The organism is Streptomyces sp. NPDC006798, from assembly GCF_040635975.1.
Taxonomy (GTDB): Bacteria; Actinomycetota; Actinomycetes; order Streptomycetales; family Streptomycetaceae; genus Streptomyces.
The window spans coordinates 115,343-226,358 of sequence record NZ_JBEYIS010000005.1 but is presented as its reverse complement, the minus strand read 5'-3'; the positions used below and the strand labels follow the sequence as shown (position 1 = coordinate 226,358).

Here is a 111,016-nt window from a genome sequence, read left to right as displayed (position 1 = left end):
GCCCCCACCCGCGCCGCCAGGCGCAGGGGGCCGTAGGCGACCGACGACAACGCGGCGAGGCGCGGTGCCAGGGCACGCGAGCCCAGCAAGATCCGTCAGACACGCCCTAGCCGCCTCCCGCTGCGGGGTTCCCGGCGCCGGAGGGCGCACGCTCGGGTCGTCCTTCGACCGCGCGCCGTCCGTGGCTGGTCGCGCAGTTCCCCGCGCCCCTAGGTTGCCCTCCTGACCGCCCCTTCCAAAAGGCGGGCTCTTCAAGGCCGGGAACCCTTTCAGGACCGTGCGGGGGAGAGCATTGAGGGGCGCGGGGAACTGCGCGACCAGCCACAGACCGCGCGCGGTTGCCCGACAACACCCGCTCGGCTGGGCGGGCGGCGTGGGCCTCACCCGGAGGGCCGAGGCGCTGGGGGTCCCCCCATCGCCGAAGGCACAGGGGGCGGAACTGCGCGACCAGCCAGCCACGGCCGCGGGCCGCGAACAAGAATCAGCCGCCGGACGGAGCCCGGGTCGTGGCGCTCACCCGGAGGGCCGAGGCGCTGGAGCGGACGTCGACAACCGCAGACGGGCCGCAGGCCGCGGCGGCGTCCCCTTTCCGAGGGGCCTCGGGGTGCGCGGCCCCGGGAAGGGATCCCGCGGCGGGAGGCGACCCCGTAAGAATGGGGGTATGCCGATCAGCGTCATGCCCAACTCCCGTACGAATCCCGATGGATCCGCCGTCGTTCGCGTCCTCAGCTACAACGTGCGGTCCCTCCGGGACGACGAGGACGCTCTCGCCCGCGTCATCCGCGCCTGCGCCCCCGACCTGGTGTTCGTCCAGGAGGCGCCGCGGTTCTTCCGGTGGCGTAAGCATGCCGCGCGGCTCGCGGCGAAGACGGATCTCGTGGTGCTGTCGGGCGGGGCGACCGCCGCGGGTCCGCTGCTGCTGTGCTCGTTGCGGGCGACCGTCGACCGTACGGAGGACGTCCTGCTGCCGCTCACCCGCGGCCAGCACCGCCGTGGTTTCGCGACCGCCGTCGTCCGGTTCGGGGGCTCGGTGCCGCTGGGGGCGGTCAGCTGTCATCTGAGTCTGCATCCGAGGGAGCGGTTCGCCCAGGCGGGGATGTTGCTGGACCGGGTCGCCGGGCTCGGGACCCCGTACGCCGTCGCCGCCGGGGACGTCAACGAGGAGCCCGGCCGGCCGGGGTTCGCCCGGCTCGCGGCGGGCCTCCGGGACGGCTGGGCCACGGCCCCCTGGGGAGGTGAGCACACCTTCCCGGCGACCGGGCCCCGTAAGCGGATCGACGCGATCTTCGCGACCCGGGGTGTGGAGGTGCTGGCCTGCGGGGTGCCGACGGGGCTGCCGGGGGTGTCGGCCGCGGATCTGGGCGCGGCCACGGACCATCTGCCGGTCCTGGCCGCGCTCTCGCTGCCCGCCGCCGGTACCGCGTAAGCGCGCGGTCAGACGACGGCGCCGCGCCCCGGGTCCGGGTCCTCGTCGTCGTCGCCGTCCGACATCCGGGCCACGAGGGTCGCGAAGCCGCCGAGGAAGCCGCCGACGCAGACGGTGGTCAGCCACCAGGACATGTCCCAGCGGAGGATGACGGCGATCAGCATCAGGACCGGTCCGCCGATCACCCCCAGCCAGGCGAATTTGGCGGTGGTGTCGGCTTCCGGCAGCGGCGGCGGCTCGGGCGGGACGAAGTGGCCCTCGTCGGTCTCGCCGAGGTCGTCGTCCTTGGCCTCGGCGGGCGAGTAGTCCCGGGGTCCGGCGCCGCCGACTCCGGGGGCGAAGGTGATGGAGCTGCCGAGCCGGGGCGGGTCGGCGGGCCCGGCGGTGTCACCGCCGGATTCGGGCTCGGGCTCGGGCTTGCCCGGCTTCTCGTCGGCGATCGCTTCGAGCCGGGCCAGGTCCTCCACCGATTTGAACGGCTTGGCGCCGGGCGGGTCGGCCGGTTCCGTACCGTATCCGGCGACGATCGCCGCCCAGGCGGCTTCCTCGTCGATGGGCTGCGGCTCGCGGTCCGCGTCGTGTTGTTCAGTCACCGGTCGGGCTCCCCTTCGTCTGCGCGCGCGGAGCGAGCCGGTTGATGAACGCGTGGCTTCGGTCGAAGATCTGCTCCGCGTCATGGTCCAACGTCGCGACGTGGTAACTCTGTTCCAGCACGACCTCGGTGACATCCGTCGAGGAGACCCGGGCGAGGATCCGCGCCGAGTCCGCCGGGTTCACGACATGGTCGGTGGCGCTGTGCATCAACAGCAGCGGCTGCGTGACCTGCGGCAGCTCGCCGTCGACGAGCCGGGTGAACTGCCGGAGCGAGTACGCGGCCCGGACCGGCACCTGCTCGTACCCCACCTCCACGACGCCCGGCTTGGCGATATCGCTGGCGATCCCGGGGGACGAGGGCACCAGATGCCGCAGGACGGGCAGCAGCCGGGGCGCCAGTCCGTGCAGCCGGTTCAACGGGTTGACCAGGACGATGCCGCTGATCGCGGAGCCGTGCCGGGCGGCGAGCCGCAGGGTGAGCGCGCCGCCCATGGAGAGCCCGAAGACGAAGACCCGGGAGCAGCGGTCGGTGAGGTCCCGCAGCGCCCGGTCCACCTCCGCGTACCAGTCCTGCCAGCCGGTGTGCTGCATGTCCTGCCAGCGGGTGCCGTGTCCCGGCAGCAGCGGCACCGAGACGGTGAAGCCGTGTCCGGCGAGGTGTTCCGCCCAGGGGCGCAGGGAGTGCGGGGAGCCGGTGAAGCCGTGGCACAGCAGGACACCGATGTCACCGCCGTCGTGGCGGTAGGGCTCGGCTCCGGGGAGGACCGGCACCGGGGTCTCCTTTCGGGGTCGGTCGGGGGGCGGGGTCGTACGAACCATGCCGACCCGGTCGGGTGGCGGAGCACGGCGGCTCGGGGGGTCTGCTTCACGGTACGCGACCGGGCTGACACCGACCAGATCCGCCGCTTCGCGGCGGCCGGATCACCCGCGGCCCCGCCCGGGTGGGCCGTGCGGCGCCACCCGCCCCTGTGCGGGAAGACCGGGCCCACCTCGGGTTAAGGTCTGGACTACAGCAACAGGAGGCACTCGAGTTGATCTACGGCGCTATGAAGTTCTCCGTCGGGGGGAGTCTGAAGCTCGCGTTCAGACCCTGGGTGGAGGGACTGGAGAACGTTCCCGCCGACGGTCCGGCCATCCTCGCGAGCAACCACCTGTCGTTCTCCGACTCCTTCTTCCTGCCCGCGGTGCTGGACCGGAAGGTCACCTTCATCGCCAAGCAGGAGTACTTCACCTCCCCGGGGGTCAAGGGCAGGCTGACCGCCGCCTTCTTCAAGGGGGTCGGCCAGCTCCCGGTGGACCGCTCGGGCGCGCGCGGCGCGGGTGAGGCCGCGATCCAGGCCGGGATCAAGGTGGTCGAGAACGGCGGGCTCTTCGGGATCTACCCCGAGGGCACCCGCTCCCCCGACGGCCGGCTCTACCGGGGCAAGTCCGGTGGTCTGGCCCGGGTGGCGCTCGCCACCGGCGCCCCGGTCATCCCGGTCGCCATGATCGACACCGAGAAGATCCAGCCGCCCGGCAAGGTGGTGCCCAAGCTGATGCGCCCGGGGATCAGGATCGGCGCGCCGCTGGACTTCACCCGCTACCAGGGCCTGGAGAACGACCACTTCATCCGGCGGTCCCTGACCGACGAGGTGATGTACGAGATCATGAAGCTCTCGGGCCAGGAGTACGTCGACATCTACGCGACCGCCGCCAAGCGGCAGCTCGCCGACGCGAAGAAGGCGGCCGAGAAGCAGGCCGCGGAGCGGAAGGCGGCGGAGCGCGCCGCCTGAGCCGCCGGGTCCGGACCGCCTCGCGGGCCGTACCGAACGGGGCGTATTGAGCGGGCCGTACCGAACAGGGCGGTACCGAGCGGGGCCGGGGATCTCCCGGCGGGGGAGAACCGGGGCCGGGCGCGGGGGCGTCCGGAGAGCAAGGGGCCGTGTCGTCACGGCGGGGAACGGGAAGCGGACGGGGGGAGCCGGGGAGATGGCGCGCGAGCGGGTCGTACGGATGTCGGTCGAGCTGCCGCTGTGGCGCGCCCTGGCGGGCTACCGCGTCCTCACCATGCTCTACGCGGTCCTGCTGATCCCGCTCAACCCGGACAAGTTCGAACGCCCCTGGGTGGCGTATGCCTTCCTGGCCTTCCTCGGGGTGTGGACCCTGGCCACCCTGCCCTTCGTCCGGAACGCCGCGAGCTGTACCCGGCCGTTCCTGGCGGCCGATCTGACGGTCGCCGTCACCGGCATCATGCTGACCCCGCTGGCCGACTTCCAGGCCCAGCAGACCGACGGCCCCACCCTGCCGTCGATCTGGACGGCGGGCTCCGTACTGGCCTTCGCGATCAAGGGCGGCTGGCGCTGGGCGGGCCTGGCCTCGTCCCTGGTCGCCGTCGCCAATATGGTCGAGCGCGGCGACCCCACCGGGGACACCTTCCACAACGTCCTGCTGGTCTGGGTGGCGTCCATCGCCATCGGCTACGTGGTCGAGGTGGCCCGGGCCTCCGAGCGGACCCTCGCCCGCGCGCTGGAGATCGAGGCGGCGACCCGGGAACGGGAGCGGCTGGCCCGGGACATCCACGACGGGGTGCTCCAGGTGCTGGCCATGGTCCAGCGCCGGGGCAACGCGATCGGCGGGGAGGCCGCCGAGCTGGGCCGGATGGCCGGGGAGCAGGAGATCGCCCTCCGTACCCTGGTCTCGTCGGGTCTGGTCCCGGCGAGCCGGGCGTCGGAGGACGTCAGCCAGGGCGCGATCGTCCGGGCCGTGCACGATCCCGACGACACAGACCCCGCCGACACCGGCGATCCCGCGGACGCCGACCGCGATCTGCGGTCGCTGCTCGCGCCCCGGACCGGTGCCCGGGTCACCCTCTCCGAGCCGGGTGCCCCGGTTCTGCTCCCGGCCGCCGCCGCGGCCGAGCTGGCGGCGGCCGTCGGTGCCGCGTTGGACAATGTGGAACGGCACGCGGGTGACGGCGCCCATGCCTGGATCCTGGTCGAGGACTGGCCGGACGAGGTGATCGTCACGGTCCGGGACGACGGTCCGGGGATCCCGGAGGGGCGGCTCGCCCAGGCCGAGGGGGAGGGCAGGCTCGGGGTCGCGCTCTCCATCCGGGGGCGGCTGCGCGATCTGGGGGGCACGGCCGAGCTGATCTCGGTCCCCGGACAGGGCACGGAAGTGGAATTGAAGGTCCCGCGACAGGCGGGAGCGGCAGGGGGGAAGGACCGGTCATGACGGAATCGGCACCGGAGCGCACGACCCGGGTGATGGTCGTGGACGACCATCCGATGTGGCGGGACGCCGTGGCGAGGGATCTGGGTGCGGCGGGGTTCGATGTCGTCGCCACCGCGGGCGACGGCCAGCAGGCGGTCCGCCGGGCCGGGGCCGTCACCCCCGATGTGCTGGTGCTCGATCTGAACCTGCCGCTGAAGCCGGGGGTGCAGGTCTGCAAGGAGCTGGTGGCCGCCCTGCCCGGACTGCGGGTGCTGGTGCTCTCCGCCAGTGGTGAGCACGCGGACGTCCTGGAGGCGGTGAAGTCCGGCGCCACCGGCTATCTGCTGAAGTCGGCGAGTACGGAGGAGCTGACCGACGCGGTCCGGCGGACCGCCGCCGGCGACCCGGTTTTCACCCCCGGCCTGGCCGGGCTGGTCCTCGGCGAGTACCGAAGACTGGCCACCGACCCGGCTCCGGCCGCCGAGCAGGGCGAGTCCAAGGCGCCCCGGCTCACCGAGCGGGAGACCGAGGTGCTCCGGCTGGTCGCCAAGGGATTGTCGTACAAGCAGATCGCGGAGCGGCTGGTGATCTCCCACCGGACCGTGCAGAACCACGTCCAGAACACCCTCGGCAAGCTTCAGCTGCACAACCGGGTCGAGCTGGTGCGGTACGCCATAGAGCAGGGCATCGACACCCCGGACGGCCCCGGTCTCCCCGACGGCCCCGCGGAGAACGGCGCCGGGGCCGTCTGAACGCCGGACGCGTGGGCCCTGTCGTGAGGCCGCCCGGCCGGGTTGCCCGGGTCCCATCGGCCCCGGGGCGTACCCGTACCGCCGCGCGCGGGCGTGCGCCGGTGGTGTTCCGGAGGTGCCCGGGTGGCGTACGAGGTCTCAGAGGTGCGCCGTCGTTCACGTACGAGTGAATGCGTCCCTCCCCTTCCGTCTCGTACACCCCGCTGACCAGCGCCTCCACGGGTCCGTACCGCAGGGGGCTTGACCCTCGCCGCCACTCGTAGTGACCTGGATCACGATTAGCGTGACCGGTCCTAGAGCTCATCTGGCGAAGGGATTTCTTCCATGCGCGTCGGAGTACTGACCGGGGGCGGGGACTGCCCCGGCCTCAACGCGGTCATCCGCGCCGTCGTCCGCAAGGGCGTCCAGGAGTACGGGTACGAATTCACCGGCTACCGGGACGGCTGGCGCGGACCGCTCGAAGACGACACCGTTCCGCTCGGTATCCCGGTCGTCCGGGGCATCCTGCCCCGGGGCGGCACCATCCTCGGTTCCTCGCGCACCAATCCGCTCAAGACCCCCGACGGTATCCACCGGATCAAGGAGAACCTGGCCAAGGCCGAGGTCGACGCCCTGGTCGCGATCGGCGGCGAGGACACCCTGGGGGTCGCCGCCCGGCTGCACGACGAATACGGCGTCAAGTGCGTCGGCGTCCCCAAGACCATCGACAACGACCTGTCGGCCACCGACTACACCTTCGGCTTCGACACCGCCGTCGGCATCGCCACCGAGGCGATCGACCGGCTGCACACCACCGCCGAGTCGCATATGCGAGTCCTGGTCGTGGAGGTGATGGGGCGGCACGCGGGCTGGATCGCCCTGCACTCCGGACTCGCGGGCGGTGCCAACGCCATCCTCATCCCGGAACAGCGCTTCGATCTCGACCAGGTGTGCGACTGGGTCACCTCCCGGTTCCGCGCCACCTACGCACCGATCGTGGTGGTCGCCGAGGGCGCCATGCCCAAGGACGGCGAGATGGTCCTCAAGGACGGCACGCTCGACTCGTTCGGGCACGTCCGGCTCTCCGGCGTCGGCGAATGGCTGGCCAAGGAGATCGAGAAGCGCACCGGCAAGGAGGCCAGGACCACCGTCCTCGGCCATGTCCAGCGCGGCGGTACACCCAGTGCCTACGACCGCTGGCTGGCCACCCGGTTCGGGCTGCACGCCATCGAGGCCGTCCGGGACGGCGACTTCGGCCGGATGGTCGCCCTGCGGGGTACGAACATCGTCCGGGTGCCGATCGCCGAGGCGACGGCCCGGCTGAAGACCGTCGACCCCGAGCTGTACGAGGAGGTCGGGGTCTTCTTCGGCTGACCGGCGCGCCGTACGTCCGGCCCGGTCACCGGCGTCCGCCGGAGCCGGACCCTCGCCGGACGACCGGCGCGCCCGCGCCACGGGCCGTTCCCGGGATTCGTATAGTCGGCCGGGGACGGCCCGCGGCCATCGCGGGCGCGACGGCACCGCGAACGGGAGCACCGCGTGGAGATCCTCGCCTTCGGAGTGCAGGCGGATGAGAAACCGCTGATCGAACGGGCCTTCGCCGGAGAGTTCGAGGTCCGCTGTCTGGAGGTCTTCCTCGACGCGGACACGGCGCCCATCGCCGCGGGCCACGAGGCGATCTCCACCAGCGTCAACGCCGATCTGGGCGCCGGGGTGCTGCGGACCCTGGCCGCCGGGGGCACCCGGATGATCGCCCAGCGCTCCACCGGCTTCAACAACATCGATCTCGACGTCGCCGCCGGACTCGGCTTCACCATCGCCCGGGTGGAGACCTACTCCCCGTACTCCGTCGCCGAGTTCGCCTGGACCCTGGCCACCGCCGTCAACCGGCGGATCGTCCGGGCCGCGGGCCGTACCCGCGACTTCGACTTCCGGCTCGACGGTCTGATGGGCCGCGATCTGCACGGCCGGACGGCCGGAATCCTCGGCACCGGGCGGATCGGCGCCGCCTTCGCCCGGATCGCCCATGGCTTCGGGATGCGCCTGCTGGGCTGGGACGTCGCCGAGAACCCCGAGTGCGCGGCGCTCGGCATGACGTACACCGACAAGGAACAACTCTTCGCCGAGGCCGATCTGATCAGTCTGCATGTCCCCCTGCTGCCCGCGACCCGGCACATCGTCGGCGCGGCGGCGCTGGCGGCGATGAAGGACGACGCCGTCCTCGTCAACACCAGCCGGGGCGGGCTGGTCGACACCGAGGCCCTGGTGGAGGAGTTGCGCAAGGGCCGGTTCGCCGGGGTGGGGCTCGATGTCTACGAGGCGGAGGCCGGACTCTTCTTCCTCGACAAATCCCTGGAAGCGGTCGCCGACGACACCCTCGCCCGGCTGATGACCTTTCCGAACGTGCTGGTCAGCTCGCATCAGGCGTACTACACGGAGGAAGCGGTCCGGCAGATCGTGGAGACCACCGCCCGGAACGTGTCGGACTGGGCGGCGGGCCGCCGGTCCGGGAACGTCCTGATCCCGGCGGCCCCCGAGGCGGACTGACCCCGCCGGGCGACCCTCGGCCCCGGCCCACCGCCCGGCCCGCGGCGGACCGGACGGCGCTCCCCGGTCACGGACCAGCGCCTCGACCGCCTCGGGGCCGGGCGGTGGGCCGGGGCCGAGGGTCGCCCGGCGGGGTCAGTGACCGGGGAGCGCCGTCCGGTCCGCCGCGGGCCGGGCGGACCGTCCGGCCCCGTCGGGCGGGACCGCCGCCCGGCCCGCGGCGGTCCGGCCGTCAGCCCCCGGCCAGGACCGACTCCCGCAGCAGCTCGGCGACAAGACCCGGGCCGTCCAGTGTCAGTACGGACTCCGGATGGAACTGCACCGACGCGAACCCGGGCCCCCGCAACGCGCCGACCTCGCCCGTCGCCGGGTCCCTCGCCACCTCGATCGCCCGTGCCCCCAGCCGCCGGGCCGACGCGTCGTCGCAGTGGGCGGTGAAACTGCTGTAGAAGCCCACGGTCTCCGGGCGGCCGAAGAAGTCGATCCGCTCCTGGGCGCCCTGATACGGGGTGGCCTTGCGGACCAGCCGCAGCCCCAGCTCGTGGGCGATCAGCTCATGGCCGAGACAGACCCCGAGCACCCCGTGGGAGTGGCCGTCCAGCAGCTCGGCCGCGATCGTCCGCAGCAGCCGCATCTTGGGATCCGCCGGATCCGCCGGATCACCGGGGCCCGGACCGAGGACGACCGGGCCGTGATGGTCGCGGACCGTCTCCCGCAGCCCCGGCTCGTCGAACCGGCGTACGGTCACCTCCAGACCCGTGGACCGCAGCAGATGGGCCAGCATCGCGGTGAAGGTGTCCTCGCCGTCGACCATCAGGGCATGGCCGCGCAGCCGCCCGCCGCGCGACCGCGCCGTACCGCCCGCCGGTACCGGGGCCGGCTCCGTCAGGGGTTCCCCGGCCGGTTCCCGGAGCCGCAGCCAGAACGGCGCGAGACCCGCGCGGCGGGCGTCGAGCGCCGCCCGGACCCGGGGGTCGTCCGCCAGCCGGGCTCCGGTCCCGGGCGGTGCCGGGACCCGCCCGGGACCGGCCCCCAGTGCCGTCAGCACACCCGCCGCCTTGGCATGGGTCTCCGCGACCTCGTTCCCGGGTACCGAGTTCCGGACCAGCGTCGCTCCCACCGGCACCCGCAGCCCGCCGTCCGCCGCGATGTCGGCGGTCCTGATCAGAATCGGCGAGTCCAGGGTCTGCGCGCCGCCGCCGTCCCGGCCGAGCAGGGCCAGGGCGCCCGCGTAGTACCCCCGGCCGCCGACCTCGTGCCGCTCGATCACCCGGCAGGCGTTCTGCACCGGCGAACCGGTGACCGTCGCCGCGAACATGGTCTCCCGCAGCACCTCCCGGACGTCCAGCGACGAACGGCCCCGCAGCTCGTACTCGGTGTGCGCGAGATGGGCCATCTCCTTGAGCCGGGGCCCGACGACCACCCCGCCCCGGTCGCCGACCGTGCACATCATCTTCAGTTCCTCGTCGACGACCATCGACAGCTCGTCGCGCTCCTTCGGATCGTCGAGGAACCGCAGCAGCCCCTCGGCGTCCGGCCCTCCGGGCGGATAGCGGAAGGTGCCGCTGATCGGATTCATCACGACCGTGCCGCCGCTCATCCGGACATGCACCTCGGGGCTGGCGCCGGCCAGAACCCGGCCGGCCGGGCCGGTATGGACCACGAACGTCCAGTACGCGCCCCGCTCGCCGGCCAGCAGCCGGCGGAACAGGGCGAGGGCGTCGGCCCGGCCGAAGCCGGGGATCCGGCCGGTGTACGTACGGCGGATCACGAAGTTCGCGCCCTCGCCGCCGCCGATCTCGTCCTCGATCACCCGGGTGACGATGTCCGCGTACTCCTCGTCGGGGACGTCGAAACCACCGTCCTCGACCCGGACCGCGTGGCCGGGCAGCGCAGTCAGTACGGCGTCGAGCGGCAGCTCGTACGTTTCCTCGGCGACCAGCGCGCTCAGCGGTGTGCCGTCGTCGCGGACGTCGAAGCCCCGCTCCCGGATCTGCCGGAAGGGAACCAGGGCGAGGGTCGGGCGGTCGGTGAAGACGGGCAGCTCGCCCAGGGTCGCGGCCTCCAGGACCGGGCCGATCAGTACCTCGACGGTGTCGTGGTCACGGCCGGGGGTGCGCCTGCGCAGCAGGGCGAAGGGCCGGTCGCCGTCCAGCAGACGGGCGACGACCTCCGCTGCGGGCGGGGTGTGCTGGGACATCCGGGGTTCCTTTCCGGGCGGGGGCCTCGGCGCCGGTACCTGCCGTGCGCCGGGGACCCTGGGGGAGAGGAGCGGCCGGGTCCGGGTCCGGATGAACCGGACGGTCGGAGAAACACGAAAGGCCGCCCCTCGGGCGGCCTGGTCTCTGCTCGACTGTCTCGAACGCGCGCAGTCAGTGGGCCGCCGGATGAGCGGTCCACCACCACTGGGTGCGGTGCTGCGTCGGATTCATGCGGCGAACTGTAGCGCACGGCCACCCGGCGCGGAGGGTGTGTCGTACGCCATATCGCCCCCGCCCGTCGCGGCCGTCCCGGGACCGGGTGTCACCGCACCGGTCGGATGTTGATCTATGAGTTCGATGCGACTGATGTGACTTGTGTGACGGAAAGCTGGACTGTACGTCTCATTGGGTGGGCGCCGGACCGGGGCGCTCCCGGGACCCCGTACTGTTGGCGGTGTGACCGTGAACGCTAAGACCACCCTTTCCGGTGGCAACACCTGGCGAGACCTGCCCGCGGCGCAGCAGCCCGAGTACCCGGATGCCGAGGCTCTGCGCGATGTGATCGCCGAGCTCGAAAGCTATCCGCCGCTCGTCTTCGCGGGCGAGTGCGACCAGCTGCGCGCGCGGATGGGCGCCGTCGCCAGGGGCGAGGCGTTCCTGCTCCAGGGCGGGGACTGCGCCGAGGCGTTCGACGCCGTCTCGGCCGATCACATCAGGGCCAAGCTGAAGACGCTGCTCCAGATGAGCGCCGTCCTGACCTACGCGGCCTCCGTCCCGGTCGTCAAGGTCGGCCGGATCGCCGGACAGTACTCCAAGCCGCGCTCCAAGCCGACCGAGACCCGCGACGGCGTGACGCTGCCGACCTACCGCGGCGACTCCGTCAACGGCTTCGACTTCACCGAGGCGTCCCGGATCCCGGACCCCGAGCGGCTGAAGCGGATGTACCACGCCTCGGCCTCCACACTGAACCTGGTCCGCGCCTTCACCACCGGCGGCTACGCCGACCTGCGGCAGGTGCACGCCTGGAACCAGGACTTCGTGAAGTCGTCCCCGTCGGGCCAGCGCTACGAGCAGCTCGCCCGGGAGATCGACAACGCGCTGAACTTCATGAAGGCGTGCGGTACCGACCCGGCCGAGTTCCGCGCGGTGGAGTTCTTCGCCTCCCACGAGGCGCTGCTGCTGGACTACGAGGGCGCGCTGACCCGGACCGACTCCCGGACCGGACACCTCTACGACACCTCGGGCCACATGGTCTGGATCGGTGAGCGGACCCGCCAGCTGGACGGGGCGCACATCGAGTTCGCCGCCCGGATCCGCAACCCGATCGGGATCAAGCTGGGCCCGACGACCACGGTCGACGAGGCGCTGACCTACATCGACCGGCTGGACCCCGAGCGGGAGCCCGGCCGGCTGACCTTCGTCGTCCGGATGGGCGCCGACAAGGTCCGGGACCGGCTCCCGGCCCTGGTCGAGAAGGTCACCGCGTCCGGTGCCACCGTGGCCTGGGTGACCGACCCGATGCACGGCAACACCTTCGAGGCGGCCTCCGGGCACAAGACCCGCCGCTTCGACGACGTCCTGGACGAGGTCAAGGGCTTCTTCGAGGTGCACAAGGAGCTGGGGACCCATCCCGGCGGTATCCACGTCGAGCTGACCGGTGACGATGTCACCGAGTGCGTGGGCGGTGGCGACGAGATCTTCGTCGACGATCTGCACCAGCGGTACGAGACGGCCTGTGACCCCCGGCTGAACCGGAGCCAGTCCCTGGACCTGGCGTTCCTGGTCGCGGAGATGTACCGGGACCAGTAACGGTCCGGCGGGCGGCGACCCGACGATCCGACGATGGGGCGCGAATCCTTGTGATTCGCGCCCCATCGTGCTTTTGCCCCCTGGTCGGGGCGGGTAAGGTTAGGTTAGCCTCACCGATGAATCGGGTTGATTGCGTCGGAAAGGGCACAACCCCTCGGGTCCCGGATCCGGGCGTCCCCGGATGATCCGGATGCCCTGGACGGGCGGGCCCGGCGCAGCAGGACCCCATCAGTTCGTCGGGAGGTGAACCGCGTGTACGTCTGCTCGTGCTTCGGCATCACGGAGCAGCAGATCAAGCAGCACGCGGCGGCGGGTGCGTGTACGCCCCGCCAGATCGCCTCCGCCTCGAAGGCCGGCACGGACTGCGGTTCCTGTGTCCGCAAGATCCAGTCCATCCTCGGGCGGGGGGCCTGTCCCCGGCGCGAGCTGATCGACCAGGGCCGGCCCGCCCTGGCGGCGGTCACGGACTCACCGGCCGACGCGTCCGCCTCCGGTGCGGCCGCCGCCGTGCCCGGCGTCCCGGGCGTTCCCAAGATCCCCGGAATCCCGGGGGTCCCCGCCGCCTCCGCCCGTCCCGGCCGGACCGGGATCGCCGGTGCCGGGGGGATCGCGAAGCTGGACGAGGCCGCCTGAGGCGCTCCGGGCCCGGATCCCCGGGTCCGCGGGATTCACGGGGGCCGCTGGTCCGGACGACAGGAGCGTTTCCGCGCCTCCCGGTCCCGCCGGGGATTCCGTACGGGTACCGCCGCCGCTGCCCGGCCGTCGTCGGCCGATCCGCCGGTCAGCTCTCGGGCTGCTCGATCAGCTGGGCGATGTAGAGCGGCTCACCGAGCTTCTCGATCAGCTCCAGCTGGGTGTCGAGATAGTCGATGTGGTGCTCCTCGTCCGCCAGGATGGACTCGAAGATATTCGCCGAGGTGATGTCGCCCTTGGCCCGCATCACCTCCACGCCCCGCTTGAGCCGGTCGATCGCCTCCACCTCGATCTGCCGGTCCGCCTGGAACATCTCGGTCACGGTCTGGCCGATCCGGACGTGGAACAACCGCTGGTAGTTCGGCAGCCCGTCGAGGAAGAGGATCCGGTCGGTCAGTACCTCGGCATGCTTCATCTCGTCGAAAGACTCGGCGCGGGTGTACTTGGCGAGCTTCGTCCAGCCGAAGTTGTCCTGCATCTTGGCGTGCAGGAAGTACTGATTGATCGCGGTCAGCTCGGCGGTCAGCTGCTCGTTGAGGAACTCGATGACCTCGGGGTCGCCCTGCATCGCGGCGGCTCCTTCCACGGGAATGGTGGGTGTGGGCAGGTGCGCGCATCCTCGCATCGTGGTCGATGGCCGTCCAGTAAGTTCCGCCTTAGTGGGAGTTGCCCGAATCGGCCCAGACCCGGTCATGACCACCCCTCCCGGTCTGTCACCATTAGGACATGGGTCAGCCGGAGAGCAGGGATCACCGAGCAGCAGTGGAATCCGAGCTTCCGCCGGGACAGCGACTCCAGCGGGGCTGGCCCGTCACCCATTACGGACCCGTGCCGAAGTTCCGTCCCGAGCGCTGGGAGTTCCGGGTCTTCGGGGCCACCGCCGACGGTGACAAGCGCTGCTGGAACCATGAGGAGTTCTCGGCGCTGCCTTTCTCCACGGTCGTGGCTGACCTCCATTGCGTGACCAAATTCAGCATGCTGGGGGCCGAATGGGGCGGGGTCCCCGCGCGAGTCGTCGCCGGTCTCGCGCCGCCCGCGCCCGAGGTCACCCATGTGATGGTCTGGGCCGAGTACGGCTTCAGCGCCAATATGAGGCTCGCCGACTTTCTGGCGGAACGATCGATTTTCGCCACGCACAAGGACGGTGAACTGCTCACCGCCGAGCACGGTTTCCCGCTCCGTCTGGTGGTGCCGCATCTCTATGCCTGGAAGGGCCCCAAATGGGTCCGGGGAGTGGAGTACATGACGGCCGACCGCCGGGGCTTCTGGGAGGAGCGGGGATATCACAACCTCGGCGACCCCTGGCGGGAGCAGCGCTACTCCTATCAGGAGGAGCCGGGGGACGGCCCCGAGCTGTAAAGGCCCGGGGCCGCCTTTCGGCCATTTGATTGACTCGTGTCAATATCGGGTCGGGGACAAGGCCGGGCAGTGCCGGGGCCGCCCTATCCGGCGGCGGGGCTCCGCTCGCGCAGCCTCTTGAGCAGGGCGATGTCCGCCGCGTACCGCTCCTGGCCGCCCGGAGTCTCGATGATCAGCGGTACGCCCTCGGTCGCCGGATGCCGCAGCAGCTCCCGGAACGCGTTCTCGCCGATGTGCCCGGCACCGATGTTCTCGTGCCGGTCCTTGTGGGAGCCGCGGGCCTCCTTGGAGTCATTGGCGTGGATCAGCCGCAGCCGCCCCTCGCCGACCGTGGCCACCAGCGTGTCCAGGGTCGAGGTCATTGCGCCCGGAGCGGCCAGGTCGTGTCCGGCCGCGTACACATGACACGTATCGAGACAGACCCCGAGCCGGGGGTGGAAGTCCAGCGCCTCGAAGTACGGGCCGAGGTCCTCGACCCGGGAGCAGAGCGACGCGCCCTGGCCCGCCGTGCCCTCCAGCAGCAGCATCGGATCGTCGTCCGCCGTCAGCTCGTCCAGCAGCGGCAGGACCAACTCCCTGACCTGCGCCAGCGCCGTCTCCCGGGAGCGGCCCCCGGTCGCCGAACCGGTATGCACCACGACCCCCGGCGCCCCGATCTCCCGGCCCCGGCGCAAGGAGTGCCGCATCGACACCACGGAGCGGCGCGCGGTCTCCTCGGTGTGCGAGCCGAAGTTGATCAGATACGGGGCGTGGATCCACGGCAGGATCCCCTCGGCCGCGCATCCCTCGCGGAAGGCGTCGTCCTGGTCGGGGCGGCCCGCGGGCGTCGCCCAGCCGCGCGGATTGGCGACGAAGACCTGAACGGTCTCGGCGCCGATCTCCCGGGCCGTGCCCAGTCCGGTCGTGGCGAGTCCCCCGGCCACGGGTACATGGCCGCCTACGGGGTTGCGCATGGGTGTTCGATCGTCCTTTCGCGGCGCCGGGGTGCCGCTCGCTCTCACCGGCCCGCCGGAGCGGGTCAGAGACCCTTCAGGGTGATGGTGACCGTGCCGCCCTCGGGGGCCCGATCGTCCGCGCCGGGCGACTGACGGGCGACCGTCTCGCCGAGGAACGGGAACGACTTCTCCACCTCGACCCGGAAGCCCGCGGCCTCCAGCTTCCGGCGGGCCTCGCCCTCCGAGTCGCCGCCGACGTCGGGGACCACGACCATCCGGGGCCCCTTGGAGACCGTGAGCGTGACCGTGTCGCCACCGGCCAGCCGGGTGCCCTCGGGCGCCGACTGCCGGGCGACCGTACCGGCTTCCTGCGGGGCGTTCACCTGCTCGGGCGCGACGACCACCTCGAAGCCGACGCCCTCCAGCTCGGCCGTCGCCTCCGCGACCGGGTCGCCCGTGACGTCCGGCACCTCGACGGGCGCGCCCCGGCTGACCACCAGGGCCACCGCCGAGTCCGGGCTGCGTCCGGCGCCCGCGCCCGGCTCCGTACGGATCACCGCGCCCTGCGGGACCTCGGCGCTGAACTCCCGGGTGACCACACCCGGCGCGAGCCCGGCGTCCCGCAGTTCCTTCTCGGCCTTCGCCAGCGGCTCGCCCTTCACGGCGGGCACCCGGACGATCTCCGGGCCCCGCGAGACGACGATCGTCACCGAGTCGTTGCCCCGGATCCGCTCATTGGTCGCCGGGTCGGAGCCGATGACCGTACCCCGCTCGACGGTGTCGCTGAACTCCCGCCGGACGCCCTTCACACCCAGGCCCGCGCCCTCGATCCGCTGCTTCGCCTCGGCCTCGGACTTGCCGATGACGGCCGGGACGCGGGTGAACTGGCCCGAGTTGATGTACCAGACGCCCGCACCGATCCCGAGCACCGCGAGCACGGCCACCAGGATCGTGATCACTCCGCGCCGGGGCAGCCCCGACAGCGGCGACCGCCTTCGGCGCGGCTCCCCGGGCGGGGGCGTCGGCGGGGCGGTGAACCGGGCCGTGTGCTGGACCCGCTGTTCGTCCGGCAGACCGGCGGAGAGCCGTGGGATGACATCCGTACGCTCCTCGGAACCGGCGCTCCGGCCCCGGCGACCGGTCCCGCCACCGGTACGTCCCGTACGTCCGCTCCGGCCGCCGTCGGCGCCCTCGCCGGGCACGCTCGCCTCGCCGGGCTCCCGGGCCTCGCCGGATCCACCGGCCTCACCGGGCTCGCGGGCGGCGGGCGGCACCAGATCGAGCTGCTCGTCGCCGAGCGCCGCCCGTACCGTCCTGACCTCCGCGAGCAGGGCCACGGCATCGTACGGACGGGCATCGGGGCGGCGCGCGGTCGCGCCCGCCACCAGCTCGTCCAGTTCGACCGCGAGCCCCGGGACCCGGCCGGACGGGGCGGGCACCGACGCGTTCAGATGCTGGTACAGCACCTGGGCGGGGGTGTCGCCCGCGTACGGCTTCGCGCCGGTCAGCGTCTCGTACAGCATCACACCGCAGGCGTACACATCGGACCGGGTGTCGGCGGTGCCGTCCTCGATCTGCTCGGGGGCCAGATAGGAGACCGTCCCGAGGACCGAGCCGGTGGTGTTCGTCACCGATCCGACCGCCCGGACCAGGCCGAAGTCGGCGACCTTCACCCGGCCGTCGTCCCCTATCAGCACATTCTCCGGCTTGACGTCGCGGTGGACGAAGCCCGCGCGGTGCGCGGCGCCGAGCGCCGCCAGCACCGGCTCCAGAATGTCCAGGGCCGCGCGCGGCCGGAGCGCGCCCCGCTCCCGCAGCACGTCCCGCAGGGTGCATCCGGCCACGTACTCCATGGCCAGATAGACATAGGCGCCCTCCGCGCCCTGGTCGAAGACGCCCACCACATTGGGGTGCGACAGCCGGGCGACGGACTTGGCCTCCCGGATGAACCGCTCCACGAACGTCGCGTCGGTCGCCAGCGCCGGATGCATCACCTTCAGCGCCAGCTCACGGTCGAGCCGGGTGTCCAGCGCGCGGTAGACCGTGGCCATCCCGCCGACGGCGACCCGCTCGTCCACGCGGTATCGGCCGTCGAGCAGCTGCCCGACGAGAGGGTCCTGGAGGGTCGTGTCCACGCGCCGATTCTACGAGCCGGTACCGACAACCCGGCCGCCACCGGTGCGGGGGCGGCCGGGACCGGGGCAGGATCGGGCCAGTAATGATGCCGAGCTGTGATGGTCCGGCCGTCGGCGAAGCGGCTCGGGAGGAGCCGGGGCGGGTCCGGAAAGGAGCGCCGTCCGCCCGGAGGGCGGGGCCCGCGGCGTCCGGTGCGTGCGAATTCGCGACGGCGGTGGGGGCCCCGGCGAAGCCGGGGGGCGGTCTCCCCCGTACGGGACGTACTCGGGAAACCCCGGCAGCGCCGGGGGTGCCTCCCGCGCCCGAAGGACTACGGGGGAGAGTGCGCGTGCCGGGCGTCGCGGGCCAGGCGTGACTTTCCGGACACGCCCTAGAACGCCGGGCGCTCAGGGTCGACCGCCGCCGGTCCGGGGCCGCGCGTTCCGCCCGTACCGTGCCCGGCCCCGGCTCCGGTCGCCTCGTACCCCTCGTCCCCCTCGTCGGGGGCGAAGGAGGCGACGCCCGTCGTCGGGGAGGACGCCCGGGCGAAGTGGCGGCGCGGGATCCGGCCCGCGCGGTACGCCAGCCGGCCCGCGTCGACCCCGTACCGCATGGCCTCCGCCATCAGGACCGGCTCCTGGGCGCGGGTGACGGCGGACGCCAGCATCACGGCCGCGCAGCCCAGCTCCATCGCGAGCGTCGCGTCGGACGCGGTACCGGCGCCCGCGTCGAGGATCACCGGCACGCCGGCGTTCTCGACGATCAGCCGGAAGTTGTGCGGATTGCGGATCCCGAGACCCGAGCCGATGGGGGAGCCCAGCGGCATGATCGCGGCACAGCCCGCGTCCTCCAGCCTGCGGGCCAGCACCGGGTCGTCGCTGGTGTAGGGAAGGACGGTGAAACCGTCGTCGACCAGGGCCTCGGCGGCGTCGAGGAGTTCGACCGGGTCCGGCAGCAGGGTCCGCTCGTCGGCCACCACCTCCAGCTTCACCCACTCCGTGCCCAGGGCCTCCCGGGCGAGCCGGGCCGTGAGGACCGCCTCGCCCGCGGTGAAGCACCCCGCGGTGTTCGGCAGGATCCGGATACCCAGCCGGTCGAGGACGGAGAGCACCGAGCCGTGGACGGTGGGATCGACCCGGCGCATGGCGACGGTGGTGAGTTCGGTACCGCTCGCGACCAGGGCGCGTTCGAGGACGTCGAGGCTGGGGGCGCCGCCCGTTCCCATGATCAGCCGGGAGCCGAACAAGGTACCGGCGATCACCAGGGGGTCGCGCCCGGCGCCGGGCGCCGACGCGTCGGGGACGCCGGTGGCGTCTGGGGCGCCCGTGGCGTTCGTCGTGTCGGGGGACGGGCCGCCGGAGCGGGCCGGGGCGAGTTCGGACACGGTCGCTCAGCCCCCCTGGACGGCGGTGAGGATCTCGACCCGGTCACCGTCGCCGAGCAGCGTGCCGGGCCACTGACCACGGGGTACGACCGTCTCGTTGACCGCGGCGGCGACCCCCGAGGGCGCCGGGGCGACGGTGGCGACGAGAGCGTCGAGCGTCGTACCGCTGGCGAGTTCACGCCACTCGCCGTTGACCGAGACGACCGGGGGAACGCTGTTCATACGAGCTGCTCCTGGGAGACGGGGGCGGCGGAACGGAATCGGTCGGGGGTGAAGGGACGGATCTCCTCGGGAAGGACACCGGTGGCGAGCGTCTCGGCGATCGCGTCCCCGGTGACCGGGGTCAGCAGTACGCCGTTGCGGTAGTGGCCGGTGGCCAGCAGCAGCCCGGGCAGCGCGCTCGGACCCAGCAGCGGGGCGTTGTCGGGAGAGCCGGGGCGCAGCCCGGCCCTGGCCTCCGTCAGCGGCAGTTCGGTGATCCCCGGCACCAGCTCATGGGCGTCGCGAAGCAGTTCGTAGACCCCGCCCGCGGTGACCGTGGTGTCGAAGCCCAGCTCCTCACTGGTCGCGCCGACGACGAGTTCGCCGTCGGCCCGGGGCACCAGATAGACCTGACTGCCGCGGACCACGGCGCGTACGGTCCTGGAGAGGAACGGGGCGTAGGCGGGAGGCACGGTCAGCCGGAGTACCTGCCCCTTGACCGGACGCACCGGCGGCAGCGCGTCCGGCGGCAGCCCCCCGAGCCGCCCGCTCCGGCTCCCGGCGGCGAGTACGGTCCGCTCCGCCCGCAGCTCACGCCCGTCGGCGAAGGCGACGCCCACGGCCCGGTCGCCCTCGACCAGCAGCCGGTCCGCCCGGACCCGGCGCAGCTCCACCCCGGCCCGCTCGCACGCCACCACCAGGGCGGCGGCCAGCCGCCTGGGATCGACCTGATGGTCCCCGTCGACCCGCAGCCCCCCGCGCACCCCGGGGGCGAGCATCGGCTCCAGCCGGCGGCACTCCCGCCCGGTGAGCCACTGCGCCTCCAGCCCGGACCGCAGCTGCAGAGCGTGCAACTCCCGCAGATGGGCCCGGTCGTCGGCGTCGAGCGCGACGGCGAGCGTGCCGCAGGACCGATGGCCGACGGACCGCCCGCTCACCTCCTCCAGCTCCGCGACGAAGGCGGGATAGCGCCGGGCGGACTCCAGATTGAGGGCCAGCAGGGTCTGCTCGCCGTAGTGCAGTTCGGTGACCGCCGCGAGCATCCCGGCGGCCACCTCGGCCGCGCCGCCCCCTGGGTCCGGATCGGCGACGGTCACCGAGAGCCCGCGTTGCGCCGCCCGCCAGGCGACCGCGAGCCCGATGATCCCGCCCCCGACGACCAGCACATCGGTGCCGCCGCTCATGGCCGAAGACGGTTCGGAGGTATGCGACATGGGCGTCCAGCCCCTCCCTTCGCCGGCATGACCCGGATCAGGTTCGTACGGTCGGAGGCCGGCCAGCCTCCCTCTCAGCCCGGTGCGTCCGGGCTCCCGCGAGTGCTTTACGGTGGCCACCCTAACCCCCGTCTCCGACGCCCGGTAAGGCGGTCGGACGGGCCGCGCCCCGCGAGCAAGGAGCCCTCGGCATGGCGAGATCGCTGGACGGACTGGTGCTGTCCCCGGTCACCGACCAGGCCCCCGGCCAGGTCGGCACGGCCACCCGGTTCACCTACCACGAGCAGGACGGCCGGATCTGGGCGGAGTACACGGGCGGCGACGTCGTCCGCGGCCATCTGGTGGGCACCAGGGACGGCGACCGCCTCGACTTCCGCTACGTCCAGCTGAAGACGGACGGCGGTACGGCATCGGGCCACTGCGTCTCGCGGGTGATCGACCTCCCCGACGGCCGGGTCCGCCTGGAGGAGACCTGGACCTGGGAATCCCAGCCGGGCGCGGGCACGAGCACGGTGGAAGAACTCCCCCGCTAATCACTCTGCTCGCGGCGCCCCCGCCGCCGGTCCCGCCCGGCGCCCATCCGCAGTTCGCGGTCGCCGACAGGCTCACCCGGCCGGGCGGGGGCGTGGGCCTCACCCGGAGGGCCGAGGCACTGGGGGTCCCCCCCCATCGCCGAAGGCATAGGAGGCGGAACTGCGCGACCAGCCGCATGCGGGCCGCAGGCGCGACTGATACGGCCGGCCCGGCAGGGCGGAACGCCTGGGCGATGCCGGGGAGGGCCGGGCGCGCCAGGTGCCGAAGGGCCGGGGCACCCCGCCGCCGGGGGCGACCCCGGGCGGGTGATTATCGTGGAGCCGTGAGCCATCAGACATCCTCCCGAGCCCCCCACGTGGTCGTCGTCGGCGCCGGGATCGCCGGAGTGCGGACCGCCGTCGCCCTGCGGGAGCTGGGGCACACCGGGCCCGTGACGGTCATCGGGGCCGAGCCCCATCAGCCGTACGACCGGCCGCCGCTCTCGAAGGCGGTGCTGCTGGGCACCGCCGAGGGCTCCGCCTTCGACGTGGACTTCGAGGCGCTCGGCGTCGAGCTGCGGCTCGGTACCGCCGTGACCGGTGTCCGGCCCGCCGCGCGCGAGCTGGACACGGAAGCGGGCCCGGTCCCGTACGACGTCCTGGTCGTGGCGACCGGAGCCGAACCCCTGACGCTGCCCGGTACGGAGGCGGTCCCGGGGGTGCATCTGCTGCGGACCCTGGACGACGCGGCCCGGCTGCGCCCGGTGCTGGAGCGGCGGCACGACATCGTCGTGGTGGGCGCCGGGTGGATCGGCGCGGAGTTCGCCACGGCGGCCCGGGCCGCGGGCTGCGCGGTCACGGTCGTCGAGGCCGCGGAGCGACCGCTCGCGGGCGCGCTTCCCGCCGAGGTCACGGCCCCGATGGGCAAGTGGTACGCCGAGGCCGGGGTGGAGCTGGTCACCGGTGTCCGGGTGGCGTCCGTCGAGCCCGGGACGGTCGTTCTCGCGGACGGCCGCCGGATCGCCGCCGGGGCCGTCGTCGTCGGGGTCGGCGCCCGGCCCGCCACGGCCTGGCTGGCCGGTTCCGGTATCGAGACCGGCCCGGACGGTTCGGTCACCGCCGACGAGGGGCTGCGGACCGGAGTTCCCGGGGTCTACGCGGTCGGCGACTGCGCCTCCTTCCCCTCGGCCCGCTACGGCCGCCGGATGCTCGTCCACCACTGGGACAACGCCCTCCAGGGGCCGCGTACCGTCGCCGCCAATATCCTCGCCGACCGTGAGGCGGCCGACCGGGCCGCCACCACCCCGGCCGGCGCGCCCGCGGAGCCCGCCGTGGCTCCGGCGGTCTACGACCCGGTGCCGTACTTCTGGTCCGAGCAGTTCGGCCGGTTCGTGCAGTACGCGGGTGACCGCACCGACGCCGACACCCTGCTGTGGCGCGGCGACCCGGCCGACGCCGCCACCTGGTCGGTGCTGTGGCTGCGGGACGGCGTCCTGAGGGCCGTACTGGCCGTCGGAAGGCCCCGGGATCTCTCCCAGGGCCGCCGGATCATGCAGTCCGGCGGACGGCTCGATCCGGTGGCGGCGGCCGATCCCGAGATCTCCCTCAAGACGGCGGCCCGCTGACCGGCTGATCCCTCCGGGCCTGCGCCGACCTGGCGTTCCAGGGGGCGCGTGGGCCGGATGGCCGCCGCCGGACGGGACTCCCGCTACCCACTGTCGGTCCCAGATGGCACGCTTGTCCTGTGACCGAGATTGACGCAAAGATCGATGCCCTCGTCCCCGCCTGGCTCACCCTGCCCGATATCGCGGAGCAGCTGAACGTCGAGGTGACGCGGGTCAGGCAGCTGGTCAAGGAGGGCCAGCTGATCGCGGTGCGCCGCGGGGAGAACCGGGTGCTCCAGGTCCCGGCCGCCTTCATCAGCGGGGACAAGGTCGTCAAGGGCCTCTCCGGGACCCTGACCCTGCTCAAGGACGACGGCTTCTCCGACGAAGAGATGCTGGAGTGGCTTTTCACCCCGGACCCGAGCCTGCCGGGCACGCCCGCGCAGGCCCTCGGGGAGAACCGCGGTACGGAGGTGAAGCGCCGGGCCCAGGCTCTCGCCGTCTGATCCGGCGATCCGGGTGCGTATCCCGGGCGCCCGGGATACGCACCCGTTCCCGTACTCGCACACCCGTGTCCGCGGGCCCGATGCCGGTGCGAGGGACGGGCCGTCCGCCGCGGGGCGGCACCCCGGCCGCCGGGGGTGCCCCGCGACGGCCGCGCGCCCGTCCTCCTGGTTCGGGCCCGGCCCCGCCTGCCTCGCGTCCGCGCCCGTAAGCCCCTTCGCGCGCGCCCGTACGACCCCTCGCGCGCGCCCGAGTGCGCCGCGCGGACATCCCGTACCACCGGCGCGTCCGCGCCGCGCCCCGTCGACACCGGGCCCGCCCGCCCCGGCCCGGCCGATCCATCACCCCTGGGGGGACCCCGATGTCCATGACCTCCGACCGCCGCGCCCGGCTCGCCGACGCCCGGCTCTACCTCTGTACCGACGCCCGCACCCGCCAGGGCGATCTCCCCGAATTCCTCGACGCGGTGCTCTCCTCCGGTGTCGACATCGTCCAGCTCCGCGACAAGGGCATGGAGGCCGCCGAGGAGCTGCGGCATCTGGAGGTCTTCGCGGACGCCTGCCGCCGCCACGGCGCGCTGCTCGCCGTGAACGACCGGGCCGATGTGGCGCACGCCGCCGGTGCCGCCGTCCTCCATCTCGGGCAGGGCGATCTGCCCGTCCCGGCCGCCCGTGCCGTCCTCGGCGGCGGTAAGGACGGCGGCGGCGACGGCGGCGGGGTGCTGATCGGCCGCTCCACCCACAGCCGGGCCGAGGCCGAGGCCGCCGCCGTCCAGCCCGGAGTCGACTACTTCTGTACGGGACCGTGCTGGCCCACCCCGACCAAGCCGGGCCGGTACGCCCCCGGCCTCGACCTGGTGCGGACGACCGCCGCCCTCGGTACCGACCGGCCCTGGTTCGCCATCGGCGGCATCGACGAGGAGAACCTGGAGGAGGTGCTCGACGCGGGCGCCCGCCGGATCGTCGTCGTCCGGGCGATCACCGAGTCCGACGACCCGGGCGCCGCGGCGGCTCGTCTCAGCCGATGGATACGCACCCGCTCCCAGCAGCCATGACGCAAAACAGGGGTGTCCGAGGGACGGACTCGGGTTGGGCGACCCCCGTACCCCGGCTAGCCTGCGACTATGGCCCTAGGAACAGCATCGACCCGGACGGACCGCGCACTCACCGTGCGCGACGTGCTCGCGACCGGCCGGACCTCCTACTCCTTCGAGTTCTGGGCTCCCAAAACGGAGAAGGGTGAGCGGAACCTCTGGAACGCGCTGCGGCGTGTCGAGGCCGTGGCGCCGAGCTTCGTCTCGGTCACCTACGGCGCGGGCGGTTCGACCCGCGCGGGCACGGTCCGGGCCACGGAGCAGATCGCCTCGGACAGCACCCTCACCCCCGTCGCGCATCTCACCGCGGTCAACCACTCCATCGCCGAACTGCGGAACATGATCGGCCAGTACGCCGATGCCGGGATCCGTAACATCCTCGCCGTCCGGGGCGACCCGCCCGGCGACCCGATGGGGGAGTGGGTGCCGCACCCCCAGGGGGTCACCTACGCCGCCGAACTGGTCCGGCTCATCAAGGAGTCGGGCGACTTCTGCGTCGGCGTCGCGGCCTTCCCCGAGATGCATCCCCGCTCCGAGGACTGGGACACCGACATCCGGCACTTCGTCGACAAGTGCCGGGCCGGGGCCGACTACGCCATCACCCAGATGTTCTTCCGGCCCGGGGACTATCTGCGGCTGCGCGAGCGGGTGACCGCCCGGGGCTGCGACACCCCGATCATCCCCGAGATCATGCCCATCACCAGCGTCGGACAACTGGAGCGATTCGCCCAGCTCAGCAATGCCGCGATCCCCTCGGAGCTGAAAGAACGGATCCTCTCGGCCAAGGACGATCCGGCCGCTGTACGCTCCATAGGTATCGAGTTCGCGACGGAGTTCTGCGCGGAGCTGCTCTCGGAGGGTGTGCCGGGGCTGCACTTCATCACCCTCAACAACTCCACGGCGACGCTCGAGATCTACGAGAATCTCGGACTGCACGAGCAGGTGTGATCGGCCGTACCCGACAACGGCCGGAGGAGAGGGGCGGGGATGGGTCTTACGGTCCTCTACATCGCGTTCGGCGTCGTGGCGCTGTGGCTGCTGGGTGAGGTGCTGCTGCAGTACAAGGCCCGGCTGCGCTGGCGGCTCCTGGCCTTCGGCGGCTTCCTCACCGTCGTCCTGGGCGTCCTGGTGGCGTCCCGGGTGGTGATCGCCCTCGGCGCGATCGCCTTCGCGGTGGGGCAGACGTATGTGACGCTCTCGTTCCGCAAGGGCTTCTCCACCGGCTGGGCGATCGGCGGCCGCCCGGGGGCGAGCCGCCGCCGCAAGGACGGCCCCAGGGAGCCGTCGCTGGAAGTCACCTCCGTCGAGGAGACCCGGCCGCGGTACGACGACGGGCCCGGCGCGCTCCACGCGCCCGGCGCCTCAGGTGTCGGCGCGGCGTCCGCCGGGGACACGATGGTCCACGGCTTCCCGGCCATCGACCACGACCTCGACCACGATCCGGCGTCGCCGGGCGCCGACGCGGGCCGGGCGCCCGTCTACGAGCCGCAGCCCATGCCGGACGAGACCGGCCAGTACGGGGTCTACGGCGGCGACGGCTCCTACGGCACCGCCGCCCACCAGGACGGCGGCCACGCCGAACCCGGGCGGGACCCGGGGGCGTACGACGGCAATCAGGGCGCCTACGACGGGGGTTACGACCCCTACTACGCCCAGCAGCCCGCCCCCGACGGCGGCGCCGGAGCCCCCGGCGGCTACGACTTCGCCCCGGAGCCCCCGCAGTACCCGGCCTATGCCGACCCCTACGCGGCCCCCGGGCAGCAGCAGTACGCCCCCGGTTACGACGGCGGCTACGACAGCTTCGGCAACCCTCAGCAGCAGTACGGCCAGGACCCCGCCGCCTACTACCAGCAGGAGGGGTACACGGACACCCCGCCGGGCGGGGTGTGGATGCCGCAGCAGCGGGACACGGGCGCCCCCGGGCAGCCCGGCGAGGAACAGCCGCCGTACGACCAGGGCCAGGGCAACGACAACGAGCCCCAGCAGTACCGCTACTGACCCGCGGTCCGGGCGACCGCCCCGACCGGTCGCCCGATCCGCCCCCTCAGAAGCTGTCCCACAACTTCTACGGTGTGTGACCGGCTTGGGGACGTGGTCGGCTCGGTCGCTGGAGAGCTTCTCGGTCATCGGGTGGGGCTCGCGAGGTGACGGCCCCGGTGCCAGGGGGCACCGGGGCCGTCACTGTGCTGTCTCCGGGCGCTGCCCGTCCCGAACGGTCCGGCCGGCTCGGCAATCCTCGCCGGGGGATGTGGAGAGACAGCGGGCCAGTGGGGCTGCACGGACGCGGGTTCACCCTCGGGCGGGCCCGGGACTCTCGGCGTGCTTTCCGGCCGGCCGGGCCGTCACGGTCCGACGAGGCCGACGACGATCGGAGCGACGACGGGGCTGAGGGCTTCGATGATGCGGAGCACTTCATCAACCCAGCTGCTGGTGTTCATCAGGGACATGCCTTTCTCCGGGGGAACGGCCGCGGTCATGGTCCGCAGCGCTCCGGGTGCGATGGGTGCGGGTGAGAGTGCCCCGGCTCTGAGGGCAGCGGCCACGGAGGGAAAGCGACTGCCCAGACGGGCAGGAATGCGAACTGGTCGTTCCGCTGCCCTTCGCCGGGCCAGTTGCAGGGGTGGTGGATGACTCCGGCGTTGTCGGCCGTGTTGGCTCCGGCGACGTGAAGACACTGGCCCTCCGGCCCGTACTGCGGGACGTATTCGTAGATCACGTATCCATGCGCTCCCGCGTAGGGATGGAACTCGATGAGCATCCCGTAGGGTCCGCAGTTCTGTGTGCGCAAGGACACATAGAGAAACGCCTTTGAGTCCCCCGGTCCCACGTTGACCTCGGTGGTGCCCAGGCACAAGCCGGCTCCGGTGGTGATGATCTGGGTGCTCTCTCCGTAGCGGTTGGTGTACGGCTTGACGCTGAAGCGCTGGGAGGGGCGGCCGTCGCAGGGCTGCTGCACGATCTGGACGTCCGTGCCGGTCCAGTTGCCGTAGGTGCCCAGGCACTTCTGTGAGTGGACCGCGCGGATGGTGTAGTAGTCGCGCTGGGCCTGGGCCGCCTGCTGGGTGGTGGAGACCTCGGTGCTGGCCGCGCCCGCGGACGGTGCGGCGCCGAGCCCGAGAGCGGCGAAGGCGAGCAGCGCCAGGCCGCCACGGGCCGGACGCCGGCGGGCGGAAACACGGGATATGGGCACGCTCCGGCAGAAGCGGAGGGGCGAGGGGGTGAGGGCTGTGCCGTGTGGCGGAGGGGGTTTCCGGGCCGGACGCCGGGCTCGCCGACGACCATCGACTGCGGCTGACGCCTGCCGTGCCGGGGCGGTCACGGCAGGCGTGCCGGGGCGGTGTCACCGCGGTTGGGTGCGGTGCCTTGCCCGGGAGGGCAGAACCACCATCGTCCCCGGCTCCGTACCGGAGGCAGGCGCCCGGCGCGCGGCATCGGCGAGCGGCTGTGCGGGAGGGGGTGGAACGGGCGTGGTGCCCCGCGACCGGCGAGCCCGTGTCCGGGAGCGCATCACGGGCCCGCCTTTCCCGGGGCACCGGGACAGCGGTGCCCCGGGAGGGTGGGTTCACCGAGGTGAACCGACCCTCCCGGGGCGGGATGGAGCGGGTGTGCGGGGTGTCATCGGGGTTGTGGACGCCGGGAGGCTGCTGGTCGCCTGCCGGCGGGCAGGCGCCCGTGCGGGCCCGGAGTGTCCGGCCCGGCCCTCAGGGCAGCGGACGCGGAGGGAAGCAGCGGCTCAGACGAGGAACCACTCGAACTCGTCGTTCCGCTGCCCGGTGTTGGGCGAGTTGCAGGGGTGGTAGATGACTCCGGCGTTGTCGGCCGTATTGGCTCCCGCGACGTGAAGACACTGGGCCACCGCCCCCTGCCCATAGACATGCTCGGCGATCACGTACCCGGGCGAGGGATGCGTCCACTGCTCGAATTCGAATTGAATGGCCGCCAGATTGGTTTGGCAGTGCTGTGTGCGGAGTGACGCATAGAGAAGGGCACCTGAACCAACTGGAGCTTCCTGTGTGGTGCCCAGGCAGAAGCCTTCGTTGGTTTTGATGAAGTGGTAAGGCAGCCCCGGGTAATCTTCGTACCACTCCGTGTAGAAGCGCTGGGAGGGGCGGCCGTCGCAGGGCTGCTGCACGATCTGGACGTTCGTGCCGCTCCAGTTGCCGTAGGTGCCCAGGCACTTCTGGGAGTGGACCGCGCGGATGGTGTAGTAGTCGCGCTGGGCCTTGGCCGCCTGCTGGGTGACGGAGGAGACCCCGGCGTTGGCGGCGGCGCCCGCGGACGGTGCCGCGCCGAGCCCGAGAGCGGCGAAGGCGAGCAGCGCCAGGCCGCCACGGGCCAGACGCCGGCGGGGGGAAACACGGGACATGAGCACACTCCGGCTGAGTGGAGGGGCGAGGGGGGTGACGGCGGTGAGGGAGGCGGAAGGCTCCGCCTCACAGTCCGCCGATAGGCAGTATGACGAAAGAAACACCTGACGAAATGGGGCGCGGACAGTCCCGTTCGAGCGAACTCTGGGGCATGTGTACGGCCCCTGTTCCGCCTCCCTGGGCAGCCCTCTGCCGGGAATTGATTCCCTTCCGGGAACCCGGCCGGACGGAACCCCGGTGATTGCCATGTCCCACCCGTAGCCACAGCGGACACGGAGGAGAACCAGCTCCCGCTGCCCGAGCGTGCTCTTGCCACGATTCGGGTGCCGGTGCGGTGGGACGGTGTTCAGCCGGGCCGGTCGTTCCTCTTCCGCTGCGGGACGCCGGACGGGATTCAGGGGTTCCTGGTGCCCGGTGGGCTGATGGTTGACGGGGTGCGGGGGCGAGGCGGACGGTCCAGGGCCGGAGACGGATCCGCAGCGGCGGGGCCGGCGCCGGGGGTGGGGGTCCGGGTTCGCGTGCCCCCACCGCAGTGGCTCATTCCTCCGCCTTGCGATCCACGGCACCAGACCCCGCTCACCAACCCAGCCTGATCCGGAAGAAAGACCCTAGCGGGAGCCCTGGAAGCCGGGCCCCTCCACGATCAGCCCCGCGACCAGCGCCCCGGACATACCCGCATGCGGCAGACCGCCGCCCGGATGGGCCCGGCCGCCGACCAGATGGAGCCCCGGCAGCCGGGTGGTGTTCGACGGGTGGAGCCAGCGGCCCCCCGGTCCGGCCAGGGCGGGCGGCGGCAGCGTCCCCGTCTCGGCGGGTGTCAGTACCTCGTGCCAGAGCAGCCGCTCCCGCAGGGCGGCCGGACCGCCGAGATCCGGGTCGGCGGCGGCCGTGTCGATCAGCACCTCCGCATACCGCTCGCGCAGCGCCTTGTCCGTCCAGTCGGGGCCGGTACCCGGCCCGGTGACCGTCGCCGTCAGGGTCACGGCCTCATGGCCGTCGTCCGGACGGGTCCGCGGGTCGCGGGGGCGCAGCACCGTCACCGTCGGCCGGTCCGCGAGCCGCCCGCCGAAGACGGCCGCCGCCTCCGCCGCCGGGTCGGGGGAGTGGACGACACTGCGATGGGCGACCCCGTCCCCGGCCGCGCCCCGCAGCGCCAGCAGTACGGTGAACCGGCCCGGCAGCCCGGGTCCCCGCGGCCGGACGTCGTCGTCGGCCCAGAGGTCGCGTCCCGCGAGAGCCGCCGCGACATCCGCCCCGGCGACCACATGGTCGGCTTCGACGGCCGTGCCGTCGGCGAGGACGATCCCGGCGGCTCGGCCGTCCCGGACCTCGATCGACGCCACCTCGGTGTCGAAGACGAACTCCACCCGGCGTTTACGGCACCGGTCGTGGACCGCGCGGGCCAGCTCGCGCAGCCCGCCCTCGACGTACCAGGTGCCGAACGTCTGCTCCATGTACGGCAGGAGGGCGGCACCGCCCGGAGCGTGCCGGGGGTCGAGGCCGTACGCCATCACATACCAGGACAGGAGGGCGGCCAGCCGCGGCTCGGCCAGCTCCCACGCCCCGATCTCGGCGACGGTCGACGCCTGCCGGGTCCGCAGCAACGCGCGGCGGCGCGGCGCGGGGTAGGGGTCGCGTTCCAGTACCCGCCAGTCGGGCCAGAGGGGTTCCTCCAGCAGCGGGCGCCGGGAGCGGTCCCAGGCGTCCCTCGCCCGGGACAGGAAGTCGCCCCAGCGCTCGCCCGCGCCGCCGCCGAGCGCCGTCTCCAGCGCCGAGACGACCCCGGCGCGCGAGGCGTCCGGCAGGGCCACGGCCGTGCCGTCGGCGAAGAGATGGCGGCTGGCGGGGGATACCGGAACCAGCCCGACGCACTCCTCCAGCGGCTCCCGGCCGGTCTTCAGGAAGAGATCCCGCCAGACGGCGGGCAGCTGGACGAGCCCGGGGCCGGTGTCGAACGCGAAACCGTCGCGCTCCAGCACGCCGAGCGCGCCGCCGTACGTCCCCGAGCGTTCGTACACCGTCACCCGGTGGCCGGCCACGGCCAGCCGGGCGGCCGCCGCCATGGCGCCCATCCCGGCGCCGATCACCGCAATCCTTGCCATGCCCGTGACTCTATCGACCGGCACTGACAACCCGGCCGCCCACCCGTCCGGCCCGGTGGCCGGGCCTACGTGTGTGCCGGGTGGGGCGACGGAGGTCTGAGTACGGATACCTAGCCCGGCAGATGAGTACGGGCGCGGATGGGGCGGCCCGGCTCGCCGGGAGAGAGTGGAGACACCGAAGGGGAGAGCGCCGGAACCGCCGACACGGGGCTGCGGAACGGTGCGATTCCCGGAGGTAACGGGGTGCAGTACGGAGAACCTCCTCGGAGGTTCTCCGAGACCGCGGGGGAACAGCGGTCACGGGGGGCCGGGAGTCCACGGGGATCCGGAAGGAAGGGCGCCCGGCGCAGTAAGAAGAGGGGGAACGGCCGTGTGCCGGTCCACCCGGGCACGGACGGCGAGCCCGGGCGGACCGGCACCGTCGCCCGTGCGGCCACCGGAAACCGGCCGCACGGGCTTCCGGCCGTCCACCGCCCGCCCCTTCCCGGGGTGTTCTGGCACTCCCGGCCGGCACGCGCGACGGGGGCGTACCGCCGCTTGCCGCGGCACCGCCCGTACCGCCGCCGTCAGCGACCGCCGGCCCGCCCGTGCAGCAGCCGTGACAGCGCCGCGTGCACCTCGTCCAGGGACCGCTCGGGCTGGAAGGACTGCCAGTCGAGCGCCGCCACCAGGACCATGCCGACCAGGGCCGCCGCGGTGAGCGAGACATCGATCTCGGCGCTCAGCTCATCGCCTTCGACGGCCTCCGAGAGCACCGTCTCCACCACCGCCACCGCCTGCTGGCGTACCACCAGCAGCGTGTCCTGCCAGGCCCGGTTGGTGCGCCACAGTTCGGCGACGTAGAGCTGGGTGAAGGCGGGGTAGCGGTCGATGAAGACCAGTCCGGCCCGGATCATCGCGTCCAGCGCCTCGACCTTGGAGCCGCCGCGGGCCGCGGTCTCGTCGGCGGCGCTCTGCAGGGACGCCGTCAGCAGGCCCACGCCGTACCGCAGCAACTCCTCGAACAGCTCGGTCTTGCTCTTGAAGTTGTAGTAGACCGTGCCCTTGGCGACTCCGGCGCGTTCGGCGATCTCGTCCACGGTGGTGGCGGAGAACCCCTGCTCGGCGATGAGGGTCACCGCGGCTTCGTAGAGCTTGGCCCGGGTCGCCCGGCGGCGGGTACTGGTGCTGTCCATGGCGTCCATGGTGCCGATTCTCACAGGTCCTCCAGGTCCGGTAGGACGCCTTCCGCTACCGGTCTCATCTGGTGATACCGGGGTCGCCGACCGGCCGGGTCCGGCACCGGGGCGAGCCTGTGACCAGCCCGGTCCGGCACCGAGACGGGTGCGGGACCGGGCCGTACGGCCGGGCGCGGGGTCACAGACTCAGCTCGGGATGGAGCCGGTCCAGCGTCCACACCTGCTTGCGGCGCGCGGTGAGCGCGGTCAGCGCCAGGGCCCCGGCGGTGAAGGCGAGCAGGACCGCCGTCGCCTGCCACACCGGCTGGAGATCACCGCCGGTGATCAGCCGCCGCAGGGCCTCGACCACATGACTCATCGGCAGGAAGGGGTGGATCGCGTTGAAGAACCCGGGGCTGGTCTCCACGGGATACGTACCGCCCGCCGAGGTCAGCTGGAGCATCAGCACGGCGAGGACGAGGATCCGGCCCGCCGCGCCGAACCGGGCGTTGAGCCACTGCACGATCGCCGCGAAGCAGCCCACGACCAGGGCGAGGAAGGCGATGGTGGCGAGGCCCCGGACGGGTTCGAGCCCCGGGCCGAAGCGGAGGACCGCCATCAGCGCGGCCAGCTGGGCGACACCGATGCCCAGTACGGGCAGCCAGCCCGCGAAGGCGATCCGCCACGGGGAGGCCCCGGCGGCCAGGGCGCGCCGGTTCATCGGCTGGATGATCATGTACGCGACCATGGCGCCGACCCAGAGGGCGAGCGGGATGAAGTACGGCGCGAAGCCGGTGCCGTAGTTGGGCGCCGCGTGCAGGGAGCTGTTGGCCAGCTTGACCGGGTCGGCCATCACCTCGGTACGGCGGTCGCGGTCGTCCTTGCCGTGGTCGGGGATCTTCCCCACGCCCTCGTTGAGCCCTCCGGCCAGCTCCGACGAACCGTCGACCAGCTTGAACAGACCGCCGTCGAGATCTCCGGCGCCTTTCTTGAGCCTGCCTACGCCGCTGTTCAGCTCGGCGGAGCCCGACGCGGCGTTCGTCAGCCCGCCGTGCAGGCTCTTGGCGCCTCCGGCGACCTTCTTCGCGCCGGTGTCCAGGGCGGCGACCCGGGAGACGGCGGCGGCGAGGTCCTCGTCCAGCCGGGGCGCCGACGCGGCGAATCCGGCCGCCTTCTTCTGGAGGCCGGCCAGTTCGCCGTCGAGCTTGGTGAGACCCGCCTTGTTCCCGGTGACGACCGACTCGACGTCGGCGGCGACACCGGAGACGGCGACCGCCGCGTCCCGGGCCCGCCGGAGCGTGTCGCACAGGGCGGGGTCGGGCGCCTCGGCCCGCTCGCAGCGGGCGGTGTGCGCGGCGGTGAGGTCGGCGGCCGAGGTACGGGCCCCGGCCGCGGCCGTCGGCGCGTTCCCCGCCAGCTCGTCCAGCCGGGTACGCAGGGTGCCCGCGGTCTCGTCGACCAGCCGGGCCGCGGTGCCGATCGCCGCGCCGTCGTCCTTCAGATAGGGGCGGACCCCGGCGGCCAGCCCGTTCACCTTGTCGGCCAGTGCCCGGGTGCCCTCGGCGAGCTTTCGGCTGCCGGACTCCACGTCCCGGGCGCCGTCGGCGAGCCGGGTCAGCCCGCCGGACAGCTTTCCGGCGCTGTTCTCGGCGCTCCTGAGACCGTCGGCGAGATCGGCCGAACCCTTCTTGGCCGCCCCGATGCCGCCCTTGAGGTCGTCCGCGCCCTTGGCGGCCTTCTCGGTCCGGTCGTGGATGTCCGAGAAGGAGATGAAGATCCGGTCGAGGAAGGAGCGGGACGCCTCGGTGGACGCGGCCGTACGGACCTCGGAGAAGACGGTCCGCGAGATCTGGCCGACGAGGTAGTTGTTGGCGTCGTTCGTGCGTACCTCCAGGGCGCCGGTCTCGGGCGCGTCCCCGGCACCGGAGACGACCCGGCGGCTGAAGTCCTCGGGGACGGTCAGCGACAGGTAGTACGTCCCGTTCTCCACGCCCTCGCGGGCCTGTTCCGCCCCGACCTCGTGCCAGCTGAAGACATCGCTGTCGCGGAGCCGCCCGGCGATCTCGTCGCCCGCCGCCACCCGCTCACCGTCGCTGGTGGTCCCGGTGTCGGCGTTGACCAGGGCGACCGGGACGCGGTCGAGCCTGCCGTACGGATCCCAGAAGGACCACAAGTACAGCGCGCCGTAGAGCAGCGGCAGCAGCACGATCGACACGATCGCGGCCCGGGGGAGCCCGCCCCGCCCGAACCGCTTCAGCTCAAGCGCGGCCAGCCTCGGCGTGCGCATCGGGCGTCCCCTCCCCGTGGTCTCCGCCGGACCCGGTGTCCTCTGTTGTGTCGGTGTCGGTGTCGGTGTCGGTGTCGCCCGGCCGGGTCGGCGCGTCGTGCGCGGGAACGCCGGTACGGACGACCGTGGAGCATTCGGCGGCCCCGGCCTGGCTGCACACCGCGAGGACGGTGGTCCCCGCGTCGGCCACGGACCGCAGCAGGGCCCACGCGGCCGCCCGGTCGGCGGCCGGGAGCTTCAGATCCGTGTCGTCGACGGCCAGCAGCCGGGGGCGGCCCATCAGCGCCAGGGCGATCGACAGCCGGAGCGCGTCCAGCCGGGCCAGATCCCGTACGGGGGTACGCCCCGCCGCCGGCAGCGCTGCCGGGTCGAGACCGGCCGCCTCCAGGGCCGCCCCGATCCGGGCCCGCGCGGCGGCGGCGCGCCCGGCGCGGGGGCGGAGCAGGGACCGGAGCGAGTCGTCGAAGCGCCGCTGGAGCAGGGCGCGCTCCCGCAGGTGCTCGTCGACCGTGAGCGCCGGATCCAGCTCGCTCACACCGGGGACGGGGCCGAGGGCGCTGCTCTGCCGGACGGCGGCCATCTTCCGGGGCAGCGGCAGCCCGCCGATCTCGGCCCGGCCCTCGGTGGCCCGCATCCGGCCGGTGAGCGCCAGCAGCAGACAGCTGCGGCCCGAGCCGGACGGACCCTCGACGGCGATCAGGGAACCGGGCGGGGCGTCGATGCCGACCGAGCGGAAGGCCCAGCCGCGCGGACCCCTCACTCCGAAGTCCTCGGCGACGACGGCCGCCCCTCCGGGGCCGGTCATGGGCTCTCCCCCTCCTGGAAACAGTCGGCGAAACAGTCGGCCAGCTTTTGAACTGACCAGTCAGTGCAAAAACTATCGCGAACCATGATCCGGACCAAAAGCGCAGGTCAGGCCGGATTGTCAGTGGCGGCATCCACCATGGACACCAACGGCCACCAAGCCGTCACACGACGACAGGAGGTTCGTCATGGCCAGTCACCACGCGGCAGCCGCGCACCGGCGCCGTGCCACCGGCCCTGTCCCCTCGCCGACCGGACCCGCGAGCGATGTGCACCCCGTGCTCCGTCGTTCGTCGGCCCCGCCCGCCGCCCTCGATCTGCTCGCCCAGGCCCGGGCCGGACTGGCGGAGGCCGAGGGCCTCCCGACTCCGAACGAGCGGTACGCCACCGCGCACCTCGCCGCCCTGCGTACCGCCGCCGCGGTGCTCGCCGCCCGTGGATATCCCGACAATCCGCCGCCCTCCCGGGGCACGGCGCCCCGCCGGGGCCGCCGGGCGGCGATCCGCAGCGCGTGGGAGCTGCTGCCGGAGATGGCCCCCGAGCTGTCCGAATGGAGCGCGCACTTCGCGGCGGGCGCCGGGCGCCGCGCCCGGGCCGAGGCGGGTATCCGGGGCGCGGTCGGCCCCGGGGACGCCGAGTCCCTGCTGCGGGACGCGGGCCTCTTCCTCCGGGTCGCCGAGCGGCTTCTGCTGCTGCGGCCCCCGCTGCCGCATCCGAGGGGGGACCTCTCACCGCCCGCCCGGGAACCGGACGCCCGCCCCGGCTGACCGGCCCGCGCGGAGCCCGTACGCCACCGCGTCGCGCGGTTCCGCCCCCGCTGTCCTCGGTGGTGGGGGGACCTCCAGCGCCCCTGAATGCTCTCCCCAGCACAGCCCCGAAAAGGGGCCCTGCCCCCGTAAACCAGGAGCACGCCTCTTTACGAGGGCGCTCAGAGGGGCAACCAGGGGCGCGGGGAACTGCGCGAACGGCCCACGACGGCCCGCGGGGGAAACACTTCCGGAGGAAGCGCCGTCCCCGCCCGGAGGGCGCCGCCCTTCCGAAGGCGGCACAGGGGGGAGACAGGGGCGCTGGGAGTCCCCCCACCGCCGAAGGCATAGGGGGCGGGACCGCGCGACAAGCCACCGACGGGCCGCAGACCGCGAACAAGCTCAGGCGGCCGGACGCAGCCCGGTGCGTGGGGCGCTGTGCCCGGGAGGGGCAAAGCAGAGCTGTGCGCAAGGCGCCCGCGGTCCGCAGGCCGCCGGCGAAGCCGCAGGGTGCGGGCCGCGGTGCCCGGGGGCACATCAAGGGCTCGGGCGGTCCGAGGCCATAGGGTGGGGTTCGTCGTCCGCCGGACGAACACCAGCGTGGCCGCCGCCAGCCGTCCGCGCGCCGTCCGCCGCCCGCCCGGCCGCACCCCGCGACCGGGCCGGAACCGCCCGAGGAGTCAACCGCCGTGCCCGACCAGGCCCTCCGTGGGGAGAACCCGTCGCGCCCGCCCCGCGCCTCCCTGCGCACCTCCGTCGTGTGGGAGGTGCTCAAGGACGCCATCGACCGCCGGGCCCAGGCCACCGGATCGTCCGTGCTCGATGTGCTCGACACCGGCGGCGGCAGTGGTGCCTTCGCCGTGCCCCTGGCCCAGCTGGGCCACCGGGTGACCGTCGTCGACCCCAGCCCGAACGCCCTGTTCGCCTTGGAGCGCCGGGCCGCCGAGGCCGGGGTCGCCGAGCGGGTCCGCGGTGTCCAGGGCGATGTCCACGGCCTCTTCGACGTCGTGGAGCGCGACGCCTACGACGTGGTGCTCTGCCACGGCGTCCTGGAGTACGTGGACGACCCGGCCGAGGGCGTACGGAACGCGGTCGACGCGCTGCGCCCCGGAGGCGAGCTCAGCCTGCTCGCCGCCGGACTGGGCGGCGCCGTGCTCGCCAGGGCGCTCGCCGGACACTTCACCGAGGCCCACCGGGCCCTCACCGACCCCGCGGGCCGCTGGGGCGAGGGCGACGCCGTGCCCCGCCGGTTCACGGCCGAACAGCTCACCGGACTCGCCGAGGGAGCCGGGACGGAGCCCGGTGCCGTCCACGGCGTACGGGTCTTCGCCGACCTCGTCCCGGGGGTCCTGGTGGACACCCAGCCGGGCGCGCTGGACGCCCTGCTCTCCCTCGAAGCCGCCGCGGCCGAGCTGCCCGCCTTCCACTCGGTCGCCACCCAGCTGCACGTTCTGGCCCGGAAGCCGGGCTGATCAGCGGCGCAACCGCAGACGGAGTACGCCTCGGACCCCCCGAACGAGTCGTTCGCACCGTATGATCGAGGGACACCATCCGGCATGACGGATCGGATGTCGGGGAATCAACGCCTCAGCAGCCGAGCCGCCGTGGCGGCCCGAACCAGCGATTCGACGTACTGACGTAGAGGGCGGGTTTCACGGGGGCGATTCCCTGCCTATCCTGAAAGGGCCGCATACGGTCGCCCCCGCGGCCGACGACTAGGAGGACTCCGTGCCGCTCTCGGAGCACGAGCAGCGAATGCTCGAGCAGATGGAGCGAGCGCTGTACGCCGAAGATCCCAAATTCGCGACAGCGCTTGAGGGAAGCGGGCTGCGTACGTACACCCGGCGACGGGTCTACCAGGCGATTGCCGGCTTCCTGGTGGGTATCGCGCTCCTCATGGCCGGAATGGTCGCACAGCAGATGATCTGGATCAGCGTGGTGGGCTTCCTCGTCATGCTGGGCTGTGCGGCTCTCGCGGTCACCGGCTGGCGCAAGGCGCCCAAGCCGGGCGAGAAGCCACCCCCGGGTAACGCGACGGGCGGCACCGACCCCCGTCGTCATCCCCGTCAGAGCCGTCAGCGCAAGTCGATGATGAACCGTATCGAGGAGCGGTGGCAGCGCCGCCGCGACGAGCAGGGCCACTGAGACGATCCGTTCCGCGTGAACGGTAGGCGCGGCCCGGTCCGCATCACCTCCGTGCGGTCGGCCGCGCCCTTGGTACCGGCCCGATCCGGAGTTCTTCCGAGACCCCGTCCCCTGAGGTGGCGGGGTCTTCTCCTGTCGTGCCCCGGCCCGGCCGCGCGACCCTCCGCACCTGTACGGCCTCGGCCGCCCGGCACCGTCGACCGCGCAGATCGTGAAGCTGTGGGAGGGCCGCCCCCGCAACCGCGGGCGCGGCCCTCCCCCAGCTCTATCCGTCAGCCGCGCTGGCCGGACGGCTTCCGCACCCGGGTGAACCGCCCCGACCAGGAGCGGAGCCGACCCGTCACCCGGTCGGCGAGCGCGTTCCAGCGGGCCGACAGCGCCCAGACCACCCGGACGGAGGAGCGGGGGAGCAGCCGGGCCCGGAACCGCGCCCCACGGCCCGCACCCGCCGCCAGCCCGGCCCGGATCCGGGCCGCCTCGTCCACCAGACCGGTCGTCGGACGCGGCGACGGAGCGTAGAGCACCTGTTCCACCGCGCCCGCGACCCGGTGTACGGCCTCGGCCGCCTCCCCTTCGAGCCGGCCCAGCAGCACGATCCGGACGGCCGCCCGGCGGGCCGTGAGGGAGTCGTCGGGCGCGATCCCGTGATCCCACGCCGTGTCGGTCACCTCCCGCCAGACGAGCAGCGTCCTGGCGGCCGTGTCCTCGTCCGTACGGCCCCGGGAGGAGAGCCGGCGGGCCCTCACCCGGTCCCGCCACACCATCGGCAGCAGCGGCAGCGCCGCCACCACCACGACCGCCGCGACCAGCGGTATCAGCCGCCAGGGCGGTCCGCCGGAACCGGTGGCGGCGACCGCCTCGGCCGGGGCGTCGCTCGCGCACTCGCCCCGCTGCCGCCGGTCGGCCGGGCAGGTGTCCTCGGCCGAGGCCGTCGGGGCGGGCGCCCGCGTCGCGGTCTCCCCGGGCTGCGCCGGGGCCGTCGAAGCGTCGTCGGTGGGCAGCTGGGACCGGGTGTACTCCGGGGCGCTGCCGATGCTGGGCGTCGGCTCGAACCGGGTCCAGCCCACCCCCTCGAAGTACAGCTCGGGCCAGGCGTGGGCATTGCGGTTGGTCACCGACATCACCCCGCCGCCACGCGGCGTACCCGGAGTGAAACCGACCGCGACCCGGGCCGGAATGCCCAGGGTGCGGGCCATGGCGGCCATCGAGGCGGCGAAGTGGACGCAGAAGCCTTCCTTGTCCTTCAGGAAACGGGCGATGGCGCCCGGACCGCTGCCGGAGTTCACCTCCGTGTCATAGGTGAAGCCGCCGGTGGTGGTGAACCAGTCCTGGATCCGGACCGCCGCCTCGTAGTCGTTCTCGGCGCCCGCGGTGATCTCTCGGGCCGTCTTCTCCACGACCCTCGGCAGCGACGCGGGCAGCCGGGTGTACTCCGAGACGATCGTGGAGGACGGACGCGGTGCCGACGCCAGCTGCTCCGCGGTGGGCCGGACCGCGAGACTCCGTACCGTGTAGTCGATGCCCCGGGTGGTCTGGTCGCCGTCACCGACCAGGGACCGGCCCTTCGGCTCGAACCGCCACCGCCCCTCGACCTCGATACCCGCCGCCGGATAGGGCATCGGCAGCCATTTGTCCTCGAAGGTCACCGCGGCGGTGATGTTGGTCTCGATCTTCTCGGCCCGGACCGATGAACTCAGCCCCTCCGGCCGGGGCAGCTCGTCGGGCAGGGACTCGACCTCGCGCTCCGACGTCAGCCACCGCGATCCGTCGAACCGGTCCAGGGCCAGCATCCGCAGATACAGCCCGCCGGTGTCCTCGGAGTTCGTCCGGTAGCGCAGCCACTCGCGCTCACCGGGCTGGTTCAGATTGTTCTGGAGGGACACCATCGGATTGACCGCGTTGATGGTGCCGCTGCCCGAACCGTCGGCGCCCCCGTTCCGGTCGCCGAGGAGTCCGCCGTCGAGCGCCGGGAGCACGGCGGGCACGACCAGGGCGACGCCCAGGGCCAGCGCCCCGATCCGGCGACCGGTCCGTACCCCGCCGCGCGGGGCACCACCCCGGTCGAAGGCGGCCGCCCCACGCGGCGGGGCCGACGGCGCCCCGGCGAAGACCCGGCCCCACCGGGAGACCCGGTCCCGGCCCTCCGCCAGCAGAAGCAGCAGATATCCGGCGGCGGCGAGCAGGAACCACAGCGCGCTCGCGGCGCCCCCGGCGAGCCCGGCCGCCACCGAGTAGAGGGCGAGCAGCGGCAGCCCGGCCGGGGCGGCGCTGCGGAACGTGACCGCGATGGTGTCCACCATCAGACCGATCACCAGCACCCCGCCGACGAGCATCAGCTGGATGCCGTCGGACGCGGGCGCCGGTATCGCGTACCGCTCGATGTCCTGGCCACCGGCGCCCAGCAGCTCACCGAACCGGCTCACCACATCGGGCCCCGGGAGCAGCCCCAGCAGGGCCTGCTCCCGGGCGAAGGCCAGGGTCAGCAGTACCGTCGCGGCCAGCGCCTGGACGCCGATGGTCAGCGCCGACGGCAGCGGAACCCGCCGTGCCAGCGCCCCCGCGCCGCTCTGGACCGCCAGCAGGAACGCCGCCTGCGCCAGCCAGCCCGGCGAGTCCAGCAGCGGCAGCATCGCGCTCGCCGCCATCAGCGTCGCGGCGTACGCGCAGAGCGTCAGCCGTCCCCGGCCACTCATCCCCGACCCCCAGGCGTCATGGCCGGTCCGGCCCCGAAGAGTCCCGGAGCGTCACCTGCCCCGGTCTGCTCCCGTCCCGCGTGCTGCCACAGCCCGGCCAGCGGAGCGCCCGGCGGAACCGCCAGCGCCGTCCAGCCCGCTTCCCGCAGCACCCTCAGCCGCTCCCGCGGCACCCCGCCGGTCCCCGTCAGCCAGGCGTCGCTGTCGAGGACGAAGACGACGGCGGTCGCGCTGCGCCGCCGCATCCGCGCCATCAGCGCCGCCTGCTCATGGTCGAGATCGCCGACGAAGGCGACCAGCAGCCCCTCCGGGGCGCCGCCGGTGGCCCCGGGCTCCCGCAGCGCCTCGTACGCCGCCTCGCAGCCGTCCCGCTCGGAGTGCTCCACGACCGCGAGCAGATCCATCATCATTCCCACGGAGTCGGCCGACTCCCCCGTCGCCGCCGAGAACCCGGCCGTGGCGGATTCGGCCGAGACCGCCCCGCCCTCGTCCGTGATCAGCCGGACCGCGAACCCCCGCGCCGACAGATGCGTCAGTACGGACGCCGCGCCGGAGACGGCCCACTCGAAGGCCGAGCCGGGGCCCGAGCCCTGGTAGGCGACGGCCCTGGTGTCGAGCAGGACCGTGCAGCGGGCCCGCCGGGGCTGCTCCTCACGGCGGACCATCAACTCGCCGAACCGCGCGGTGGAGCGCCAGTGGACCCGGCGCAGATCGTCCCCGTGCCGGTAGGGCCGGGGGATCAGGTCGTCGTCGCCGGCGAGCGCGAGGGAGCGCAGCCTGCCGTCCCCGTGGCCCGAGCCGTCGCCCGTCAGCCGGACCGGCGGCAGCTCCTCCGTCCGCGGGACGACCGTCAGCAGATCGAAGGCGCTGAAGGAGCGGGTCAGTTCGCAGAGCCCGAACGGGTCCGTCAGCCGGAGCTGGAGCGGGCCGAGCGGATACCGGCCGCGCAGATCGGAGCGGACCCGGTACGACACCTCGCGCCGCCCGCCCGCCTCCATCCGGTCCAGCACGAACCGGGGGCGGGGGCCCAGCACATAGGGCACATGGTCCTGGAGCATCAGCAGCCCGGTCGGCAGCCGCGACACGTTCTCCATCCGCAGCTGAACCCTGGCCTCCTCCCCGGCCACCACCCGGGACGGGGAGAGCCGCCGGCTGCCCGCGACCCGGTAGCGCGTGCGGTAGAGCACGGCCGCCGCGATCAGCGGCAGTACGGCGAGCAGCAGTCCGACCCGCAGCAGGTCCTCCTGCCCCAGGACGTAGGCGCAGACACCGGCCGCGAGACCGGCGGCGACGAAGGACCGGCCGCGGGTGGTGAGCCCGGACAGGGCGACCCGTACCGCCCCCTTGCCCTGGTCGGCCGGTGCCGGGCCGGGACCGCTGCCGTCGTCGCCCGGCCCCCGGCCGTCCCCCGCGACGGGGGCCCCGTCGGACATCACAGCCGCCGGTCGCCGGGCCGCTGGCCGTAGAGCGGCGCGGACCGGCCGGCCGAACCGTAGGCGGCCCGGGCGCCGTCGGCCGTCGGGACCGGGGTCCGCTGCAGGATCTCCAGCACCACCTGCTCGGCCGTGCGGCGGTTGAGCTGGGCCTGTGCCGTCGGCAGCAGCCGGTGCGCCAGCACCTGCACCACCAGCGCCTGGACGTCGTCCGGCAGGGCGTAGTCCCGGCCGTTGAGCGCGGCCTCCGCCTTGGCGGCCCGCAGCAGATGCAGGGTCGCCCGGGGGGACGCCCCCAGCCGCAGGTCGGGATGGCCGCGGGTGGCGGAGACCAGCTCCACCGCGTACCGCTGGACCGACTCGGCGACATGTACCTGGCGCACGGTCTCGATCAGCTTGATCACATCATGGGCGTGCGCCACCGGCTGGAGGTCGTCCAGCGGGGAGACCCCGCCGTGGACCCCCAGCATCCGCAGCTCGGCGTCCGCACTCGGATAGCCGATGGACACCCGGGCCATGAACCGGTCGCGCTGGGCCTCCGGCAGCGGGTACGTGCCCTCCATCTCCACCGGGTTCTGGGTGGCGACCACCATGAAGGGGGCGGGCAGTTCGTACGTCACCCCGTCGACCGTGACCTGGCGCTCCTCCATCGACTCCAGCAGCGCCGACTGGGTCTTCGGCGAGGCCCGGTTGATCTCGTCGCCGATCACGAACTGGGCGAAGATCGCGCCGGGCTTGAACTCGAAGTCGCGCTGCTGCTGGTCGAATATGGAGACGCCCGTGATGTCGGACGGCAGCAGATCCGGTGTGAACTGGATCCGCCGCACCGAGCAGTCGAGCGACCGCGCCAGCGCCTTCGAGAGCATCGTCTTGCCCACACCCGGCACGTCCTCGATGAGCAGATGCCCCTCGGCCAGCAAGACGGTGAGCGAGAGCCGCACCACCTCGGGCTTCCCCTCGATCACGCTCTCGACCGATCTGCGGACCCGGTCCACAGCGGTGGTCAGATCCGTGAGACCTGCTCGGTCGTCATAGGTCGTCACCCGGCCCTCCTCGGCCCGTTCATCGGACCGGGGACACAACGCCCGGCCCACCCCGAAACAGGCACCCGTCCCCGGCCCGTTCCCCCGGGGGGTGCCACAGCAGCATTCTTGTTGTCGTCGGCGCGTCGTGTCACTCGCCTGTGGACAACCGCATGGGTTTTGCCGGGTTGGCCGGGTTTTCCCGCGGCGTCCGACGGGACACGCGCACACCCCTCACACGTTCTCCACCGACGAAAGGTTCCGACACCCCTCATCACGGTGAGAAACCGGCCTCGGGGCCGGTAGGAGGGGTGTCGGCGAGGGGCGGGGTGGAGGGCGAAATCCCCTGCGGGCGCCTCTACAGAGGTGCCTCGATCTCCCGCAGCAGACCGCTCTTGACGTCGAAGACGAAGCCGCGCACATCGTCCTTGTGCAGCAGGAAGGGGGAGGTACGCACCCGGCGCATCGACTGCCGGACGTCCTGGTCGACATCGCGGAACGCCTCCACGGCCCACGACGGCCGCTGTCCGACCTCGTCCTCCAGCTCGTGCCGGAAGTCCTCGGTCAGCGACTCCAGACCGCAGCCGGTGTGGTGGATCAGGATGACGCTCCGGGTGCCCAGCGCCCGCTGGCTGATGGTGAGGGAGCGGATGACGTCCTCGGTGACGACCCCGCCGGCGTTGCGGATGGTGTGGCAGTCGCCCAGTTCGAGACCGAGCGCGGCATGCAGGTCGAGCCGGGCGTCCATGCAGGCGACGACCGCCACCCGCAGTACGGGACGGGCGTCCATCCCGGGGTCCTCGAAATCGGCGGCGTAGCGCTCGTTCGCCCGGACGAGCCGGTCGGTGACCTCGGTTCCGGTCTCCGACGGGCCGGGGGCGGGGTGCGCGGAAGTCGTCATGACGCCGACGGTAGCCGCAGGCCGGGCCCCGGGCGCGTCGTGGAAGGGACAAAGAACATCAACGGAGCTTGTTGTGAGGTAACCCACAGAGGGGACGTCCCGTCGCCCGGCCGGGTGAACCGGGAGCGCGCCCGGCGGCTCCGCGCACCCGGCGCCACGCCGTCCACCGGTTGATTGACCGCGATCGGCCGTGGACTAGAGTGACGCGCAGTCCACTGATCCGTCCCGCCGTACGCGCGCCCGGCGGATCGTGGACCGCCGGGGGACCGCGTCCCCGGGGCACGTACCCCTTCCCCATCCGTACCGTTTCCATTGTTTCCCCGCGTGTGCGGTCTGCGCACGGCTCGGCCTTCCTTACCGCTCGCCGGTCGCACCAGCCCCGCGCCGGACCTGAGAGGGCCCCTTGAGCCAGACCCGACACGTCCCGGTGATGCTCCAGCGGTGCCTGGACCTGTTGGCCCCCGCCCTCGAAGCACCGGACGGCGCCACGACCCATGTCGTGGACTGCACCCTCGGCCTCGGCGGACACAGCGAGGCGCTGCTGGCCAGGTTTCCGGGCGTACGGCTGATCGCCCTGGACCGCGACCCGGAGGCGCTGCGGCTCTCGGCGGAACGGCTCGCCCCGTTCGGCGACCGCGCGACCCTGGTCCACGCCGTCTACGACGAACTGCCGGAGGTCCTCGACCGGCTCGGCGTCCCCCGGGTCCAGGGCGTCCTGTTCGATCTGGGTGTGTCGTCGATGCAGCTCGACGAGGCCGACCGGGGATTCGCCTACGCCCAGGACGCCCCGCTCGACATGCGGATGGACCAGACGACCGGGATCTCCGCCGCCGAGGTGCTCAATACCTATCCGCCGGGCGAGCTGGTCCGGATCCTGCGGACGTACGGCGAGGAGAAGCAGGCCAAGCGGATCGTCTCCGCGGTCGTCCGGGAGCGGGAGCGGGAACCCTTCACCACCAGCGCCCGGCTGGTCCAGCTGATCCGCGACGCGCTGCCCCAGGCCGCCAAGCGCACCGGCGGGAATCCGGCCAAGCGGACCTTCCAGGCGCTGCGGATCGAGGTCAACGGCGAGCTGAGCGTGCTGGAGCGGGCGATCCCGGCCGCGGTGGCGGCGCTCGCGGTCGGCGGCCGGATCGCGGTGCTCTCGTATCAGTCCCTGGAGGACCGGCTGGTCAAGCAGGTCCTGGCGGCGGGCGCCGCCACGACGGCCCCGCCCGGTCTGCCCCTGGTACCCGAGGAGTACCAGCCGCGGCTGCGGCTGCTGACCCGGGGCGCCGAACTGCCGACCGAGGACGAGGTGGCCGAGAACCGCCGGGCGGCGCCCGCGCGTCTGAGGGGAGCGGAACGCATCCGTGAGGACGCGCGGTGAGCCGTATCCGGTACGGGCCCGGACCGGGCGGCCGACGCCCCGGCCCGGGTGAAGTCCGGTTCCGGGGGTCCCCTAGGGCGTGTCTGGCAAAGAGCGCCGTCCGCCCGGAGGGCGGGGCCCGCGGCGTCCGGTGCGTGCGAATTCGCGACGGCGGCGGGGGTCCCCCCGGCGAAGCCGGGGGGCGGTTTCCCCCGTACGGGACGTACTCGGGAAATCCCGGCAGCGCCGGGGGCACCTCCCGTGCCCGAAGGGCTACGGGGGAGATTGTGCGTGCCGGGCGTCGCGGGCCAGGCGGGATTTGTCAGACACGCCCTAAGGGGACCGGGGTCCCGGGACCCGGCCCGCGGAAGCGGCCGGGCCCCGCGGGACCAGCGGGATCCACCGGATCCGCGGGTGTCCGGCCCGGCACCGGCGGCGGACCGGGGCGCCCCGCGGACGGCCGCCGGCCGTCCGCCGAGACACGGAGCACGGCAGGCGGGAGGACACGGTGAGCACAGCCGGCAAGCAGCTCAAGGGACGTGCGGCGAGACTCGCCCGGCTGATGCCCGCCGGTCCCAGCACCGCCGCCCGAACCCCCTTCGTCCTGCTCGTCGTGGTCCTCCTCGGCGGCGGGCTGATCACCCTGCTGCTGCTGAACTCGTCCCTCAACGAGGGCTCGTTCGAACTGAGCGAGCTGAAACGCGAGACCACCGAACTCACCGACGAGCAGCAGGCCCTGCAACGGGACGTGGACGCCCGCTCGGCCCCCGACGCCCTGGAACGGCGGGCCCGGGAGCTCGGTATGGTCCCCGGCGGCGGCCCCGCCTTCATCGACCCCGACGGCACGGTCAAGGGCGTCCCCGAGCGGGCCTCCGCCCCGCCGCCCGACCCGGAGCCCTCGAACACCGCCGGCGGCCCCTCGCCCGCGGGCTCCGCCGGTCCGCCCGCGACGCTCTCCGGCCCCGCCGCCCCGTCCGCCGGACCCGGCACCGCCCCGGACCGCACCCCCGCCGCCTCGCCCGGCACCCCCGTACCGCCGCCTCCGGGCACCCCCGTACAGCCGACCCCGACGCCCCCCGGCAGGTGACGCAGTGCCTTCCCACCAGGAACCACGCCCGCGCCGCGGCGGGCGCGACCGGGACGCCGCGCCCTCCCGCAACCGGGTCCCGGAACCGGCCCCCAGGTCCCCGCAGCCCCGGCCGTCCCGCCCCGCGCCCCGGCGCACCGGCGGCCCCCGGGGACCGCACGGCCCCCGCGCCCTGCGACTGGGCAGCCCCCGCCCCCGGCTCCGGCTCGTCGGCTTCGGACTGACCCTGGTCATGCTGGCCTTCGTGGTCCGCCTCCTCCAGGTCCAGGCCGTGGACGCCGAGGCGTACGCGGCCAAGGCCGAGAAGAGCCGCTACCTCAGCGTCGAGCTGGCCGCCGAGCGCGGCGAGATCACCGACCGGACCGGGATCGCCCTCGCCACCAGCGTCGACGCCTACGACATCACCGCCGACCCGAAGCTCTTCACCCGCGAGGAGAGCGAGATCGGCGACGCGCCCGAGCAGGCCGCCGCGCTGCTCGCCCCGATCCTCAAGGTCCCCGTACCGGACCTGGTGAAGAAGCTGCGGACCCCCAAGTCCCGCTATACGGTCCTGGCCCGCCGCCAGACCCCCCAGGTCTGGAACCAGATCAAGGACCTCAAGGGCGTCTTCGCCGAGAAGGCGCGCGAGGACAAGCGGAAGGGCGGGCCCGGCGTCAGCGTGCTGGCCGGGGTCTTCCAGGAGCGCAGCAGCCGACGCGTCTACCCGAACGGCGAACTCGCCGCCGGGATACTGGGCTATGTCAACGCCGAGGGCCGGGGCGGCGGCGGTATCGAGTCCATGCTCGACCGGCAGCTCGCCGGTGAGGACGGCGAGATCACCTACGCCCAGTCCGGCGGACGCCGGGTGCCCACCGCGGGCGGCACCCGGGAGACTCCGGCCGTCCCCGGCTCCGACATCGAGCTGACCATCGACCGGGACATCCAGTGGGCCGCCCAGAAGGCGATCGCCGACCAGGTCGAGAAGTCCAAGGCCGACCGGGGCTATGTGATCGTGCAGGACACCCGCACCGGCGAGATCCTGGCCATGGCCAACGCCCCCGGCTTCGACCCCAACGACATCGCCCGCGCCGACGCCGCCGGACTCGGCAACGCCGCCGTCCAGGACGCCTTCGAACCCGGCTCCACCGCCAAGGTGATCTCCATGGCCGCCGTCCTGGAGGAGGGCGCGGCCACCCCCGACACCCATGTGGTGGTGCCCAACCGGCTGCACCGGGGCGACCGCCTCTTCAAGGACGACATCGACCACCCCACCTGGTACCTGACGCTCAACGGCGTCCTCGCCAAGTCCAGCAACATCGGCACCATCCTGGCCACCGGACAGCTGGGGAAGACCCAGGCCGAGGCGAACCGGGTGCTCCACGGCTATCTGCGGAAGTTCGGCCTCGGACGGCCCACCGGCCTCGGCTATCCGGGCGAGACCCCGGGCATCCTCGCCGCGCCCGCCGACTGGTCGACCTCCCAGCAGTACACGATCCCCTTCGGCCAGGGGCTCTCCCTCAACGCCCTCCAGGCCGCCTCGGTCTACTCCACCGTCGCCAACGGCGGCGTACGGATCGAACCCACCCTCGTCCGGGGCGCCAAGGGCCCCGACGGACGCTTCACCGCCGCCCCCGCGCCGAAGAAGACCCGGGTCGTGAGCGAGCGGACGGCCACCACTCTGGCCCAGATGCTGGAATCCGTCGTCGGCAACGAGGAGGGCACCGGGACCAAGGCCCGGATCCCCGGCTACCGGGTCGCGGGCAAGACCGGCACCGCCAACCGGGTCGACCCGGAGCTGGGCCGCTACCGCGGCTACACCTCCTCCTTCGCCGGATTCGCCCCCTCCGACAAGCCCCGCGTCACCGTCTACTGCGCCATCCAGAACCCCACCAGGGGCAGCTACTTCGGCGGCCAGATCTGCGGCCCCGTCTACCAGAAGGTCATGACCTTCGCCCTGAAGACCCTCCAGGTCCCGCCGACCGGTGACGAGCCCGCCGGGCTGCCCGTCACTTTCCGGCCGGGCGACTGACCCGAACGACCCGGCGCCAACGGCCGCCGGACAACCGAGCCCCGAGGACAACCCCCGTGCCACCAGTGACGACGATCACCCCCGAACCCGGGAACCACGACCCCGGACCGACCTCTTTTGGCCCCGCGCGCACCGAGCCCGGTACGCTCACCGCCGTGCCCCACCCTGATCAGTACGGAAACACCCCGCAGTCCGCAGCCGCCCCGCCGTCGCAGCCGGGAGCGCCCCGTCCGGACCGGCCCCATCCGACGCCCCTCGCGGAGCTGGCGGCCCTGCTGGGGGTGAGCGCCCCGGACACCCCGGAACCGGTCCTGGTCACCGGCATCACGCACGACTCCCGTGCCGTACGCCCCGGGGATCTGTACGCGGCCCTGCCCGGCGCCCGGCTCCACGGCGCCGACTTCGCCGACCAGGCCGCCAAGCTCGGCGCCGCCGCCGTCCTCACCGACCCGGCGGGCGCCGGGCGCGCCGCCGCCGCGGGGCTCCCCGTCCTCGTCGTGGACGCCCCCCGGGCCCGGATGGGCGCCCTGGCCGCCGAGATCTACGGCCACCCGGGCGAAGGGCTCCTCCAGATCGGAGTCACCGGTACCTCCGGCAAGACCACCTCGGTCTATCTGATGGAGGGCGGCCTGCGGGCCGCGGGCCGCCCGGCCGGACTGGTCGGCACGGTCGAGACCCGGATCGGCGGCGAGAGCGTCAAATCCGAGCGGACCACTCCCGAGGCCACCGACCTCCAGGCCCTCTTCGCGGTGATGCGCGAACGCGGTGTCGACGCGGTCGCCATGGAGGTCTCCAGCCACGCCCTGGTGCTGGGCCGGGTCGACGGCTGCGTCTTCGACGTCGCCGTCTTCAACAACCTCAGCCCGGAGCACATGGAGTTCCACACCGACATGGAGGACTACTACCGGGCGAAGGCGGGCCTGTTCACCCCCGCCCGCAGCCGCCGGGCCGTGGTCAACCTGGACGACGAGTGGGGCCGCAGGCTGGCCGGGGAGGCGACCGTCCCGGTCACCACCTTCTCCGCCGAGGGCGACCCGGACGCCGACTGGCGCGCCGAGGACGTCGAACTGGGCTCCATGGGCTCCACCTTCACCGTCGTCGCCCCCGACGGGCGGCGGATCCCCGCCGCGTCCCCGCTGCCCGGCGCGTTCAACGTCGCCAACAGCCTCGCCGCCGTGGTCACCCTCGCCACCGCCGGAATCGACCCGGAGACCGCCGCCGACGGCGTCGCCGCCGTCCCCGGGGTCCCGGGCCGGCTGGAGCGGGTCGACGCCGGCCAGCCGTATCTCGCCGTCGTCGACTACGCCCACAAGACCGACGCCGTCGAATCGGTGCTCAGGTCCCTGCGGAAGGTCACCGAGGGCAGGCTGCACATCGTCCTCGGCTGCGGCGGCGACCGCGATGTCACCAAGCGCGGCCCGATGGGCGCCGCGGCCGCCCGGCTCGCCGACACCGCCGTACTGACCTCCGACAACCCCCGCTCCGAAGACCCGCTGGCGATCCTCGCCACCATGCTCACCGGAGCCGCCTCAGTGCCGGCCCACGAACGCGGCCGGGTCCTCGTAGAGGAGGACCGGGCCGCAGCCATCGCCGCCGCCGTCGCCCGCGCCGAACCCGGCGACACCGTCCTGGTCGCCGGAAAGGGCCACGAACAGGGCCAGGACGTCGCCGGAGTCGTCCGCCCCTTCGACGACCGCCGCGTCCTGGCCGACGCCATCCGCGCCACCACGCCCGAGAACTCCCGGGGATGACCCAGTGATCACCCTCTCCCTCGCCGAGATCGCCGCAGTCGTCGGCGGGCAGCCGTACGACATACCGGATCCGGCCGCCACCGTCACCGGACCGGTCGTCATCGACTCCCGGGCCGTCGTACCCGGTGCCCTCTTCGCCGCCTTCGCGGGCGCCACCGCGGACGGCCACGACTACGCCGAACGGGCCGTCGCCGACGGCGCCGCGGCCGTCCTGGCCACCCGTCCCGTCGGCGTGCCCGCGATCGTCGTGCCCGATGTCACCGCGGCCCTGGGCGCCCTTGCCCGGGACGTCGTGGAACGCCTCGGCGCCACCACCGTCGCGCTCACCGGCTCCGTCGGCAAGACCGGCACCAAGGACCTGATCGCCCAGCTGCTGACCCGCAAGGGGCCCACGGTCTACCCGGAGGGCAATCTCAACAACGAGATCGGCCTGCCGCTGACCGCCCTGCGCGCCGACACCACCACCGAGCACCTGGTCCTGGAGATGGGCGCCCGCTACGTCGGCGACATCCGCTATCTGACCGAACTGGTGCCGCCGCGGATCTCCGTCGTCCTCAACGTCGGCACCGCCCATATCGGCGAGTTCGGCGGCCGGGAGCGGATCGCCGAGGCCAAGGGGGAGATCGTCGAGGCGCTGCCCGAGGACGGTGTCGCCGTCCTCAACGCCGACGACCCCCTCGTCCGGGAGATGGCCGCCCGGACCCGGGCCCGGGTCGTGTACTTCGGCGAGGCCCCGAGCGCCGCCGTCCGTGCCGAGAATGTCCGGCTCACCCGGCAAGGTCGCCCCGCCTTCACGCTTCACACCCCCACCGGGTGCGGCGAAGTGACCATGCGGCTGTACGGTGAGCACCACGTGTCGAACGCGCTCGCCGCGGCCGCCGTCGCCCATGAGCTGGGCATGCCCGTCGACGAGATCGCCAGCGCGCTCTCCGAGGCCGGCACCCTCTCCCGCTGGCGTATGGAGGTCACCGAGCGTCCGGACGGCGTGACGATCGTCAACGACGCCTACAACGCGAACCCCGAATCCATGCGGGCCGCGCTGCGCGCACTGGCCGCCATGGGACAGGACGCGCGCAGCCGGGGGGGACGCACATGGGCGGTGCTCGGTCTCATGGCCGAGCTCGGTGACGAGGCACTCGCCGAGCACGACGCGGTCGGACGGCTCGCCGTCCGGCTCAACGTCAGCAAGCTCGTCGCAGTCGGGGGCAGGGAAGCGTCCTGGTTGCAACTGGGCGCATATAACGAGGGTTCGTGGGGTGAGGAGTCGGTGCACGTGTCCGACGCACAGGCGGCGGCCGACCTGTTGCGCAGTGAGCTGCGCCCAGGAGACGTCGTGCTGGTGAAGGCGTCCAGATCGGCAGGTCTGGAACGGCTCGCGCAGACGCTGATCGATGACGCGGCGGTGCCCGCGGATGGGCGGGGTGCCGGCCGATGAGGCAGATCCTCTTCGCGGGGGCCATCGGGCTCTTCCTGTCGCTCATCGGTACGCCGCTGCTGATCAAGCTGCTGGCCCGCAAGGGGTACGGGCAGTTCATCCGCGACGACGGGCCGCGCACCCACGGCAGTAAGAAGGGGACGCCCACCATGGGCGGTATCTCCTTCATCCTGGCCACCCTGATCGCCTACGCACTGGCGAAGGTGTTCACCGGCGGCGAGGTCACCTACTCCGGTCTCCTGGTCCTCTTCCTGATGGCCGGAATGGGTGTGGTCGGCTTCCTCGACGACTACATCAAGATCGTCAAGCAGCGGTCGCTCGGTCTGCGGGCCAAGGCGAAGATGGCGGGCCAGCTGATCGTCGGTATCGCCTTCGCGGTACTCGCGCTCCAGTTCAAGGACTCCCGCGGCAACGCCCCGGCGTCCGAGAAGCTCTCCTTCATCACGGACTTCGGCTGGACCATCGGCCCGGTGCTCTTCGTGGTCTGGGCCCTCTTCATGATCCTGGCCATGTCCAACGGGGTGAACCTGACGGACGGTCTGGACGGTCTGGCCACCGGCGCCTCGGTGATGGTCTTCGGCGCCTACACCTTCATCGGTCTCTGGCAGTTCCAGGAGTCCTGTGCCAACGCCTCGTCACTGACCAATCCGGAGGCGTGTTTCGAGGTACGCGACCCACTGGACCTCGCCGTGGTCGCGGCGGCCCTGATGGGTTCCTGCTTCGGCTTCCTCTGGTGGAACACCTCACCCGCCAAGATCTTCATGGGTGACACCGGATCCCTCGCCCTCGGCGGCGCGCTGGCCGGTCTGGCCATCTGCTCCCGTACCGAGCTGCTGCTGGCCATCCTCGGCGGACTCTTCGTCCTGATCACCATGTCCGTGGTCATCCAGGTCGGATCGTTCAAGATGACCGGGAAACGCGTCTTCCGGATGGCCCCGCTGCAACACCACTTCGAACTCAAGGGGTGGTCCGAAGTCCTTGTGGTGGTCCGGTTCTGGATCATCCAGGGCATGTGTGTGATCGTCGGACTGGGTCTCTTCTACGCGGGCTGGGCGGCCGACAAGTGAGCAAGCGCGAGGAGTTCGCGGGCAAGCGGGTCACCGTGGCGGGTCTGGGGGTCTCCGGGCTCCCCGCCGCCAGGGTGCTCCACCGGCTCGGCGCTCTCGTCACGGTCGTCAACGACGGCGCCGACGACCGGGCGAAGGCCCAGGCGGCGGAGTTGACGGCCGAGGGCGTAACGGTCCGGCTGGGCGACGGGGACACCCTCCCCGACGGCACCGAGCTGATCGTCACCGCCCCCGGCTGGCGGCCCGACAAGCCCCTGTTCGCCGCCGCCGCGGCGGCGGGCGTCGAGATCTGGGGCGATGTCGAGCTGGCCTGGCGGCTGCGGGAGCCGGGCGCGGCGCCCTGGCTCGCCGTCACCGGGACCAACGGCAAGACCACCACGGTCCGGATGCTCGCGGCCATCCTGGAGGCGGCCGGACTGCGCACGGCGGCCGTCGGCAACATCGGCGTCTCGCTCCTCGACGCCGTCCTCGCCGAGGAGCCGTACGACGTCCTCGCCGTCGAGCTCTCCAGCTACCAGCTGCACTGGGCGCCGTCGCTGCGGGCCCACTCGGCCGCCGTCCTCAATCTGGCCCCCGACCACCTCGACTGGCACGGCTCGATGAGCGCCTACGCCACCGACAAGGGCCGGATCTACGAGGGCAACGAGATCGCCTGCGTCTACAACGCCGCCGACCCGGCCACCGAGGACCTGGTCCGCGGGGCCGATGTGGTCGAGGGCTGCCGGGCGATCGGCTTCACCCTCGGCACCCCGGGGCCCTCCCAGCTCGGGGTCGTCGACGGCATCCTGGTCGACCGGGCCTTCGTCGAGAACCGGCGGGAGCAGGCCCAGGAACTCGCCGAGATCGCCGATGTCGAGCCCCCGGCGCCGCACAACATCGCCAACGCCCTCGCGGCGGCGGCGCTGGCCCGCGCCTACGGGGTGCCCGCGAGCGCCGTACGCGACGGACTGCGGGCCTTCCGGCCCGACCCGCACCGGATCGAGAAGGTGGCCGACGTCGACGGGGTCGCGTACATCGACGACTCCAAGGCGACCAACACCCATGCCGCCGAGGCGTCCCTCGCGGCCTACGACCCGATCGTGTGGATCGCGGGCGGCCTCGCCAAGGGCGCCACCTTCGACGAACTGGTCGGCCGGGCCGCCGGACGGCTCCGCGGGGCCGTACTGATCGGCGCCGACCGCGCCCTGATCGCCGAAGCCCTGGCGCGACACGCCCCCGATGTCCCGGTCGTGGACCTCGACCGGACGGACACTGGGGCGATGACCGCCGCCGTCCGCGAGGCGGCGCGGCTCGCCCGGCCGGGCGACACCGTCCTGCTGGCCCCGGCCTGTGCCTCGATGGACATGTTCGTCAATTACAACAAGCGGGGCGAGTCCTTCGCGGAAGCGGTCCGCGGTCTCGCCGCCCAGCGCGCCTGACCGGCCCGACCTGTGCGCCGCCGCGCCCCGGCCCGCGGGGTGCGGCGGGCACCGGGCCCGACTGGAGGGGACAGCGCCGAATGAGCCTGCTGGACATGTTTCGGCCGCGGTACGCGCCGGTACCCGTACTCGCCCGCTCCGGAACGGGCGGCGCGGGCCGGGCGCCGCGCGGACGCACCCGGGGGACCGGCGGCGCGGGCCGTCCCGCCGGGCAGGTCCCGCGGGTCCCCCGCGCGAGCGGCACCGCCCGCTCCGGCGGCCCCCCGGGTCCCCCGCGCGGCCGGGGCGCGCGACGGCTCTACGAACGGGCCCGCCGCGCCTGGGACCGGCCCCTGACCGCGTACTACGTGATCCTCGGCAGCAGCCTGCTGATCACCGTACTCGGCCTGGTGATGGTCTACTCCGCGTCGATGATCAAGGCGCTGGAACTCTCCCTGCCCGGCTCCTACTTCTTCCGCAAGCAGTTCCTGGCCGCCCTGATCGGCACCGGACTGCTGCTGCTGGCCTCCCGGACACCGCTGCGGCTGCACCGGGCGCTTTCCTATCCGCTGCTGGTCGGCACGGTCGGTCTGATGGCGCTGGTGCAGATCCCCGGGATAGGGGTCTCGGTCGGCGGCAACCAGAACTGGCTCTCCGTCGGCGGCTCGTTCCAGCTCCAGCCGAGCGAGTTCGGCAAGCTGGCGCTCATCCTGTGGGGCGCCGATCTGCTCGCCCGCAAACACGACCGACGGCTGCTGGCCCAGTGGAAGCACATGCTGGTACCGCTGGTGCCGGTGACCTTTCTGCTGCTCGGGCTGATCATGCTGGGCGGCGACATGGGCACGGCGATCATCCTCGCCGCGATCCTCTTCGGGCTGCTCTGGCTGGCGGGTGCCCCCACCCGGCTCTTCGCCGGGGTACTCGGCGTCTCCGCCCTGGTGGGTCTTGTACTGATCCGGACCAGTGAGAACCGGATGTCCCGGCTGGAGTGCATCGGCGCCATCGACCTCGGCCCCCAGGGGGAGTGCTGGCAGGCCGTCCACGGGATCTACGCCCTGGCCTCCGGCGGATGGTTCGGTTCCGGCCTCGGGGCCAGTGTGGAAAAATGGGGACAACTGCCGGAGCCCCATACCGATTTCATCTTCGCCATCGCCGGTGAGGAGCTGGGCCTGGCGGGGACGCTGTCGGTGCTCGCCCTGTTCGCGGCTCTAGGCTATGCGGGTATCCGCGTGGCCGGACGCACGGAGGACCCCTTCGTGAGGTACGCCGCGGGAGGTGTGACCACCTGGATCACGGTGCAGGCCGTGGTCAACGTCGGTGCGGTACTCGGACTGCTGCCGATCGCCGGGGTTCCGCTCCCGCTGTTCTCCTACGGAGGGTCGGCCCTGCTGCCGACCATGTTCGCGATCGGGCTGCTGATCGCCTTCGCCCGGGCCGAGCCCGCGGCGAAGGCCGCCCTGGCGGTACGTTCGCCAGGCGTGAGATGGAAGACGATGAGACGGCGCGTCACCAGGCGTCCGTCCGGAGAGCGGTGAATTTCGGTGCATGTCGTACTCGCCGGTGGGGGGACCGCCGGCCACATCGAGCCCGCGCTCGCCCTCGCGGACGCCCTGCGCAGGCAGGACCCGACCGTGGGCATCACGGCACTGGGCACGGAACGCGGCCTGGAGACCAGGCTCGTCCCGGAACGCGGCTACGAGCTGGCTCTGATCCCCGCCGTACCGCTGCCCCGGAAGCCGACCCCGGAGCTGATCACCGTCCCCGGGCGGCTGCGCGGCACCATCAAGGCGGCCGAGCAGATCCTGGAGCGCACCAAGGCCGACTGCGTGGTCGGCTTCGGCGGTTATGTCGCCCTGCCCGGCTATCTCGCCGCCAAGCGGCGCGGGGTGCCCATCGTCGTCCACGAGGCCAACGCCCGGCCCGGTCTCGCCAACAAGATCGGTTCCCGGTACGCGGCCGGGGTCGGCGTCGCCACCCCGGACAGCAAGCTCCGCGGCGCCCGCTACATCGGCATCCCGCTCCGGCACTCCATCGCCACCCTCGACCGCGCCCGGGTGCGCCCCGAGGCGCGCGCCGCCTTCGGCCTGGACCCCCAGCTGCCCACCCTGCTGGTCTCCGGCGGCTCCCAGGGCGCGCGCCGGCTGAACGAGGTGGTCCAGCAGATCGCTCCGGTGCTCCAGCGCTCCGGAATCCAGATCCTGCACGCGGTCGGCCCCAAGAACGAACTGCCGCGCGCCGAGAACATGCCCGGAATGCCGCCGTACATCCCGGTACCGTACGTGGACCGGATGGACCTCGCGTACGCCGCGGCCGACATGATGCTCTGCCGTGCGGGCGCGATGACCGTCGCCGAACTGTCCGCCGTCGGGCTGCCCGCCGCCTACGTCCCGCTGCCCATCGGCAACGGCGAACAGCGGCTCAACGCCCAGCCGGTGGTCAAGGCGGGCGGCGGACTGCTGGTCGACGACGCCGAACTGACGCCCCAGTGGGTGCAGGACAGCGTCCTTCCGGTACTGGCCGATCCGCACCGGCTGTACGAGATGTCCCGTGCAGCCGCCGAGTTCGGCCGCAGGGACGCCGACGACCTCCTCGTCGGCATGGTGTACGAGGCGATCGCGGCCCGCCGTTAGGCGTCGCCGCCGCCGGGGCTGGGAGCCAGCCGGAAGGAGACGGGGAGCGTGGCCGGACCGACCACCGCGGACCGCGGGGTGCGCACACCGCCTACGGGGCCGCCGGAGCGCCCGCCCGGCCGGGCGGCCCGGATCCCCGGCGGCCGCAGGACCCTGCTGACCGCCCTCGCGGTCCTCGCCCTGTCCGGCGGGGTGCTGTGGGCCCTCTACGGTTCCTCCTGGCTCCGGGTCCGTACCGTCGAGGCCACCGGGGTCCGGGTGCTGACCCCCGAACAGGTCGTCGAGGCGGCCCGGGTGCCGACCGGCGGGCCGCTGGTCTCGGTGGACACCGACGCGGTCGAGGCCCGGCTGGCCGACCGGCTGCCCCGGATCGACTCGGTCGTGGTCTCCCGCTCCTGGCCGGACGGGATCGTCCTCGACGTGGTCGAACGACGGCCCGTCCTCGTCCTGGAACAGGGCGCGCGCTTCGTCGAAGTGGACCGGAAGGGCGTACGGTTCGCCACCGTCGACCGGGCGCCCGGTGGCGTACCCCGGCTACGCCTGGAAGCGTCCGGATCGCCGAGTCTGCGGCGGTTCGGCGCCGACCGGCTGGTCTCCGAGGCGGTCCGGGTCCGGGGCGAACTGCCCCCGAAGGCTGCCGCCGACCTCCGTACCCTGGTGGTCCGTTCATACGACGACATCACCGCCGAGCTGGCCGGGGGGCGGAGCGTCTTCTGGGGCGGCCCCGAACAGGGCGAGCAGAAGGCCCGTGCCCTGACGGCGCTCATGAAGGCCGCGCCGAAGGCCCGCGAGTACGACGTCAGCGCCCCCACCGCGCCCGCCGTGTCCGGGAGTTGACGCACAAATGCCCAGGCCCCGCCCCCTGGGTGGTGCGCGCAACGGCTGATCACATAGGGTGAAAAGAAAAACGGGACGTTCGGCGTGTTCATTGAACGCGCGCCACGTGTCGACTTAGTGTCCTGTTCGGAGGAGTCCAGGGAACGGACACACTGATAACCCTAAACTTCAACGTTAGGGTTCGGGTCGGCGCTCCGGACCGTCCCATCGGCATCCGTCGCCGGGGTGCGCGACCGCACCACGGCAACACATATTTTCGAGGCGAGAGGCCTTCGACGTGGCAGCACCGCAGAACTACCTCGCAGTCATCAAGGTCATCGGTGTCGGCGGCGGTGGTGTCAATGCCATCAACCGAATGATCGAGGTCGGCCTCAAGGGCGTCGAGTTCATCGCGATCAACACGGACGCCCAGGCGCTGTTGATGAGCGACGCCGACGTCAAGCTCGACGTCGGCCGGGAACTCACCCGCGGGCTCGGCGCCGGGGCCAACCCGGCCGTCGGCCGCAAGGCCGCCGAGGACCACCGGGAGGAGATCGAGGAGGTCCTCAAGGGGGCCGACATGGTCTTCGTCACCGCCGGTGAGGGCGGCGGCACCGGCACCGGCGGCGCGCCCGTCGTGGCCAATATCGCCCGCTCCCTGGGCGCCCTGACGATCGGTGTGGTGACCCGCCCCTTCACCTTCGAGGGCAGGCGCCGGGCCAACCAGGCGGAGGACGGCATCGCCGAACTCCGCGAAGAGGTCGACACCCTCATCGTCATCCCCAACGACCGGCTGCTCTCCATCTCGGACCGCCAGGTCAGCGTGCTCGACGCGTTCAAGTCCGCCGACCAGGTACTGCTCTCCGGCGTCCAGGGGATCACCGACCTGATCACCACCCCGGGTCTGATCAACCTCGACTTCGCCGACGTCAAGTCCGTGATGTCGGAGGCCGGATCGGCGCTGATGGGCATCGGCTCGGCGCGCGGCGACGACCGTGCGGTGGCCGCGGCCGAGATGGCCATCTCCTCGCCGCTGCTGGAGGCGTCCATCGACGGCGCCCGCGGGGTGCTGCTCTCCATCTCCGGCGGTTCCGACCTCGGTCTCTTCGAGATCAACGAGGCGGCCCAGCTGGTGAGTGAGGCCGCCCACCCCGAGGCGAACATCATCTTCGGCGCGGTGATCGACGACGCGCTGGGCGACGAGGTCCGGGTCACCGTGATCGCGGCCGGATTCGACGGCGGCCAGCCGCCCGCCCGCCGCGACACCGTGCTCGGCTCGTCCTCCGCCAAGCGCGACGAGCCCGCCCCGGCCCCGTCCCGTCCGGCCGAGTCGGCCGTCCGCTCCGGCGGCCTCGGTACGGTCCCGGTCCGCGACGAGTCCCCGGCCCCCGAGCCGGTCTCGGTCCGGGACGAGTCCCCGGCCCCGGCACCGCAGGTCCCCTCGACCCGTTCCTACAGCGACACCTCCGCCGAAGAGCTGGACGTGCCGGACTTCCTGAAGTGACCGTGGGGCACGACGCGATAGACGAGAACGGCGCGCGCTTCGCCTTCACCGACCGGTGGGGCGGGGTGAGCGCCGTTCCGTACGAGGAGCTGAACCTCGGCGGCGCGGTCGGCGACGACCCGGCGGCCGTCACGGCCAACCGGGCGATCGCGGCGAAGTCGCTGGGGCTCGACCCGGCCCGGGTGGTCTGGATGAACCAGGTCCACGGCCGGGACGTGGCCGTGGTCGAAGGCCCTTGGGGCGAGGGCCCGGTGCCCTCGGTGGACGCGGTGGTCACCGCCCGTCCGGGGCTGGCGCTCGCCGTACTGACCGCCGACTGCGTTCCGGTACTGCTGGCCGATCCGGTCGCCGGGGTCGCCGGGGCCGCCCACGCGGGCCGGCCCGGGATGGTGGCCGGGGTGGTGCCCGCGACGGTGGCGGCGATGGTCGCCCTCGGAGCCCGGCCGGAGCGGATCACCGCCAGGACCGGACCTTCGGTATGCGGACGGTGTTACGAGGTCCCCGACGCGATGCGGTCCGAGGTCGCGGCGGTCGAGCCCGCCGCCCGGGCCACCACGAGCCGGGGCACCCCGGCCGTGGACGTGGCCGCCGGGGTCCACGCCCAGCTGGCCCGGCTCGGGGTCACGGACCGTCAGGACGCGGGTGTCTGCACCCTGGAGTCCGCGGACCACTTTTCGTACCGCCGGGACCGCACCACCGGGCGGCTCGCCGGATATGTCTGGATCGAGCGGCCGGACGGGCCCGGAAGGGAAGAGACATGACGGATCGCCGGTCCGAACTGGCCGCGAATCTGGCGGCGGTGGAGGAACGTATCGCCGCCGCCTGTGCCGCCGCCGGGCGGCAGCGCGAGGAGGTGACGCTGATCGTCGTCACCAAGACCTATCCCGCGTCCGACGTACGGATCCTTCATGAACTCGGCGTACGCCATGTGGCGGAGAACCGCGACCAGGACGCCGGGCCCAAGGCGGAAGCCTGTGCCGATCTCGATCTCAGCTGGCACTTCGTCGGTCAGTTGCAGACCAATAAGGTCCGTTCGGTGGTGCGTTATGCCGATGTGGTGCACTCGGTCGACCGAGTAAGACTTGTCACAGCGCTCTCCGCCGCCGCCGAGCGGGCCGGCCGGGAGGTCGGCTGTCTGATCCAGGTCGCCCTCGACGCCGAGGAGGGGGCCGCGCGCGGTGAGCGCGGCGGCGTGGCGCCCGGCGGGATCGAGGAGTTGGCCGCCGCGGTCGCCGCCGCGCCGGCCCTCCGGCTCGGCGGTCTGATGACGGTGGCGCCGCTGACCGGGCCGTATGCCGACCGGCCGCGAGCCGCCTTCGAGCGGCTGAGGGAATTCTCATCGGGCCTGCGCGCGGGGCATCCTGCTGCGAACATGGTCTCCGCGGGAATGAGCGCGGACCTCGAGGAGGCCGTGGCCGCGGGTGCGACACATGTACGCGTCGGCACTGCGGTACTCGGAGTCCGTCCCCGGCTCGGGTAACGTCGCGAAGCAAGTCGGACCACAGCAGAAAATATGGTCATTCCCGCCAAAATGTGGGCGTGACACGTGGATCGCGGACACTTGGTGACACTGCGACATCGGCGACAAGGCGATCCACCACAGAGCGGAGGACTCAGAGCATGGCCGGCGCGATGCGCAAGATGGCGGTCTACCTCGGCCTCGTGGAGGACGATGGGTACGACGGCCGGGGCTTCGACCCCGACGACGACTTCGAACCCGAGCCCGAGCCCGAGCGGGAGCACCGGCGGCATCAGCCCCCGCATCAGATGGAGCGGGAGGAGCCGGTGCGAGCGGTGCAACCCCCCGCGCCGCGCGAGCCGGTGGCGCATGTCGCCGCCGCCATGCCCGCCGAGAGCGGGCGCCCGGCCCGTATCGCCCCCGTGGCGTCCATCACACCCGAACGTCCGAGCCTGGAGAAGAACGCGCCGGTGATCATGCCCAAGGTCGTGTCCGAGCGGGAGCCGTACCGCATCACAACTTTGCACCCCCGGACCTACAACGAGGCCCGTACCATCGGGGAACACTTCCGTGAGGGCACTCCGGTGATCATGAATCTGACGGAGATGGACGACACCGACGCGAAGCGACTTGTCGACTTTGCCGCCGGACTCGTCTTCGGCCTCCACGGGAGTATTGAACGGGTGACCCAGAAGGTCTTCCTCCTGTCGCCTGCTAACGTCGATGTCACGGCGGAGGACAAGGCCCGTATCGCAGAGGGCGGATTCTTCAACCAGAGCTGAGAACGCGTCATCGGGACGACCCCGGCCGAGGAGGCCGGACCGCGAGAGCACAGGGGAGAGGGAAGCACGGCATGGGTGTCGCACTACAGGTGGTTTACATCGCGTTGGTGTGCTTCCTGGTCGTGCTGTTCTTCCGATTGGTCATGGACTACGTCTTCCAGTTCGCTCGTTCATGGCAACCCGGGAAGGTGATGGTGGTCGTCCTTGAGGCCACCTACACTGTCACCGATCCACCGCTCAAGCTTCTTCGGCGGTTCATCCCGCCGTTGCGTTTCGGGGGCGTGGCACTCGACCTGTCCTTCTTCGTTCTGATGATCATCGTCTACATCCTGATCTCCGTCGTAGGACGTTTCGCGGGGTGAAGGGGGTAACTGTGGACGATACGGTCTTGCCGACTGCCGACGACTACGTAGAGGTGAAGAAGACATGCCGCTGACCCCCGAGGACGTGCGGAACAAGCAGTTCACGACCGTCCGTCTCCGAGAAGGCTATGACGAGGACGAGGTCGATGCCTTTCTCGACGAGGTCGAGGGCGAACTGACCCGCCTGCTTCGCGAGAACGAGGACCTGCGCGCCAAGCTGGCCGCGGCGACCCGAGCGGCGGCGCAGAACCAGCAGCAGCAGGGCATGCGGAAGGGACCCGGCCCGGAGCAGCAGGACCAGCGGCCTCAGGGTCCTGTGCCCGCCGCCATATCGGGCCCCCCCGTCCAGCAGCAGCAGCCGCAGCAGCAGATGGGCCCGCCCCAGCTGCCCGGCGGTGCGCCCCAGCTGCCGGCCGGTCCCAGTCACGGCGGCCCGATGGGCGGCCCCGGCCAGATGCAGGGCGGCCCCATGGGCGGCCCGCAGATGGGCGGAATGCAGGGCGGCCCGATGGGTGGCCCCGGTCAGATGCAGGGCGGCCCGATGCAGGGTGGTCCGATGGGCGGTCCCGGTCAGATGCAGGGCGGCCCCATGGGCGGCCACCCGCAGCAGATGCCCGGCCAGGGCGGCCCCGGTGGCGACAGCGCCGCGCGGGTTCTCTCGCTGGCCCAGCAGACCGCCGACCAGGCGATCGCGGAGGCCCGTTCCGAGGCCAACAAGATCGTGGGCGAGGCGCGTTCGCGCGCCGAGGGTCTGGAGCGGGACGCCCGTGCCAAGGCCGACGCCCTGGAGCGGGACGCCCAGGAGAAGCACCGCGTCGCGATGGGGTCGCTGGAGTCGGCCCGCGCCACGCTGGAGCGCAAGGTCGAGGACCTGCGTGGCTTCGAGCGGGAGTACCGCACCCGGCTGAAGTCCTACCTGGAGAGCCAGCTCCGTCAGCTGGAGACCCAGGCCGACGACTCGCTCGCCCCGCCGCGCACTCCGGCCGCCGCCTCGCTGCCGCCGGCGCCTTCGATGGCCTCCGCCGGAGCGCCCTCGATGGGGCACTCCATGGGCGGCGCCCCCTCGATGGGCGGCTCCCCGATGGGCGGTGGCGGTCCCTCGTACGGTGGCCAGCAGCAGATGGCGCCCGCGATGACCCAGCCGATGGCTCCGGTCCGTCCGCAGGCTCCGCAGCCGATGCAGCAGGCGCCGTCGCCGATGCGCGGTTTCCTGATCGACGAGGACGACAACTGACGGGCGACTACGCGCCGAGCGCGTAACCGTCGGCAGTCTGTACGGAAGGGCCGGGCCCGGACAATTGTCCGGGCCCGGCCCTTTTGTGTATGTGCCCTGCCGGAGGTAAGCGACCGGACTCTCCGGTGCCCGGCGGGGTGGAATCGCGGTGTACGGAAGCGCTCCCGGGGCCTTCGCGAGCCGCGCGCGCCGGTGATACGCCTCCGCGCGACCGGACGCCGACCGGACGCCGACGGCGTCGGCCACGTCACATCTCGTCCTGCCGCCTCGTCGACAACTCGGTACGAGGACCGGGTGATCGGCCCGGAGCGGAGGTGCGGGAACGACGAACGCCGCACCGCGCGAGGGGCGCGCGGTGCGGCGTACGGGATGAAACGGAACGGGCCGTGGCCCGCCGGTCAGACCTTACGGAGGTGGAAGGTCAGCCCGAGGGGTTCGTCGGTGAAGGCGGGCCCGAACGTGTCGTCCGGGGCGCCGTCGGTGAAGGAGGTCGCGAGGACCTCGTCCGCGATCAGCCCGGTGTGCTCGGTGAGCGCCCGGCCCGTCGACTCGTCGGACGCGGACCAGACCACCGCGATCCGGTCCGCCACATCGAGACCGCTGTTCTTCCGGGCCTCCTGGATCAGCCGGATCGCGTCCCGGGCGAGCCCGGCCAGCCGCAGCTCGGGGGTGATCTCCAGATCGAGGGCGACCGTCGCGCCCGAGTCGGACGCCACCGACCAGCCCTCGCGCGGGGTTTCGGTGATGATGACCTCGTCCGGACCGAGGGTGATGGTCTCGCCCTCGACCTCCAGGGTCGCCGTACCGGAGCGCAGCGCCAGCGACAGGGCCGCCGCGTCGGTCTCGGCGACCGCCTTGGCGACCGCCTGCACCCCCTTGCCGAACCGCTTGCCGAGTGCCCGGAAGTTGGCCTTGGCGGTGGTGTCCACCAGGGATCCGCCGACCTCGGAGAGCGCCGCGAGCGACGAGATGTTCAGCTCCTCCGTGATCTGGGCGCGGAGTTCGGCCGAGAGGGCGTCGAAACCACCGGCGCCGACCAGGGCCCGGGAGAGCGGCTGCCGGGTCTTGACGCCCGACTCGGCCCGGGTCGCCCGGCCCAGCTCGACCAGCCGCCGGACCAGGATCATCTGCCGGGAGAGCGCCGGGTCGACCGCCGAGGCGTCGGCCGTCGGCCACGTGGTGAGATGGACCGACTCGGGGGCGTCCGGGGTGACCGGGACGATCAGGTCCTGCCAGACCCGCTCGGTGATGAACGGGGTCAGCGGGGCCATCAGCCGGGTCACGGTCTCGACGACCTCGTGCAGGGTGCGCAGCGCCGCCGCGTCGCCCTGCCAGAACCGGCGCCGGGAGCGGCGGACGTACCAGTTCGACAGATCGTCGACGAAGGCCGAGAGCAGCTTTCCGGCCCGCTGGGTGTCGTACCCCTCCATGGCCTCGGTGACCTCGCCGACCAGGGTGTTCAGCTCGCCGAGCAGCCAGCGGTCGAGGACCGGGCGGTCGGCGGGGGCCGGGTCGGCGGCGGACGGGGCCCAGCCGGAGGTACGGGCGTACAGGGCCTGGAAGGCGACGGTGTTCCAGTAGGTGAGGAGGGTCTTGCGGACCACTTCCTGGATGGTGCTGTGGCCCACCCGCCGGGCCGACCAGGGCGAGCCGCCCGCGGCCATGAACCAGCGGACGGCGTCGGCGCCGTGCTGGTCCATCAGCGGGATCGGCTGGAGGATGTTGCCCAGGTGCTTGGACATCTTCCGGCCGTCCTCGGCGAGGATATGGCCGAGGCAGACCACGTTCTCGTACGACGACTTGTCGAAGACCAGGGTGCCGACGGCCATCAGGGTGTAGAACCAGCCGCGGGTCTGGTCGATGGCCTCCGAGATGAACTGCGCCGGGTAGCGCTTCTCGAAGAGCTCCTTGTTCTTGTACGGATAGCCCCACTGCGCGAACGGCATGGACCCGGCGTCGTACCAGGCGTCGATGACCTCGGGCACCCGGGTCGCCGGAGCGGAACCGGGACACTGCGGGCAGTCGAAGGTGACGTCGTCGATGAAGGGGCGGTGCGGATCCAGCCCGGACTGGTCCTCGCCGGTCAGCTCCGACAGCTCGGCACGGGAGCCGACACAGGTGAGGTGCCCCTCCTCGCAGCGCCAGATCGGCAGCGGGGTGCCCCAGTAGCGGTTGCGGGAGAGCGCCCAGTCGATGTTGTTGTTGAGCCAGTCGCCGAACCGGCCGTGCTTGACCGAGTCGGGGAACCAGTTGGTGTTCTCGTTCTCCTCGATCAGCCGGTCCTTGACCGCGGTGGTGCGGATGTACCAGGACGGCTGGGCGTAGTAGAGGAGAGCCGTGTGGCAGCGCCAGCAGTGGGGGTAGCTGTGCTCGTACGGCTGGTGGCGGAAGAGCAGACCGCGGGCGCCGAGGTCGGCGGTGAGCGCTTCGTCGGCCTTCTTGAAGAAGACCCCGCCGACCAGCGGCAGCTCCTCGTCGAAGGTGCCGTCGGGGCGGACCGGGTTGACCACCGGCAGGCCGTAGGCCCGGCAGACCTTGAGGTCGTCCTCACCGAAGGCGGGCGCCTGGTGGACCAGGCCCGTACCGTCCTCGGTGGTGACGTAGTCGGCGTTGACCACGAACTGCGCGGGCGCCGGGAAGTCGACCAGGTCGAAGGGGCGCTGGTAGGTCCACCGCTCCATCTCGGCGCCGGTGAACGACTTCCCGGTGGCCTCCCAGCCCTCGCCGAGCGCCTTCTCCAGCAGCGGCTCGGCGACGACGATCTGCTCCGTGCCGTCGGTGGCCACCACATAGGTGACCTCCGGGTGGGCGGCGACCGCGGTGTTCGACACCAGGGTCCACGGGGTCGTCGTCCACACCAGCAGCGCCGCCTCGCCCGCGAGCGGGCCCGAGGTGAGGGGAAGCCGGACGTAGACCGAGGGGTCGACGACCGTCTCGTACCCCTGGGCCAGCTCGTGGTCGGAGAGGCCGGTACCGCAGCGGGGGCACCAGGGCGCCACCCGATGGTCCTGGACCAGCAGGCCCTTGTCGAAGATCTGCTTCAGCGACCACCAGACGGAGTCGATGTACTCCGGCTTCATGGTCCAGTAGGCGTCGTCGAGGTCGACCCAGTAGCCCATCCGCTCGGTCAGCTCGGCGAAGGCGTCGGTGTGCCGGGTCACCGACTCGCGGCACTTCGCGTTGAACTCGGCGATGCCGTACGCCTCGATGTCCTGCTTGCCGGAGAAGCCCAGCTCCTTCTCGACGGCCAGCTCCACGGGCAGGCCGTGGCAGTCCCAGCCGGCCTTCCGGGCCACGTGGTAGCCGCGCATCGTACGGAACCGGGGGAAGACGTCCTTGAAGACGCGGGCCTCGATGTGGTGCGCGCCCGGCATCCCGTTGGCGGTCGGCGGGCCCTCGTAGAACACCCACTCGGGGCGGCCCTCGGACTGGGCGAGGCTCTTGTCGAAGACCTTGTTCTCGCGCCAGAAGTCGAGGACGGCGTGCTCCAGGGCGGGCAGATCGACCTGGGCGGGCACCTGGCGGTACTGCGGGGGTGTCATGGGCGAACTCCTCCGGCGGACAGATTCTCTTCCGTCGGAGGGACGAGAGCCTCCGGCTCCCGCGGTACCACCCTCCTTGGCGGCGCGCTGCGCACCGCCCCCTCATTGGGGTCGCGACGCCGGTTCTACTCGCCGTACGGGCTGACCCGCGGCTTTCTTCCGGCGGCTCCGGGGTGATGCTTCACCTCGCGCTCGCCCCCGGGCTCGCACCGTCCCCGGGTCGCTCATGGCTGCGTACGAAGCTACTCGTCCCCATCCAAGCCTTTCGCTCCGCCCAGTGTAAGGGCCCGGCGAGGGCCCGGCCGACCGGGTTTCCGGCGCCGGCGGCCGGGCCCGCCGGGGCGACCCGAACGGTCCAGCGGCGCTCAGGCGGCCCGGCGGGCCCTGTCAAGGGGCGGATTACCCGGCGGGGAGCCGGGCACAACGGAGAAAGGTCCGTTTCACCGGTGCCGGGGCGGGTGCGGTGGCGGCGTGCCCCGTTTGCCGCGGGGCTGGGGTCGATTTATCGTCCCAGCACGATTCGCGAGCAAGATCACGATATGTGAAGGGGCCGCGGCCATGGTGGCGAAGAAGACCGCTGCGAAGAAGACCGCCGCGACGAAAGCCGCTGCGGAAAAGGCGCCATCGGCCCCCTCGGTGCCCGCCGCGCCCGCGAAGAAGGCGGCCTCGAAAACGGCCGCGAAAAAGGCGCCGGGGAAGAAAACGGCCGCCAAGAAGACGGTGGCGAAGAAGACCGCCGCCGGGAAGGCCGTGGCGAAGAAGACCGCCGCCGGGAAGGCCGTGGCGAAGAAGGCCGCGGTTGGGAAGAGCGCCGCGAAGAAGACCTCTGCCAAGAAGACCACCGCGAAGAAGACCGCCGGTACCGCGAAGAAGTCCGTGACGGAGACGGGAGCCAGAACTGTGGGAGCGAAGAAGACCGTGGCCGTGGGCGAGGGCTCCACGGCGGTGCCCACCGCCCGCGCGGCGGCGCCCGCCGACGAGCTGGCCGTACGCCCCGGTGAGGAGCCGTGGTCCCCGGAGGAGGTGGCCGAGGCCAGGGCCGTACTGGCGGCGGACGTCGCCCGGCTGAACGCGGAGCTGGCCGCCTCCGACGCCGCCCTGGCGGGGCTGATGCGGGACTCCGGCGGCGGCGCGGGCGACGACGACGCCGACACCGGTACCAAGAACATCACCCGGGAGCACGAGCTGGCCCTCGCCGCCAAGGCCCGCGAGAACCTGGAGCAGACCGAGCGGGCCCTGCTCCGGGTGGCCGCGGGAACGTACGGGAGCTGCGAGAACTGCGGCAAACCGATCGGAAAGGCCAGGATGCAGGCGTTCCCCCGGGCCACGCTCTGTGTGGAGTGCAAGCAGAAGCAGGAGCGGCGGGGCTGAGCCGGGGCGGGTGACGTACCCTCGATCACAGTCAGGCACTAGTTGAGGGACTCACGTGACAGAGGCGGAGCGCATCATCGGTACGCCGGAGACACCGGGCACGTCCGACCCGTCGGAATCGTCCTCCGCCGAGCACGCGGCCGATGCCGCCGACGCGGCGGAGACGGCGGACGCCGCTCCGGAGGCCGGTGAGGGTCCCGAGGCGGACGAGCCCAGGGGCAGGCGCCGGATCGCCGTTCTGGTCGGTGTCGCCGTCGTCGCGTATCTGATCGATCTGATCAGCAAGATGATCGTGGTCGCCAAGCTGGAGCACCAGCCGTCGATCGAGGTCGTCGGCGACCTGCTGAGGTTCACGGCGGTACGGAACCCGGGCGCCGCGTTCGGTATCGGCGAGGCGTTCACGGTGATCTTCACCCTGATCGCCGCCTCGGTGATCGTGGTGATCGTCCGGCTGGCCCGGAAGCTCTACAGCCTGCCCTGGGCCGTGGCGCTCGGCCTGCTGCTCGGCGGTGCGCTCGGCAATCTCACCGACCGGATCTTCCGGTCGCCGGGGGTCTTCGAGGGCGCGGTCGTCGACTTCATCGCCCCCGCCCACTTCGCCGTCTTCAATCTCGCCGATACGGCGATCGTCTCCGGCGGCATCCTGATCGTGATCCTGTCCTTCCGCGGTCTCGACCCGGACGGCACCGTCCACAAGGACTGACGGGCCCGGCCGCGCCAACCGGCCGGCCGCCCGTGCCCGCGTACGGAGCGGCCGGGGTCGTACGGAAACGGCCCCGCGGCGCCGCACCGGCCGGGCCCCGTGGTCGCGCGAGGCGGCCGTGGTCCGGTCCGGGGCCCCGGGCAAGGCATACTCGGACGGGTGAGTACGCACCCCGAGATCCGCACCCTGCCCGTACCCGACGGCCTGGAGGGCGAGCGCGTCGACGCCGCCATCTCCCGCATGTTCGGATTCTCCCGGACGAAGGCCGCCGAGCTGGCCGCAGCGGGGAAGGTGCAGGTCGACGGGGCGGTCGTCGGCAAGAGCGAGCGGGTGCACGGCGGGGCGTGGCTGGAGGTCGAGATGCCGCAGGCGCCCGCCCCGGTCCAGATCGTGGCGGAGCCCGTGGAGGGCATGGAGATCGTCCACGACGACGACGACATCGTGGTGATCGTCAAGCCCGTCGGGGTCGCCGCCCACCCCAGCCCCGGCTGGACCGGTACGACCGTGATCGGCGGGCTGGCCGCCGCCGGATACCGGATCTCCACCTCGGGCGCCGCCGAGCGCCAGGGCATCGTGCACCGGCTGGACGTCGGGACCAGCGGGCTGATGGTGGTGGCCAAGTCGGAGCGCGCGTACACCCTGCTGAAGCAGCAGTTCCGGGAGCGTACGGTCGACAAGCGGTACCACGCCCTGGTGCAGGGGCACCCCGATCCGATGAGCGGCACGATCGACGCGCCGATCGGCCGGCACCCGAACCACGACTACAAGTGGGCCGTCACCGCCGACGGCAAGCCGTCGGTCACCCACTACGACCTGATGGAGGCGTTCCGGGCGGCGTCCCTGCTGGACATCAAGCTGGAGACCGGCCGTACGCACCAGATCCGGGTCCATATGTCGGCGCACCGGCATCCGTGCGTGGGCGATCTGACCTACGGGGCCGATCCGACCATGGCGAAGCGGCTGGGGCTGACCCGGCAGTGGCTGCACGCGGTGCGGCTGGGCTTCGAGCATCCCTCGGACGGCCGCTGGGTCGAGTACGCCAGCGAGTACCCGGACGACCTGCGGAAGGCCCTCGACCGCATCGCGGCCGAGAGCGAGTAGGCCCCGGCTCCGTCCGGGCACCCCGTAGCGCCCGCCCGCGACCCGTCCCGCGCCTCGCGGGTCCCGCCGCGGCCCGGCCCGTACCGGCCCCCGGTCGGCCCATCGCCACCCCTGGACACAAGGCGCGAAAGCGGACGTTCATGGCAGGCTGAGGAGGTCGTCGGGAGGCTCTCCGGCCGGAGGGGTGTGTGGACCAGGTCGCGCTGCTGCTGGGGCTGCTCTTCGGCGCCGTCGTGACCGTGCCCCTGGGCGACCGGCTCGATCTCCCCCCGCCCGTCCTGATGAGCCTGATCGGGGCGGGCGTGGCGTTTCTCCCGTTTGTCCCCGATGCCGACATCCCGCCCGAGTTCATCCTGCCGCTGGTGCTGCCGCCCCTGCTCTACGCGGCGGTGCAGCGCACCTCCTGGCGGCAGTTCACCGCCAACCTCCGGCCGATCCTGCTGCTCGCGGTCGCCCTGGTCTTCGTGACCACCGCCGCGGTGGCGGTGGTCGTCAACGCGATCGTGCCCGGGCTGCCGATCGCCGCCGCCGTCGCCCTCGGGGCGCTCGTCGCGCCGCCCGACCCGGTCGCCGCCACCGCGGTCGCCGGACGCCTCGGGCTGCCGCGCCGACTGGTGTCGATCCTGGAGGGCGAGGGGCTGTTCAACGACGTCACCGCGATCGTGCTCTACCACGTGGCCATCGCCGCCGCCGTCACCGGCAGCTTCTCCTGGCCGTCCGCCGCCGGGCAGCTCGTCCTCTCGGCCGTGGTGGCGGTCGCCGTCGGGCTGGCCACCGGCTGGCTCTGCAACCGGCTGATGGGCTTCCTCGGCGATGCCACGCTCCAGGTCGGGCTGACGCTGATGGTGCCGTATGTGAGCTATGTGGTCGCCGAGGAACTGCACGGCTCCGGGGTGCTCGCCGTCCTCACCACGGCCCTCTTCCTCGCCGAGCACGCCGCCGACGCGGACGACGTGCTGGGACGGCTCGCCGGAAATACCTTCTGGGGCATTGTGGACACCCTGGTCACCGGGGCCGCCTTCGGACTGATCGGCCTCGAACTGCGCAAGGTGTTCGGCACCGCCGACGGCGTACTGCCGCGGATGCTCGGCTGGGGCGCGGTGATCACCGCCGTGGTGATCGGCGTACGGCTGCTCTGGCTGCTGCCCGCCACCTGGCTCGCCCAGCGGCTGCACTCCAAACGCGACTACGACGAGGACATCCCGGTCTCCTGGCGCGAGACCGTGGTGATGTGGTGGTCGGGGATGCGCGGGGTGGCGTCCGTGGCGCTGGCCCTGGCGATCCCGCTGACCACCGACGACGGCAGCCCCTTCCCGGGCCGTGACGAGATCGTCTTCATCGCCTTCGTGGTGATCCTCACGACCCTGCTGCTCCAGGGGCTGACCCTGCCCTGGCTGGTCCGGCGGCTCGGGGTACGGGCCGACGCCGACGCCGAGCGCGATCTGGAGCACCGGCTCGCCCTGCGCGCCGCGGCGGCGGCCAGGCACCGGCTGAAGGAGATCGAGGAGGTCGAGGAGCTGCCGGAGGAGGTGAGCGAGCGGCTGCACCGGACGGCGTACGAGGTCGGCGCGCGGATCAGCCCCGAACTCGTCGACGAGGAGCGCCGCGACTGGTACGCCCGGCGGGTGGAGCGGCTGCGGTCGGTCCAGCGGATCCAGCGCGAGATGCTCTCCGCCGCCCGGCACGAAGTGCTGGCCGCGCGGAGCGAGCCGGGTGCCGACCCGGAGATCGTGGACCGGGTGCTCCGGCATCTGGACGTCCGCAGTCTGCGATAGGCGGTGCCGGTGCCGGTGCCTCCGGACACGCCGGGGCGGGCGGGCGCGGCTGCCCGTACCGGCGGGAGGGCCGCTCGTAGGATCCGGTCCATGGCACGCACCGTGGTGATCAGTGGCGGGGGTACCGGGATCGGGCTGGCCGCGGCGGACGTCTTCGCCGCTGACGGGGACCGGGTGGTGCTGCTGGGCCGCCGGGCGGACGTCCTGGCCCGGGCGGCTGGGTCGCTGCCGGGTGCCGCGTACCATCCGGCGGATCTGAGCGTGCCGGACGACGTCCGGCGGGCGGCCGCGTTCGTCGAGCGGGAGTACGGGACGGTGGACGTCCTGGCGCACTGCGCGGGCGGCGACGGGCTCCGTACGGAACCGGGCACGGATACGGATACGGAGCCGCGCGCACCCGGCCCGGACGAGACCGGCCTCGTCGATCCGCTGGCCGCCGTCGCCGACGCGTGGGAGCGCAACTTCCGGCTCAACACCCTGACGGCCGTACTGCTCACCGAGGCGCTCCGGGAGCATCTGGCCACCCCCGGCGGCCGGGTCCTCTTCGTCAGCTCCATCGCCGCCTACCGGGGCTCCGGCCGGGCGGCGGGGTACGGCGCGGCCAAGGCGGCGCTCCATCCCTACGCCTTCCGGCTGGCGCGCGAGCTGGGACCGCGCGGGATCACGGTCAACGCGGTCGCCCCCGGCCTGGTCGAGGAGACCGACTTCTTCGGTGAACCCCTCCCCGAGGAGCGCCGCGCGGCCCTGGCCGCGGAGACGGCGACCGGCCGCGTCGGCCACCCGGGGGACGTCTCCCGGACCCTGCACTGGCTGGCCTCCACCGCCGCGGCCCACATCACGGCCCAGATCGTCCAGATCAACGGCGGCGCCGAACGCGGCCACTGACCCCGCAGGCCACCGTCTCGCCACCGTCCCACTGGCCGGGCGCCCCGGGCCGGGTTCAGCTCGCCGGGCGGGGGCGCGGCGGGCTCTCGTCATGGCGCCGGGGGATGTCGTCCGGCCGGTCCGGGGCGGGGATCGTGGCGATCCGGGGGAGGGCGTACGGATGGTATTCGTACAGCCAGGCGATCATCCGCTCCCGGACCTCGCAGCGGATCGTCCACAGATCATCGGAGTCCTTGGCGGTCACCACGGCCCGGACCACGATGGTCGACGGGGTGGTGTCCGTGACCGCGAGCGACTGGTCCCGGCGGTCCCACGCCGGATGGTCGCCGATGATCTCCGCCAGCCGCCGCCGCATCTCGGCCACCGGAGCCGAGTGGTCCAGATGGAAGAAGACGGAGCCGGTCATCTGGATCCCGCCGCGCGACCAGTTCTCGAACGGTTTGCCGGTGAAGTACGAGACCGGCATGGTGATCCGCCGCTCGTCCCAGGTCCGGACCGTGAGTGCGGTCAGGGTGATCTCCTCGACCGTGCCCCACTCCCCGTCCACGACCACGACGTCCCCGATCCGGACCATGTCGCCGAAGGCGATCTGGAGCCCGGCGAAGAGATTGCCGAGGGTGGACTGCGCGGCGACACCGGCGACGATGCCCAGGACACCGGCGGACGCCAGCATCGAGGTGCCGACGGCCCGCATCGCCGGGAAGGTCAGCAGCATCGCCGCGACGGCGACCACGCCGACGACGGCGATCACCACCCGCTGGATCAGGGTGACCTGGGTCCGGACCCGGCGTACCCGGGCGGCGTCGCCCGCTCCGGCCGCGTACCGCCGGTAGACGGACTCCACCACCGCGGTCGCGATCCGGACCACCAGCCAGGCCGAGGCCCCGATCAGGGTGAGGGTCAGCAATTGGCCGATACCCCGCTCGTGGCGTTCCACGATCCCGATCCCGGTCTGCCGGTACGCGCCTCTCAGCAGCGCCGCGCAGAGCACCACCTGGAGCGCCGGGCGGCCCCGGCGGAGCAGGCCCCACAGCGGGGTCTCGGGGCGCCGGGCGGCGGCGCGCCGCAGCAGCAGATCGGCCAGCCAGCCCACCACCACGGTGAGCAGGACCGAGCCGCCGATGACGATCAAGGGACGTAGCGCGTTCTCCATGCAGGGACACGTAACCTGACCCGATGGACATCATGCTTTTTCATTCGGTCTACGGTCTGCGGCCGGCCGTACGGGCCGCCGCCGCCCGCCTGGAGGAGGCGGGGCACCGGGTCCGGACACCCGATCTGTTCGAGGGGCGGACCTTCGAGACCGTCGAGGAGGGCATGGCCTTCAGTGACGAGCTGGGCCGGGACGAGCTGCTGAAGCGGGCGGTGATCGCCGCCGCGCCGCACTCCGGCGGCGGGCTGGTCTACATGGGCCTGTCGCTGGGCGCGTCGGTGGCGCAGAACCTGGCCCTCGGTGACGAGAAGGCGGTCGGGCTCGTCCTGCTGCACGGGACGTCGGACATCGCCGAGGGCGCCGAGGCGGACGGGCTGCCCGTACAGTTCCATGTCGCCGACCCGGACGTCTTCGAGCCGCACGACTGGCAGACGGCCTGGTATCTGGGGATGGGCCGGGCGGGGGCCGACGCGGAGGTCCACCGCTACCCCGGCGCCGGGCACCTCTATACGGATCCGGACCTGCCGGACTACGACGCGGAGGCCGCCGAGCGGACCTGGCGTACCGTCCTGGCCTTCCTCGACGAGCTGGCCTCGGCGGACGGCCGGGACTGAGCACCGTACGGCGCGGCCCCCCGGAAGCGTGACGCCTCCGGGGGGCCGCGCCGTGCCGGATCAGCTCGCCGCGCCCAGCGCCTTGTCGAGCGCCTTGTTGTAGTCCGCCGGGGTCATCGGCGTGTCCTTGCCGTTGGTGGTGACCTTCTTGCCGTCCATCTTCATCGTCGGCGTCCCCTGCACACCGCTCTTCTCGAACTTCGCCGACATCTTCATCGCCCAGGCGTCGAAGGTGCCGTCCTTGACGTTCTTCTCGAACGTCGCGTTGTCCTTGAGCGCCGGGACGGAGTCCGCGACCTTCAGCAGATACGAGTCCTTGGCGAACTCGTCCTTGCTCTCCTCGGGGAAGAACTCCTTGGAGTAGAGGGCGGCCTTGAAGTCGGCGAACGCCTCGGGGCTGACGTCCAGCGCCGCGCCGAGCGCGCTCAGCGCGTTCTTGGAGCCCTCGCCGGAGGCCATCTTGTCGATGAAGGTGGCGCCGACGTACTGGACCTTGTACTTGCCCGCGGCGATGTCCTTCTTCATGGTCTCGCCCACGCTCTGCTCGAACGAGGCACAGGCCGGGCAGCGGGAGTCCTCGTACAGCTCCAGGGTCTTCTTCGCGTCCGCCTTGCCGAGGACCACGGTCGTCCCGTTCTCGCCCGAGGTGTTCTTGGGCGCGGTGACGTTCTTGGCGTCCTTCGCGGCGTCCCAGCCGTCGGGCTTGTTGGCCTGCATCACGCCGTAGCCGATACCGCCGGCCAGGGCGAGGACGCCGACCGTCGACCCGGCGACGATCAGCTGGCGGCGCAGCCGCTCCTTCTTGGCCTGGCGCTCGCGCTCCACCCGGATCCGCTCGCGGGCCGCCGCCTTGTTGGCCTTGCTGTTCCGTGCGCTCATGCTGCATTCACTCCGTGTAAAAAAGGGGGGACGAATCCCGCAAGGGGGACATGGGGGATATCGGGATATGGCCGTGTCCGGGACGGGGACGGCCATGGATACGGCGGAATCGGCCGGTACCGCGCGGGCCGGGGCGACCGCGGTCCCCGGGGTCAGGGGGGAGTCGTGATCGCGGAGACAACCTGCGGAAACCCGCGAAAGTCCGCGGGGACCGCTACGCGGCGAGTACGAGGGCCGCCGGGCGCGGGGGACCCCGCCGTCCCAGGGCGTGCACCAGCAACAGGGTGCGGAAGGTGGTGTTCCGGGGGGCGGGACGCGGTCCGCGCCCCGCCGGGCGGTGCGCCGCCGCCACCACGGCGACCGCCAGCAGCAGCGGCCGGAAGGCGTACGCCTCCAGGGTCCGGGCCACTCCCGCCAGCGCCGTCTCGCCCTGCCAGAGCCAGGCCGAGGCCAGCAGCCCGACCGTGATGTGCACGGCCAGCAGCAGCCAGGGGGTGGCCGGGCCCGGCGAGGCCAGCAGCGATACGGGGCCGCCGCCCGCCGACGGCGCGCCCGTCAGCCGGGTGCCGATCGAGCCGTCGCAGAGCACATCCAGCCCGAGGGCCCGCAGGGAGCCGGTGACCGGCCCGCCGCTGGGGCCGTAACACGCGCTCTGGCTGCCGTTGAAGACGGTGTCGGCGGCCAGCTCCAGCGGTACCAGCAGACCGGCGATGCGCCAGAAGCCGCGCTCACGGCCCGACAGGGCGTAGGCGACACCGAAGACGCCCGCCGCGAGCGCGGCGACGGTGAACCACGGCAGCGGGGCTCCGGAGAGCAGCACATGCGAAGCCGCGGACAGGGTCACGACCACCGCCGTGAAGACCGCCGCCCGCAGCAGTCGCAGCCGCGTACCCGAAACGTCCATCGTCAGTGAGTGTGCCATGCCCGGGTGAAAGGAGGCTTAAAAGCCCGGTGCCGTATCACCGGGAGTGACGGCCCGGTCGCGATACCGTCCCCGGCCCTGGTCCGGGCGCCCTCCCCGGCCTCCTCGACGGCCTCCTCGACGGCCGAGGGCAGGGCCCCGCTCACAGCCCCGGTATCCGGCCGTTGCGGAAGAGGTCCACGAAGATCTGGTGGTCGTGGCGGGCCCGCCGGCCGTAGTCGTGCGCGAAGTCGACCAGCAGCCGGGGGAAGCCCTCCTCGTCGGCGGCGATCGCGGCGTCGATGGCCCGCTCGGTGGAGAACGGCACCAGGGAGTGGCCGCTCTCGTCGTCCGCGGCGCCGTGCATGGTCGCCGTGGCCCGGCCCAGGTCGGCGACGACGGCCGCGATCTCCGCCGGATCGTCGATATCGCCCCAGCCGAGGTCCACCGCGTACGGCGAGACCTCGGCGACCAGCTGACCGGCGCCGTCCAGCTCGGTCCAGCCCAGCCACGGGTCGGCGTGGTCCTGGAGGGCGCGCTGGGAGATCACGGTGCGATGGCCCTCGTGGTGGAAGTACTCCCGGACGGCGGCGTCGGTGACATGCCGCGAGACCGACGGGGTCTGCGCCTGCTTCATATAGATCACGACATCGTTCTCCAGCGCGTCGCTGTTCCCCTCCAGCAGGATGTTGTACGACGGCAGACCGGCCGATCCGATCCCGATCCCGCGCCGCCCCACCACGTCCTTCACCCGGTACGAGTCGGGCCGGGCCAGGGACGCCTCGGGCAGGGTCTCCAGATAGCCGTCGAAGGCGGCCAGCACCTTGTAACGGGTGGCCGCGTCCAGCTCGATGGAGCCGCCCCCGGCCGCGAAGCGCCGCTCGAAGTCCCGGATCTCGGTCATCGAGTCGAGCAGTGAGAACCGGGTCAGGGACCGGGCGTCGCGCAGCGCGTCCAGCAGCGGGCCCTGGGCGGTGTCGAGGGTGAAGGGCGGCAGATCGTCCTCGCGGGCGCCGGTCGCCAGGGCGCTGATCCGCTCCCGGTAGGCGGCGGCGAAGATCGTTACCAGCTCGGTGATCTGCCGGTCCGCGAGCGCCTTGGTGTAGCCGATCAGGGCCAGGGAGGCGGCGAGCCGCTTCAGATCCCAGGTGAACGGGCCCACATAGGCTTCGTCGAAGTCGTTGACATTGAAGATCAGCCGCCCGTTGGCGTCCATGTACGTACCGAAGTTCTCGGCGTGCAGATCGCCGTGGATCCACACCCGGCTGGTCCGCTCGTCCAGATACGGTCCGGCCGCCATCGCGTCGTCGCCCCGGCCGGCGTGCTCCCGCTCCAGGTCGTGGTAGAAGAGGCAGGCCGTGCCCCGGTAGAAGGCGAACGCCGACGCGGCCATCTTCCGGAACTTGACCCGGAAGGCCGCCGGATCGGCGGCCAGAAGCTCGCCGAAGGCCGTACCGAAGACGGTGAGGATCTCCTCACCGCGGGTCTCGGCCGTGATCTCGGCGGGATGCGGAACGGGCATCGCGGTGTGCCTCCTGCGACAGGGCGGAACGTGGGTCCCGGCCGGGGCGGCTGCCCACCGGCCGGGAGTGGTCTTACGCCCCCTCCAACGCCCGGCGCGCTCCGGAGGTGCCCGGACCCGGCGGGTCCGGGCGGCCGTCCACAGGGGTGTGCGGCACGGCCCGCGAGTGTCCGCGCGGAGTCGTAGACTTCGACGCTGTCCCCCTCGGGCACCCCACACCCCCTGTCCGTCGCCCCGCCGTCTCTGGAGGCCCCCGCCGTGACGAAGCCCCCCTTCACGCATCTGCACGTACACACGCAGTATTCGTTGTTGGACGGTGCGGCGCGGTTGAAGGACATGTTCGACGCGTGCAACGAGATGGGGATGACCCATATCGCGATGACCGACCACGGGAATCTGCACGGGGCGTACGACTTCTTCCATACGGCGGTGAAGGCGGGAGTGACGCCGATCATCGGGATCGAGGCGTATGTCGCGCCCGAGTCGCGACGGAACAAGCGGAAGATCCAGTGGGGTCAGCCGCATCAGAAGCGGGACGACGTCTCCGGTTCCGGTGGTTATACCCATAAGACGATCTGGGCGTCGAACAACACCGGGCTGCACAATCTCTTCCGGCTCTCCTCCGACGCCTATGCCGAGGGCTGGCTCCAGAAGTGGCCCCGGATGGACAAGGAGACCATCGCCCAGTGGTCCGACGGGCTGATCGCCTCCACCGGCTGCCCCTCGGGTGAACTCCAGACCCGGCTGCGGCTCGGGCAGGAGAAGGAGGCTCTCCAGGCGGCGTCGGACTATCAGGACATCTTCGGCAAGGGCCGTTATTTCCTGGAGCTGATGGACCACGGTATCGAGATCGAGCGCCGGGTGCGGGACGGGCTGCTGGAGATCGGGAAGAAGCTCGGTATTCCGCCGCTGGTCACCAATGACTCGCATTACACCTATGAGCACGAGTCGACGGCGCATGACGCGCTGCTCTGCATTCAGACGGGCAAGAACCTCTCCGATCCGGACCGGTTCCGGTTCGACGGCTCCGGTTATTACCTGAAGTCGACGAAGGAGATGTATGCCGTCGACTCCTCGGACGCCTGGCAGGAGGGGTGCCGCAATACCCTGCTGGTCGCCGAGCAGATCGACACCACCGGCATGTTCCAGTCCCGGAACCTGATGCCCAGGTTCGACATCCCCGAGGGCTATACCGAGGTCACCTGGTTCCAGTCCGAGGTCCGCTCCGGAATGGAGCGCCGGTTCCCGGGCGGTGTGCCGGACGACCGGGCCCGGCAGGCCGAGTACGAGATGTCGGTCATCATCGACATGGGCTTCCCCGGCTACTTCCTCGTCGTCGCCGACTTCATCATGTGGGCCAAGCGGAACGGCATCGCCGTCGGCCCCGGCCGTGGCTCCGCCGCCGGTTCGATCGTGGCGTACGCGATGGGGATCACCGACCTCGACCCGATCGAGCACGGACTGATCTTCGAGCGGTTCCTCAACCCCGAGCGCATCTCGATGCCCGATGTCGACATCGACTTCGACGAGCGCCGGCGCGTCGAGGTCATCCGCTACGTCACCGAGAAGTACGGCGCCGACAAGGTCGCCATGATCGGCACCTACGGAAAGATCAAGGCCAAGAACGCCATCAAGGACTCGGCCCGGGTGCTGGGCTATCCGTACGCGATGGGCGACCGGCTCACCAAGGCCATGCCCGCCGACGTCCTCGGCAAGGGCATCGAACTCTCCGGCATCACCGACTCCTCGCATCCGCGGTACGGCGAGGCCGCCGAGATCCGCGGGATGTACGAGAACGAGCCGGATGTGAAGAAGGTGATCGACACCGCGCGCGGTGTGGAGGGCCTGGTCCGCCAGATGGGCGTGCACGCGGCGGGCGTGATCATGTCCAGCGAGCCGATCGTGGACCACGCCCCGGTCTGGGTCCGGCACACCGACGGCGTCACCATCACGCAGTGGGACTATCCGCAGTGCGAGTCGCTCGGCCTGCTGAAGATGGACTTCCTCGGCCTGCGGAACCTCACCATCATGGACGACGCCGTCAAGATGGTGAAGGCGAACAAGGGCGTCGAGCTGGACATGCTCTCGGTGCCGCTGGACGACCCCACGACCTACGAACTGCTCTGCCGCGGTGACACCCTCGGTGTCTTCCAGTTCGACGGCGGCCCCATGCGGTCCCTGCTGCGGCTGATGAAGCCCGACAACTTCGAGGACATCTCCGCCGTCTCGGCCCTCTACCGGCCGGGCCCGATGGGAATGAACTCCCACACCAACTACGCGCTGCGGAAGAACAAGCAGCAGGAGATCACCCCCATCCACCCGGAGCTGGAAGAGCCGCTCAGGGAGGTCCTGGACCTCACCCACGGTCTGATCGTCTACCAGGAGCAGGTCCAGAAGGCCGCCCAGATCATCGCCGGATACTCCCTCGGCGAGGCCGACATCCTCCGCCGGGTGATGGGCAAGAAGAAGCCCGAGGAGCTGGCGAAGAACTTCACGATCTTCCAGGCGGGCGCCCGGAAGAGGGAGTACTCCGACGAGGCGATCCAGGCGCTCTGGGACGTCCTGGTCCCGTTCGCGGGCTACGCCTTCAACAAGGCGCACTCCTCCGCGTACGGCCTGGTCACCTACTGGACGGCGTATCTCAAGGCGAACTACCCGGCCGAGTACATGGCCGCCCTGCTGACCTCGGTCAAGGACGACAAGGACAAGTCGGCGGTCTATCTCAACGAGTGCCGCCGGATGGGCATCAAGGTCCTGCCGCCCAATGTCAACGAGTCCCAGTCCAACTTCGCCGCGCAGGGCGACGATGTGATCCTCTTCGGCCTCTCCGCCGTCCGCAACGTCGGAACGAATGTCGTCGAGGCGATCATCCGCTGCCGCAAGGCCAAGGGGAAGTACAGTTCCTTCCCCGACTTCCTCGACAAGGTCGAGGCCGTCGTCTGCAACAAGCGGACCGTGGAATCGCTGATCAAGGCCGGGGCCTTCGACGAGATGGGCCATACCCGCAAGAGCCTGGTCGCCCACCACGAACCCATGATCGACAATGTGGTGGCGGTCAAGCGCAAGGAGGCCGAGGGGCAGTTCGACCTCTTCGGCGGGATGGGCGAGGAGGGCAACGACGAGCCCGGCTTCGGACTCGACGTCGAGTTCTCCGACATCGAGTGGGAGAAGTCCTATCTGCTCGCCCAGGAGCGCGAGATGCTCGGTCTCTACGTCTCCGACCACCCCCTGTTCGGGATCGAGCACGTCCTCTCCGACAAATCGGACGCGGCGATCTCCCAGCTCACCGGCGGCGAGCACGCCGACGGCGCGGTGGTCACCATCGGCGGCATCATCTCCGGCCTCCAGCGGAAGATGACCAAGCAGGGCAACGCCTGGGCCATCGCCACCGTCGAGGACCTGGCCGGATCCCTGGAGTGCATGTTCTTCCCCGCCACGTACCAGCTGGTCTCCACCCAGCTCGTGGAGGACACCGTCGTCTTCGTCAAGGGACGGCTCGACAAGCGGGAGGACGTGCCCCGGCTGGTCGCGATGGAGCTGATGGTCCCCGACCTCTCCAACGCGGGCACCAACGCCCCCGTGATCGTCACCATCCCGACGGTGAAGGTCACCCCGCCGATGGTCACCAGGCTGGGTGAGATCCTCAGCCACCACCGGGGGAACACCGAGGTACGGATCAAGCTCCAGGGGCCCCGCAGCACCACGGTCCTCCGGCTCGACCGGCACCGGGTCCAGCCCGACCCGGCGCTCTTCGGCGATCTGAAGGTCCTGCTCGGCCCGTCCTGTCTCGCGGGCTGATCACACCGGAAACACCACAGAGGGGCCGCGCCCGATGAACGGGCGCGGCCCCTCTCCCGTATCCCCGTCCGAACCGGGAACCCGCCCGGTGACTCGGAGAACGGCGGTGTCCGCCGCGGCGGGGGGCGTCAGTTGTGGCCGAAACGCCGCTGGTGCTTGCGGGCGACATCCGCCGGACTGCCCTGGGCCTGCGTCTGCGGCCTGTTCTGCGCCTCGTAGGCGGTGGCCTTCGCCTGCTCCTGGCCCTGTGCGGGCGCTTCGGAGCGGTTCTGCTGACGATCCTTGCGATTCTTGTTCTTGGCCATGGGAATGCCTCCACATCGCGTTCTTCTCGGGGCAGGGCGGCTCGGCGGCCCTGTGAGATCGCGACCAGACTCACATACCGGATCATACGCCGCATTTTGGATCATCGCGGTGGGTAAAGGTGCCTTGTCAAGGGCCTGGACCTGGGGATCCGCCACGCCGGAAGATCGAGTTCCGGCCGGTTGTCCCGATCCGTTCGGGCAGACTCGGGGGAGACCCGGAGTGCGACACCGGGCCGGTCCCGGGGTTTTCCGAAAGAGGGTGGAGCGCGTGGACCGCTGTGTTGTCCTGGTGGACGCCGGATATCTGCTGGGGGCCGCGGCCAGCCTGCTGGCCGGAGAACCGGCCAGGTCGCGGATCACGGTCGACCACACCGCCCTCATCCAGGGGCTGCGCGAACTCGCCGAGAGCGACACCGGACGCCCCCTGCTCCGTATCTACTGGTTCGACGGCGCCCCCGACCGGGTGCCGCAGCCCGAGCACCGCAGACTGCGGGTGATGCCCCGGGTCACCGTCCGGCTCGGCGCCCTGACCCGCAGCGACGGCCGCTGGGCGCAGAAGGGCGTGGACGCGGCCATGCACGCCGAGCTGACCGAACTGGCCAGAAACCACGCCTGCTCCGATATCGTCCTGGTCACCGGCGACGGCGATCTGCTGCCCGGACTGATGTCGGCGAAGGAGCACGGCGTCGCCGTCCACCTCTGGGCCGTCCAGGCCGCCGACGGCGACTACAACCAGTCCGAGGACCTGGTCGCCGAGGCCGACGAACGGCGGGTACTGGACCGTAGCTGGATCACCGGCGCGGTCCGCGCCAAGGACCTCGCCGCCGCCGTCACCCCGCCGCCCGCGCCCCGGCCCGAGATCGCCGCCATCCTCTCCGCGCCGCTGCCCGAGTCCGCCATCGCCGCCGCCCAGGAACGGGCGGCCCGGGCCGCCGGACCCGGCCCGGACGGCGCGCCCGACTGCGGGGCCGTACCCGCCTCCGAAACCCCCGCCGCGCCCGCGGCCAAGGGCGTCCCCACCCCCAAGGACCTGGCCGGACTCCGCGGCCCCGGCCTCCACCCGCCGCAGCCGCTCCCCTCCGCCACCCTGCGCTGGTCCTCCGACAAGGGGTGGATCGACCGGGCGGGCACCCTCGGCGAACCGCCTGAGACCGCCTCGCTGCCCACCCTCGCCCAGCTGACCAGCGCCGAACAGCGCTGGGCCGACCGCGAGGAGGACATCACCACCGTCGGCGGCGACCCCTTCGAGGTCGGCCAGGTCTTCGCCCGCCGCTGGACGGCCCGCCTCCCCGAGAACGGCCATGTCCAGAAGCTCGCCACGATGTACCCCAGGATCCCGCACCGGATCGACGGGGAACTCCTCCGCTACGCGGCCCGCTTCGGTCTGCTGGCGCACAAGGACGACCAGATCGACGAACACGACCGCTACGCGATCCGGGCGGGCTTCTGGCGCGAGATCGACGTCCGCGCGGCGGCCGAGCACGCTCCCGCCGCCGACTAGGGCCTCTCTTCCGGGTCAGGCCGGGTCGGTGAGCGGGGTCTGGTGCCGTGGATCGCAAGGCGGAGGATCGAGTCACTGCGGTGGGGGCACCGCCCGCGCCGCCGGGCGCGGGGGGCCGTTGGCGATCGACGGCAACGCGGCGTGGGGGCACGCCCCCTGGGCTCCGCCCGGGGGGACCCCCGCCCGGGCCGCCGGGCCCCGGGGGAGCGGCACCAGGGCACGCGAGCCCCGGCAGGATCCTGAAGAGGGGCCCTGGACGCGCCCGTACTGTCCCGAATCTCCGGTGCCGGGCCGGGGCGGAAGGGGCACCCGGGCACGGCGGCGGGGCGGGGACCCCGTACTCTCGTACCTCGTGAGTACGGTGTGCGTGGTGCGGCGGCTGGTCAAGACGTACCCTGCCGTGCGTGCCCGCCGGGGCGTCCCCGCGACCCCCGAGGTCAGGGCCACCGACGGGATCAGCCTGGAGGTCGAGGGCGGGGAGATCTTCGGACTCCTCGGACCCAACGGGGCCGGGAAATCCACCCTCGTCCGCCAGTTGACCGGCCTGATGCGACCCGACGCGGGCAGCGTCGAGGTCCTCGGCCACGATCTCGTACGCCACCCCGAACGCGCCGCCCGGCTCGTCGGCTACCTCGGCCAGGAATCCACCGCGCTCGACGAACTCACCGTCGCCCTCGCCGCCGAGACCACCGCCCGGCTGCGCGGCCTCACTCTGGCCCGGGCCAGGGCCGAACGCGATGCGGTCCTGGACGAACTGGGCCTCACCCCGCTCGCCGGCCGGGCCCTGAAGAAGCTCTCCGGCGGGGAACGCCGGCTCGCCTGTGTCGCCGCCGCGCTGGTCGGCGAGCGACCCCTCCTCGTCCTCGACGAACCCACCACCGGGATGGACCCCGTCGCCCGGCGCGCGGTCTGGGCCGCCGTGGACCGGCGCCGGGCCGAGCACGGCACGACCGTCGTCCTGGTCACCCATAACGTCATCGAGGCCGAGACCGTCCTCGACCGGGTCGCCGTCCTCGACCGCGGCCGGGTCATCGCCTGCGACACGCCGAGCGGGCTCAAGGAGCGGATCGCGGGCGAGGTCCGGGTCGAGCTGGTGTGGCGGGAACGCGCGCCCCTGGACGTCCCCGAGGTCGCCGCGTTGCGCGACTTCGCGAGCGAGTCCGGGCGGCGCTGGGTGCTCAGGCTGGCACCCGACGAGGCGCGGGCCGCCGTCGCGGCCGTCACGGGCGGCGCCGCCTTCGCGGCGCTCGACGACTTCACACTCGCGACGCCCAGCCTGGAGGACGTGTACTTGGCGCTCGGGGGGAACGCGACGAAGGGGCTGGTCAAGGCGTGAGCATCGTGCCCGTACAAGCGGTGTCCGGGCGGAGCCGGGCAACGGAGACGGAGTCGGCGGATCCGGGGGCGGCGGCGGTCGCCCCGGCCCCGCTGGCGCCCCGGGCCCGGCTGCTGCCGTCGCTCGCGGCGGTCTACCGGGCCCAGCTCTCCCGGGCCCGGGTGGCCCGGATCCCGCTGCTCTTCGTGGCCACCTTCCAGTCCGTCGGCATCATGGTCCTGATGCGCGGCGTGGTCGACGGCGGCGCCGAGGCGCGGGCCGTGGTCGCCGGTTCTTCGGTCCTGGTCGTCGCGTTCGTGGCACTCAATCTGCTCGCCCAGTACTTCGGCCAGCTACGGGGCAGCGGAGGACTCGACCACTACGCCACACTGCCCGTACCGCCCGCCGCCGTGGTCCTCGGCGCGGCCGGTGCCTACGCCTCCTTCACCGCGCCCGGTACGGTCGTCACCGCCGTCTCCGGCAGTCTCCTCTTCGGACTGCCGATGACTCATCTCTGGGTCCTGGTGGCCGTCGTACCGCTCGCCGGGGCGGCCCTCGCCGGACTCGGCGCGGCCCTCGGACTGCTCGCGCCCCGGCCGGAACTCGCCACCCTCCTCGGCCAGCTCGGCATGTCCGCCGCGCTGCTGCTCGGAGTGCTGCCCGCGGCCAGACTGCCCGAGCCGATCACCTACCTCCGCGATCTGATGCCCTCCACCTACGGGGTCGAGGCGCTCGCCCGCGCCTTCGACACCCGGCCCGACTGGGCGGGCGTCGCCGTCGACCTGGGGATCTGCGCCGTCGTCGGTGTGGTGTCGCTCACCGTGGCGACCCTGGCGTATCGCCGGGCGGCCGTCCGGTGAGGCGCGGGCGTCCCCGGCCTGGCACGATGGCGTGGTGACCGCACCGCTGACACCGCCGCACCGGCCGGATCCCGACTCCGGCGGAGGCCCGGAACACAACCCCTGGCGAGCGCCGGGGCCCGGACAGGGCCCCGTGCCCACCGGCTGGCCGCCGGTCTTCGACGCCCCGGACCCGGCGGAACGCGCCGCCGAACGCCGGGCCGACCTCCGGGACGGCGCCGTCGTCCTGGTCGCGGTCACCGTCCTCGGGATCGCCCTCGGTCTGCTGTGGCTCTGGCTGGCCCCCCGGATCCCGCTGATCTCCGACGGCAAGGCGGTCTTCCTCGAGAACTCCGAGGGCGAGGCCGCGATCGGCGCGGACGGAACGTTTGCCCTGCTCGGTCTGGCGTTCGGCGCGATCAGCGCCGCGGGCGTCTTCCTCTACCGGCGGCGCGGCGGCGTACTGCTGGTGGTCGCCCTCGCCGTCGGCGGCCTGCTGGGCTCGATCCTGGCCTGGCGGCTCGGCCTCTGGTTCGGCCCCCTGGACGACGTGGCGGCGGCGGCCCGGAAGGCGGGCCCCGGGGTCGCCTTCGACGGCCCGCTGGAGCTGCGCTCCTACGGCGCCCTGCTGACCTGGCCGCTCGCGGCGATGGTGGTCCATCTCCTCCTCACGGCGATCTTCCCGGTCCGCGATCAGGAACCGAAGGAATTCCCGGGGGCCTATCCCTGGGGCCCGCAGCAGCACTGAGACGTACGGACGCCGCGCCCCGTTCCCGGGGCGCGGCGCGGCGTCACGCGGGGCGACTGCCGTGGTTGGCCTTACGGGTACGCCACTTGCGCTTACGGGTGCGTTTCGACATGGCGGCTCCTTTTCGGGACGCCCCTTCGAGGGCGTCCGTACGGTCGTATCCGACGCCGCGCCGTCCGTCGACCCCCCTCGCCCCACGTATCTCCGCAGGCACCCCTCCGGAGCCCCGCCCCGCGCCCGGCAGCTCGGCGTTGTTCGCGGTCCGCGCGACCGTCGTGGTTGTTCGCGCGGTTCCGCCCCCTATGCCTTCGGCAAGGGGGGATCCCCGGCGCCTCGGCCCTCCAGGGCACCGCCTCGAACCCGGGCCTCGCCCGGCGCCCGGGCGTTGTCGGCGGCCTGCGGACCGTCTGTGGCAAGCCACGGACGGCGTGAGGCGGGAACTCCTCCGGTGGAGGCACTGCCTGTCCCGCCCGGAGGGGCGCCCCCGCCCTGAGGGGTGGCTCGGGAGAGGTGGTCAGGGGCGCGGGGAACCGCGCGAGGCCCACCCCGGGCGCGGGGCCCTGAGATGTGGCGTACCGCTGAGCGGGAGGCGTTACCCGCGGGCGATGGGTGCCAGCGTCGCCCGGGTGAGGGCCGCCAGGTCGGTGGGGGAGAGTTCGACCTCGAGACCCCGCCGCCCCGCCGAGACGCAGATCGTGGTGTGGTCCGCCGCCGACGCGTCGAGTACGGTCCGCAGCCGTTTGCGCTGGCCCAGCGGGGAGATCCCGCCGCGGACGTAGCCCGTCGTCCGCTCGGCCGCCGCCGGGTCGGCCATCGCGGCGCGCTTGCCGCCGACCGCGGACGCCAGCGCCTTCAGGTCGAGCTGCCCCGCGACCGGGACGACGGCGACGGTCAGTTCGCCGTCGACATCGGCGACGAGGGTCTTGAAGACCCGGTCGGGGCCGACGCCGAGCGCCCGGGCGGCCTCGTCGCCGTACGACGCGGACGCGGGGTCGTGCTCGTAGGCGTGGACGGTGTACGCGGTGCCCGCGGCCGTCAGGGCGACGGTCGCCGGGGTGCCGCCCGTCTTCTGCTGCTTCTTCTTCGCCACGGCGCAGGGTCTCCTCGCGCGGTCGCCGTCCGGTCCGGCGGACCGGATCGACGGCGGGGTCGGGCCCGGCCGGGGGCGGCCGGGGCGCTGATCAGTTGAGGCTGGTGGGGGCCCGGGTCAGATCGACGGCGGGTACCGAGGGCAGATGGCGGATGACGGCGGTCTCCGACCGCAGCAGCCCCAGCTCGTCGCGGAGCCTGGCGGCGACGTCCGGCGCCTCCAGCAGCCGCTGCTTGGCCGGGGTGTCGAGGACGGCCGCCGCGGCGACCAGGTACGACACCACGGACGGTTCGTCGGGCAGCTCGGGCGGGGTGGACAGAGTCCGTTCCCGGGCGCCCGCGAGCCGCTTCTGATAGGCGCGGAAGGCCCGCAGCACCCCTTCGGCGAGAGCACCGGCACCCTCGCCGGTCTCCTCCGGGATCTCCTCCAGCTCGGCGGTGAGGAACGGTCCGTCGGCGGTGACGGAGAGCAGCCTGACCCGGGTCGTCCCGGTGGCGAGGACTTCGAAGCTGCCGTCCTCGCGCTCCCGGATCGTCGCCGCGTCGGCGATACAGCCCACGGCGTGGAACGCGGCGATCGGGTCGGCGCCGAAGCCCGCGGCGGGGCCGCGTTCGGGCAGCCCGGTCGGATCCGGCATCCCGGGTGCGGAGGGGGCCACCTCGTGGCCGTCGCGGATCGCGACCACGGCGAAGCGGCGCGGCTGGGAATCGTCCGTCTTCAACAGTTCGCGCATCATGGCGCGATAACGCTCCTCGAATACGTTCAGGGGCAGGACGAGCCCCGGGAACAGCACCGAGTTCAGTGGGAAGAGCGGCAGACGTGCGGTGGTCACGACCGACAAGACTAATGGGCCGCGGGCCGGTCCCGGTCGGTTCGGCCCCGCTGGGGTCCCGTACGCAGTGGTGTCATGGACGCCAGCCGGGCTCGGACCCCGTCGCGGTCCTGGAGGAACCGGCCCAGCGGATCGTCGGAGAAGTACGTCCAAGGGAACGAGGTCGCATACGGTCCGATCAGCCGGAACTGCTCCAGCGCCGCCTCCCAGCGGCCCCGGCGGACCAGCACGGAGACCGTCAGATTGCGGACCTCCGCCGGGCCCGGCTGGGCCGCCGGATATCCGGCGGAGAGCTGGACGGCGAGATCGGTGGCGCGGTCGATCCGGTCGGCGTGGACCGGGCTGTAGCCGCCGCTGATCAGCTGGGCGAAGGCGGCCCGGACCGGCAGCGCCTTGATCAGGGAGCCCGGCAGGGCGTCCTCGGCGGCCTTCTCGGCGAAGTCGAAGCACTCGCGGTGCGAGCCGTACCACTGGGCGGAGAGATAGCGCAGGGCGGCCACATGGCAGCCGTAGTGGTGCGGGGAGCGGCGGACCGCCTGCTCCCAGAGGGATTCGAAGGCGGTGTGCGTGGCGTGGGTGCCGCGCGCGTGGTCGAGGGCGATCCGCCACGGGACCGGGTCGCGCGGCGCGCGGTCGGCGGCGGCGTCGATCAGCGGGCCGATCTCCCGCAGCCGTTCGCCCCGGGCCGGGGAGTCCCAGGCCCGGCGGACCTCCAGTTCGGCCTTGACCACCAGGGCGTCCGGGTCGCGGGGGGAGTCGGCCAGCCAGCGGACCAGCCAGTCGTCGCGGGCGTACGCGAAGGCCGCGAGCCGTCTGACATGGCGGTCCCGGCTCTCCCAGTCGCCGTCCGCCCGGACCCCCGACAGCAGGGCCGCCGCGGGCTGCCAGTCGCCGAGCGCGGCGGCCACCAGGGTCGGGGCCGTCCGGGCGTCGGGGACGTCCAGCAGTACCGCGTCGTCGGGCGGCAACCCGTCCGAAAGCCGTGGGGTATGGCGGAGCACGCGTGCGGTGCGCAGCAGGGCGCGGAGCAATGGCATGGTGCGGACCATTGAAAATCCCGGCTCCCGACTTTGCCAGCGGAACGCTGTGAAGCTTTGGTGGCGGCCGAAAGGTTGTACTGGAGCAGGGCAAGAGACCGTAAAGACCGTAAAGAAAAAGGGCGGTTGTGGGGTGGACAGGCGGGGAGGCGGCCCGGCCCGCCGCCTCCGAGGGCTCATGAGCCTCTTCTGCCTCAGGGGCCTCAACAGCCGCTTTCGTCACAACCGCAACGATGATGGGGGCTGTTGTCGATCTTCCGCCCCCGGGCGGTTCCGGGGCCCGTTCGGGGGCGGCTTTCGGCCGACCGCCCGGCCGGGCGCGGCGCCGGTACCGGAGCCGTACGGCATGGCCGAAAGTCGGCTGTTCGACAGCGTATCCGGCTACGGAACCCGAAGGCGCCGGTTCCGGAGCGTGAGGAAACCGCAGACCGTCCGGCACCGAACCGGGTCGGCGCGCCCCGCCGGAGCCCCGTCCGCCGGCCCCGGTGCGCCGCTCGACTCCGGTTCGCCCGCCGGTCCCGGTCCGTCCGTCAGCTCCGGTTCAGCAGCCGGGTCGCGCCCGCCGCCACCGTGGTCGCGAGGATCCAGCCGAGCATGATCAGTACCGCGGAGGCCCACTGCCAGTTGCCCTCCAGCCGCCAGTAGCCCTCCTGACCGAGGTTGATCACCGGGATCAGCAGATCCAGCGCGTACAGCGGCGGATTGAACTCCGGATGCTCGCCCGGCTTGAGCGCCCGCGGCTCGCCCCGGGAGAACGCCAGCGCGCCCGCCGCCCACAGCAGCGCCATCCACAGCGCCGCCCGGCCCGGCCGGTAGCCGTACGCCACGGTCAGATCCTGGATATGGCCCCACAACTTGCCCGCCAGCGGCAGGGTCTCGCGCCGCCGCCGCTGCTTGGCCAGCAGCACCTCGCGGGCGTCGGCGTCCTCGCCGCTGTTGCGCAGTACGGTCGCCAGCCGCTCGTACGGCTCCGGGGAGTACTCCGGGGTCGCCGACTCCACCCACGCCAACCGCCTGGCCAGCGGGAACGAGTCGATCGGGACCAGGTTCTCATAGACGAAACCGCTCATCGCCAGCCCGCCGGGGCCCGGCCAGCTCGCCGCCAGGTCGACCAGGGTGACCACCTTGGCGCCGTTCAGCACCACCCGGCCCTCCTCGGGCCGGTCCGCGTTGAACCGCAGCTCGGGGGCGGTGATCCGGCGCAGCGACAGCTCCTCGCCCGCGTTCATCACCAGCCGCGCCCGGTGCAGATCGACCGCGTCGCCGAACCGGCCGTCGTCCAGCCGGACTCCGCCGTGGCATTCGAAGGGCTGGAGCCGGGTGCCGCGCCGGGCTCCGGTGTGGATCACGCCGTACGGGGGAGTGCCGCTCGACTCCCCGGTCGCGGCGCTCACCCACGCCCCGGTCAGATACAGGGTCCGCTCCACACTCAGCTGCGGCGCGTTGAGCGCCCGCCGCTCGGCCGCCGCCCGCAGCCGGCTGCCCCGCAGACTCAGGGACACCCCGATCTTCGCCCCGCGCAGACTGAACTCGCCGAAGGTCTGGATCAGCTCGGCCTGGAGGTCCTGGGCGACCGAGAGACCGTCCGCGACGATCGCCCGGCCCCGGCGGTCGGGCCGTACCTGGATCTGGTTGATCAGCAGATCCGTACCGATCTGGGCGTCCGTGAGCCGGATCCCGTGCTCCACCCGGCACCTCGGCAGATGGAGATCGCCCTCGGTGCGCAGCCGGGCCGCCTCCAGCTTGGGCAGCAGACAGGCCACCATCCGCAGGGTGGTGACATGCGCCTCCGGCATCAGGATCTCGCTGTCGAAGCGGCACGAATGCAGTTCGACATAGGGATCGACCGTGCCGCCCGCCAGTTTGAGCGTGCCGGTGATCTGCACACCCCGCAGTTTGAGGGCCGCGACGCGCCCGGGGCGCGGCGGCGGCCCGTCGAGCAGCAGCAGGGCCACGACATCGGCCCGGACCTGTCGTTCCGGGCCCCAGGGGTGGGGCGAGAAGGGGTCGTTCCGGAGCGGATCGGGATCGCTGAGATCGAGGGTGCTGCCATTTCTGAAGGCGTTCCACATACGTAGCTCGATCGGGCTGAGCCCGTCCGGCGGACCGTCGGCCGACGGCTCGGTCACTGCGCATCCCCCGTTCCTGGACGGCGTCGCGCGACTCCCGTACCCGGGCGCGTACTGCCGTTATTCCCGCTGAGTGACGGGGTGAACGCTAGTGGTCATGGATCACCCCCGGGCACCACGGAACGCGTATCAGCCAGTGATACGGGAAACGGCCCCGGTTCCGGGTCTGCGAGAATTGTCGGTGTGATCTCCCGAATCGATCTGCGCGGCGACGCCCTCCCCGAGGGGGCCGCCCTGCGCGACCTGCTGCCCCGTGCCGAGTTCGACGTGGAAGCCGCCCTGGAGAAGGTGCGGCCCATCTGCGAGGACGTACGCCATCGTGGCACGGCGGCGCTGATCGACTACGCGGAACGCTTCGACGGGGTCGTCCTGGAGCGGATCCGGGTGCCCGCCGCCGCCATCGACGCGGCGCTCACGGCCCTCGGCCCGGACGTCCGGGCCGCCCTGGAGGAGTCGATCCGCCGGGCCAGGATCGTCCACCGCGCCCAGCGCCGTACGGACCACACCACCCAGGTCGTCCCCGGCGGCACCGTCACCGAGAAGTGGGTCCCCGTCGAGCGGGTCGGGCTCTACGCGCCCGGCGGCCGCTCCGTCTACCCCTCCTCCGTGATCATGAACGTGGTGCCCGCGCAGGAGGCCGGGGTCGGCTCGATCGCCCTCGCCTCCCCGCCGCAGAAGGAACACGGCGGACTGCCGCACCCCACCATCCTCGCCGCCTGCGCCCTGCTCGGCGTGGACGAGGTGTACGCGGCCGGCGGCGCCCAGGCCGTCGCCATGTTCGCCTACGGCACCGACGAGTGCGCCCCCGCGAACATGGTCACCGGCCCCGGGAACATCTGGGTCGCCGCCGCCAAGCGCTACTTCACCGGCCGGATCGGTATCGACACCGAGGCCGGTCCGACCGAGATCGCCGTCCTCGCCGACGCGACCGCCGACCCGGCGCATGTCGCCGCCGACCTGATCAGCCAGGCCGAGCACGACCCGCTGGCCGCCGCCGTCCTGGTCACCGACTCGGCCGAACTCGCCGACGCCGTCGAGCGGGAGCTGAAGCCGCAGGTCGCCGCCGCCCGCCACGCCGACGAGCGGATCGTGCCCGCCCTCGGCGGCCGGCAGTCCGCGATCGTCCTCGTCGACGGTGTCGAGGAGGGCCTGCGGGTCGTCGACGCGTACGGCGCCGAACACCTGGAGATCCAGACCGCGGACGCCGCCGCCGTCGCCGGCCGGGTCCGCAACGCGGGCGCGATCTTCGTCGGCCCCTGGTCGCCGGTCTCCCTCGGCGACTACGCCGCCGGATCCAACCACGTCCTGCCCACCGGCGGCTGCGCCTGCCACTCCTCCGGGCTCTCGGTCCAGTCCTTCCTCCGCGGCATCCACGTCGTGGACTACACCCGCGACGCCCTCGCCGAGGTCACCCACCACGTGGTCACCCTCGCCGAGGCCGAGGACCTGCCCGCCCACGGCGCCGCCCTGAAGGCCCGCTTCGGTTGGGAGGTGCCGGGCAAGTGACCGACCGCACCACTCCCCGGCGCACGGCCATCGACGATCTGCCGATCCGGGAGGAGCTGCGCGGCAAGTCACCGTACGGCGCCCCCCAGCTCGACGTGCCCGTCCAGCTCAACACCAACGAGAACCCGTACCCGCTGCCCGAGCCGCTGGTCGAGCGGATCGCCGAACGGGTCCGGGAGGCCGCCCGCGGCCTCAACCGCTACCCCGACCGGGACGCGGTCGAGCTGCGGACCCGGCTCGCCGAGTATCTGACCAGGACCGCAGGCCACCGGGTCGGCGCCGACCAGGTCTGGGCGGCCAACGGCTCCAACGAGGTCATCCAGCAGCTGCTGCAGACCTTCGGCGGCCCCGGCCGGACCGCGATCGGCTTCGAACCGTCGTACTCGATGCACGGACTGATCTCCCGGGGCACCGGCACCCGCTGGCTCTCCGGGCCGCGCAACGACGACTTCACCATCGACACGGATGCCGCCTGCCGGGCCGTCGCCGAACACCGGCCCGATGTGGTCTTCATCACCTCCCCCAACAACCCCACCGGTACCGCCGTCGCGGCGGAGACCGTACTGGCCGTCTACGAGGCGGCCCAGGCCGCCCGGCCGTCCCTGGTCGTGGTGGACGAGGCGTACGTCGAGTTCAGCCACCGCCCCAGCCTGCTGCCGCTGATCGAGGGCAGGCCCAACCTGGTGGTCTCCCGGACCATGTCCAAGGCGTTCGGCGCCGCCGGACTCCGGCTCGGCTATCTCGCCGCCGACCCGGCCGTCGTGGACGCCGTCCAGCTGGTCCGGCTGCCGTACCACCTCTCCGCCGTCACCCAGGCCACCGCCCTCGCGGCCCTGGAGCACACCGATACCCTGCTCGGGTACGTCGAGCAGCTCAAGACCGAGCGTGACCGCCTGGTCGCCGAGTTGCGGGCCATCGGCTACGAGGTCACCGACTCCGACGCCAACTTCGTCCAGTTCGGACGGTTCGGCGACGCGGCCGGGACCCACGACGCCTGGCGCCGCATCCTCGACCGGGGAGTACTCGTCCGCGACAACGGCGTCCCGGGCTGGCTGCGGGTCACCGCGGGCACCCCCGCCGAGAACGACGCGTTCCTCGACGCCGTACGTGAGTTGAAGAAGGAGCAGAGCACATGAGCCGCGTTGGGCGGGTCGAACGCACCACCAAGGAGACCGCGGTCGTCGTCGAGATCGACCTCGACGGCACCGGAAAGACCGATGTGTCGACCGGGGTCGGCTTCTACGACCATATGCTCGACCAGCTCGGCCGCCACGGCCTCTTCGACCTCACGGTCAAGACCGAGGGCGATCTGCACATCGACACCCACCACACCATCGAGGACACCGCCCTCGCCATCGGCGCCGCCTTCAAGCAGGCCCTCGGCGACAAGGTCGGCATCTACCGCTTCGGCAACTGCACCGTCCCCCTCGACGAATCCCTCGCCCAGGTCACCGTCGACCTCTCCGGCCGCCCCTACCTGGTGCACACCGAGCCGGAGAACATGGCGCCGATGATCGGCAGCTACGACACCACGATGACCCGGCACATCTTCGAGTCGTTCGTCGCCCAGGCGCAGATCGCCCTGCACATCCACGTCCCCTACGGCCGCAACGCCCACCACATCGTGGAATGCCAGTTCAAGGCCCTCGCCCGGGCCCTGCGCTACGCCTCCGAACGCGACCCGCGCGCCGCCGGAATCCTCCCCTCCACGAAGGGCGCGCTGTGACCGGCCTCTCCACCGTCCTGATCGTGGTCGGGCTCTTCCTCCTCGGCGGCGTCTACTCCTTCGCCAAGCAGGGCCTGCCCAAGGGCGTCGTCGTCCTGCTCGCCATCGGCGCCGGAATGGCCCTCACCGCGGGCGTACTCCGGCTGGACGTGTGGTCATGAGCCGTAAATCAGTGGTCGTCTTCGACTACGGCTTCGGCAACATCCGCTCCGCCGAACGAGCCCTGGCCCGGGTCGGCGCCGATGTCGAGATCACCCGCGACTTCGACCGCGCCATGAACGCCGACGGACTCCTCGTCCCCGGCGTCGGCGCCTTCTCCGCCTGCATGGACGGACTGCGCGCCGCCCGCGGAGACTGGATCGTCGGCCGCCGGCTCTCCGGCGGACGGCCCGTACTCGGCATCTGCGTCGGCATGCAGATCCTCTTCGCCCGGGGCATCGAACACGGCGTGGAGACCGAAGGGCTCGACGAATGGCCCGGCACGGTCGCCCCCCTGAAGGCGCCCGTCGTCCCCCACATGGGCTGGAACACCGTCGAGGCCCCCGCCGACAGCGCCCTCTTCGCCGGGGTCGGCCCCGACGAACGCTTCTACTTCGTGCACTCGTACGCCGTGCACGAATGGGAGCTGGAGATCACCAACGCCGCGATCCGCGCCCCGCACATCACCTGGGCCACCCACGGCGAGCGCTTCGTCGCCGCCGTGGAGAACAGCGCCCTGTGGGCGACGCAGTTCCACCCCGAAAAGTCCGGCGACGCCGGTGCCCAGCTGCTGACCAACTGGATCGGAACACTGTGACCACGCTCGAACTCCTCCCCGCCGTCGACGTCCGCGACGGACAGGCCGTCCGTCTCGTCCACGGCGAGTCCGGTACCGAGACCTCCTACGGATCCCCGCTGGAGGCCGCCCTCACCTGGCAGCGCTCCGGCGCCGAGTGGCTGCACCTGGTCGACCTGGACGCGGCCTTCGGCACCGGCGACAACCGGGCCCTGATCGCCGAGGTCACCGCCGCCATGGACATCAAGGTCGAGCTGTCCGGCGGCATCCGCGACGACGCGTCGCTGGCCGCCGCCCTCGCCACCGGCTGCACCCGGGTCAACCTCGGCACCGCCGCGCTGGAGACCCCCGAATGGGTCGCCAAGATCATCGCCGAGCACGGCGACCGGATCGCCGTCGGCCTCGACGTCCGCGGCACCACCCTCCGCGGCCGCGGCTGGACCCGCGACGGCGGCGACCTCTACGAGACCCTCGCCCGGCTCGACTCCGAGGGCTGCGCCCGCTACGTCGTCACCGACATCGCCAAGGACGGCACCCTCCAGGGCCCCAACCTGGAACTGCTGAAGAACGTCTGCGCCGCCACCGACAAGCCCGTCGTCGCCTCCGGCGGCGTGTCGTCCCTCGACGACCTGCGGGCCATCGCCGGACTCGTACCCGACGGCGTCGAGGGCGCGATCGTCGGCAAGGCCCTGTACGCCGAGGCGTTCACCCTGGAGGACGCCCTCGCCGCGGTGGCCTCCGTATGACACTCGCCGTACGGGTCATCCCCTGCCTCGACGTCGACAACGGCCGGGTCGTCAAAGGCGTCAACTTCCAGAACCTGCGGGACGCGGGCGACCCCGTCGAAATGGCCAAGCTGTACGACGCCGAAGGCGCCGACGAACTGACCTTCCTCGACATCACCGCCTCCTCCGGCAACCGCGAGACCACCTACGACGTGGTGCGCCGCACCGCCGAACAGGTCTTCATCCCGCTCACCGTCGGCGGCGGGGTCCGCTCCGCCGAAGACGTGGACCGGCTGCTGCGCGCGGGCGCCGACAAGGTCGGCGTCAACACCGCGGCCATCGCCCGGCCGGAACTGATCCGGGAGATCGCGGAACGCTTCGGCCGCCAAGTGCTGGTGCTCTCCGTCGACGCCCGGCGCACCCCGGCCGGCACCTTCGAGGTCACCACCCACGGCGGACGCCGGGGCACCGGGCTCGACGCCGTCGAATGGGCCCACCGGGCCGCCGAACTGGGCGCGGGCGAGATCCTGCTGAACTCGATGGACGCCGACGGCACCAAGGACGGCTACGACACCGAGATGATCGCGGCCGTACGGAAACACGTCACGGTCCCGGTCATCGCCAGCGGCGGCGCCGGGCGGCTCGCGGACTTCCCGCCCGCGATCGAGGCGGGCGCGGACGCGGTGCTCGCGGCGTCCGTCTTCCACTTCGGCGATCTGCGGATCTCCGAGGTCAAAACGGCGCTCCGCGAAGCGGGCCACCCGATCCGCTGACGGTTCCCTGCGGGGTGCGGCGCCGCGAATCCCCGGGCCGCGCCCGGCGGCCTGGTGTTGTCGGCGGCCCGCGGCCCGCCTGTGGCCGTTCACGCGGTCCGCGCGCCCCTGGTTGCCCTCCTGGGCGCCCTCGTAAAGAGGCAGGCCCCTCATTTACGGGGGCGGGGTCCCTTTTCAGGGTCGGCGCCGGGGAGAGTATTTAGGGGCGCGGGGAACCGCGCGAACGGCCCACGGCGGCGCGTGGCCGCCCGACAGCATTCGCCCTGCTGGGCGGGTGGCGTGTGCCTCAGCCGGAGGCCAAGGCGCTGGGGGTCCCCCCATGGCCCAAGACATGGGCGGCGGACCTGCGCGAACAAGCACGGCGGGCCGCGCCGGAGATGGTGAGGCGCGGCCCGGCGCGTGCCGAGGGCCTCCGGGGGCCGGGTCGCCGGGACAGGCCGGGTGCTACATCGGCAGGCCCAGGCGGGAGCCGCGGACCTTCTCCACCGCCTCCGGGTCGCCCGTCAGATCGACCTGTGCCACCGACTGCCGGCCGAAGACGAACATCGTCAGCTCTCCGGGGGTGCCGGTCACCGTGACCACCGGGGCGCCCCGGTGGGCCACCACCGTCTGGCCGTCCGGGCGGCGCAGCACCAGGCCCGCCGGGGACTTGCGGCCCAGCAGCCGGGCCGCCTTCTCCAGCCGCACCCAGAGGGCGTCCTCGAAGACCCGGTCGAGCGGTCTGGCCGTCCAGTCCGGCTGGGCCCGGCGGACGTCCTCGGAGTGGATGTAGAACTCCACGGTGTTCGCGGCCTCGTCCAACTGCTTGATCCCCAGCGGGGACATCCTGGGCGGGCCGGTCCGGATCAGCTGGATCAGTTCCTCGTACGGCTTCGCCGCGAACTCCGCCTGGACCCGTTCCAGCCTGCTCTTCAGGGGGCCGATCAGAATGCCGCCCGCCGCGTCCGGGCGACGCTCCCGGACCACGACATGGGCGGCCAGATCACGGGTCCGCCACCCGTCGCACAGGGTCGGGGCGTCCGGGCCGACGCCTTCGAGGAGATCGGCGAGCAGAAGTCGTTCACGCTTGGCATGGGTCGACATGTCCGCCAGCGTACGGCGGGGGCGGCACCGGCGCCCAGTGGGGGAGCCCGCCGGGTCCGGCCTGTGGACAACCGGCGGACCGGTCCGCCGGGCACGGCACAATGGCGGCATGACCAGCAGTGGCACCACAGGCCCTCTCGATCCGGCCGTCGCCGGGCGTCTCAAGCGCACCGCCGACGGGCTCGTCCCCGCCATCGCCCAGCAGTACGACACCGGTGAGGTGCTGATGCTGGGCTGGATGGACGACGAGGCGCTTCATCGCACCCTGACCACGGGCCGTGCCACGTACTGGTCCCGCAGCCGTGGTGAGTACTGGGTCAAGGGCGACACCTCCGGCCATGTCCAGCACGTCAAGTCGGTCGCCCTCGACTGCGACGGCGACACCGTGCTCGTCAAGGTCGACCAGGTCGGCGCCGCCTGTCACACCGGCGACCGGACCTGCTTCGACGCCGACGTCCTCCCCCTCGGCGAGTAGGGTCGCCCGCCATGACCATGGACCTCGCAACCTTTCGCGCCCTGGCCGCCGACCGCCGGGTCATCCCCGTCACCCGTCGGCTGCTCGCCGACGGCGACACCCCCGTCGCGCTCTACCGCAAGCTCGCCGACGAACGCCCCGGCACCTTCCTGCTGGAATCCGCCGATGGGGGCACCGCCCACACCGGAGGCAGTGGGGGAGGCGGGTCCTGGTCGCGTTACTCGTTCGTCGGTGTCCGCAGCGCCAGCACCCTGACGGAGCGCGACGGCCGGGCGCACTGGATCGGTACCCCGCCCGCGGGCGTTCCCGGGGAGGGCGATCCGCTCGCCGTGCTGCGGGCCGCGGTCGAGACCCTGCACACCCCGCCGCACGACCTGGGTGACGGACTGCCGCCGTTCACCGGCGGCATGGTCGGCTATCTGGGATACGACATCGTGCGCCGCCTGGAGAAGATCGGCCCCGGTGACCGGGACGATCTGCGGCTGCCCGAGCTGACCATGCTGCTCACCTCCGATCTCGCGGTCCTCGACCACTGGGACGGCACGGTCCTGCTGATCGCCAACGCCATCAACCACAACGACCTCGACACCGGTGTGGACGAGGCGTACGCGGACGCCGTCGCCCGGCTCGACGCCATGGAGCGCGACCTCGCCCGGCCGCTGGCGTCCGCGCCGGTCGCCCTGCCGCCGTCCGAACTGCCCGAGTTCACCGCGCTCTGGGGCGGCGAGCAGTACCGCGAGGCCGTCGACGACATCAAGGAACGGATCCGCGCGGGCGAGGCGTTCCAGGTCGTGCCCTCCCAGCGGTTCGAGACCCCCTGTACGGCGAGCGCGCTCGACGTCTACCGGGTGCTGCGGGCCACCAACCCGAGCCCGTACATGTATCTGATCCGCTTCCCCGACGCGGACGGCGGCTCCGCCTTCGACGTGGTGGGCTCCAGCCCGGAGGCCCTGGTCAAGGTCGCGGACGGGCAGGCCATGCTGCACCCCATCGCCGGGACCAGGCCGCGCGGCGCCACCCCGCAGGAGGACCACGAGCTGGCCGAGGAGCTGCTGGCCGACCCCAAGGAGCGGGCCGAGCATCTGATGCTGGTCGACCTCGGCCGCAACGACCTGGGCCGGGTCTGCGAACCGGGCTCCGTCGAGGTCGTCGACTTCATGTCCGTCGAGCGGTACTCCCATGTGATGCACATCGTCTCGACCGTGACCGGCAAGGTCGCCGGCGGACGGACCGCCTTCGACGTGCTGACCGCCTGCTTCCCGGCCGGGACGCTCTCCGGCGCGCCCAAGCCCCGGGCCATGCAGATCATCGACGAGCTGGAACCGTCCCGGCGCGGCCTGTACGGCGGCTGCGTCGGCTATCTCGACTTCGCCGGGGACTCCGACACCGCGATCGCCATCCGGACCGCCCTGCTGCGGGACGGTACGGCGTTCGTCCAGGCCGGGGCCGGGGTCGTGGCGGACTCCGATCCGGCCGCCGAGGACATCGAGTGCCGCAACAAGGCGGCGGCGGTGCTCCGGGCCGTCCACACCGCCAACCGCATGGCGGGGACCGGGACATCGGACCCGGCCCCGTAGCGGGAGGGGCGACCGGTACGCCCCAGGGGGGCTTGCCGGTTCCGCCGGGGCATGAGGGATAGTGGGGTGCGTGAGCGCTGTTCCCGTACCCCAGCCCCGTGCCGGTGCCCAGGCCGGTGCCGCCGCGTCGGCCGCCGGTGCCGCCACGGGCCGCCGGACCCTCGCCGCCGCCCTGCTCCTCGGTGCCGCCGGAGCGACCGTCGCGCTGCTCGCGTCCGGCCGTACCTGGGCCGAGGGCACGGCCCGGGCCCCCGGCGGAGCCCTGTCGCTGAGCGCCGAGGGCGGTGACATCACCGGAGTGCCCAGCGCACTCGCCGTGGTCGGTCTCGCCGCGCTCGTCGCGGTCTTCGCCGTCCGCGGCAAGGGCCGCAAGACCGTCTCCGCCCTGCTGACCCTCAGCGGCGCGGGCGCGGCCCTCGCCGCCTTCCTCGGGGCCTCCGACCGCGACGCCCTCGACGAGAAGGCGGCCGAGACCACCGGCGACACCGCGGCGGTGATCGACTCCCTCAGCCACACCCCCTGGCCGTACGTCACCGCCGCCGCCGGAGTGCTGATCATGGCCGCCGGGGTGCTCGCCCTGCGCTACGGCGCGCTCTGGCCCGCGATGTCCGGCCGGTACGAGCGCCCCGGCGCCGCCCGGCGGGCCCCCGCGGTCGACCCCGACCGCCCCGAGGACCTCTGGAAGGCCCTGGACCGGGGCGAGGACCCGACCGACGGGGACGGCGGACCGGACGCCCCGCACCGTCCGGAGGCACCGCGCGGCGGAGCGTGATGTCAGACCGGTCACCCTGCCGTCCGGGTGGACCGGGAGTACGGGACAATGGGATGCGAGCCCCCGGCTCACACCCCCCTGGGCGCGTCGGACCGCCGCCGCGTTCGCCCCACTCGCGCGTCGCGCGCACTCACAGCAACAAGGGAGTCATTACATGTCGGCCCACGACCACGGACACACCCCGGCCGCCTGGACCGGTTCCACCATCTCGTTCATCGGCTTCTGTGTCGCCGGTGTCTTCATGGTCGGCGCCAGCCCGGCCGGCTTCTGGCTCGGCATGGTGATCGTCGTCCTCGGTGGAGTGGTGGGCATGGGCATGCGGGCCGCGGGCCTGGGTGCTCGCGGTGAGAGCGCCGACCGCAAGAACGCCCGTGAGCAGGCCGGCCGGATCGTGGCCGAGCGCGTGGCCGCCCGCGGCGGCGCCTGACCACGGCCCATGGGCCGGCCCCGTCCGGGGCGACGGCCCGTACGACGCGAGGCGCAGACCGGCGGGGCCGGGCTGCGCCTTTCCGTATCTCCGGGGAGAATCGCACGGTGGACGCCACGACACCGCCCGCCGTACCCGCATCCGAGCCCCCGCCCCCGGCACCGGGGAAGCCCGGCGACCCGGCCGAGCCCGCCGGGCGCGTACGGGCTCCCGCCGCTCCGGCCGGGTCCGGCCCCGTACCGCCCGTACCGCCGCCGGGGCCCCCGGCCGCCGAAAGTTCCGTACGGCCCGCCGCGCCGGATCCCGGGGACACGGCCCATGACGGCGCGCGCCCCGGCCCGGAGGGCTCCCTGAGCGCCCCCGGGCGCCCCGGAGCCGCCCCCGAGTGGTTCCTGCGCCCCGGGGACCCCCGAACGCTTCCGGCGGCCACCCCGCCCCTGTGGCGGCGGCTCGCAGCCCCTCTGGGGACGATCGCCGCCGTCGGCGCCGCCTTCGCCTATGTCGGGACCGTGGACCCCAACGAACCCGGCCACTACCCGACCTGTCCCCTGCTCCGCCTCACCGGCATCTACTGCCCCGGCTGCGGCGGGCTCCGCAGCGCGCACGCCTTCGTCCACGGCGATCTCGGCGCCGCCTTCGGCGCCAACGCCCTCGCCGTCGTCGGCTACGGAGTCTTTCTCGCGCTCTGGGTCCTGTGGACGGTCCGGGCCGTCCGGGGCGTCCCCGGGGCGACCTGGCGGATCGCCGTACGGCCCTTCTGGTGGTGGGTGACGGGCGCCGTCGTGCTGGTCTTCAGCGTGCTGCGGAACCTGCCCTTCGGCTCCGCGCTGGCCCCCTGACCAGGCCCGTCGCACCTCCGCGCGGTCCCAGCCCGTGGGACGGGCCGCCACCGGATGCGGGGCGGGCCGCGTGCTGCGGATACCATCGAGATGAACGATGCTGATCAGCATGACCGTCCCGGAAGGGGGCCCCTCGCGTGAGTGTGCTCGACGAGATCATCGAAGGCGTGCGCGCCGACCTCGCGGAGCGGCAGGCGCGGGTCGGCCTCGACGAACTCAAAGAGCTCGCCGCCAAGGCCCCGGCCGCCAAGGACGGCGCCGCCGCGCTCCGCGGTGAGGGCGTCCGGGTCATCTGCGAGGTCAAGCGGTCCAGCCCCTCCAAGGGCGCCCTGGCCGCGATCGCCGACCCCGCCGGGCTCGCCGCCGACTACGAGGCGGGCGGCGCCGCCGCCATCTCCGTCCTCACCGAGCAGCGCCGTTTCGGCGGCTCCCTCGCCGATCTGGAGTCCGTCCGGGCCCGGGTCGACGTCCCCGTGCTGCGCAAGGACTTCATCGTCACCGCGTACCAGCTGTGGGAGGCCCGGGCGTACGGCGCCGATCTGGCGCTGCTGATCGTCGCCGCCCTGGATCAGGAGGCACTGGTCTCCCTGATCGAGCGGGCCGAGTCGATCGGGCTGACCCCGCTGGTCGAGGTGCACGACGAGGACGAGACCGAGCGCGCCCTGGCCGCCGGTGCCCGGGTCATCGGCGTCAACGCCCGCAATCTGAAGACCCTGGAGGTGGACCGCTCCACCTTCGAGCGGGTCGCCCCCGAGATCCCGGCGCATGTCGTCAAGATCGCCGAGTCCGGGATCCGCGGTCCGCACGATCTGATCGCCTACGCCAACGCGGGCGCCGACGCCGTCCTGGTCGGCGAGTCCCTGGTCAGCGGCCGTGACCCCAGGACCGCCGTCGCCGACCTGGTCGCCGCGGGCGCCCACCCGGCGCTCCGGCACGGGCGGGGCTGACCCCGCCGTGCCCGGCACCGTCCGCCGCCCGCGCCCGGCCACCGGGGTGGTGTCCGCGCGTCTCGCGCGCGGCTGCCGTCCCCGTGGCTGCCGCGCCCCGGCGCGACGGGTGCACGGCCGCCGGGTGCGGTATGTGATCGGTTCCGAGCCGGGCCAGGTCAACGGGATGCGATGGCCCCGCGGCCGGGCAAGCCGCTGACCCCTTCGCCGACGCCCGCGCGGTGCGACCGCGGGCCCGGGTGACCTGAGCGTTCCGGTTACCCGTGGCCCGGTGTACCCGTACGGCCGCCCGTACCCCGGTGGCCGGCCCCAGGCCGGGGCATGCGTACGCCCCTCCCGAACGACGATCAGATCCGCACACCAGGCTGGGGGCCGCGGGCCCCCGAGGAGTACGCCGGATGACCTCTTCCGCTTCCGCAGAATCCTTTGACTTCTTCGTCCCCGACCCGGAGGGACGGGTCCCGAACGCCGCGGGCTACTTCGGTGCCTTCGGCGGCAAGTTCATCCCCGAGGCCCTCGTCGCCGCCGTCGACGAGGTCGCCGTCGAGTACGACAAGGCCAAGGCCGACCCCGCCTTCACGGCCGAACTGACCGACCTGCTGGTCAACTACACGGGCCGGCCCAGCGCGCTGACCGAGGTGTCCCGGTTCGCCGAGCACGCCGGGGGCGCCCGGATCTTCCTCAAGCGGGAAGACCTCAACCACACCGGCTCGCACAAGATCAACAACGTGCTCGGGCAGGCCCTGCTCACCCGCCGGATGGGCAAGACCCGGGTCATCGCCGAGACCGGCGCCGGACAGCACGGGGTGGCCACCGCCACCGCCTGCGCCCTGTTCGGCCTGGAATGCACCATCTATATGGGCGAGATCGACACCCAGCGGCAGGCGCTGAACGTCGCCCGGATGCGGATGCTCGGCGCCGAGGTCGTCCCGGTCGCCTCCGGCAGCCGCACCCTGAAGGACGCCATCAACGAGGCGTTCCGCGACTGGGTCGCCAATGTCGACAACACCCACTACCTCTTCGGCACGGTCGCCGGACCCCACCCCTTCCCGGCCATGGTCCGCGACTTCCACCGGGTGATCGGCGTCGAGGCCCGCCGCCAGATCCTGGAGCGCGCCGGACGGCTGCCCGACGCCGCCGTCGCCTGCGTCGGCGGCGGATCCAACGCCATCGGCCTCTTCCACGCCTTCATCCCGGACGCCGGGGTACGGCTGATCGGCTGCGAGGCCGCGGGCCACGGCGTCGACAGCGGGGAGCACGCCGCCACCCTCACCGTCGGCGAACCGGGGATACTCCACGGCTCCCGTTCCTATGTCCTCCAGGACGACGAGGGCCAGATCACCGAGCCGTACTCGATCTCCGCCGGGCTCGACTACCCCGGGATCGGCCCCGAGCACGCCTATCTCAAGGACAGCGGCCGGGGCGAGTACCGCCCGGTCACCGACGCCGAGGCCATGGAGGCGCTGCGGCTGCTCTCGCGTACCGAGGGCATCATTCCGGCCATAGAGTCCTCGCACGCCCTCGCCGGGGCCCTAGACGTCGGCCGCGAACTCGGCCCGGAGGGGCTGATCGTGGTCAGTCTCTCCGGCCGCGGCGACAAGGACATGGACACCGCCGCCCGCTACTTCGGGCTGTACGACGGGGAGGACGCGAAGTGACCGGGAACGTACGTCTGCTGGACGAGACACTGGCCGCGGCGAAGGCCGAGGGCCGGGCCGCCCTGGTCGCCTATCTCCCGGCCGGATTCCCCACCGTCGACGGCGGGATCGCCGCCGCCACGGCGGCGCTCGAAGGCGGCGCCGACATCGTCGAGATCGGGCTGCCGCACAGCGACCCGGTGCTGGACGGACCGGTGATCCAGACCGCCGACGACATCGCCCTGCGCGGCGGTGTACGGATCGCCGACGTCCTGCGCACGGTCCGCGAGACCCACACCGCCACCGGCAAGCCCGTACTGGTGATGACGTACTGGAACCCGGTCGACCGCTACGGCGTCGAGCGGTTCACCGCCGAACTCGCGGCGGCGGGCGGCGCGGGCTGCATCCTGCCCGACCTGCCCGTCGAGGAGTCGGCGCTCTGGCGGGAACACGCCGCCAAGCACGGCCTCGCCACGGTCTTCGTCCTCGCCCCCAGCAGCCGGGACGACCGGATCGCGACCATCACCGAGGCCGGATCCGGCTTCGTCTACGCCGCGTCCCTGATGGGCGTCACCGGAACCCGTGAGTCCGTCGGGGCGCAGGCGGAGGATCTGGTACGGCGCGTCCGCGCCAAGACCGAGCTGCCCGTCTGTGTCGGGATCGGGGTCTCCACCGCCGCCCACGCCGAGCAGGTCGCCGCCTTCGCGGACGGGGTGATCGTGGGCTCCGCCTTCGTCAAGCGGCTCCTCGACGCCCCCGGCGCCGAGGCCGGACTCGCGGCCGTCCGAGAGCTGGCCGCCGAACTGGCCGCCGGGGCGCGCGCGGGCGCGCGGGCCGCCCGGACGTGAGCCCGGGCCCGGCTTCCGTACGCCGGGCCGGTGTTTCGTACGGATAGCTCGTACGGGTGGATCTGGACCGGGGAGGCGCGGGTGCGCCTCCCCGGTTCGTTTGCCGGGTGTGAACGAGAAGAACGACAAGAGCGCCAAGAACGCCAGGAACACAGCGGGTGGCGGGCGGCAGCGGTCCGCGCGCGAGCGGATCGAGCGGGAACACGCGCTGGAGCGGGCGCGCGAACGGCGGCGGCGGACCCTGATCGTCTCCTCGGCCGTGGTCGGCGTCCTCGGCCTGGCGGCCGTGGTCGGAGTGATCGCGGCCAACGCGGACAAGGGGAGCGGCGGCAGCGACGGCAGCTCCACCGCGGGCCCGCTGCTGGCGCCCGCGGGCGCCGAGGGCAAGGGGCGGCTGGCGATCCCATTGGGCGCCGCCGACGCGCCCTCGACGCTCACCGTCTGGGAGGACTTCCGCTGCCCGGTCTGCGCCCAGTACGAGAACGTGATGCGGAAGGCCATCCACGACCTGGAGAACTCCGGTCAGCTGAAGGTCGAGTACCACTTCGCCACGATCATCGACGGGAACATGGGCGGCAGCGGCTCGCTCCGCGCCGCCAACGCGGTGGCCTGCGCCCAGGACCTCGGCAAGTTCGCGCCGTATCACGATGTGCTCTACAAGAACCAGCCGCCGGAGCCGGACGACAAGTTCGCCGACAACGACTATCTGATCGAGCTGGGGGGCAAGGTCGAGGGGCTCGACACGCCCGAGTTCCGCAGCTGTGTGAAGGACGGCCGGCACGACTCGTGGGTCGCCAAGTCGAACAAGGCGTTCGCGGAGGGCGGGTTCAGGGGGACGCCGACGGTACTGCTCAACGGGGAGTCGATCTTCCCGGAGAAGGGCGGTAAGCAGATCTCCCCGGAGAATCTGACGAAGTGGGTCGAGGAGGCGAACAAGGGCAAGAAGCCGGGAACGGTACCGCCCGCTTCATCTGATTCCTCCGGCTCCTCCCGTTCGTCCGAAGAGGGATCGTAAGTCGGGTTCCGTCAATCCCGTGGCGCTCCTGGTGACACTCCCGTCACCGGGAGCGGGCGGCCCGTCCGGCCCCGTTCCGGCGGGCTCCCGTACAGCCGCGGACGGCGGGGAGGGCCATGAGTTATTCAGACGTTGTCCCGGCCGCTTGCCGGTTCCACTGCTAAGCAGGGTAGCGTCGGACCCGTCATGGACCTTGCCTACATTCCGAGCCCGTCCTCCGGAGCGATCCACCTGGGACCGCTGCCGCTGCGCGGCTACGCACTCTGCATCATTCTCGGTGTCTTCGTGGCCGTCTGGTACGGCAACAAGCGCTGGATCGCCCGCGGCGGCACGGCCGGGACCGTGGCCGACATCGCCGTCTGGGCCGTGCCCTTCGGCCTGGTCGGCGGCCGTCTCTACCATGTGATCACCGATTACCAGCTGTACTTCAGCGACGGTAAGAACTGGGTGGACGCCTTCAAGATCTGGGAGGGCGGGCTCGGTATCTGGGGCGCGATCTCCCTCGGCGCCGTCGGCGCCTGGATCGGCTGCCGCCGCCGGGGCATCCCGCTGCCCGCCTGGGCCGACGCCCTGGCGCCCGGAATCGCCTTCGCCCAGGCCATCGGCCGCTGGGGCAACTGGTTCAACCAGGAGCTGTACGGGAAGCCGACGGATCTGCCGTGGGCGCTGGAGATCTCCGAGGGCCCGAACCGGGTGGCGGGCACGTACCACCCGACCTTCCTCTACGAGTCCCTCTGGTGCGTCGCCGTCGCGCTGCTGGTGATCTGGGCCGACCGGCGCTTCAAGCTGGGCCACGGCCGGGCCTTCGCGCTCTACGTCGCCGGATACTGCGCGGGCCGCGCGTGGATCGAGTACCTCCGGGTCGACGAGGCTCACGAGGTCCTCGGACTCCGGCTCAACGTCTGGACGGCGCTGGTCGTCTTCGTCCTCGCGGTGGTCTACATCGTGGTCTCGGCGCGGCTGCGCCCGGGCCGGGAGGAAGTCGTCGAACCGGGTGCGCCGGGTACCGGGACCGGTGCCGCGGCCGACGCCGACGGGTCGGCCGACTCCGGTACGGAGGGCGGCCAGGCCGCCGCTCCCGGTGACGTCGCGGACGATGCCGGGGACGGCGACAAGGACGGTTCCGGGGACGGCAAGTCCGGGACCGGTAACCGGGACGCGACGGCGGAGGCCGGGACGCAGCCCTGACGTCCCTTCCGGCCGGGATCTGGGCCGTGTCGTCAAAATGGCGCCGTCCGCCCGAAGGGCGTCGCGGGCCAGGCGGGATTCTGACGACACGGCCCACCACGGCGAAGACCTCCGCTGTGGTGGGAGCTTTCCGGGAACTCACCGCACCGGAGGTCTTCGTGTGCCGCCGGACGGCTCCGCCCGGTCGGAGGGCAGGGCTCGTTCCACGGTGTCGACGACGGTGACCCGGCCCCTGTCTCCGGGGTCGGGATCCGGCATGATCGATTCCGGGTCGACGAGATAGACCTCGTGGCCGTCGAGTGTCAGCCGGCGGACGACTTCCAGGATCATGCGCCGGGCCACGTCGTCGATCGCGTAGACCATCGTGAGGTCCACGGCCACCCGGGTCTCCCGGGGCTCCGAGTCCACGGCCTCACGAACGACTCTCTCGGCTCCGGCGAAGCCGATCCCTCCTTGCAGCTGGAAGACCCGTACCGCGTCCGGACCGCTGCCGACGTCATGGTTGGAGCGCACGACCGCCCGCGCGGCGGGCGGGACTCCCATCAGATGCAGCCCCATGTCGGACGAGAACCGTTCGAACAGGGACACCCCTCGCACGCTGTTCCCGTGAGGATCCAGCCGTGGCGAGAACGTGGCGATACCGATCTGGCCGGGGAGCGCGCCGATGATCCCCCCGGCCACGCCGCTCTTCGCGGGGATGCCGACCTGGGTCGCCCAGTCACCGGCCGCGTCGTACATTCCGCAGGTGAACATGACGCTCAGCACCTGACGCACCACCGGTTCGGGGATCACCCGCTCACCCGAGAGCGGATTCACCCCGCGGTTGGCCAGTGTCGCGGCCATCATGGCCAGATCTCGGGCGGTGACGAGCACGGAACACTGGCGGGTATAGCCGTCGACCACGGCTCGCGGGTCCTCGGTGAGGATGCCGTGGCTGCGGAGCATGTAGGCGATGGCGAGGTTGCGGTGTGCATGCTCCATCTCCGATACGCAGACCGCCTCGTCCGTCCTCAGCCTGCGGCCGGCGAAGGCGGAGAGGCCGTCGATCACCCGTTCGGTACGCTCCGCCGGTCCCAGGCCCTCCGGGCCGGTCAGCGAGTGTGCGGTGATCGCACCGGCGTTGATCATCGGATTGAGGGGGCGCCCCGTCTCGCTTTCGAGGGAGACCTCGTTGAACGCCTCTCCCGACGGCTCGACGCCGACTTTGGCGAGTACGGCGTCGAGTCCCCGGTCGGAGAGCGCCAGGGCGTATGCGAACGGCTTGGAGATCGACTGGATGGTGAATTCGGTATCGATGTCACCGGCGCCGTAGACCGCCCCCTGAACCGTGGCGAAGACCGCGCCGAGGCGTTCGGGATCCGCTGCCGCGAGTTCGGGGATGTACCCCGCCAGTTCGCCGGACGTCAGTGAGACGGCGTCTTCGAGCGCATCTGCCAGATAGTCGGGAATGACTGACCGCATGCGGTCCTCCTCTCACCGGATGCGCAGGCTTCGCATGCCGGTATCGGGGCTGCCGCCGCGTCGCGTGCGGCGCGGGGGCCGGGGACGGGAACGACCGGCGGGAGGCCGCCGGGGCGGGGGACCCCCCGGCGCCCTTCCTACTATTCGGGTTCCCCGGCTTCTCCGCCTGCTCTGCTTTCTTCGGGTTCTCTGCTTTCTTCGGGTTCTTCGGGTTCTTTCGCGGGAACGGTCAGGGCGCCACCCGACGGGCCAGGGCGAGGGTGCGTTCGGCCGCCGCGACGATCGCCGCGTCGACGAACCGGCCGTCGGGCAGGGCCTGGGCGCCGCCGTCGGCCGCCGCGGCCTTCACCACGGCCACGGCCGCCGAGATCTCCTCCGGGGCGGGGCGGAAGGCCCGTTCGATGACGGGGAGCTGGCGGGGGTGGATGGCGGCCCGGCCGACGAAGCCGAGGGCCCGGCCGTGCGTGCAGGACGCGTAGAGGGCGTCCAGATCGCGGATGTCGGGGAAGACCGACTGGACGGGCGGGGCGAGCCCGGCGGCCCGCGCGGCGATCACGATCCGGGAGCGGGGCCAGTCCAGGGCCGTACCGCCGTCCCGTACGCCGAGGTCGGCCCGCAGGTCGGCCTCGCCGATCCCGATGCCGTGGACGGCGGGGTGGGCGCTGGCGATGGCGTAGGCGTGCTCGACGGCCAGGGCCGATTCCAGCAGCGGATAGAGGGGGACGCCGGGGGCGAGCCCGGCGACGGGGGGAATGTCAGTGCCGTGTGTCACCTTGGGAACACGGAGAGCGCTCAGACCGGGCAGGCCGGTCAGGGTCTCGATCTCTTCGGGCGAGCGGGGGGAGTTGATCCGGACGTGGACGGGCAGCGGCTGGGGTTCGGTGAGCAGTTCGGCGGTGGCGGCGAGGGCGTATTTCTTCCGCTCGGGGGCGACGGCGTCCTCCAGGTCGACGATCACCACATCGGCGCCGGAGCGGATGGCCTTGTGGACGACCTCGGGGCGGTCGCCGGGGGCGTACAGATAGGTGAGGGGGATGGTCATACGGCACCCCGGGCGCGGAGCGCGGAGATATCGCCGGGGCCGAGACCCAGCTCGGTGAGGACGGCCTCGGTGTCGGCGCCGTGGGGGCGGCCGGGCCAGCGGATCGCGCCGGGGGTCTCCGAGAGCCGGAAGAGGACGTTCTGCATCCGGATGGTGCCCAGTTCGGGGTCCTCGACCTCGGTGACGGTGTCCAGCGCGCGGTACTGGGGGTCGTCCATCACGTCCCGGACGTCGTAGACGGGGGCGATCGCGGCCTCGGCCTTCTCGAAGGCGGCCAGGACCTCGGTACGGGGACGGCGGGCGATCCAGCCCCCGACGGCGGCGTCCAGTTCGTCGGCGTGCCCGGCGCGGCCGTTCCCGGAGGCGAACCACGGCTCGTCGATCAGCTCGGGGCGGCCGACCAGCCGCATCACCCGCTCCGCGACGGACTGTGCCGAGGTGGAGACGGCCACCCAGCGGTCGTCGGCGGTCCGGTAGGTGTTGCGGGGCGCGTTGTTGCGGGAGCGGTTGCCGCACCGGGGCTGGACATAGCCGAGCTGGTCGTACCAGAGGGGGCCCGGTCCGAGGACGGCGAGCATGGGCTCGATGATCGCCATATCGACGACCTGGCCGCGTCCGGTGGCGGTCCTGGCGGTGAGGGCCGTCATCACGGCATAGGCGGTGGCGAGGGCGGTGACGGAGTCGGCGAGACCGAAGGGGGGCAGGGTCGGCGGGCCGTCGGGTTCTCCGGTGGCGGCGGCGAAGCCGCTCATCGCCTCGGCGAGGGTGCCGAAGCCGGGACGGTGGGAGTAGGGGCCGAACTGGCCGAAGCCGGTGACCCGGGCGAGGACCAGCCGGGGGTTGGCCCGGCTCAGCTCGTCCCAGCCGAGGCCCCACCGCTCCAGGGTGCCGGGGCGGAAGTTCTCGATCACCACATCGGCGTCGGCGGCCAGCCGCAGCAGAGTGTCCCGGCCGTCGGGGGAGGAGAGGTCGAGGGTGACGGTCCGCTTGTTGCGGCCCAGCATCTTCCACCAGAGCCCCACCCCGTCCTTGGCGGGGCCGTGGCCCCGGGAGGGGTCGGGGCGGCGGGGGTGCTCGACCTTGATCACCTCGGCGCCGAAGTCGCCGAGCAGGGTGGCGGCCAGCGGACCGGCGAAGAGGGTGGCGAGATCGAGGACGCGGAGCCCGCTCAGGGCGGTGGCGGACGGCGGACGAGGACGGGGCGGACCAGGAGGGGAGGAGAGGCCGGTGGAACCCGGCGGTACGGGCGAAGGCGCGGGCGAAGAGGCGTGGGGAGGCGTCATGAGGCGCTGCCGATCTCCGGGTCGGATTCGGATACGGGGACGGACGGGGTCCCGGCGGACGCGGCCGGAGTTCCGGCCGACAGGGTCGCCAGGGAGCTGTCCGCGGGCGCGGTGGTGGCGTAGGCGGTGTCGATCTCGGGGCGGTAGGGCATCGAGACCGACGCGCCCTCACGGCCGACGCAGAGGGCCGCCGCACAGGTCGCCCAGCGCAGGGCGGACTCCACGG

Annotated in this window: 95 protein-coding genes, 1 pseudogene and 1 riboswitch (1 of these 97 only partly in view); of the genes and pseudogenes, 62 read left to right on the top strand and 34 right to left on the bottom strand. The window is 72.5% G+C overall.

Annotated features, from left to right (window positions below):
* Positions 1 to 661 precede the first annotated feature (661 nt).
* Positions 662 to 1,426, top strand: a complete 765-nt coding sequence (locus ABZ714_RS05390) for an endonuclease/exonuclease/phosphatase family protein (RefSeq protein WP_358823810.1) — start codon at positions 662 to 664, stop codon at positions 1,424 to 1,426.
* 8 nt (positions 1,427 to 1,434) lie between these two features.
* Here ABZ714_RS05390 and ABZ714_RS05385 read toward each other — a convergent pair whose 3' ends face one another.
* Both ABZ714_RS05385 and ABZ714_RS05380 read right to left on the bottom strand, forming a co-directional pair.
* Positions 1,435 to 2,019, bottom strand: a complete 585-nt coding sequence (locus ABZ714_RS05385) for a hypothetical protein (RefSeq protein ID WP_358823809.1) — start codon at positions 2,017 to 2,019, stop codon at positions 1,435 to 1,437.
* Positions 2,012 to 2,791, bottom strand: coding sequence for an alpha/beta fold hydrolase (locus ABZ714_RS05380; RefSeq protein ID WP_358823808.1), 780 nt, complete (start codon positions 2,789 to 2,791; stop codon positions 2,012 to 2,014). The genes ABZ714_RS05385 and ABZ714_RS05380 overlap by 8 nt, the downstream gene beginning before the upstream one ends.
* Positions 2,792 to 3,051: 260 nt before the next feature.
* On the opposite strand from ABZ714_RS05380, the gene ABZ714_RS05375 reads away from it, so the two are divergent.
* The 5 genes from ABZ714_RS05375 to ABZ714_RS05355 all read left to right on the top strand — a co-directional run bounded on the left by ABZ714_RS05375 (position 3,052) and on the right by ABZ714_RS05355 (position 8,490).
* Positions 3,052 to 3,792 carry a lysophospholipid acyltransferase family protein gene (locus tag ABZ714_RS05375; protein ID WP_358823807.1) on the top strand — a complete coding sequence of 247 codons (741 nt, stop codon included), beginning with the start codon at positions 3,052 to 3,054 and terminating at the stop codon, positions 3,790 to 3,792.
* A 196-nt stretch (positions 3,793 to 3,988) separates the two neighbouring features.
* Positions 3,989 to 5,233, top strand: a complete 1,245-nt coding sequence (locus tag ABZ714_RS05370; protein WP_358823806.1) for a DUF5931 domain-containing protein — start codon at positions 3,989 to 3,991, stop codon at positions 5,231 to 5,233.
* A complete protein-coding gene (locus tag ABZ714_RS05365; RefSeq protein WP_358823805.1) occupies positions 5,230 to 5,964 on the top strand; it encodes a response regulator transcription factor in 735 nt (244 codons plus the stop codon). Before ABZ714_RS05370 ends, ABZ714_RS05365 begins: the two co-directional genes overlap by 4 nt.
* A gap of 324 nt (positions 5,965 to 6,288) precedes the next feature.
* Positions 6,289 to 7,317: a 6-phosphofructokinase gene (locus ABZ714_RS05360; protein ID WP_358823804.1), complete on the top strand. Its 1,029-nt coding sequence runs from the start codon at positions 6,289 to 6,291 to the stop codon at positions 7,315 to 7,317.
* A 165-nt stretch (positions 7,318 to 7,482) separates the two neighbouring features.
* Positions 7,483 to 8,490: a 2-hydroxyacid dehydrogenase gene (locus ABZ714_RS05355; protein WP_358823803.1), complete on the top strand. Its 1,008-nt coding sequence runs from the start codon at positions 7,483 to 7,485 to the stop codon at positions 8,488 to 8,490.
* A 232-nt stretch (positions 8,491 to 8,722) separates the two neighbouring features.
* Here ABZ714_RS05355 and ABZ714_RS05350 read toward each other — a convergent pair whose 3' ends face one another.
* Positions 8,723 to 10,690 (bottom strand): anthranilate synthase family protein, encoded by a 1,968-nt coding sequence (locus tag ABZ714_RS05350; protein WP_358823802.1) that lies wholly within the window; start codon positions 10,688 to 10,690, stop codon positions 8,723 to 8,725.
* Positions 10,691 to 11,153: 463 nt separating this feature from the next.
* Between ABZ714_RS05350 and ABZ714_RS05345 the strand changes: the two genes are divergently transcribed.
* Both ABZ714_RS05345 and ABZ714_RS05340 read left to right on the top strand, forming a co-directional pair.
* The gene (locus ABZ714_RS05345) at positions 11,154 to 12,500 is read left to right on the top strand and encodes a class II 3-deoxy-7-phosphoheptulonate synthase (protein WP_358823825.1); all 1,347 of its coding nucleotides are present in this window, start codon (positions 11,154 to 11,156) and stop codon (positions 12,498 to 12,500) included.
* Positions 12,501 to 12,752: 252 nt separating this feature from the next.
* Positions 12,753 to 13,133 (top strand): (2Fe-2S)-binding protein, encoded by a 381-nt coding sequence (locus ABZ714_RS05340; RefSeq protein ID WP_358823801.1) that lies wholly within the window; start codon positions 12,753 to 12,755, stop codon positions 13,131 to 13,133.
* A gap of 148 nt (positions 13,134 to 13,281) precedes the next feature.
* On the opposite strand, the gene bfr is transcribed toward ABZ714_RS05340, so the two are convergent.
* Positions 13,282 to 13,761, bottom strand: a complete 480-nt coding sequence (gene bfr, locus ABZ714_RS05335; protein ID WP_358823800.1) for a bacterioferritin — start codon at positions 13,759 to 13,761, stop codon at positions 13,282 to 13,284.
* 158 nt (positions 13,762 to 13,919) lie between these two features.
* Between bfr and ABZ714_RS05330 the strand changes: the two genes are divergently transcribed.
* A complete protein-coding gene (locus ABZ714_RS05330) occupies positions 13,920 to 14,552 on the top strand; it encodes a sulfite oxidase-like oxidoreductase (RefSeq protein ID WP_358823799.1) in 633 nt (210 codons plus the stop codon).
* Between the two features lie 83 nt (positions 14,553 to 14,635).
* On the opposite strand, the gene ABZ714_RS05325 is transcribed toward ABZ714_RS05330, so the two are convergent.
* The 5 genes and pseudogenes from ABZ714_RS05325 to thiO all read right to left on the bottom strand — a co-directional run bounded on the left by ABZ714_RS05325 (position 14,636) and on the right by thiO (position 20,401).
* Positions 14,636 to 15,505 (bottom strand): deoxyribonuclease IV, encoded by an 870-nt coding sequence (locus ABZ714_RS05325; protein WP_358823798.1) that lies wholly within the window; start codon positions 15,503 to 15,505, stop codon positions 14,636 to 14,638.
* Between the two features lie 65 nt (positions 15,506 to 15,570).
* Positions 15,571 to 17,622 (bottom strand): PASTA domain-containing protein, encoded by a 2,052-nt coding sequence (locus tag ABZ714_RS05320; protein WP_358823797.1) that lies wholly within the window; start codon positions 17,620 to 17,622, stop codon positions 15,571 to 15,573.
* A gap of 494 nt (positions 17,623 to 18,116) precedes the next feature.
* A pseudogene (locus tag ABZ714_RS05315) lies at positions 18,117 to 18,866 on the bottom strand (thiazole synthase); the annotation flags it as partial.
* A 126-nt stretch (positions 18,867 to 18,992) separates the two neighbouring features.
* On the bottom strand, positions 18,993 to 19,208 hold the full coding sequence (thiS, locus tag ABZ714_RS05310; RefSeq protein ID WP_358823796.1) for a sulfur carrier protein ThiS: 216 nt from the start codon (positions 19,206 to 19,208) through the stop codon (positions 18,993 to 18,995).
* On the bottom strand, positions 19,205 to 20,401 hold the full coding sequence (thiO, locus tag ABZ714_RS05305) for a glycine oxidase ThiO (protein WP_358823795.1): 1,197 nt from the start codon (positions 20,399 to 20,401) through the stop codon (positions 19,205 to 19,207). The genes thiS and thiO overlap by 4 nt, the downstream gene beginning before the upstream one ends.
* Positions 20,399 to 20,511, bottom strand: a riboswitch (TPP riboswitch). It overlaps the preceding gene by 3 nt.
* A gap of 81 nt (positions 20,512 to 20,592) precedes the next feature.
* On the opposite strand from thiO, the gene ABZ714_RS05300 reads away from it, so the two are divergent.
* The 6 genes from ABZ714_RS05300 to ABZ714_RS05275 all read left to right on the top strand — a co-directional run bounded on the left by ABZ714_RS05300 (position 20,593) and on the right by ABZ714_RS05275 (position 26,112).
* On the top strand, positions 20,593 to 20,934 hold the full coding sequence (locus tag ABZ714_RS05300) for a hypothetical protein (RefSeq protein WP_358823794.1): 342 nt from the start codon (positions 20,593 to 20,595) through the stop codon (positions 20,932 to 20,934).
* Positions 20,935 to 21,257: 323 nt separating this feature from the next.
* Positions 21,258 to 22,538, top strand: a complete 1,281-nt coding sequence (locus ABZ714_RS05295) for an FAD-dependent oxidoreductase (protein ID WP_358823793.1) — start codon at positions 21,258 to 21,260, stop codon at positions 22,536 to 22,538.
* Positions 22,539 to 22,657: 119 nt separating this feature from the next.
* Complete coding sequence (locus ABZ714_RS05290; protein WP_358823792.1) at positions 22,658 to 23,023, top strand: Rv2175c family DNA-binding protein; 366 nt, start codon at positions 22,658 to 22,660, stop codon at positions 23,021 to 23,023.
* Positions 23,024 to 23,388: 365 nt separating this feature from the next.
* Positions 23,389 to 24,075: a thiamine phosphate synthase gene (gene thiE, locus ABZ714_RS05285; RefSeq protein ID WP_358823824.1), complete on the top strand. Its 687-nt coding sequence runs from the start codon at positions 23,389 to 23,391 to the stop codon at positions 24,073 to 24,075.
* Positions 24,076 to 24,144: 69 nt separating this feature from the next.
* Entirely contained in the window at positions 24,145 to 25,062 is a 918-nt protein-coding gene (metF, locus tag ABZ714_RS05280) for a methylenetetrahydrofolate reductase [NAD(P)H] (RefSeq protein ID WP_358823791.1), read from the top strand.
* Positions 25,063 to 25,101: 39 nt separating this feature from the next.
* On the top strand, positions 25,102 to 26,112 hold the full coding sequence (locus tag ABZ714_RS05275; RefSeq protein WP_358823790.1) for a hypothetical protein: 1,011 nt from the start codon (positions 25,102 to 25,104) through the stop codon (positions 26,110 to 26,112).
* Positions 26,113 to 26,587: 475 nt separating this feature from the next.
* On the opposite strand, the gene ABZ714_RS05270 is transcribed toward ABZ714_RS05275, so the two are convergent.
* The 6 genes from ABZ714_RS05270 to ABZ714_RS05245 form a co-directional block, all read right to left on the bottom strand.
* Positions 26,588 to 27,304, bottom strand: coding sequence for an RICIN domain-containing protein (locus ABZ714_RS05270; RefSeq protein ID WP_358823789.1), 717 nt, complete (start codon positions 27,302 to 27,304; stop codon positions 26,588 to 26,590).
* Between the two features lie 543 nt (positions 27,305 to 27,847).
* Positions 27,848 to 28,480, bottom strand: coding sequence for an RICIN domain-containing protein (locus tag ABZ714_RS05265; protein WP_358823788.1), 633 nt, complete (start codon positions 28,478 to 28,480; stop codon positions 27,848 to 27,850).
* A gap of 609 nt (positions 28,481 to 29,089) precedes the next feature.
* Entirely contained in the window at positions 29,090 to 30,583 is a 1,494-nt protein-coding gene (locus ABZ714_RS05260) for an NAD(P)/FAD-dependent oxidoreductase (protein ID WP_358823787.1), read from the bottom strand.
* A gap of 566 nt (positions 30,584 to 31,149) precedes the next feature.
* A complete protein-coding gene (locus tag ABZ714_RS05255; RefSeq protein WP_358823786.1) occupies positions 31,150 to 31,758 on the bottom strand; it encodes a TetR/AcrR family transcriptional regulator in 609 nt (202 codons plus the stop codon).
* A gap of 181 nt (positions 31,759 to 31,939) precedes the next feature.
* Positions 31,940 to 34,027, bottom strand: coding sequence for a YhgE/Pip domain-containing protein (locus ABZ714_RS05250; RefSeq protein WP_358823785.1), 2,088 nt, complete (start codon positions 34,025 to 34,027; stop codon positions 31,940 to 31,942).
* Entirely contained in the window at positions 33,999 to 34,832 is an 834-nt protein-coding gene (locus tag ABZ714_RS05245; protein ID WP_358823784.1) for an ATP-binding cassette domain-containing protein, read from the bottom strand. Before ABZ714_RS05245 ends, ABZ714_RS05250 begins: the two co-directional genes overlap by 29 nt.
* A gap of 187 nt (positions 34,833 to 35,019) precedes the next feature.
* Here ABZ714_RS05245 and ABZ714_RS05240 point away from each other — a divergent pair, with 187 nt between their 5' ends.
* The 3 genes from ABZ714_RS05240 (at position 35,020) to ABZ714_RS05230 (ending at position 37,722) form a co-directional block, all read left to right on the top strand.
* Entirely contained in the window at positions 35,020 to 35,598 is a 579-nt protein-coding gene (locus tag ABZ714_RS05240) for an SAV_6107 family HEPN domain-containing protein (protein WP_358823783.1), read from the top strand.
* Positions 35,599 to 36,266: 668 nt separating this feature from the next.
* Entirely contained in the window at positions 36,267 to 37,049 is a 783-nt protein-coding gene (locus ABZ714_RS05235; RefSeq protein ID WP_358823782.1) for a methyltransferase, read from the top strand.
* 256 nt (positions 37,050 to 37,305) lie between these two features.
* Positions 37,306 to 37,722: a DUF3040 domain-containing protein gene (locus tag ABZ714_RS05230; protein WP_358823781.1), complete on the top strand. Its 417-nt coding sequence runs from the start codon at positions 37,306 to 37,308 to the stop codon at positions 37,720 to 37,722.
* Positions 37,723 to 37,994: 272 nt separating this feature from the next.
* Here ABZ714_RS05230 and ABZ714_RS05225 read toward each other — a convergent pair whose 3' ends face one another.
* The 4 genes from ABZ714_RS05225 to ABZ714_RS05210 all read right to left on the bottom strand — a co-directional run bounded on the left by ABZ714_RS05225 (position 37,995) and on the right by ABZ714_RS05210 (position 43,771).
* Entirely contained in the window at positions 37,995 to 40,415 is a 2,421-nt protein-coding gene (locus ABZ714_RS05225; RefSeq protein WP_358823780.1) for a DUF3488 and transglutaminase-like domain-containing protein, read from the bottom strand.
* Positions 40,412 to 41,848 carry a DUF58 domain-containing protein gene (locus ABZ714_RS05220; RefSeq protein ID WP_358823779.1) on the bottom strand — a complete coding sequence of 479 codons (1,437 nt, stop codon included), beginning with the start codon at positions 41,846 to 41,848 and terminating at the stop codon, positions 40,412 to 40,414. The genes ABZ714_RS05225 and ABZ714_RS05220 overlap by 4 nt, the downstream gene beginning before the upstream one ends.
* Positions 41,848 to 42,891, bottom strand: a complete 1,044-nt coding sequence (locus ABZ714_RS05215; protein ID WP_358823778.1) for a MoxR family ATPase — start codon at positions 42,889 to 42,891, stop codon at positions 41,848 to 41,850. Before ABZ714_RS05215 ends, ABZ714_RS05220 begins: the two co-directional genes overlap by 1 nt.
* 337 nt (positions 42,892 to 43,228) lie before the next feature.
* Entirely contained in the window at positions 43,229 to 43,771 is a 543-nt protein-coding gene (locus tag ABZ714_RS05210) for a carbonic anhydrase (RefSeq protein WP_358823777.1), read from the bottom strand.
* Between the two features lie 403 nt (positions 43,772 to 44,174).
* Here ABZ714_RS05210 and rsmH point away from each other — a divergent pair, with 403 nt between their 5' ends.
* The 16 genes from rsmH to ABZ714_RS05130 all read left to right on the top strand — a co-directional run bounded on the left by rsmH (position 44,175) and on the right by ABZ714_RS05130 (position 62,651).
* The gene (gene rsmH / locus ABZ714_RS05205) at positions 44,175 to 45,140 is read left to right on the top strand and encodes a 16S rRNA (cytosine(1402)-N(4))-methyltransferase RsmH (protein ID WP_358823776.1); all 966 of its coding nucleotides are present in this window, start codon (positions 44,175 to 44,177) and stop codon (positions 45,138 to 45,140) included.
* A gap of 541 nt (positions 45,141 to 45,681) precedes the next feature.
* The gene (locus ABZ714_RS05200) at positions 45,682 to 46,206 is read left to right on the top strand and encodes a septum formation initiator family protein (protein WP_358823823.1); all 525 of its coding nucleotides are present in this window, start codon (positions 45,682 to 45,684) and stop codon (positions 46,204 to 46,206) included.
* Positions 46,207 to 46,210: 4 nt separating this feature from the next.
* Positions 46,211 to 48,214 carry a penicillin-binding protein 2 gene (locus tag ABZ714_RS05195; protein WP_358823775.1) on the top strand — a complete coding sequence of 668 codons (2,004 nt, stop codon included), beginning with the start codon at positions 46,211 to 46,213 and terminating at the stop codon, positions 48,212 to 48,214.
* Between the two features lie 65 nt (positions 48,215 to 48,279).
* The gene (locus tag ABZ714_RS05190) at positions 48,280 to 49,965 is read left to right on the top strand and encodes a UDP-N-acetylmuramoyl-L-alanyl-D-glutamate--2,6-diaminopimelate ligase (protein ID WP_358823822.1); all 1,686 of its coding nucleotides are present in this window, start codon (positions 48,280 to 48,282) and stop codon (positions 49,963 to 49,965) included.
* A 4-nt stretch (positions 49,966 to 49,969) separates the two neighbouring features.
* On the top strand, positions 49,970 to 51,400 hold the full coding sequence (gene murF, locus ABZ714_RS05185) for a UDP-N-acetylmuramoyl-tripeptide--D-alanyl-D-alanine ligase (protein WP_358823774.1): 1,431 nt from the start codon (positions 49,970 to 49,972) through the stop codon (positions 51,398 to 51,400).
* On the top strand, positions 51,397 to 52,467 hold the full coding sequence (gene mraY / locus ABZ714_RS05180; protein ID WP_358823773.1) for a phospho-N-acetylmuramoyl-pentapeptide-transferase: 1,071 nt from the start codon (positions 51,397 to 51,399) through the stop codon (positions 52,465 to 52,467). Before murF ends, mraY begins: the two co-directional genes overlap by 4 nt.
* The gene (gene murD / locus ABZ714_RS05175; protein ID WP_358823772.1) at positions 52,464 to 53,885 is read left to right on the top strand and encodes a UDP-N-acetylmuramoyl-L-alanine--D-glutamate ligase; all 1,422 of its coding nucleotides are present in this window, start codon (positions 52,464 to 52,466) and stop codon (positions 53,883 to 53,885) included. The genes mraY and murD overlap by 4 nt, the downstream gene beginning before the upstream one ends.
* 80 nt (positions 53,886 to 53,965) lie before the next feature.
* The gene (gene ftsW, locus ABZ714_RS05170; protein WP_358823771.1) at positions 53,966 to 55,399 is read left to right on the top strand and encodes a putative lipid II flippase FtsW; all 1,434 of its coding nucleotides are present in this window, start codon (positions 53,966 to 53,968) and stop codon (positions 55,397 to 55,399) included.
* A 6-nt stretch (positions 55,400 to 55,405) separates the two neighbouring features.
* Positions 55,406 to 56,494, top strand: coding sequence for an undecaprenyldiphospho-muramoylpentapeptide beta-N-acetylglucosaminyltransferase (gene murG, locus ABZ714_RS05165; protein WP_358823770.1), 1,089 nt, complete (start codon positions 55,406 to 55,408; stop codon positions 56,492 to 56,494).
* Between the two features lie 48 nt (positions 56,495 to 56,542).
* The gene (locus ABZ714_RS05160; protein ID WP_358823769.1) at positions 56,543 to 57,331 is read left to right on the top strand and encodes an FtsQ-type POTRA domain-containing protein; all 789 of its coding nucleotides are present in this window, start codon (positions 56,543 to 56,545) and stop codon (positions 57,329 to 57,331) included.
* Positions 57,332 to 57,608: 277 nt separating this feature from the next.
* Positions 57,609 to 58,814: a cell division protein FtsZ gene (gene ftsZ, locus ABZ714_RS05155; protein WP_358823768.1), complete on the top strand. Its 1,206-nt coding sequence runs from the start codon at positions 57,609 to 57,611 to the stop codon at positions 58,812 to 58,814.
* Positions 58,811 to 59,575 (top strand): peptidoglycan editing factor PgeF, encoded by a 765-nt coding sequence (gene pgeF / locus ABZ714_RS05150; protein WP_358823767.1) that lies wholly within the window; start codon positions 58,811 to 58,813, stop codon positions 59,573 to 59,575. The genes ftsZ and pgeF overlap by 4 nt, the downstream gene beginning before the upstream one ends.
* A complete protein-coding gene (locus ABZ714_RS05145) occupies positions 59,572 to 60,294 on the top strand; it encodes a YggS family pyridoxal phosphate-dependent enzyme (RefSeq protein WP_358823766.1) in 723 nt (240 codons plus the stop codon). Before pgeF ends, ABZ714_RS05145 begins: the two co-directional genes overlap by 4 nt.
* Before the next feature lie 140 nt (positions 60,295 to 60,434).
* On the top strand, positions 60,435 to 61,055 hold the full coding sequence (gene sepF, locus ABZ714_RS05140) for a cell division protein SepF (protein WP_358823765.1): 621 nt from the start codon (positions 60,435 to 60,437) through the stop codon (positions 61,053 to 61,055).
* A 71-nt stretch (positions 61,056 to 61,126) separates the two neighbouring features.
* On the top strand, positions 61,127 to 61,417 hold the full coding sequence (locus ABZ714_RS05135; protein ID WP_358823764.1) for a YggT family protein: 291 nt from the start codon (positions 61,127 to 61,129) through the stop codon (positions 61,415 to 61,417).
* A gap of 64 nt (positions 61,418 to 61,481) precedes the next feature.
* Positions 61,482 to 62,651 (top strand): DivIVA domain-containing protein, encoded by a 1,170-nt coding sequence (locus tag ABZ714_RS05130; protein ID WP_358823763.1) that lies wholly within the window; start codon positions 61,482 to 61,484, stop codon positions 62,649 to 62,651.
* Between the two features lie 398 nt (positions 62,652 to 63,049).
* On the opposite strand, the gene ileS is transcribed toward ABZ714_RS05130, so the two are convergent.
* Positions 63,050 to 66,193, bottom strand: a complete 3,144-nt coding sequence (gene ileS / locus ABZ714_RS05125; RefSeq protein WP_358823762.1) for an isoleucine--tRNA ligase — start codon at positions 66,191 to 66,193, stop codon at positions 63,050 to 63,052.
* Positions 66,194 to 66,751: 558 nt separating this feature from the next.
* Between ileS and ABZ714_RS05120 the strand changes: the two genes are divergently transcribed.
* The 5 genes from ABZ714_RS05120 to ABZ714_RS05100 all read left to right on the top strand — a co-directional run bounded on the left by ABZ714_RS05120 (position 66,752) and on the right by ABZ714_RS05100 (position 72,028).
* Complete coding sequence (locus ABZ714_RS05120) at positions 66,752 to 67,564, top strand: TraR/DksA C4-type zinc finger protein (protein ID WP_358823761.1); 813 nt, start codon at positions 66,752 to 66,754, stop codon at positions 67,562 to 67,564.
* A 55-nt stretch (positions 67,565 to 67,619) separates the two neighbouring features.
* On the top strand, positions 67,620 to 68,267 hold the full coding sequence (gene lspA, locus ABZ714_RS05115) for a signal peptidase II (protein ID WP_358823760.1): 648 nt from the start codon (positions 67,620 to 67,622) through the stop codon (positions 68,265 to 68,267).
* A 159-nt stretch (positions 68,268 to 68,426) separates the two neighbouring features.
* Positions 68,427 to 69,368, top strand: coding sequence for an RluA family pseudouridine synthase (locus tag ABZ714_RS05110; protein WP_358823759.1), 942 nt, complete (start codon positions 68,427 to 68,429; stop codon positions 69,366 to 69,368).
* A gap of 188 nt (positions 69,369 to 69,556) precedes the next feature.
* Positions 69,557 to 71,143, top strand: a complete 1,587-nt coding sequence (locus ABZ714_RS05105) for a Na+/H+ antiporter (protein ID WP_358823758.1) — start codon at positions 69,557 to 69,559, stop codon at positions 71,141 to 71,143.
* Between the two features lie 90 nt (positions 71,144 to 71,233).
* Positions 71,234 to 72,028, top strand: coding sequence for an SDR family oxidoreductase (locus ABZ714_RS05100; RefSeq protein WP_358823757.1), 795 nt, complete (start codon positions 71,234 to 71,236; stop codon positions 72,026 to 72,028).
* 55 nt (positions 72,029 to 72,083) lie between these two features.
* Here the strand turns inward: ABZ714_RS05100 and ABZ714_RS05095 are convergent, their stop codons facing one another.
* Entirely contained in the window at positions 72,084 to 73,181 is a 1,098-nt protein-coding gene (locus ABZ714_RS05095; protein ID WP_358823756.1) for a mechanosensitive ion channel domain-containing protein, read from the bottom strand.
* A 23-nt stretch (positions 73,182 to 73,204) separates the two neighbouring features.
* Between ABZ714_RS05095 and ABZ714_RS05090 the strand changes: the two genes are divergently transcribed.
* Complete coding sequence (locus ABZ714_RS05090; protein ID WP_358823755.1) at positions 73,205 to 73,795, top strand: dienelactone hydrolase family protein; 591 nt, start codon at positions 73,205 to 73,207, stop codon at positions 73,793 to 73,795.
* 60 nt (positions 73,796 to 73,855) lie between these two features.
* Here ABZ714_RS05090 and ABZ714_RS05085 read toward each other — a convergent pair whose 3' ends face one another.
* The 3 genes from ABZ714_RS05085 to ABZ714_RS05075 form a co-directional block, all read right to left on the bottom strand.
* The gene (locus ABZ714_RS05085; RefSeq protein WP_358823754.1) at positions 73,856 to 74,674 is read right to left on the bottom strand and encodes a DsbA family protein; all 819 of its coding nucleotides are present in this window, start codon (positions 74,672 to 74,674) and stop codon (positions 73,856 to 73,858) included.
* Positions 74,675 to 74,888: 214 nt separating this feature from the next.
* Positions 74,889 to 75,578: a hypothetical protein gene (locus ABZ714_RS05080; protein ID WP_358823821.1), complete on the bottom strand. Its 690-nt coding sequence runs from the start codon at positions 75,576 to 75,578 to the stop codon at positions 74,889 to 74,891.
* A gap of 160 nt (positions 75,579 to 75,738) precedes the next feature.
* Positions 75,739 to 77,097 (bottom strand): DUF2252 domain-containing protein, encoded by a 1,359-nt coding sequence (locus ABZ714_RS05075; protein ID WP_358823753.1) that lies wholly within the window; start codon positions 77,095 to 77,097, stop codon positions 75,739 to 75,741.
* Between the two features lie 258 nt (positions 77,098 to 77,355).
* Between ABZ714_RS05075 and dnaE the strand changes: the two genes are divergently transcribed.
* Complete coding sequence (dnaE, locus tag ABZ714_RS05070) at positions 77,356 to 80,895, top strand: DNA polymerase III subunit alpha (protein WP_358823752.1); 3,540 nt, start codon at positions 77,356 to 77,358, stop codon at positions 80,893 to 80,895.
* A 128-nt stretch (positions 80,896 to 81,023) separates the two neighbouring features.
* On the opposite strand, the gene ABZ714_RS05065 is transcribed toward dnaE, so the two are convergent.
* On the bottom strand, positions 81,024 to 81,200 hold the full coding sequence (locus tag ABZ714_RS05065) for a hypothetical protein (protein ID WP_358823751.1): 177 nt from the start codon (positions 81,198 to 81,200) through the stop codon (positions 81,024 to 81,026).
* Positions 81,201 to 81,459: 259 nt separating this feature from the next.
* Here ABZ714_RS05065 and ABZ714_RS05060 point away from each other — a divergent pair, with 259 nt between their 5' ends.
* The 4 genes from ABZ714_RS05060 (at position 81,460) to ABZ714_RS05045 (ending at position 85,603) form a co-directional block, all read left to right on the top strand.
* On the top strand, positions 81,460 to 82,701 hold the full coding sequence (locus tag ABZ714_RS05060) for an NYN domain-containing protein (protein ID WP_358823750.1): 1,242 nt from the start codon (positions 81,460 to 81,462) through the stop codon (positions 82,699 to 82,701).
* Positions 82,702 to 83,062: 361 nt separating this feature from the next.
* Entirely contained in the window at positions 83,063 to 84,037 is a 975-nt protein-coding gene (locus ABZ714_RS05055) for an ABC transporter ATP-binding protein (RefSeq protein ID WP_358823820.1), read from the top strand.
* Entirely contained in the window at positions 84,034 to 84,876 is an 843-nt protein-coding gene (locus ABZ714_RS05050; RefSeq protein WP_358823749.1) for an ABC transporter permease, read from the top strand. Before ABZ714_RS05055 ends, ABZ714_RS05050 begins: the two co-directional genes overlap by 4 nt.
* Positions 84,877 to 84,910: 34 nt before the next feature.
* Positions 84,911 to 85,603, top strand: coding sequence for a hypothetical protein (locus ABZ714_RS05045; RefSeq protein WP_358823748.1), 693 nt, complete (start codon positions 84,911 to 84,913; stop codon positions 85,601 to 85,603).
* Between the two features lie 592 nt (positions 85,604 to 86,195).
* Here ABZ714_RS05045 and ybaK read toward each other — a convergent pair.
* The 4 genes from ybaK to ABZ714_RS05025 form a co-directional block, all read right to left on the bottom strand.
* A complete protein-coding gene (gene ybaK / locus ABZ714_RS05040) occupies positions 86,196 to 86,693 on the bottom strand; it encodes a Cys-tRNA(Pro) deacylase (RefSeq protein WP_358823747.1) in 498 nt (165 codons plus the stop codon).
* 91 nt (positions 86,694 to 86,784) lie between these two features.
* Positions 86,785 to 87,525 carry an LON peptidase substrate-binding domain-containing protein gene (locus ABZ714_RS05035; protein ID WP_358823746.1) on the bottom strand — a complete coding sequence of 247 codons (741 nt, stop codon included), beginning with the start codon at positions 87,523 to 87,525 and terminating at the stop codon, positions 86,785 to 86,787.
* An 11-nt stretch (positions 87,526 to 87,536) separates the two neighbouring features.
* The gene (locus ABZ714_RS05030) at positions 87,537 to 88,574 is read right to left on the bottom strand and encodes a hypothetical protein (protein WP_358823745.1); all 1,038 of its coding nucleotides are present in this window, start codon (positions 88,572 to 88,574) and stop codon (positions 87,537 to 87,539) included.
* Between the two features lie 518 nt (positions 88,575 to 89,092).
* Complete coding sequence (locus ABZ714_RS05025; RefSeq protein WP_358823819.1) at positions 89,093 to 90,634, bottom strand: oxidoreductase; 1,542 nt, start codon at positions 90,632 to 90,634, stop codon at positions 89,093 to 89,095.
* A gap of 240 nt (positions 90,635 to 90,874) precedes the next feature.
* On the opposite strand from ABZ714_RS05025, the gene hisD reads away from it, so the two are divergent.
* Genes hisD through hisF form a run of 7 tightly spaced genes read left to right on the top strand, consistent with a single transcriptional unit; the run spans position 90,875 to position 96,196 of the window.
* Positions 90,875 to 92,197, top strand: a complete 1,323-nt coding sequence (gene hisD / locus ABZ714_RS05020) for a histidinol dehydrogenase (RefSeq protein WP_358823744.1) — start codon at positions 90,875 to 90,877, stop codon at positions 92,195 to 92,197.
* Positions 92,194 to 93,333 (top strand): histidinol-phosphate transaminase, encoded by a 1,140-nt coding sequence (locus tag ABZ714_RS05015; protein ID WP_358823743.1) that lies wholly within the window; start codon positions 92,194 to 92,196, stop codon positions 93,331 to 93,333. The genes hisD and ABZ714_RS05015 overlap by 4 nt, the downstream gene beginning before the upstream one ends.
* Positions 93,330 to 93,923 (top strand): imidazoleglycerol-phosphate dehydratase HisB, encoded by a 594-nt coding sequence (gene hisB / locus ABZ714_RS05010; RefSeq protein WP_358823742.1) that lies wholly within the window; start codon positions 93,330 to 93,332, stop codon positions 93,921 to 93,923. The genes ABZ714_RS05015 and hisB overlap by 4 nt, the downstream gene beginning before the upstream one ends.
* Positions 93,920 to 94,084, top strand: coding sequence for a hypothetical protein (locus tag ABZ714_RS05005; protein WP_358823741.1), 165 nt, complete (start codon positions 93,920 to 93,922; stop codon positions 94,082 to 94,084). The genes hisB and ABZ714_RS05005 overlap by 4 nt, the downstream gene beginning before the upstream one ends.
* The gene (gene hisH / locus ABZ714_RS05000; protein WP_358823740.1) at positions 94,081 to 94,719 is read left to right on the top strand and encodes an imidazole glycerol phosphate synthase subunit HisH; all 639 of its coding nucleotides are present in this window, start codon (positions 94,081 to 94,083) and stop codon (positions 94,717 to 94,719) included. Before ABZ714_RS05005 ends, hisH begins: the two co-directional genes overlap by 4 nt.
* On the top strand, positions 94,716 to 95,444 hold the full coding sequence (priA, locus tag ABZ714_RS04995; protein ID WP_358823739.1) for a bifunctional 1-(5-phosphoribosyl)-5-((5-phosphoribosylamino)methylideneamino)imidazole-4-carboxamide isomerase/phosphoribosylanthranilate isomerase PriA: 729 nt from the start codon (positions 94,716 to 94,718) through the stop codon (positions 95,442 to 95,444). The genes hisH and priA overlap by 4 nt, the downstream gene beginning before the upstream one ends.
* Positions 95,441 to 96,196, top strand: a complete 756-nt coding sequence (gene hisF / locus ABZ714_RS04990) for an imidazole glycerol phosphate synthase subunit HisF (RefSeq protein WP_358823738.1) — start codon at positions 95,441 to 95,443, stop codon at positions 96,194 to 96,196. The genes priA and hisF overlap by 4 nt, the downstream gene beginning before the upstream one ends.
* A gap of 444 nt (positions 96,197 to 96,640) precedes the next feature.
* Here the strand turns inward: hisF and ABZ714_RS04985 are convergent, their stop codons facing one another.
* Positions 96,641 to 97,279: a TIGR03085 family metal-binding protein gene (locus ABZ714_RS04985; RefSeq protein WP_358823737.1), complete on the bottom strand. Its 639-nt coding sequence runs from the start codon at positions 97,277 to 97,279 to the stop codon at positions 96,641 to 96,643.
* A 109-nt stretch (positions 97,280 to 97,388) separates the two neighbouring features.
* Between ABZ714_RS04985 and hisI the strand changes: the two genes are divergently transcribed.
* The 10 genes from hisI to lgt all read left to right on the top strand — a co-directional run bounded on the left by hisI (position 97,389) and on the right by lgt (position 107,004).
* The gene (gene hisI, locus ABZ714_RS04980; protein WP_358823736.1) at positions 97,389 to 97,754 is read left to right on the top strand and encodes a phosphoribosyl-AMP cyclohydrolase; all 366 of its coding nucleotides are present in this window, start codon (positions 97,389 to 97,391) and stop codon (positions 97,752 to 97,754) included.
* 17 nt (positions 97,755 to 97,771) lie between these two features.
* Entirely contained in the window at positions 97,772 to 99,331 is a 1,560-nt protein-coding gene (locus ABZ714_RS04975; RefSeq protein WP_358823818.1) for an anthranilate synthase component I, read from the top strand.
* 61 nt (positions 99,332 to 99,392) lie between these two features.
* On the top strand, positions 99,393 to 100,103 hold the full coding sequence (locus ABZ714_RS04970) for a TIGR02234 family membrane protein (protein ID WP_358823735.1): 711 nt from the start codon (positions 99,393 to 99,395) through the stop codon (positions 100,101 to 100,103).
* A 154-nt stretch (positions 100,104 to 100,257) separates the two neighbouring features.
* Complete coding sequence (locus ABZ714_RS04965) at positions 100,258 to 100,530, top strand: HGxxPAAW family protein (RefSeq protein WP_358823734.1); 273 nt, start codon at positions 100,258 to 100,260, stop codon at positions 100,528 to 100,530.
* Positions 100,531 to 100,922: 392 nt separating this feature from the next.
* Complete coding sequence (locus tag ABZ714_RS04960) at positions 100,923 to 101,369, top strand: DUF2752 domain-containing protein (protein ID WP_358823817.1); 447 nt, start codon at positions 100,923 to 100,925, stop codon at positions 101,367 to 101,369.
* Positions 101,370 to 101,506: 137 nt separating this feature from the next.
* Positions 101,507 to 102,316: an indole-3-glycerol phosphate synthase TrpC gene (gene trpC / locus ABZ714_RS04955; RefSeq protein WP_358823733.1), complete on the top strand. Its 810-nt coding sequence runs from the start codon at positions 101,507 to 101,509 to the stop codon at positions 102,314 to 102,316.
* A gap of 398 nt (positions 102,317 to 102,714) precedes the next feature.
* On the top strand, positions 102,715 to 103,974 hold the full coding sequence (gene trpB / locus ABZ714_RS04950) for a tryptophan synthase subunit beta (RefSeq protein ID WP_358823732.1): 1,260 nt from the start codon (positions 102,715 to 102,717) through the stop codon (positions 103,972 to 103,974).
* Positions 103,971 to 104,801 carry a tryptophan synthase subunit alpha gene (gene trpA, locus ABZ714_RS04945; protein WP_358823731.1) on the top strand — a complete coding sequence of 277 codons (831 nt, stop codon included), beginning with the start codon at positions 103,971 to 103,973 and terminating at the stop codon, positions 104,799 to 104,801. The genes trpB and trpA overlap by 4 nt, the downstream gene beginning before the upstream one ends.
* Positions 104,802 to 104,910: 109 nt before the next feature.
* Positions 104,911 to 105,816: a thioredoxin domain-containing protein gene (locus tag ABZ714_RS04940; protein WP_358823730.1), complete on the top strand. Its 906-nt coding sequence runs from the start codon at positions 104,911 to 104,913 to the stop codon at positions 105,814 to 105,816.
* A 186-nt stretch (positions 105,817 to 106,002) separates the two neighbouring features.
* On the top strand, positions 106,003 to 107,004 hold the full coding sequence (gene lgt / locus ABZ714_RS04935) for a prolipoprotein diacylglyceryl transferase (protein WP_358823729.1): 1,002 nt from the start codon (positions 106,003 to 106,005) through the stop codon (positions 107,002 to 107,004).
* 138 nt (positions 107,005 to 107,142) lie between these two features.
* On the opposite strand, the gene ABZ714_RS04930 is transcribed toward lgt, so the two are convergent.
* The 4 genes from ABZ714_RS04930 to rbsK all read right to left on the bottom strand — a co-directional run.
* The gene (locus ABZ714_RS04930) at positions 107,143 to 108,465 is read right to left on the bottom strand and encodes a glutaminase (RefSeq protein ID WP_358823728.1); all 1,323 of its coding nucleotides are present in this window, start codon (positions 108,463 to 108,465) and stop codon (positions 107,143 to 107,145) included.
* A 229-nt stretch (positions 108,466 to 108,694) separates the two neighbouring features.
* Positions 108,695 to 109,507 carry a CoA ester lyase gene (locus ABZ714_RS04925; protein WP_358823727.1) on the bottom strand — a complete coding sequence of 271 codons (813 nt, stop codon included), beginning with the start codon at positions 109,505 to 109,507 and terminating at the stop codon, positions 108,695 to 108,697.
* Positions 109,504 to 110,790 carry a CoA transferase gene (locus ABZ714_RS04920; RefSeq protein ID WP_358823726.1) on the bottom strand — a complete coding sequence of 429 codons (1,287 nt, stop codon included), beginning with the start codon at positions 110,788 to 110,790 and terminating at the stop codon, positions 109,504 to 109,506. Before ABZ714_RS04920 ends, ABZ714_RS04925 begins: the two co-directional genes overlap by 4 nt.
* On the bottom strand, positions 110,787 to 111,016 hold the 3' end of the coding sequence (gene rbsK, locus ABZ714_RS04915; RefSeq protein ID WP_358823725.1) for a ribokinase. The gene runs 778 nt beyond the window's last position; the window shows 230 of its 1,008 coding nt (coding positions 779–1,008); its start codon lies beyond the right edge, outside the window; it ends in the stop codon at positions 110,787 to 110,789. Before rbsK ends, ABZ714_RS04920 begins: the two co-directional genes overlap by 4 nt.

Excerpts from the sequence above, each read along its gene's own strand:
- ABZ714_RS05390 (WP_358823810.1), top strand. The coding sequence starts at position 662 with ATGCCGATCAGCGTCATGCCCAACTCCCGTACGAATCCCGATGGATCC.
- ABZ714_RS05370 (WP_358823806.1), top strand. The coding sequence starts at position 3,989 with ATGGCGCGCGAGCGGGTCGTACGGATGTCGGTCGAGCTGCCGCTGTGG.
- ABZ714_RS05365 (WP_358823805.1), top strand. The coding sequence starts at position 5,230 with ATGACGGAATCGGCACCGGAGCGCACGACCCGGGTGATGGTCGTGGAC.
- ABZ714_RS05360 (WP_358823804.1), top strand. The coding sequence starts at position 6,289 with ATGCGCGTCGGAGTACTGACCGGGGGCGGGGACTGCCCCGGCCTCAAC.
- ABZ714_RS05350 (WP_358823802.1), bottom strand. The coding sequence starts at position 10,690 with ATGTCCCAGCACACCCCGCCCGCAGCGGAGGTCGTCGCCCGTCTGCTG.
- bfr (WP_358823800.1), bottom strand. The coding sequence starts at position 13,761 with ATGCAGGGCGACCCCGAGGTCATCGAGTTCCTCAACGAGCAGCTGACC.
- ABZ714_RS05330 (WP_358823799.1), top strand. The coding sequence starts at position 13,920 with ATGGGTCAGCCGGAGAGCAGGGATCACCGAGCAGCAGTGGAATCCGAG.
- ABZ714_RS05325 (WP_358823798.1), bottom strand. The coding sequence starts at position 15,505 with ATGCGCAACCCCGTAGGCGGCCATGTACCCGTGGCCGGGGGACTCGCC.
- thiS (WP_358823796.1), bottom strand. The coding sequence starts at position 19,208 with ATGAACAGCGTTCCCCCGGTCGTCTCGGTCAACGGCGAGTGGCGTGAA.
- thiO (WP_358823795.1), bottom strand. The coding sequence starts at position 20,401 with ATGTCGCATACCTCCGAACCGTCTTCGGCCATGAGCGGCGGCACCGAT.
- ABZ714_RS05300 (WP_358823794.1), top strand. The coding sequence starts at position 20,593 with ATGGCGAGATCGCTGGACGGACTGGTGCTGTCCCCGGTCACCGACCAG.
- thiE (WP_358823824.1), top strand. The coding sequence starts at position 23,389 with ATGACCTCCGACCGCCGCGCCCGGCTCGCCGACGCCCGGCTCTACCTC.
- metF (WP_358823791.1), top strand. The coding sequence starts at position 24,145 with ATGGCCCTAGGAACAGCATCGACCCGGACGGACCGCGCACTCACCGTG.
- ABZ714_RS05275 (WP_358823790.1), top strand. The coding sequence starts at position 25,102 with ATGGGTCTTACGGTCCTCTACATCGCGTTCGGCGTCGTGGCGCTGTGG.
- ABZ714_RS05265 (WP_358823788.1), bottom strand. The coding sequence starts at position 28,480 with ATGTCCCGTGTTTCCCCCCGCCGGCGTCTGGCCCGTGGCGGCCTGGCG.
- ABZ714_RS05260 (WP_358823787.1), bottom strand. The coding sequence starts at position 30,583 with ATGGCAAGGATTGCGGTGATCGGCGCCGGGATGGGCGCCATGGCGGCG.
- ABZ714_RS05255 (WP_358823786.1), bottom strand. The coding sequence starts at position 31,758 with ATGGACAGCACCAGTACCCGCCGCCGGGCGACCCGGGCCAAGCTCTAC.
- ABZ714_RS05250 (WP_358823785.1), bottom strand. The coding sequence starts at position 34,027 with ATGCGCACGCCGAGGCTGGCCGCGCTTGAGCTGAAGCGGTTCGGGCGG.
- ABZ714_RS05245 (WP_358823784.1), bottom strand. The coding sequence starts at position 34,832 with ATGACCGGCCCCGGAGGGGCGGCCGTCGTCGCCGAGGACTTCGGAGTG.
- ABZ714_RS05240 (WP_358823783.1), top strand. The coding sequence starts at position 35,020 with ATGGCCAGTCACCACGCGGCAGCCGCGCACCGGCGCCGTGCCACCGGC.
- ABZ714_RS05225 (WP_358823780.1), bottom strand. The coding sequence starts at position 40,415 with ATGAGTGGCCGGGGACGGCTGACGCTCTGCGCGTACGCCGCGACGCTG.
- ABZ714_RS05220 (WP_358823779.1), bottom strand. The coding sequence starts at position 41,848 with ATGTCCGACGGGGCCCCCGTCGCGGGGGACGGCCGGGGGCCGGGCGAC.
- ABZ714_RS05210 (WP_358823777.1), bottom strand. The coding sequence starts at position 43,771 with ATGACGACTTCCGCGCACCCCGCCCCCGGCCCGTCGGAGACCGGAACC.
- ABZ714_RS05200 (WP_358823823.1), top strand. The coding sequence starts at position 45,682 with ATGCCCGCCGGTCCCAGCACCGCCGCCCGAACCCCCTTCGTCCTGCTC.
- mraY (WP_358823773.1), top strand. The coding sequence starts at position 51,397 with ATGAGGCAGATCCTCTTCGCGGGGGCCATCGGGCTCTTCCTGTCGCTC.
- ftsW (WP_358823771.1), top strand. The coding sequence starts at position 53,966 with ATGAGCCTGCTGGACATGTTTCGGCCGCGGTACGCGCCGGTACCCGTA.
- ABZ714_RS05145 (WP_358823766.1), top strand. The coding sequence starts at position 59,572 with ATGACGGATCGCCGGTCCGAACTGGCCGCGAATCTGGCGGCGGTGGAG.
- sepF (WP_358823765.1), top strand. The coding sequence starts at position 60,435 with ATGGCCGGCGCGATGCGCAAGATGGCGGTCTACCTCGGCCTCGTGGAG.
- ABZ714_RS05135 (WP_358823764.1), top strand. The coding sequence starts at position 61,127 with ATGGGTGTCGCACTACAGGTGGTTTACATCGCGTTGGTGTGCTTCCTG.
- ABZ714_RS05130 (WP_358823763.1), top strand. The coding sequence starts at position 61,482 with ATGCCGCTGACCCCCGAGGACGTGCGGAACAAGCAGTTCACGACCGTC.
- ileS (WP_358823762.1), bottom strand. The coding sequence starts at position 66,193 with ATGACACCCCCGCAGTACCGCCAGGTGCCCGCCCAGGTCGATCTGCCC.
- ABZ714_RS05120 (WP_358823761.1), top strand. The coding sequence starts at position 66,752 with ATGGTGGCGAAGAAGACCGCTGCGAAGAAGACCGCCGCGACGAAAGCC.
- ABZ714_RS05100 (WP_358823757.1), top strand. The coding sequence starts at position 71,234 with ATGGCACGCACCGTGGTGATCAGTGGCGGGGGTACCGGGATCGGGCTG.
- ABZ714_RS05095 (WP_358823756.1), bottom strand. The coding sequence starts at position 73,181 with ATGGAGAACGCGCTACGTCCCTTGATCGTCATCGGCGGCTCGGTCCTG.
- ABZ714_RS05090 (WP_358823755.1), top strand. The coding sequence starts at position 73,205 with ATGGACATCATGCTTTTTCATTCGGTCTACGGTCTGCGGCCGGCCGTA.
- ABZ714_RS05085 (WP_358823754.1), bottom strand. The coding sequence starts at position 74,674 with ATGAGCGCACGGAACAGCAAGGCCAACAAGGCGGCGGCCCGCGAGCGG.
- ABZ714_RS05080 (WP_358823821.1), bottom strand. The coding sequence starts at position 75,578 with ATGGACGTTTCGGGTACGCGGCTGCGACTGCTGCGGGCGGCGGTCTTC.
- ABZ714_RS05075 (WP_358823753.1), bottom strand. The coding sequence starts at position 77,097 with ATGCCCGTTCCGCATCCCGCCGAGATCACGGCCGAGACCCGCGGTGAG.
- ABZ714_RS05065 (WP_358823751.1), bottom strand. The coding sequence starts at position 81,200 with ATGGCCAAGAACAAGAATCGCAAGGATCGTCAGCAGAACCGCTCCGAA.
- ABZ714_RS05030 (WP_358823745.1), bottom strand. The coding sequence starts at position 88,574 with ATGGTCCGCACCATGCCATTGCTCCGCGCCCTGCTGCGCACCGCACGC.
- ABZ714_RS05025 (WP_358823819.1), bottom strand. The coding sequence starts at position 90,634 with ATGTGGAACGCCTTCAGAAATGGCAGCACCCTCGATCTCAGCGATCCC.
- hisB (WP_358823742.1), top strand. The coding sequence starts at position 93,330 with ATGAGCCGCGTTGGGCGGGTCGAACGCACCACCAAGGAGACCGCGGTC.
- hisH (WP_358823740.1), top strand. The coding sequence starts at position 94,081 with ATGAGCCGTAAATCAGTGGTCGTCTTCGACTACGGCTTCGGCAACATC.
- hisF (WP_358823738.1), top strand. The coding sequence starts at position 95,441 with ATGACACTCGCCGTACGGGTCATCCCCTGCCTCGACGTCGACAACGGC.
- ABZ714_RS04985 (WP_358823737.1), bottom strand. The coding sequence starts at position 97,279 with ATGTCGACCCATGCCAAGCGTGAACGACTTCTGCTCGCCGATCTCCTC.
- hisI (WP_358823736.1), top strand. The coding sequence starts at position 97,389 with ATGACCAGCAGTGGCACCACAGGCCCTCTCGATCCGGCCGTCGCCGGG.
- ABZ714_RS04975 (WP_358823818.1), top strand. The coding sequence starts at position 97,772 with ATGGACCTCGCAACCTTTCGCGCCCTGGCCGCCGACCGCCGGGTCATC.
- ABZ714_RS04965 (WP_358823734.1), top strand. The coding sequence starts at position 100,258 with ATGTCGGCCCACGACCACGGACACACCCCGGCCGCCTGGACCGGTTCC.
- trpB (WP_358823732.1), top strand. The coding sequence starts at position 102,715 with ATGACCTCTTCCGCTTCCGCAGAATCCTTTGACTTCTTCGTCCCCGAC.
- lgt (WP_358823729.1), top strand. The coding sequence starts at position 106,003 with ATGGACCTTGCCTACATTCCGAGCCCGTCCTCCGGAGCGATCCACCTG.
- ABZ714_RS04930 (WP_358823728.1), bottom strand. The coding sequence starts at position 108,465 with ATGCGGTCAGTCATTCCCGACTATCTGGCAGATGCGCTCGAAGACGCC.
- ABZ714_RS04925 (WP_358823727.1), bottom strand. The coding sequence starts at position 109,507 with ATGACCATCCCCCTCACCTATCTGTACGCCCCCGGCGACCGCCCCGAG.
- ABZ714_RS04920 (WP_358823726.1), bottom strand. The coding sequence starts at position 110,790 with ATGACGCCTCCCCACGCCTCTTCGCCCGCGCCTTCGCCCGTACCGCCG.